The organism is Ensifer sp. EB106-03-01-XG145 (assembly GCF_058792075.1).
In genome coordinates this window covers 276,486-389,559 of the sequence record NZ_JBYTEC010000001.1, presented here as the reverse complement: position 1 = coordinate 389,559, position 113,074 = coordinate 276,486, and the positions used below count along the sequence as shown (strand labels likewise).

Here is a 113,074-nt window from a genome sequence, read left to right as displayed (position 1 = left end):
GCCAAGTGATGCCGTAACCGAGCGCGAAATAGGTCCCGACAGTGAACGAATAGAATCCGAACAGAAACAGCAGATAGAACAGTTCGTCCGACATTGGCACCTACATTCCCCCGAGCCAAAACCGCGCGCCGGAAGATGCCACGCCGGTTTGACAATTCAAAGTGGAATTCTATGCGCCAGCATTGCGGCCCGAGCAGCGATTTGCATTTTTCTCATTTGCCGCCACCTTTCCCCATGTCATAAGGCGGTCATGAAAAAGCTCAACCGCCTGCCGAACCAATCCGACTTCGCCCATGTCACCGACTGGGTCTTCGACCTCGACAACACGCTCTATCCGCACCACGTCAACCTGTTTGCGCAAATCGACCGCAACATGACGGCCTATGTGGCGAAGCTTTTGTCGCTGGACCCGGCCGATGCGAAGAAGCTGCAGAAAGACTACTACCGCGACCACGGCACGACGCTCAAAGGTTTGATGATCCACCACGGCATCGACCCGAACGAGTTCCTCGAGCAGGCGCATGCGATCGACTACTCGATCGTGCCGCCGGATCCGGCACTCGGCGAAGCCATCAAGTCGCTTCCAGGCCGCAAGTTCATCTTCACCAACGGCAGTGTCGCGCATGCGCAGATGACGGCGCGAGCGCTCGGGATCCTCGACCATTTCGACGACATCTTCGACATCGTTGCCGCCGATTTCGTGCCGAAGCCGGCTGGTGAGACCTATGACAAGTTCATGAGCCTGCACCGGGTCGACACCCGGAACGCCGTGATGTTCGAGGACCTGCCGCGCAACCTCCTGGTGCCGAAGGCGCTCGGCATGAAGACGGTGCTGCTGGTGCCGCACAACCTCGAATACACGTTTGCGGAGTCCTGGGAGAAGTCGAACGATACGGATGAGCAGATCGACTACGTGACGGAGGACCTCACCGGCTTCCTGCGCCACGTCCTGTCCGATCTCTGACCGACACAATTTGGCCAGCAAAAAACCTCTTTGCGGCCAATGACTTAAATTACCAAAGTTTAACTGGAACGGCGCTCTTCACCGGCTATCCTTTCGATCAGGGACAACCCGATCGAAAGGAAGCATGATGCCGAACAAGATCCTGATCCTTACCGTGACCGCGCTCTCAGTCGCCGTCACCGGCATGGCCGGCCCCTCTTTTGCCGCGCGCGAAAAGATGACGCCCGAGCAACGGGGCGAGCGCATGATCCAGCGGCTCGACACCGACAAGGACCAGAAGGTTTCGCTCGCCGAGTTCCAGGCGCGGATCTCCGACAACTTCAAAACCTTCGACACCAATGGCGATGGCCAGATCAGCGCCGATGAGATGAAGGCCAAACGCGAAGCCTTCCGCGAGGCACGCAAGGCCTGGAAAGAGGCCAAGGACAAGACTGGCACCGAGCGCGAAGCGGCCCTTGCCAAGGTCAAGGAAGTTCGCCCAACGATGCTGCCGGGTCTCAGGCCGAAGGCCTTCAAACGCATCGACACCGATGGCAATGGCTCGCTCAGCGCGAGCGAAGTTTCGAGCGCCGCCGAGACCATGTTCAAGCGGCGAGACAAGAACGGTGACGGTGTCATCGACGCAGCCGACTTCACCAAGAAGATCTGACGGGAGCATCCCCCTCTTTCCACCGCCCGGTGGAGAGGCTCCTGCCTGACCCATAGCCCCTTGCAACCCGCGCAAGGGGCTATGTGCATTATTGAACGCCGCGCCTAGCGCCGCCCGTTCGCCATCGGCACCGACTTCGGATCGACGGTTTCGTAGAAGCGGGCAATGATCTCCCAGGCTTCGTCCGCCGTTTCGACAAAGTGTACCAGATCGATGTCATTGGGTGCGATCGTGCCAAACTCGGCAAGCGCCTCGAAGTTGACGATCGAACGCCAGAACTTTTCGCCGAAGAGAATGAGCGGCACCAGCGCCAGACGTCCGGTCTGCATCAGCGTCATCGTTTCAAAGAGCTCGTCGAGCGTGCCGAAGCCACCGGGGAAGACGGTGACGGCCTTGGCACGCAAGAGGAAGTGCATCTTGCGGATGGCGAAGTAGTGGAAGTTGAACGACAGTTCCGGCGTCACGAAGCGGTTCGGCGCCTGCTCATGCGGCAGCACGATGTTGAGGCCGATCGACGGTGCACCGACATCGTGGGCGCCGCGGTTGCCCGCCTCCATCACGCCAGGTCCGCCGCCGGTGACGACCACATATTCCTTGTGGTGCAGCTTGGCCGAATGCTCGGAGCAGAGCCGCGCGAACTTGCGCGCTTCCTCGTAATAGACCGAGGCCGCCTCGAGGTTCTTGCGCTGGGTCTCGTTCTTTGCCGCCCAGGCATCACCGCCGGGCTCGGGAATGCGGGCACCGCCGAACATCACTATGGTGGAATTGATGCCGCGTTCTTCCAGCATCATCTCGGTCTTCATGAGTTCGAGCTGCAGACGGACCGGGCGCAGTTCCTCGCGGCAAAGGAAATCGTCGTCGATATAGGCGAGGCGATAGGAGGGCGATGCCGATTGCGGCGTGATCGGGACCGTCTGCGCTCGCTGCCGGCTCTGCGAGCTGTCGGCCAGTGGATCCCAGACCCCGTCCTTGCGGCGCAGTGCGCGCTTCTTCATGCGTGCCATCGTGTCGTCTTTCTCGTCGCGTTCCGGACAATCGGCATCTCGGCCAGACGCGTCCTATCCTCAATCCTCGGTCATGAAGGTTGCAAGCGCACCACTGCGCTGCGCGCCCCTTGCGCGTCCCGAACGGGTGCGCGGCGCTGTAGTGCAGGAATCGCCCGGATTTGCCAACCCCGGGCAAGCGCATCGGCCTGAAAAGCCCTTCAACTTTTCAGGACCGGCTTCTACAGCGCCACACGTCCGCCAAGACGTGTCAAGATCGCTGCAGCACCTAGATCTGCTGCGTATTTTTGTCCTTAAATCGATTCCGATTTGAGGAATTATGCAGTAGAGCTTTCGCAGGATAACCGCCGAACTTTAAGGAATTCCGATGACGAACCACGACCTCACCTCCCTGTCGCAGACGATCGAGACCGCCTTTGAAGACCGCGATTCCGTCAGCACCGGAACGCGCGGCGCAGTGCGCGATGCCGTGGAGACGGCGCTGAACCTGCTCGACGGCGGCAAGGTCCGCGTTGCCCAGCGCGGCGAGGATGGCGTATGGACGGTCAATCAATGGCTGAAGAAGGCGGTGCTGCTCTCCTTCCGCCTCAACCCGATGGAAATCGTCAAGGGTGGACCGGGCCAGTCCGTCTGGTGGGACAAGGTACCGTCGAAGTTCGACGGCTGGAGCGTCAACGAATTCGAGAAGGCTGGTTTCCGCGCCGTACCGAACTGCGTCGTGCGCCGCTCGGCCTATATCGCCCCCAACGCGATCCTGATGCCATCTTTCGTCAACCTCGGCGCCTATGTCGGCGAAGGCACGATGGTCGATACCTGGGCAACCGTGGGCTCCTGCGCCCAGATCGGCAAGCACGTGCATCTCTCTGGCGGCGTCGGCATCGGCGGCGTACTGGAGCCGATGCAGGCCGGCCCGACGATCATCGAGGACAATTGCTTCATCGGCGCCCGCTCGGAAGTCGTCGAAGGCTGCATCGTGCGCGAGGGCTCGGTCCTCGGCATGGGCGTCTTCATCGGCAAGTCGACCAAGATCGTCGACCGCGCCACCGGCGAAATCACCTATGGCGAAGTGCCGCCCTATTCCGTCGTCGTCGCAGGCTCGATGCCATCAGGCTCGACCATGGGCAACGGCCAGCCGGCACCGAACCTCTATTGCGCCGTCATCGTCAAGCGCGTCGACGAGAAGACCCGCTCGAAGACCGGCATCAACGAACTGCTGCGGGACTGATGCGATGACACCGGAGGGGCCGCAGCCGAGCATGACCTGGCTGTTCTTCAGCCCCTCTGGTCGCATCGGCCGCCTGCCCTTCTTCCTGTCCTGGCTGTTCTGGTTCCTCATCGGCGGCTTCATCGTCGCCAGGATGGTTGCCAACGAAGAACACGAGACGGCGCTGGCCCTCTGGACACTGGCGTTCGCCATCTCGGCGATCGTCTCCCTGCCCTCGATCGCCATGCTGGCGATCAAGCGCCTGCACGATATCGGCTATCCCGGACCGCTCTCGCTCTGTCTGTTCATTCCCGTCCTCAGCCCGGTGGTTTTCATCGCGCTTTGCCTGTGGCCGGGTGAGCCGGGACCCAACGAATTCGGCGCGCGCAGCGACCAACCGGGAATCTAGACACGATGATTTTGGATCGGATCGACCCAAAATCACAAACGGATCGTTTCCTGTAAGTTGGAGCGGGATACGGGCGGAAAACCGTGCACACCTTTCCTCATCCCGCTCTGGACCCTTCGCCCCTGTACAAGAACCGTGCGAGCGCGTATGTAGCGCGCCATGACAGGCCCGCGACGTGCTGGCCACGGCAATTCGCGCCAATGACGATCCGATCGTCCTGGGCATGACGACCGAAATCCGAAAGACACGATATGACTGAATTCGAAGGGATCGCGCCTGCGATCGCCGAGGCGTTGGCAAAACGCGGTTACAACGAATTGACGCCGGTTCAAAAGGCGATGCGCGACCCGGAGCTCGCCGACAGGGACGCGCTGGTCTCGGCGCAGACCGGTTCCGGCAAGACGGTCGCCTTCGGCCTTGCGCTCGCGCCGACCCTGCTGGGTGACGAGCGCCGCTTCGGCCCGGCCGGCGCACCGCTGGCGCTGGCGATCGCCCCGACGCGCGAATTGGCGCTGCAGGTGAAGCGCGAGCTCGAATGGCTCTACGAACAAACCGGCGCGACCATCGCTTCCTGTGTTGGCGGTATGGACATGCGTACCGAGAAGCGGGCGCTGGAACGCGGCGCGCACATCGTCGTCGGCACGCCCGGACGTCTTTGCGACCATATCCGCCGCAACTCGCTCGACATTTCCTCGCTGCGCGCCATCGTGCTCGACGAGGCCGACGAGATGCTCGACCTCGGCTTCCGCGAGGACCTCGAATTCATTCTCGAGGAATCCCCCGATGACCGCCGCACGCTGATGTTCTCGGCAACCGTGCCGAAATCGATCGCGACGCTTGCCAAGAACTACCAGCGCGACGCCGTGCGCATCAGCACCGCTTCCGAACAGAAGCAGCATGTCGACATCGAATATCGCGCCCTGACGGTGGCGCCGAACGATCGCGAGAACGCGATCATCAACGTGCTGCGCTACTATGAGGCCAGAAACGCGATCGTCTTCTGTTCGACCCGCGCCGCGGTCAACCACCTGACCGCCCGCTTCAACAACCGCGGCTTCTCGGTGGTGGCGCTCTCGGGCGAACTCAGCCAGAACGAACGCACCCACGCGCTGCAGGCCATGCGCGACGGCCGCGCCCGTGTCTGCATCGCCACCGACGTCGCCGCCCGCGGCATCGACCTGCCGGGCCTCGAACTGGTCATCCACGCCGACCTGCCGACCAACTCGGAAACGCTGCTGCACCGCAGCGGCCGAACCGGACGCGCCGGCCAGAAGGGGGTGAGCGCGCTGATCGTGCCGGTCAACCAGCGCCGCAAGGCCGAGCGCTTGCTCGACGGCGGACGGATCACCGCGACATGGGCGCGGCCACCGTCGGCCGACGAGGTCAGCCAGCGTGACGACGAGCGCCTGCTTGCCGACACCAGCTTTGCCGAGCCGATCCGCGAGGACGAGGAGGCGATCGTCGCAGCGCTCATCGAACGCCACGGTGCTGAACAGATGGCCGCTGCCTTTGTGCGCCAGTTCCGCTCGGGACGCTCAGCCCCGGAAGACCTGATCGAAGTTACTGTCGGCGCCAAGCCGCGCCGCGACGAACGCGCACCGCGCGATGACCGTGCACCGCGCGAGGACTTCGGCGCCGAACGGGCGGACTTCAGCGACGGCAGCTGGTTCTCGCTCTCCGTCGGCCGCAAGCAGAGCGCCGAGCCGCGCTGGCTGATCCCGATGCTCTGCCGCCACGGCAAGCTGACGAAGCGCGACATCGGCGCGATCCGCATGCAGCAGGAGGAAACCTTCGTCGAGATGACCTCCGAGGGTGCCGAACGGTTCCTGTCGGCCATCGGCAAGGACAAGATGCTGGAGAAAGGCATCCGCGTGAAGCCGCTCGCCGGCGCGCCTGACCTCTCGCAGCAGCGTCAGGAAAAGCCGAGCTACTCCAAGGACAAACCAAACTTCTCCAAGGACAAGCCGGGCTTTGCCAAGAAGCGCCCCTATTCCGACGATGCTGTGCGGAGCGATGATCGCGGCGACTTCAAGCCGAAGCGGAAGTTCGAAAAGAAGGCCGCCTATTCCGATGGACCGGCCCATACCGAGGACCGGCCGCCGGCCAAGGGTGCCGACAAGCCCTGGAACAACAAGAAGAAGGGCAAGCCGGACGCCAGCAAGGACGGCGGCTTCAAGCCCAAAACCAAGCCCAAGGGCAACGCCAAGAACCGCCAGGGCTAAGCCGACACCGGCAGAGTTCTCAGTCAATTAAAAAGCGCCGCGATCGGATCGCGGCGCTTTTTTCGTGAGCAGGGTTGCGAACGATGTGGTCTCAGGCTTCCAGGAAGCGAAGGCCGGCGACGGCGACGATGATCATCGCGATGCAGGTGATGCGCATCCAGGAGACCGGGTCGCCGAAGAGGACGATGCCGAGCACAGTGATGCCGACCGAGCCGATGCCGGTCCAGGCGGCATAGGCCGTGCCTGCCGGCAGGTCTCGCATCGCGATCGTCAGGAGATAGACGCTGCCGAGAGCTGCCGCGATGCCGATCGCGCTCGGCATCAGTTTCGTCCAGCCCTCGGCGTATTTCAGCGCCAGCCCCATGACGATCTCGACGAGGCTCGCCGCTATCAGAATGATCCATGCCATGTTCGTCTCCATTGGAATTCTCACATGGTTCACAATCTGGTAGGGTAGGCACCAAAGAACAATTACGCACCTTTTGGTAACTATGGAAAATCCGGAAAGCCCGGCGAAAGCGCCCGCAGCCTCGATCCCTGACGTGTTCGATCCAACCTGCTCGTCACGCCACGCGCTGGAGCTGATCGCCGGCAAATGGCCGATGCTCATTATCTCGGCGCTCGAAGGTGGGCCGATGCGCAATGCCGCGCTGATGCGCCGGCTCGGCGACATCTCGCAGAAGATGCTGACGCAGACGCTGAAGGAGCTGGAGCGCAACGGCCTCGTTATCCGCGAGGACAAGAAGACCGTGCCGCCGCATGTGGAATACAGCTTGAGCCCGATCGGCCGCTCACTCAGCGAAACCTTGCTGGTGCTCGATCGTTGGGCCGAGACGCATTTCGGCGCGCTGGATGTGGCCCGCGAGCGCTACGACGCCGAACGAGACAAGTGAGGCTCACTCCGCGTCGAGTTGCGACTGGGCGACCACCTTCACCACCCAGTCGGCAAAGACGCGCAGGCGACTGCTCAAGTGGCGGTTCGGCGGATAGACAAGATAGACCGGCTCCGGATCGATCTGCCAGTCGCTGAGCACCGGAACCATGGTGCCGGCCCGCAGATCGTCGCGGACCATGAAGAGCGGCACCTGGATGACACCCAATCCGGCGCGCGCGGCAGCAAGATAGGTCGTCGCCTCGTTTGCCGCGACGCTGTAACGACCCTGGACCTCCATCTCTTCGTTGCCGCGGCGGAACTGGTAGGGCATCGGCTGGCCGGTCTTCGGCATGAAATAGCCGACAACGGAGCAATTCTTCGCGAGATCGGAAGGATGCTGCGGCATTGCGTGCCGCTTGAGATATTCCGGCGAGGCGCAGGTGACGAATTTCATCTCTGTAATGCGTCGGGCGATCAGCGACTGATCCGTCAGTGCGCCGCCACGGATGGCGCAATCGACGTTCTCCGCGAGATAGTCGACGGTGCGATCGGAAACGCCGAGGTCGATCTGGATGTCCGGATACTTCCGATTGAACTCAGGAAGCGCTGGAACGATGATCAGATTGGCAAAGGCGCCCGCCGTCTCGACACGCAATCGCCCCTTCGGCAAACTCTGGGCGCTCGACAGGCTGCCGTCCAGTTCGTCGAGGTCGGTCAAGAGGCGCGCGGCCCGCTCGTAATAAAGCGCACCATCAGGCGTCACCAGCACGCGGCGCGTGGTGCGGTTCAGGAGCTTCGTGCGCAGATGCGCCTCCAGCCCCTGGATGAGATTGGTCAACGTTGCCTTGGGCATGCTGAGCGACGCGGAGGCGCGCGTGAAGTTCCCGGTTTCGACGACCCGGAGGAACGCACGCATGGCCGTGAGCTGGTCCATTTTCAAGAGCCATAATTGTTCGAGAATACGAATAGTGTAGTCAGTTTGAAAAGACTATTCCAGACAGAAGACAATGTTATTCTCCTACCGTGGCGTGTTGTCGCCACATGTGGGTTGAGCTCGGGCCGAAGGCAAGAGAGATGGGCGAACTGTTCAAAGTGGAGACGATGCAGACCGGCCAAGGCTGCTGCACGGCACGCGTCTACCGCGGCGAAGCTTTGCTCAATCCGCCGCCGATCGTGCTGCACCTGCATGGCGGCTCCTTCATGGGCGGAACGATCGCCGCCGGTGAGCGCGTCGCCGAGGCGCTTGCGGCGGCTGGCGCCGTGGTGATCTCGCCGGAATATTCCACAGCTTGCCTCAATCCGTTTCCCGCGGCGCTTGATGTCGCCTACGCCATGCTGTCGTCGATGCGCTCGCGCTGCCCGCAGTTCGCGCACAAGAAATCGTCGCTGTTCGTGGCCGGCGAAGAGGCGGGCGGCAATGTTGCCGCCGGCGCCGCGCTGATGGCGCGTGACCAGTATCTGACCGACCTCAAGGGCCAGATTCTTTTGTCGCCGATGCTCGACCCGTGTCTCGCGACGGAATCGTTCCGGCAATACTGTCCGCAGTCCTCGGCGCAATCGATCGCCGACGGCTGGCAGCGCTACCTCGGGCAAAGCGGCGGCTTCACGCATCCTTACGCCGCGCCGGCCCACTGCACGCGGCTCGCCGGCCTCGTGCCTTCGCTGATCCTCACCAGCGAGGAGTGTCCGATGCGCGACGAAACCGAAGCCTATGCCAAACGCCTGCGTCAGGCGGGCGTATCAGTTGAATCTCACGTCCTGCCGGGACGAGCCGGATGGCTGCCGCAGAATACGGTCGCCAAGGAAAACTGGGCGGCACAGCAGGAAGAAATTACCGGCATCTTCTCCCGATTCTTCCAGAAGACGGGGGCGAAGCCGGCGGAAATGACGGTGCGTTAGACGAGAGCGGCGGTCACCCAGCCCCTTCACCTTGTCTGACATCGAAAGCAACGCGCCGGCTCCCAACCGGCAAGGAGAGAAAAGATGACATCGATAGTGACCCGTCGGGCCCTCTGGGGCGCCGGCCTGAGTATCCTTTTGTCTGTCGCCGGCGGTGGTGCCGTCATGCTCGGCCTGCCGCAGCATTTCGAGGCCGACGCCGCAACCGAGACCGCCGCGGCGCCACCTCCGGCCGTGCCGGTCTCGGTGTCGCGGGCGCAGTCCAAGCGTATCACCACCTGGGAGGAATTCTCCGGCCGGCTCGAAGCGATCGAGCGGGTCGAGGTTCGCCCGCGCGTCGGCGGCGCCATTCTCAAGGCGCATTTCCGCGAAGGCGCGCTCGTCAAGCAGGGCGATCTCTTGGTAACGATCGATCCCGAGCCCTATGCCGCGGCCGTCGAACGGGCGAAGGCCCAGGTCGAGGCAGCCGAAGCGCGCGTCGCGCTTGCCAAGATCGAACTCGAGCGCGGCCGCAAGCTGGTGACCACCAGCGCCGTGCCGCAGAGCAGCGTCGACCAGCGCTCCAGCGCCTATGACGAAGCTCAAGCCGAAGTGCGCTCGGCCAAGGCGGCGTTGCGTACCGCCGAACTCGACCTGCAATATACGGAGGTGCGGGCGCCGATTTCCGGCCGCGTCGGCCGGCTCGACGTCACCGCCGGCAACCTGGTCGCCGCAGGCTCTGCCTCGCCGGTGCTGACGACACTCGTCTCGGTCGATCCGATCTATGCGAGCTTCAACGCCAGCGAAGAGGTGGTCACGACCGCACTCGCCAAACTTGCCTCCTCGGCAGGCGGCGACGCGATCGAGCGCCTTCCGGTCCAGGTCGGCACCGCCGCGGACGAGGGCACGCCGATCACGGGCCATATCCAGCTCATCAACAACGAGGTGGATGCGGCAACCGGCACGATCCGGGTGCGTGCAGCGCTCGAAAACGCCGACGGCAAGCTGATCTCTGGCCAGTTCGTCCGCATCCGCATCGGCGAGCCGGACCCCGAGGAAAAGCTCGTGATCAGCGACCGCGCCATCGGCTCCGACCAGGACAAGAAGTTCGTCTTCGTCGTCGGCACCGACAACAAGGTCGAGTACCGCCAGGTGAAACTCGGGCCGAATTCCGATGGTCTGCGGATCGTCGAAAGCGGCCTGAAGTCCGGCGAGAACATCGTCGTCAACGGCCTGCAGCGGGTTCGCCCTGGCGTCGTCGTGGCGCCGCAGCAGGTTGAGGAAACGACCGCCTCGATCGCCAAGTAATCCAGGTGCCTCTTCGCCTGGTGTGAAGAGGCGGCCGGCCTAGGCATCACTCAGCAGACAGCGCCGCGCGGCGACACTTTTCGCCGCGGCACACCCGCCGTCTGCCCGAACTCGTCCCAAGGGGGATACCATGAATTTCTCACGCTTCTTCGTCGACCGCCCGGTCTTCGCGGGCGTTCTTTCGGTCCTGATCTTCGTGGCCGGCCTGATCGGCATGACCGGTCTGCCGATCTCCGAATATCCCGAAGTCGTTCCGCCGCAGATCGTCGTGCGCGCGCAGTACCCGGGCGCCAACCCGGCCGTTATCGCCGAGACGGTGGCGACACCGCTCGAAGAACAGATCAACGGCGTCGAAGGCATGCTCTACATGCAGAGCCAGGCGACCGCCGACGGCCTGATGACGCTGACGGTCACCTTCGAACTCGGCACCGATCCGGACCAGGCCCAGCAGCTCGTGCAGAACCGCGTCTCGCAGGCCGAGCCGCGGCTGCCCGAAGAGGTGCGCCGCCTCGGCGTCACCACCGTCAAGAGCTCGCCAGACTTGACGCTGGTCGTGCACCTGATCTCGCCCAACGGGCAATATGACATCAACTATCTGCGCAACTACGGTGTGCTGAACGTCAAGGATCGGCTGGCCCGCATCGACGGCGTCGGCCAGGTGCAGATCTTCGGCGGCGGCGACTATTCGATGCGCGTCTGGATCGACCCGCAGAAGGCCGCCGAGCGCGGTCTTGCCGCAAGCGACATCGCCAATGCGGTGCGCGGTCAGAACGTCCAGGCGGCCGCCGGCGTCATCGGTGCTTCGCCTTCCGTTCCCGGCCTCGATCTGCAGCTTTCCGTCAACGCGCAAGGGCGTCTGCAGACGCCTGAGGATTTCGCCAACATCGTCGTCAAATCCGGCGCCGAGGGCGAAGTGACCCGCCTTGGCGACGTCGCCCGCGTCGAGATGGGCGCTGCCGACTACTCGCTGCGCTCGCTGCTCGACAACAAGCCGGCGGTCGGCATGGGCATTTTCCAGGCGCCGGGCTCGAACGCGATCCAGATCTCCGAAAACGTGCACAAGGCCATGGCTGAGCTGAAGCTCACCATGCCTGAGGGCGTCGACTACGAGATCGTCTACGACACGACGCAATTCGTCCGCGCCTCGATCGAGTCGGTCATCCATACCCTGCTCGAAGCGATCGCGCTCGTCGTGCTTGTCGTCATCATCTTCCTGCAGACGTGGCGCGCCTCGATCATCCCGCTCGTCGCCGTGCCGGTCTCGATCGTCGGCACCTTCGCGGTGATGTATGTCTTCGGCTTCTCGATCAACGCGCTCAGCCTCTTCGGCCTGGTGCTTGCGATCGGCATCGTCGTCGACGATGCGATCGTGGTGGTGGAAAACGTCGAACGCAACATCGAGCAGGGCCTGTCGCCGGTTCAGGCGACCTATCGCGCTATGCAGGAAGTCTCCGGCCCGATCATCGCGATTGCGCTGGTGCTCGTCGCCGTCTTCGTGCCGCTCGCCTTCATCACCGGCCTCACCGGTCAGTTCTATCGCCAGTTCGCGCTGACGATCGCGATCTCGACTGTCATCTCGGCCCTCAACTCGCTGACGCTGTCTCCGGCGCTGGCCGCCCTTCTCCTGAAGGACCATCACGCGCCGAAGGATTGGCTGACGCGGGCGATGGACAAGGCCTTCGGCTGGTTCTTCCGCGGCTTCAACCACTTCTTCGGGGCAAGCTCGGAGGCCTATGGCCGCGGCGTCGGCCGCATCCTGACGCGCAAGTCGCTGATCATGGTCGTCTATGTCCTGCTGCTCGGCGTCACCTTCACGCTGTTCCGCGCCATCCCCGGCGGCTTCGTGCCGGCCCAGGACAAGCAGTACCTGATCGGCTTCGCCCAGCTTCCTGATGGAGCAACGCTCGACCGCTCGGAAGACGTGATCAAGCGCATGAGCGAAATTGCGCTCAAGCATCCGGGCGTCAAGAACGCCATCGCCTTCCCGGGCCTGTCGATCAACGGCTTCACCAACTCGTCGAACTCCGGCATCGTCTTCGTTGCCCTGAAACCCTTCGAGGAGCGCAAGACGCCCGAACTGTCAGGCGGCGCGATCGCCATGCAGCTCAACCAGGAATTCGGCGCGATCCAGGATGCCTTCATCGCCATGTTCCCGCCGCCGCCCGTCCAGGGTCTCGGCACGACCGGCGGCTTCAAGCTGCAGCTCGAGGACAAGAACGGCCTCGGTTACCAGGCGCTCGACGAGGCGACCAAGGCGTTCCTTGCCAAGGCCTACCAGACGCCTGAGCTGGCCGGGCTCTATTCCAGCTTCCAGATCAACGTGCCGCAGCTTTATGCCGACCTCGATCGGGTGAAGGCACGCCAGCTCGGCGTGGCGGTCACCGACGTGTTCGAGACCCTGCAGATCTACCTGGGCTCGCTCTACGTCAACGACTTCAACGCCTTCGGCCGCACCTACAGCGTGCGCATCCAGGCGGATGCCAACTACCGCAGCCATGCCGACGACATCGGCAAGCTGAAGGTGCGTTCGCAGACCGGCGAGATGATCCCGCTGTCGGCGCTGTTGAAGGTCGAGCAGACCGTCGGCGCCGAACGGGCGATCCGCTATAACGGCTTCCTGTCCGCCGACATCAACGGCGGCCCGGCTCCGGGCTTCTCGTCCGGCCAGGCACAGGCGGCTATCGAGAAGATCGCCGCCGAAACCCTGCCGCCGGGCATCGCCTTCGAATGGACGGATCTCACCTATCAGCAGATCCTGGCCGGTAATTCGGGCATCCTGGTCTTCCCGCTGGCGCTGCTGCTCGTCTATCTGGTGCTCGCCGCCCAGTATGAAAGCCTAACCCTGCCGATCTCGATCATCCTGATCGTGCCGATGGGCATCATGGCGGCACTGGTGGGCGTCTGGCTGACGGGAGGCGACAACAACGTCTTCACCCAGATCGGCCTGATCGTGCTGGTCGGCCTGTCGGCGAAGAATGCCATCCTGATCGTCGAGTTCGCCCGCGAACTCGAACTGTCGGGCAGCACCCCGGTCAAGGCCGCGATCGAGGCGAGCCGGCTGCGTCTTCGTCCGATCCTGATGACCTCGATGGCCTTCATCATGGGCGTGGTGCCGCTGGTCACGTCCACGGGGGCCGGTGCGGAAATGCGCTCGGCCATGGGTGTCGCGGTCTTTGCCGGCATGATCGGCGTCACCGCCTTCGGCATCTTCATGACGCCGGTCTTCTACGTGCTGATCCGCAAGCTTACCGGCGAGCGGCCTCTGAAGCACGCCGGAGCCCATATCGAAGCGCCGCATCTCGCACCCGGAGAATAGGGCCTTTTTACCCGTTACACTCTTCACGCGGGCCGGATCCATCCCGGCCCGCTGACGCTGCGGCGTCGCGCCTCCGCCCAGGCGCGGCGCCGCATTGCATCCCCGCGTGACAGTTCCCCATCCCGCGTGACAGTTCGCTGGCGATCGGATAAACCAGCAGCCTCCATTCCATTGGCCTCAGCGGCCAAGCAGACGGCATAGCGTTAGATGACCCCCACCGATCCGATCGCCAATCTCGCCACCCTCATTCGCTGCCCCTCGGTCACCCCGGCCGAAGGCGGAGCGCTTTCCGCCCTGGAGGCGATGCTGAAGCCGCTCGGCTTTGCGGTCGATCGCGTGGTGGCGAAGGACGTCGGCACGCCCGATATCGAGAACCTCTATGCCCGGCTCGGCACGGAAGGCCCGCATCTGATGTTCGCCGGCCATACCGATGTCGTTCCCGTCGGCGACGAAGCCGCCTGGAGCCACGGCCCGTTTTCGGCCGACATCGCCGGCGGAGAAATGTACGGCCGCGGCGCCGTCGACATGAAGGGCGGCATCGCCTGCTTCGTCGCCGCAGTCGCCCGCCACATCGAAAAACAAGGGCTCCCGAAGGGCTCGGTTTCCTTCCTCATCACCGGTGACGAAGAGGGGCCGGCAATCAATGGCACCACCAAGCTCTTGCAATGGGCGGCCGACAAGGGCGAGCGCTGGGACGCCTGCCTCGTCGGCGAACCGACCAATCCGGACCATCTCGGCGACATGATCAAGATCGGCCGGCGCGGCTCGCTCTCCGGCCGCATCAACGTCAACGGCGTGCAGGGCCATGCCGCCTATCCGCACCTTGCCGACAATCCCGTGCGCGGCATCCTGCAGCTGACCCAGGCGCTGATGGATCCGCCCTTCGACAACGGCACCGAGAGTTTCCAGGCATCGAACCTTGAGGTGACGACGATCGATGTCGGCAATGGCGCCGTCAACGTCATTCCGGCCAAGGCGAGTGCCGCCTTCAACATCCGCTTCAACGACACCTGGACGGCGGAAAGCCTGATGGCCGAGATCATCGCCCGGCTCGACCGGGCGGCTGCAAGCGGCAGCCTCAGGCCCGACCGCGCGCCCGTCCGCTACGAGATCACCTGGGCCGAACGCCCGAGCCACGTGTTCCTGACGCGCAACAATGCGCTGATCGATTCGCTTTCCGGCGCTGTCGAAGCGGTCACCGGCCGCCAGCCGAAGCTGTCGACCACGGGCGGCACTTCGGATGCGCGTTTCATCAAGGACTACTGCCCTGTGGTCGAATTCGGCCTGGTCGGCCAGACCATGCACATGGTCGACGAGCGCGTTGCCGTCGCCGACCTCGAGACGCTGACGAACATCTACGAAACCTTCATCTTCAGTTGGTTCGGCCATGCCGCTGCTTGATGAGGTGCTTGCCTATATCAAGGGCCTCTGGCTCTTGGCTCAGGGCAAAGAGGAGGGATTCCGCTGGCTCGATTTCAGTGAGAGCGGCCTCTGGCGCTCCTTCACCTCTATGCTCTGGTGCCTGCCGGCGATCGCCGTCACATGGGCATCCTGGCGGTTCTACTACCTGTCGGCCATGCCTGAAGGCACGGTGATCGGCATCGGCTTCATCTTCAAGCTCTTGGTCGTCGATCTCGTCAGTTGGCTGCTGCCGCTGGTGCTGATCGCTGTTCTATCGCGCCCGCTCGGCTTTGCCGGCGCGGTGGTGCCCATCGTCGTCACTACCAACTGGCTCTCGGTCCCGCTTTCCTATGCGATGGCCATTCCCGCCGCCATTCGCCTGATCATTCCGGGAAGCCAGGGCCTGACGAGCCTGATCTGGCTGGCGCTGCTCGTCGTCAGCGTCGCGGTGCTTTTCCGGCTCCTGCGCATGATTACCGGCAACCAGATCCTGCTTGCCTCGGCGCTGACGGCACTCTTCCTGCTGCCATCGATGATGATCGGCGATCTCCTGCAGCGCTTCTTCGGCCTGATCCCGGGCTAGCGCATGTCGCGCAAAAGTGCGCAGCGGTTTTGCAATAACGACATGCGGAATTTCAAGGACTCAAATCGCGAGCGAATCTGAAAGATCGAGACACGCCTGGAGCCCGGGATCAGCCGGCGATCAATAATCCACTTGCAGGAAATATAGCCCATCGGGCGGAGCCACGGGGCCGCAAGCCTTGCGGTCACGCGCTTCGAGTGCGGCCTGCAGGTCGTCCGGCGTCCACTTCCCCTCGCCCACCAGCTTCAACGAACCGGCAAAGGACCGGATCTGATTGTGCAGGAAGCTCTGCGCCGTGGCGCGGATTTCGATGACACCGGCGACGAGCGCGACATCCAGCCGATCGAGGGTGCGCACCGGGCTCGTTGCCTGGCAATGGGCGGAGCGGAACGTGGTGAAGTCATGGTGGCCGACGAGACGTTGCGCGCCTTCGTGCATCGCCGCGTGGTCGAGCGGCTTCGGCACCCACCAGGCGCGCCTGGCTTCTAGCGCCAGCGGCGCCGGCCGGGAAATGATGCGGTAGAGATAGTGCCGGCGCAGCGCCGAGAAACGCGCGTCGAACTCCGGCGACGTTTCCTCGGCTTCGAGGATCGCCACACGCTCACCCGCAAGCCCCAGATGCGCGTTCAGCGCGTTGCGCAGCGTATAGGGCTTCCACGGGCGCGTCAGATCGACATGCATGACCTGGCCACTGGCATGCACGCCGGAATCGGTGCGGCCGGCGCCGCGGATCGAAACGGTCTCGCCGGTCAAGGACAGCACCGCCTTTTCGATCGCCCCTTGCACGGATTGGCCGTTGTCCTGCCGCTGCCAGCCGACATAGTCGGAGCCGTCATATTCGACGGTCAGCTTGAACCGCGGCATCAGCCGACCCTCGTGCCGGACGCGACCGGCGTTCCGCGCAGGAAGTCGGCGGCGCCGAGCGCCTTGCCGCCGGCGCGCTGCAGGCGCGTGAGCCGAACCGCACCCTCGGCGCAGGCAATCGTGAGATTGTCGTCAAGCGCCGTGCCGGGCTCGCCGGCACCCGATGCCGGCTCGGAATTCAGAACCTTGATACGTTCCGGCTTGCCAGCGATTTCGAGTTCGAACCATGCGCCCGGGAATGGCGACAGGCCGCGAATATGGTCATGCACCTCGCGAGCGCTGCGGGCAAAGTCGATGCGGGTTTCCGCCTTGCTGATCTTCGCCGCATAGACGACGCCCTCGTCGGGCTGCGCGGTCAGCAGCAGATCGCCGGCCGCGAGCTTGGCCATCGCCTCCCGCATCAAGCCCGCGCCGACCTGCATCAGCCGGTCGTGCAATTCGCCCGCCGTCATCGTCTCGCCGATCTGGACGGCCTTGGTGAGGGCGACGGGGCCGGTATCCAGCCCCTTGTCCATCTTCATCACCATCATGCCGGTCTCATGATCGCCGGCCATGATGGCGCGCTGGATGGGGGCAGCACCACGCCAGCGCGGCAGCAGCGAAGCATGGCCGTTGTAGCAGCCGTATTTGGTGCCGGTGAGGATCGCCTCGGGCAGAAGCAGGCCATAGGCGACGACGACGGCGACATCAGCGTCGAAGTCGCGGAAGGTCTGGCGATCCGGCTCGTCCTTGAAGTTGACCGGCGTCAGCACGGGGATGCCGAGCAGCTCGGCCGCCTGATGCACCGGCGACTTCTGCAGATCGAGCCCGCGGCGGCCGCCCGGTCGCGGAGGCTGTGTATAGGCGGCAACGATCTGGTGACCAGCCTCGGCAAGCGCCGCCAGCGTCGGCACCGAAAATTCCGGCGTACCCATGAAGATGATGCGAAGTGACAAGGCGGTAACTCCGTCCTTTCAGATCACTTCAAACGGGAAACGGCGAAATGATCTCATTCTCTGAAACAGGACAATTCCAGGCGGAAAACCGTTTCACGCTTTTCCTGGAATTGTTCAATGGGTTCCCGCCCTCAAATCGTGCCCTTTGCGCGATCTGTTCGCGACCGCTTGCATGGCCGGCGTCAGATCGCCTTCGCACCGCGCGTCTTGGCGGCCTTGGTGAACTTGCGGATCACCATGTCGCGCTTGAGCTTGGAGATATGATCGATGAACAGCACGCCATTCAGGTGATCGATCTCATGCTGCAGGCAGGTGGCGAGCAGGCCATCGGCCTCGATCATCTGTTCCTTGCCGTCACGGTCGAGATGCTTGACGGTGATCGCCGCGGGGCGCTCGACCTCGGCGTAATAGTCCGGGATCGACAGGCAGCCTTCCTCGTAGATCGAACGCTCATCGGACGAAGCAACGATCTCGGGATTGATGAAGACGAGCGGGGTCTTGTCGTCGCCTTCTTTCGAAACGTCGAGCACCAGCATGCGTTTGGCAACGCCGATCTGGATCGCGGCAAGGCCGATGCCGGGCGCGTCATACATGGTTTCGAGCATATCGTCGGCCAGACGGCGGATGTCCGCGTCGATGGTTTCGATCGGCGTGGAAACCTGGCGAAGCACAGGATCGGGAAGGATGATAAGCGGCTTGATCGTCATGCTGCTCCCATAGCCGATCTTTCCACCGGCGTGCAAGAAAATTGCCTTGCCACCCTCAGCGGCCGTTTCCCATGGCCTCGCGTTAACCGCACGGTACAGATGTTCATGTTTTGATCTATAAAACATCCGCGAATCTGTTAGGCTTACACCATGGAACCAGCGCCCATCGACCTTTCCCAGCCATTGTTTTTCATCGGCACTCTGCCGGTCACGCTGGGCCATCTCGCCATCGCCGGCGGCCTGATAGTGGCAGTCGCGCTGCTGATGGCGCTCTCGCGGCGGCGGGATACCCGCGACGAGGAGCGGCAGGAACAGATGGCGATGCTGCTTGCCGCCCAGACGGAGATGCAGGGGCGGGTTGCCGCCATGGCCGAGGTGTTCGGCGCCCGGCAGGCCGAACTCAACCAGTCCCTCAGCCAGCGCATCGACGGCATGACCCATCGGATCGGCACTTCGATCACCGAACAGACCAAGGCGACGCACGAAAACCTCAGGCGGCTGCAGGAGCGCCTGGCGGTCATCGACAATGCCCAGAACAACATCCAGTCGCTGGCCAAGGACATGGCCGGGTTGCAGGCGATCCTTTCAAACAAGCAGACGCGCGGCGCCTTCGGCCAGTCACGCATGGAGGCGATCATCGCCGATGGGCTGCCGATGGGCGCCTTTGAATTTCAGACGACGCTGTCGAACGGCGCACGACCCGACTGCACCATCCGCATGCCGAACGGCCAGCCGGCGCTCGTCATCGACGCGAAATTTCCGCTGGAAGCCTGGAACGCGATGCGGGATGCCCCGAATGCGGAACGCCGCCAACAGATCGCGCAACTCTTCCGCCGCGACATGGAAACTCATGTGCGCGATATCGCCAGCAAATACCTGATCCCCGGAGAGACACAGGACACCGCCTTCCTCTTCGTGCCATCGGAATCGATCTTCGCCGAAATCCACGAGCATTTCGAAGCGATCGTGCAGAAGGCGCATCGCCAGCGGATCGTCATCGTCTCGCCGTCGCTGCTGCTCTTGTCGATCCAGGTGATCCAGGCGATCCTCAAGGATGCGCGCATGCGCGAGCAGGCGCATCTGATCCAGGGTGAAGTAGCCAGGCTGATGGAGGACCTCAGCCGTCTCGACGAGCGCGTGCGCAAGCTTCAGGGCCATTTCGCCATGAGCCAGAAGGACGTCGAGGATATTCTGATTTCGTCCAGCAAGCTCACGCGGCGCGGCGCCAAGATCGAGGCGCTCGAACTTCAAGCCGAAGGCGGGACGCAAGAAGCAAGCGATCCGCGTGCCGCCGTCGACAACCGCGTCGGGCAATTGCGCCTGCGGGTGGTTGACGAGGACTGAGGCTGTCGGGCACTCTCCGGCCCACTTTGCAATCCGACGGGAAATTTTCACATGATCACTGTTTTTGGGTCCATCAACATGGACCTGATCGCCACGACCGCACGCCTTCCGAAGCCGGGCGAGACCGTTGCCGGAACTGGTTTTTCGACCGCCGCCGGCGGCAAGGGCGCAAACCAGGCGCTTGCCGCGCGACGTGCGGGAGCGACAGTTAAGATGGCTGGTGCTGTGGGCAAGGACAGTTTTGCCGATGGCGCGCTGGAACTGCTGAAGGGTGCTGGCACCGACCTCTCCCTGACCAAGACGGTGGAAGAGCCAACCGGCACCGCGCATATCTTGGTCGGCGGTGACGGCGAAAACGTCATCGTCGTCGTCGCCAGTGCCAATGCGACTGTCAATGAGGCCGATGCGGTGAAAGCCGTCGACGGCATGAAGCCCGGCGACACGCTGATGCTGCAGCTCGAAATTCCGGCAGCCTCCGTCGAGAAGGCGCTCAATGTAGCCAAGCAGAAGGGCGTCCGGTCTGTCATCAACATCGCGCCGTTGACCGCGGATGCGGCCCGCCTCGGGCGCATGGCCGATATCGTCATTGCCAATGAGACCGAATTCGAGCTGCTCGCCGGCAGGACCGGCATCAGCAGCGCGGAACGCGAAGACGCGATGAAGGCGCTTCACGCCGAGACCGGCCAGACGGTCATCGTCACGCTCGGCGCCGAAGGCGTCGTGGCCGTGCACGAAGGCGAGATCCAGCGTGCCAAGGGCCTGAAGATCGAGCCGGTCGATACCGTCGGCGCCGGCGACACCTTCTGCGGCTATCTTGCCGCCAGCCTCGACGCCGGCATTGCCTTTCCCGATGCGCTGCGCCGTGCAGCCGTCGCCGGCTCGCTCGCCTGCCTGAAGAGCGGCGCCCAGCCCTCGATCCCGCTCGCTTCGGAAGTGGCGTCGCGCCTTTAGGCCGCAGTTCGCTTGGGGTGGACCGTCCCAGGCCGACAAACGCGGATGCTCAGCCAATGCAGCCGGGTGCGGGCGGAAATCGGCCCGCACTTTTTCGTTGGTGCGCCCTACTGCATGTCTCCTCAAATCGACCTCGATTTACGGAAAAGACATGCAGCTAATCAACCCGCGGCGCTGTCGCGCCAAGCCGTTACCGCACCTCGAAATCTCCGCTTGCGCAATCCGGACAGCCGATGTCGCGGAGATAAAACTTTGCGCGCAATTTTATCAAAGCGACGCGTGATTTAGCGCTCGCGTTGGCCCTATTTTAAGAATCTCCAGTCTATTCAGGACCCTGAGAAAGCCGGTCGACATGACCCGGTCGCCTCCGACATGCCGGTCGGCATCTGACGCTCCATGATGGAGTTCACCCCCATTGCGAAATGCGTCCACCGCAGGCGAGAGCCGGCGGACCTCCCAGCACGTGAGGATTTCATGCTCAAGTTCCAAGCCAAATCGCTGGCGACCAAACTGATCGCGGTGACAGGCGGCACGATTGCACTTGTCCTGCTCGCCTCGAATTTCGTTCTCATCTCCCAGACCCAGGATCGCGTCGAAAAGCTGGTCCTTGAACAGGCAAACGGCGAAGCCCGCGCGATCGCCTCCGACATCGCCGGCGACGTCGGCGAGCTTGCGAGCGCTGCCCGCTCTATGGCCGGCGTTCTCGGCCGGGCACATGCGGAAAAGTCGCTGGAGCGCACCGGGGTGATCAATATCCTGAGGGCGAACCTCGAGCAGAACCCCTTCGCCTTCGGCAGCTGGTTCGCGGAAGAGCCCAAGGCCTTCGACGGCCGCCAGGAAGATGTCGTCAACAATATGGAACTGGGCGGCAACGAGCTCGGCATTTTCACGCCCTACTGGTCGAAGACCCGCAACAACGAAATCCAGTACTCCACCTTCAAGGCGGATTATCCGGCGGAGTGGTATGCGCTCGCGGCAAAGAGCGGCAAGGGCGCGATCACCCAGCCCTATACTGCCGAGGGTACCGACATTCCGACCGCGATGAGCTCGATCGCCTATCCCGTTATGTCAGGCGGCAAGCTGATCGGCGTCTCCGGCGTCGACATTTCACTCGCCTCGCTGGCCGAGGGTCTGGCGAAGTTGAAGCCGTTCGAAACCGGCCGCGTCTACCTGCTGTCGCAGAGCGGCAAGTGGCTCGTCGCGCCGATCCCGGAACTGCTGCTCAAAGCCTATGACGGCGAAGGCAACGACATCGTCAAGAATGCGCTTGATTCCGGCAAGCCTGGCGTCATTTCCAACCTTTCCTATGACGGCAACGAACCCTTCGACCGCCTCGTCTATCCCTTCGCGCTTTCGGGCGTGAACACCAGCTGGGTCGTGCTCGTCGACGTGCCGCGCGCCGCGATCAATGCCCCGGTCAAGGACCAGACCTACATGATGATCGTCGGCGGCCTGGTCGTGCTCGGCGCCGTTCTGCTCGGTCTCTATCTCGCCGTCCGCGGCTTCGTGCAGAAGCCTCTCGCCGCCCTCGTGAACGACGTCAAAGGACTCAGCCACGGCGACTATACCAAGGCGATCGCCGGCCAGGATCGCTCCGACGAAACCGGCGAAGTCGCCAAGGCACTCGAGGGCTTCCGCCACCAGCTTGCCGACACCAAGCGCCTGGAAGGCGAAGCCCGCCATGAGCGCGAACAGGCCGAGCGCGAACGCGGCCGGTCGGAAACCGAGCGTGCCGAGAGCAGCGCCTTGCAGCGCGACATCGTCGCCCGCCTCGGCAAGGGCCTGTCCCATCTCTCGTCCGGCGATCTCGCCTTCCGCATCACCGACGAGTTCCCGGGCGAATATGCCCAGCTCAAGCGCGACTTCAACGCGACGATGGAAAGCCTCGAAGCGACGATCCGCACCGTCAACCATTCGGTCGTCAACATTGGCAACGGCACGAGCGAAATCAGCAGCGCCGCCAACGACCTGTCGCACCGCACCGAACAGCAGGCGGCGAGCCTCGAAGAAACGGCAGCAGCCCTCGACGAGCTGACCTCGCAGGTCAACGCCAGTGCCGAAAACGCCAAGGTCGCCGCGAAATCGGTGGAAGTGGCCAGCAGTGATGCCGGACAGTCGGGCGAAGTGGTGCAGAAGGCCATCGCCGCGATGAAGGGTATCGAACAGTCGTCGCACGAGGTCAGCCGCATCATCGGCGTCATCGACGAAATCGCCTTCCAGACCAATCTTCTGGCGCTCAACGCCGGCGTCGAGGCGGCCCGTGCGGGCGAAGCCGGCAAGGGTTTTGCCGTCGTCGCCCAGGAAGTCCGCGAGCTTGCCCAGCGCTCCGCCAATGCCGCCAAGGAGATCAAGACGCTGATCAACACTTCGGCCGGCCAGGTGCGCGAAGGTGTCGACCTCGTCGGTAAGGCGGGCGGCGCGCTCGAAAAGATCGCCGAGCAGGTGGTGCAGATCAACGGCCTCATCCGCCAGATCTCGAGCTCGGCCTCCGAGCAGGCCGTCGGCCTCAAGGAGATCAACTCGGCCGTCAACCAGATGGACCAGGTGACCCAGCAGAACGCCGCCATGGTCGAGGAGACGACGGCTGCCGGCATGGCGCTCAACGAAGAGGCCCGCACGCTCAACGCCCTGGTTGCCCGCTTCCGCGTCGCCCAGTCCTCGGCGTCGGCCCAGCCTTCCTCGTCGGAGATGCTGCGTGGTACCGCCGAACGCATGCGTGCGGCCGAACGCCCGGCACCGGCACCTGCCCGCGAGGCGCGGCCGGCTCCGGCAGCAAGCCCGGCACGAAGCAGCTACTCGGCTTCAACGCAGCGGGTGCTCACCCAGACCTCGGGCGCCAACGCGCTTGCCCAGGACAATTGGGAAGAGTTCTGATCAACAGATCGAGAAAAGAAACGGCGCCTCTCGGGGCGCCGTTTTTGTTTGAAGCATGATGATCGAGCGTAGGCTCAGATGCGCGACAGGCGCTCGGTCAACAAATCGAAAAAGCCCTGGTCGTCGACGAAGCGCATGACCTTGGCATTGTGCGGCCGGCCGGTGACCTGCCACCAGTCGACAACCGTCATGCCCGCCGTCAGCGGCGACTGGGTTTCGATCTCGACATTGCAATCCCGACCGGTGAAAAGCTCGGGGCGCAGCAGATAGGCGATGACCGTCGGGTCGTGCAGCGGGCCGCCATCGGTGCCGTATTTCTCGATGTCGAAGCGTTCGAAGAATTCGAGCATCTCGGCCATGGCGATCGCCGGGCGGCTGCCGATGTCGCGGATCTTCTGCACCCGCGCCTTGTGGGTGAGCACGCGATGGGTGACGTCGAGCGGCATCATCACGATCGGAATGCCCGAGCGGAAGACGATATCGGCGGCTTCCGGATCGACATAGATGTTGAACTCGGCCGCCGGCGTGATGTTGCCGCCTTCGAAGAAGCCGCCGCCCATCATCACCAGTTCCTTCACCCGCGGCGCAATCTCAGGCGCCTTCTGGAGCGCGAGCGCGATGTTGGTGAGCGGTCCCAGCGTGCAGAGCGTCACCGAGCCCTCTGCCTCGTTGCGCAGCGTTTCGACGATGAAGTCGACCGCGTGCTGCTCCTCGAGTTTCATCCTGGGCTCATCGAGCGTCGGGCCGTCGAGGCCGGTCTTGCCGTGCACGTGCTCGGCGGTGACCAGCGGACGGGCGATCGGCTTGTCCGCGCCGGAAAAAACCCGAACCTTCGGCCGGTCGCAGAGCTCGCAGAGAATGCGCGCATTGCGGGCCGTCAAGGTCAGCGGCACGTTGCCGGCGACCGTGGTGATGCCGAGCAGGTCGATCTCTTCCGGACTGCCGAAAGCGAGCATGATGGCGGCGGCATCGTCCTGCCCGGGATCGGTGTCTATGATTATCTTTCTGGGCGCGGGCACTCTCTCGTCCTCCCTGGATCACGTTTGGTTGGGTCGACCCGACCCAAAGCCAGGCGCGATCGATTTCAATGCACCGGAGCGGATACGGGTAGCGTCGCATGCGCCCTCCTCGCCCCACTCTTGGATTCTGCGAGAGCGGACTATGATTTGCGTGCACGCCCGAGGCAAGCGGCTTGCACTCATTGCGCACAGCTACCATATTGCGGCAAGGATGCTGCTGGGCAGGTCCGAACATCGGTCGCTTGATCTCGCAAGGACTTGAAGAATGAGCCGAATTACGCCCTTTACGAGCCCGCTTCTGCTGGGTTTCGACACAATGGAAAAGACCCTTGAGCGCATCGCCAAGGGCAATGACGGATACCCGCCCTACAACATCGAGCGGATCCGCGGCGATGCCGCCGTTGACGCACCCGAGCGGCTCAGAATCACGCTTGCCGTGGCCGGGTTTTCCGAAGAAGACCTCGAAGTGACCACTGAAGAGAATCAGCTCGTCATCCGTGGCCGCCAGGTCGACAACGGCGATCGCGAGTACCTGCACCGCGGTATCGCTGCGCGCCAGTTTCAACGCACCTTCGTTCTCGCCGATGGCATGAAAGTTCTCGGCGCCGAGCTGCGCAACGGCTTGCTCTCCGTCGACCTCGTCCGTCCCGAACCGGTGCGTATGGTAAAGAAAATTAACATTTCAGTCCCAGAGTAGGATAACCGGCGGGATTTTCCCCTGGCCGGCGACCACGGAGTATCACCATGGGACTGAAATCCATCAGCTCGTCACTGTCGAAGAACGACCTCGCACATCTCGGCGAAGGCGAAATCGGCTACATCCGGAAAATGCGTTCGGAAGAAGTCTCGCGCTGCTTCCCGGAAGCACCGGAGATGGGACCGGGCATCGATCTCTGGGCTCTGTTCGGCGCCGACGGCACGCCGATCCTCCTGACCGACAATCGTTCCAGCACCTTCTTCAAGGCCGCCGAGGATGACCTGAAGACGGTCACCCTGCATTGATCAGGCTGCCGTCGGTGACCGTAGATCTATAGGGCTGAATTGAAGCCGCCGCTCTGTATTGAACGACGCAATTCCAGACGGAAAACCGCTTCGCACTTTTCCTGGAATTGATTTTGGAGTGCCGCAATTCCGGGCGGAAAACCGCTTCGCACTTTTCCTGGAATTGCTAGGCTCGGCGGAAAGTGAGATAGGCGGAGCTCCGGCCTTCCCGGCGTGCCTTGGCCTCATAGCGTGTGCTCGGCCACCCCTCGTACGGCGTCAGCCAGTCGGCTGCCTTCTCCGCCGTCCATTCGAAGGCCGCGTGATCGCGGCAATGCAACAGCGTCCAATTGACATAGGTGTCGATATCCGAGGCGAAGCAGAAAAGCCCGCCCGGCTTCAGCACGCGCGCAAAGCGGTCGAGATTGACCTTGGAGACGAAGCGGCGCTTCCAATGTTTGCGCTTCGGCCACGGGTCCGGATAGAGCAGGTCGATCTGGTCGACGGAAGCGGCCGGCAGCCAGTCGAGAACCTGGGTGGCGTCGTCGTCATAAAGGCGGATGTTGCTGACACCGCGAGCCTCGATGTGGCCGACGAGCTTGGCCATGGAATTGACGAAGGGCTCGACGCCGATAAAGCCTGTTGAGGACGTCTCGGCGGCGCGGTGGATCAGATGTTCACCGCCGCCGAAGCCGATTTCCAGCCGGATACGATCGACGCCCTGAGGAAACAACGTCTTCAGTTCCGCCGGAGCCGGGCTCGACAGATCGAGCTTCAGCGTCGGCAGCACGGTTTCCAGATGCGCCGCCTGCCGCTCGCGCAACGGCTTGCCCTTGCGGCGGCCGAAAAAGGCCTCGGTTGCTCTGGCACGGCGCGGTTCGGTCATGTCGTTTGTCCCTTGGTCACGCTGATCCCGGATCAAGCCGACCCAAAATCAAAATGAACGAAGCGGGCGCTCCTTGCCGGAGCGCCCGCCCTGAATTTCGCAAGCGCCTGATAGCAGGCCGCTGCGCTATCTTCAATGCGCGGCGTTACACGCCACGCCAATCGCAGGATTAGGCGGCTGCCCGGCCGTTGACGGCACCGCTCTGCTCGATCGCCGCCTTCAGCGGCTTCACCAGATCGAGCTTCTCCCAGGAGAAGGAACCGTCGCGGCCAGCCTTGCGGCCGAAGTGGCCATAGGCAGACGTCTTGGCGTAGATTGGCTTGTTGAGATCGAGGTGACGGCGAATGCCAGACGGCGACAGGTCCATCGTCTTGCGGATGGCCTGCTCGACCTGATCTTCCGAGACCTTGCCGGTGCCGTGCAGGTCGACATAGATCGACAGCGGCTGGGCAACGCCGATGGCGTAGGAGAGCTGGATCGTGCAACGATCGGCAAGACCGGCGGCTACGACGTTCTTTGCCAGGTAGCGCGCGGCGTAGGCAGCCGAACGGTCGACCTTGGTCGTGTCCTTGCCCGAGAAGGCGCCGCCGCCATGGGGCGCAGCACCACCATAGGTGTCGACGATGATCTTGCGGCCGGTGAGGCCGGCGTCGCCGTCCGGGCCACCGATGACGAACTTGCCGGTCGGGTTGATGTACCAGGTGCAATCGTCGGCGATCTTCAGATCATCGAGCGCTTCGCGGATATAGGGCTCGACAACCGAGCGAACCTTGGCCGAATCCCAGGTGTCATCGAGATGCTGCGTCGACAGAACGATCGAGGTGACTTCCGCCGGCTTGCCATCGACGTAGCGCACGGTGACCTGGCTCTTGGCGTCCGGACCGAGCTTGGCGACTTCGCCTTCGCCCTTCTTGCGGGCGGCGGCGAGCAGATTGAGGATGCGGTGCGAGTAGTAGATCGGCGCCGGCATTAGTTCGGCGGTCTCGCGGCAGGCGTAGCCGAACATGATGCCCTGGTCGCCGGCACCCTCTTCGCCCTGCATGTCGGCAGCGCTGTCGACGCCCTGAGCGATGTGGGCGGACTGGAAGTGCAGAAGCACGTCGATCTTGGCCGTCTTCCAGTGGAAGCCGTCCTGCTCATAGCCGATCTCGCGGATCGCCTTGCGGGCGGCGGACTTGAACTTCGAGGGGTTGATGACGTCGTTGCCGTCCTTGTCCTTCTTCAGAAGGCTCGGCGGCAGGCGCACTTCGCCGGCGATGACGACGCGGTTGGTGGTCGCCAGGGTTTCGCAAGCGATGCGAACGCCCCACGGGTCGACACCGGTCTTGGCCGCTTCGCGGTAGACCAGATCCACGATCTCGTCGGAGATACGGTCACACACCTTGTCCGGATGACCTTCGGCTACGGATTCACTCGTGAACAGGTAGTTTGCACGCATGCGGGAAGTCCCCTCAATGAAGAAAAAGCGCTGGCATGGTGTTAGTGGTTTTGCGCCCGAAAAACAAGCGCACAACGACATAAATATATCTTTATATCACCATCGGGGCCAATCACTTTGGCGCGCCCGGAGAAAAGCGCGCATGAAAAAAGCGGCACAAAGGCCGCTTTGTTTTCAAGTCCCGACGGGGAACGTTGGAACTATTCGCTTTCTGCTTCCGCAGCGAGAGCCTTGACCAGATCGACAAGCCGGCGGCGAACCTTCGGATCGGTGATCTTGACGAAAGCGCGGTTGAGTTGCAGCCCCTCGGAGGACGACAGGAAATCGACAACGTAGTTGGAACTGGACGCTTCTGCCATGCCGGGCTGACCGGTACCGCTGTCGCCCGGGGCATCTTCGAAGAAGAAGGAAACCGGAACATTCAGGATGCCCGAAATGTTCTGCAACCGGCTCGCGCCGACGCGATTCGTGCCCTTCTCATACTTCTGGATCTGCTGAAAAGTGATCCCCAGACTTTCGCCGAGCTTCTCCTGGCTCATGCCAAGCATCGTGCGGCGAAGACGAATCCGACTACCGACATGAATGTCGATCGGGTTCGGCTTCTTTTTGTTTTCGATCATATCTGCGTTCCCAAACACGCTGTTTCGTTTGATCCACCGCCCGGCATGAAGCACCGCTCACCGAGGCGACCGCCACGGTGATACGACAAAGCCGCCACAACAAGGACGATGGTGCGGACCACTATGCAATTTTAGGGGTTTTAGGTCAATTCTTCCTAATATTAAAACCAACACGCGAAAACACTGCAACCAGAAGGAGCAAGAGTGCACTCAGCCAGAAGATTCGGCTTCGCATAGCGTCGTCCAAAGGCGTAGGCATCTTTCCCGGCAGAAGTGTGTCGACCACTCCCCTATAATTGTAGGACAATCCTACCATTAAAACCCCACGTGCATCAACAATTGCTGATATACCGCTGTTGGCTGCGCGGATCAGGGGGGTTCCGGTCTCGATGGCGCGCAGTTGTGCCTGATGGAAATGCTGGCGCGGACCGGGCGTGTCGCCGAACCAGGCATCATTGGTGATGTTGAGAAGCGCATCCGTTCCGCGCGCGGCCCCGTCGATCTCGTCAGGGAAGATCGCCTCGTAGCAGACCAGCGGATAGAACTTCCTGCCGCCGGGCAAGGTCAGCAGCGAGCGGCTCTTTGCCGCCGAAAAGCCGCCCGGCATGGAGGCGGCGATGGAACTCAAGCCCCAGGACGACAGCACCTCCTCGAACGGCAGATACTCGCCAAACGGGACGAGATGCACCTTGTCGGCGGCACCAATGATCTGGCCGCGGCCATCGATGACATAGATCGAGTTGTAGTAGCGCGGCGGCAGGCCGGCGCCCGCGTCCTCGGCGCGCACGGCACCGGCGATGAGGATCTGATCGTCGTCGAGTACCTCGGCGATGCGCGCCAGGGCGTCGGGATTGTCGGTGAGGATGAAGGGGATCGACGTCTCGGGCCAGACGACGATGTCCGGGCGTTTGCCGCCGTTTTCGGGCGCGGTAGCAGTGAGCGAAAGATGTTCCTCGAAGACCGCCGCACGCTCGCGGTCGTCGAGCTTTTTCGCCTGATCGATCACCGGCTGGACGAGACGGACCGTCAGCGGCGGCTCGGCCGCAGGGGGGGCTGGCTGTGCCAGGCGATAGAAGCCGAAGCCGACGTGCGCCGTGAGGAGGATGAGTGCGGCCGCGAGACCAATCCGGCTTCCCCTGCCGGTGGCAATGAGTGCGGGTGCCGCGAAGACGAAGACCGCCAGCATGTTGATGGTCGCAAGACTGACGACGCTTGCAGACTGCATCATCAGCGGCATCGGCATCGCCGCATAGCCGATGGCATTCCAGGGAAACCCGCTGAAGAGGAAGCTGCGCAGCCATTCGCAAAGGCCAAAGGCCAAAGCAAGTGCTGCGATCCGCCCGACACCATCGGACCAGAACAGGCGCGCGATCAGCGTCGCCAGCGCATAAAAGAGCGCCAGGAAGGCCGGGAGACCGACGACAGCGAGCGGCAACGCCCAGGCGAAGTCGTCGGCCTCCACCAGGAGCGCGTTGCCGAGCCACCAGAGACCGCCGAGGAAGTAGCCGAAGCCGAACCACCAGCCGATCGCCGCCGCCGGCCAGAGCCGCCTGACGCTGCCGCCATCCGGATTTCCGGTCGCGCCGTCAAGCAGCCAGACGAGGATCGGGAAAGCGACGAAAGCAAAGGCGAAGATGCCGAAGGGCGGTTGCGCCAGAACCGCCAGAAGCCCCGCAAGGAACGCGAGCAATGCCCTCGGGAAACCGGAGAGAAGCATCACCCTGCCAGCCAGTCTTACCATGCAGCCTCCAGTCGATCCCGGCCGCTAGCCGCGGCGCCGGAGCGAAACAACAACCGAATCAATCGGCGCCAGTGTTCCAAAAAACCGGCTGCTTGTCCCCTTCAGGGGCGGATTTGGATACGGAAGGCATGTGCTCCGGCTTGGGTCGAGCCGCCGGTCCTTGAGAACCGCGTTCAAGCCGGGAGACGTCAAGCGGATGGATGGGAGGCGTCTGCCACGCACACTCTGCGCCGCGCACATGGAAACGTGCGCGGGGGCAGAGCGATTATTACTCGTCGGCCGCTGCTTCGGAAGGTGCTGCGCCGTTGGCACGATTGACCGTAACCGTCTCCGGAGCGGTTTCACCCTCCGGCCGCAACGGGCGACGGCGAGCCGGCGGACGCTTGCGCATGATGCGAACGCGTTTCACGCGCCGCGGGTCGGCGTCGAGGATCTGGAACTCGAAGCCCGGAATGGCCTGGACGACCTCGCCACGCACCGGAATACGGCCGAGCGAGGCGAAGATCAGGCCGCCGAGCGTGTCGACGTCTTCGAGTTGCTCACGCACGTCAAAATCGGGGCCGATCGCCGCGGCGATCTCTTCCAGCTCGACGCGAGCGTCGGCGAGGAAAACATCGTCCGAGGTACGGGCGAACATCACTTCGTCATCGTCGTGCTCGTCCTCGATATCGCCAACGACCATCTCGACGATGTCTTCGAGCGAAACGAGACCGTCGGTGCCGCCGTACTCGTCGATGACGAGCGCCATCTGGATACGGGCGGCCTGCATGCGCTGCATCAGGTCCGAGGCCAGCATCGAAGGCGGCACGAACAGGAGCTGGCGGACGATGCCCGCCTCTTCCAGCGACTTGCCGAGATCGACGCGGGAGAGATCGAAGCTCGCCTTCGGCGATCGGGGCGTCTTCTCGGTCTTTTCGCCCGTGACCGTCACGGCAGCCGGCGCCTTGCCGTTGCGGCGCCGATTGCGGGCCTGCTTGGTGACATAGGAAAGCAGATCGCGGATGTGCACCATGCCGCGGGGATCATCGAGGCCTTCGTTATAGACCGGCATGCGCGAGCGACCGGACTCCTCGAAGATCACCATCAGCTCGCCGATGGTGATGCTCTGGTCGACCGCTTCGATGTCGGCACGCGGGACCATGACGTCCTCGACCCTGATCTCGCGGAAGCGCAGGATATTGTTGAGCATCGCCCGTTCGCCGGGCGAGAAGGCCGTGTTGCTATCGGCATCGGTCTGAAGCGCGTCGGCAAGATCCTCGCGCAGGCTCGATGGACTTGCGCCGCGCAACAGGCGCGCGGCCCGGCTCCAGAAGGTAGAAGTGGATTTCGTGCCCTCGTGTCGAGTGGCGGTGCTACTACTGCCCGCCTCCGCCTCTCCGGAGGCGTCTGCCTCCTCGGTCGCCAGCGCGACGGGCTGTGTTTTGTAATCGCTCATCGGTCCAAACTGTTAATCCGGGGTACGATCCCCGTAGGGGTCAGATAAGCCAAGACGCGCCAAAATGCGAGTCTCCAGGCTTTCCATTCTTTCGGCTTCGTCATCTTGCATATGATCATAACCGAAAAGATGCAGGAATCCATGCACGAGAAGATGCGTCAGATGCGCATCGAAGGATTTCTCGAGTTCCACGGCTTCGCGCTCGAGCGTCTCGCGGGCGACGATGATGTCGCCCAGCATCGGTCCCGGCATCGCGCCCGGCTTCACCGGGAAAGCGGGGAAGGACAGCACATTGGTCGGCTTGTCCTGGTTGCGCCATTCGGCGTTGATCGCCCGCATGGAAGCGTCGTCGGTGAAGACAAGGGAAAGTTCCGGCGGCATCTGCGGCAGCGGCTGCTTCTCTTCGGCCGCGAGATAGGCTGCAGCCGCTTCGAGCACGGGCGTTGAGAAGGCAAGCAAGGCCTCTTCCTCGGGCCAATTGCCTTCTTCCACGCTGATCTGGATGTCCAATGCCGTCATGATCGCAACGACCGCCGATCAGCGGTCGCTCTGCTCGCTTTCGTCGTGAACGGCCGTGTGGGACTCGTAAGCCCTGACGATGCGCGCCACCATCGGATGACGGACGACGTCGACGTCCTTGAAGCGGACCACCGAAACGCCCTCGACGCCCCTCAGGATCTGCAGGGCCTCGACCAGGCCGGACTTGACGCCGCGCGGCAGGTCGACCTGGCTCGGATCGCCGGTGACGATCATGCGGCCGTTTTCGCCGAGACGGGTCAGGAACATCTTCATCTGCATCGATGTCGTGTTCTGCGCCTCGTCGAGGATGACGGCGGCATTGGCGAGGGTACGGCCGCGCATGAAGGCGAGCGGCGCGATTTCGATGACGCCGGCGGTAATCGCCCGTTCGACCTTGTCACCCGGCATCATGTCATAGAGCGCGTCGTAGAGGGGCCGGAGATAGGGGTCGACCTTCTCCTTCATGTCGCCGGGCAGGAAGCCCAGGCGCTCGCCTGCCTCGACGGCAGGACGCGAAAGCACGATACGGTCGACGGCGCCGCGCTCCAGCAGCTGTGCTGCATGGGCAACCGCGAGATAGGTCTTGCCGGTACCAGCCGGACCGACACCGAAGACGAGCTCGGAACGCTCGAGCGCGCGGATATAGGCATCCTGCGTCGGCGTGCGGGCGACGATCGTCTTCTTGCGCGTCGAAATCTGCGCCATCGTCAATTTGGCTTTTTTCTCCATGGTCGGTAATTGTAGCTGATCGTCGGCAGCGACCGCCATCCGGATCGCGCCTTCCACATCCGACGTATCGATCGATCCGCCGCTCTGCAACCGTCCATAGAGAAAATCGAGAGCGCGCCGCGCCTGATTGGTGGCGACGACATCACCTGAGATCGCAACGGAATTACCGCGCGGGTGCGCTTCGATCCGGAGCCGCTCTTCGAGGAGCTTCAGATTCTGGTCGAACTGCCCGAAGAGTTCGCTGGCGAACCGGTTGTTCTCGAACGTGAGCACGAAGTGATTGGCGTCTGTCGCAGTTGTTTTCGACTGGCGCGATGATGAAGAGATCAGTTCGTGTCCGTTCAAGCGGTTCAGGCTCCTTGTGTTCGGTCCTTACCCGATCATCTCCGCAAACAGGCTGTTCGGCCCGGCCTTGATGATTCGCACCTTGATAATGTCACCGATTTGCGATGCTTTTGCATCAACATTCACGGGCTGCAGCCAAGGGGAACGCCCGACGAGCTGGCCCGGCATGCGTCCTGCCTTCTCCAAAAGCAGGTCGATTTCGCGGCCGACGCAGGATTCGGCGAAGGCGCGCTGCTGCGAAAACAGCAAAGCCTGCAATTTTTCCAAGCGCTTGGCTTTTACGTCCTCGGGAACCTGGTCGCCGAGCTCGGCGCCGGGCGTGCCGGGGCGTGTCGAATATTTGAATGAAAATGCCTGTGCATAACCCACGGCCTCGACCAGGCGCATGGTGTCTTCGAAGTCCTCGTCGGTCTCGCCCGGGAAGCCGACGATGAAATCGCCCGACAGTGCGAGGTCCGGCTGGACCGCGCGGATACGCTCGATCAGCGCCAGATATTCGGCCGCGGTGTGCCTCCGGTTCATCGCCTTCAGGATGCGGTCGGAGCCGGACTGCACGGGCAGGTGCAGGTAAGGCATCAGCTTGCCCATCGAGCGATGCGCTTCGATCAGGCTGTCGTCCATGTCGCGCGGGTGGCTCGTCGTGTAGCGGAGCCGCGCAAGCCCCTCGATCTCGCCGAGACGCGTGAGCAGGTCGCCAAGCCCCCATTCGCGGCCATCGGGTCCGACGCCATGCCAGGCGTTGACGTTCTGGCCGAGCAGGGTGATTTCACGGACGCCGCCATCGACCAGCTTTTCCGCTTCAAAGACGATCTGCGCAACCGGGCGGGAAACTTCCGAGCCGCGCGTATAGGGCACGACACAGAAGGTGCAGAACTTGTCGCAACCCTCCTGCACCGTGAGAAAAGCGGTGACGCCGCGGGCGCGGGTCTTCGCCCTGTCGGGCGCCGGCAGGTGTTCGAACTTGTCCTCGACGGCATAGTCCGTCTGGACGACGCGCTCGCCGCCGCGGGCACGTTTCAGTGCTTCCGGCAGGCGGTGATAGGTCGTCGGGCCGATCACCAGATCGACCGCCGGCGCGCGCCTGAGGATCTCGTCGCCTTCGGCCTGTGCGACGCAGCCGGCAACGCCGATCACCATCTCGCGGCCTTCCTTGGCCTTCGCCTTCTTCAGGTCACGCAGGCGGCCAAGCTCGGAATAGACCTTCTCCGCCGCCTTCTCGCGAATGTGACAGGTGTTGAGGAGCACGAAGTCGGCATCCTCCAGCACGTCGGTCGAGACATAGCCATCGCGCGACAAGGCATCCGACATGCGCTCGGAATCATAGACGTTCATCTGGCAGCCATAGGTCTTGACGAAGACCTTGCGGGCCGGCGCGCGCTCGTCGCCCGTTACGGGCGTTGTCGACAGAAGGGCTGTATCCTGGGTCATGGCGGCTTACTTAGTGCAAAGCGGCCCGAAGTTGAAGTATTTTCGGCACGACTGCCTTTGCCGGCAGGCGTCAGGCCCGTCCGCGCAACCGGTCCGACAGCATGCTCCGGATGCGCTGCTCGACTTTGCGGCTCACTTCCTTGCGATTGGTGTGCCGATCGTAGTCGATGGCTTCACCGAAATCGACGTCAACTTCGATCGCCCCTTCGCGCAGGATGCCTAGCAGATGCGGCACCAGTTCCGTGTCGCCCGGCCATGCGGCAATCGGCCGATTGAAGCGACCCATCGGCATGCCGTGGATGCCGGTATAGGAGATAGCCACCGGCTGGACATGCACGAGCCCGGTCGGCGAATGTGGCACAGCGGAAGCGGCGGCACCGAAGAGCGAGGTCTTGATCTCCAGCAGGCGGTTGCCATCCGACGTCGTTCCCTCCGGAAAGAGCACGACGATCTCGCCCGACGCCATGCGCTGACCGATTTCGCTCACCTGCTTGCCGGTCGAGCGCTTCTGCTCGCGCTCGACGAAGATCGACGCCTGCAATCGTGCGAGGTGGCCGAAGACCGGCCAGCTTTTCACTTCGGACTTTGCGACGAAGACGACGTCGGTGACCGAGGACAGTACCAGAATGTCCTTCCAGGAGGCGTGATTGGCGCAGATGAGCAGCGGCCGCCGCCGCTCGACCTCGCCGTGAACCCGCACCTTGATGCCGAGAAGGTAGCAGGCGAGCCGATGCCAGTATCGCGGCAGCCGGCGGCGAAGGCTCAGGTTGAGCCAGAGGCAGACGATCTGGATCGGCATCAGAACGAGCGAAACCAGCGCCAGAAGCGCTGCGAAGATCGCAATCCGTAGCCAATTGATCATCCGGAAAGAGTTCCCGCGCGCATCCTTGAAAAGTTAGAGCGGGATGCGGGCGGAAAACCGCATACACTTTTCCTCATCCCACGCTAATCCGCGCTTGGGACTAGCGAAGATCAAGCCGCATGACAAGCGCGGCAGTCCGCTGGCCGGCCTTGTCCTGGTAATAGGCGCGGCGTTCGCCGACCTTGTTGAAGCCGAGCTTACGGTAAAGCCCGATCGCCGCTTGATTGGTCTCGTCCACTTCGAGGAACAGCGCTTCGGAACCCTTGACCAGGGCCTCGCGCATCGCCGCCTGCATCAGCCGCCAACCGAGACCGGAGCGCGCATAACGCGGCTCGACGCCGATCGTCAGGATTTCGGCCTCGCCGGCGACGGCGCGCGACAGGACGAAACCGCCAAAGGCCGGACGGAACGAGCCGTTCGTCTGGCGGGCGACAAAACCGAATACAGTGTCCTGCACCAGCAGCGCGTGAATTTCGCCGTCGGTCCAGGGGCTTGCAAAACGCTGGCGGTGCAGCGCTGCCGCCGCGAGAAGGTCGGCTTCCTCCAGCGGAAAAATGTCGAACTCGGTACGGCGGGTGAAGTAATCGGTGAAGCTCATCTCGGTCTACGCTCGGGCAATCGCGAAGCCCGCCTGCGGCTTGGCGTCGGGGCCTCGGAGATATAGCGGTCGCGGCTTGGCCGAGGCTGGATCAGCAGCGGCGCCGAGCGCGGCGACAAAGGCAACATCGATGAGTTCGGAGGGTTTGGCAGGGGCATTCGGGGCAACGAGAGCCGCGCCGGAGCCGCCGATGACGCCATCAAAGCCGGAGAAGCGTTCGCGCGCCACCTCGACAGAGAGCGCTTCGGGCTCACTTATGGCATCACCGGTCGCGCCGAAAGCCTGGACATAGACTTCGTCCCGCTTGGCATCGATGGCCACGAGGATGTCCCTGCCGGGCGCTGCAGCACGTATGCCTTCAGCCAGGACCGCGAGCGTCGAGACGCCGACCGCAGACTTGCCGAGCGCCAGCGCCAGGCCGCGAGCGGCCGCCACGCCGACGCGAATGCCGGTGAACGAGCCCGGACCGACGGTGACCGCGATGCGGTCGATATCGGCAAGCGATCGGCCAGCCGCGGCCAGCGCCTCGTCAACGAATTCCATCAGCCGCTCGGCATGACCTTTGCCGAGATCGGCGCCCGAGCGCCCGAGCACAACAGCCGCTTCGCCGTCGTAGACGGCAACGGAGCAGCCGGAGCCGGACGTGTCGATCGCAAGTACAATCATTTCAACGCTGGATCTTTCAGACGCCACAAGCCGCAAGGCCGACCAGGCTTTGCGGCAAAATCGATACTACTCGGTCAGGTCAGGATGCGGGCGGAAAACCGCGCACATTTTTCTTCATCCCGCCCTTTTTCGCGAGACGCCGGACGGCGTCCGGTGTCAGACGGCCTCGACGGCTTGCACCTCGGGAACGAAATGGCGCAGCAGGTTCTGCACGCCATGCTTCAGCGTCGCCGTGGACGACGGGCAGCCCGAGCAGGCACCCTTCATGTTGAGGAAAACGGTGCCGTCCTTGAAGCCTCGGAAGGTGATGTCACCACCGTCCTGTGCAACGGCCGGGCGCACGCGGGTTTCCAGAAGCTCCTTGATCGTCGCAACGATCGTCTCGTCACCTTCGTCGAAGAACTCGTCTTCCTGATCCGACTGCTCGGCGCGGCCGCTGCCAGCCATGATCGCCTGGCCCGACATGAAGTGCTCCATGATCGAACCGAGGATCGCTGGCTTCAGGTGCTGCCACTCCTGGCTTTCCTTGCTGACGGTGATGAAATCGTAGCCGAAATAGACGCCGGTGACGCCCGGGATCGAAAACAGCCGTGCCGCCAGCGGCGAGCCGGCGCGGGCTTCTTCCTCGTCGCGGAATTCGGCGGTGCCGTTTTCCATAACAACCTTGCCCGGCAAAAACTTCAGCGTTGCCGGGTTCGGCGTGGCTTCGGTCTGAATGAACATGTCTGTCTCCGTTTCGCCGGGAGCGACAGTCGCCCAGCTCTTTAGAATTATTCAAAAGAATATAGGGGCATGGCCCTCTGGTCGCAAGAGTACATAAAGCGGGATGAGGAAAAGTGTGAGCGGTTTTCCGCTCGCATCCCGCTTGACCCATGAAAAGCGACGCGGTCAGCTGAGCGCGTCGATCTCCTCGTCCGTCAGGGCATCGGGGATGACCGTGACGGGGATCGGGAAGGCGGCTGCCTTGCCCGCGATCGACGACACCAGCGGGCCCGGGCCCTCTTTTGCCGATCCGGCGGCGAGCACCAGAATGGCAATGTCGCGGTCCTCCTCGATCGCCGCATGGATCTGCTCCGTGGCAGTTCCCTCGCGGATGACGATCTCCGGCTCGATGCCGATCCGCTCGCGGACCGACTGGGCCACCTTGGCGAGCGTCGCCTCGGCTTCCTCGCGCGCTTCCGCACGCATGATTTCCTCGACCCCCAGCCATTGCTGGAAGTCGCCATCGGCGATCACATAGAGCAGGACGAGACCGCCATTGGAGTTCTTGGCGCGCATGCCCGCATAGTGCACGGCGCGCCCGCATTCCGGGGTATCGTCTATCACCGCCATGAATTTGCGGCGGTGACCTTCAAGTCGAGAGAGTCGGGTCGAGACCATAGGGTGAACAATACATCCCGGGTTGGCCGCCGCAAGGTCTGATTTTCGCGTTTCGGAGCGGGACACGGAAAAGTGCCCGTGGCCTTTCGCTCTAGGTCCGCTCCGACTCCTGAACCGAAGTGAATCCGGGTCCGAGGACCCGGATTCAGTCAACTACTGCAGAAAACCGATGATCTCGCGCACTTCGCTCATCGTCTTTTCCGCCCGCGCCCGCGCCCGCTCGCCGCCATCGCGGAGAATGGCGTCAATGTGAGCGGTGTCGCCCATCAGGCGGCGCATTTCGGCGGTGATCGGCGACAGGACCTCGACCGCGAGGTCGACCAGAGCCGGCTTGAAGACCGAGAACTGCTGCCCGCCAAACTCGGCCAGAACCTGTTCCTTGGTCTTGTCCGACAGCGCCGCATAGATGCCGACGAGGTTTTCCGCTTCCGGACGACCCTTGAGCCCTTCGACCTCGCTTGGTAGCGCATCCGGATCGGTCTTGGCCTTGCGGATCTTCTTCGAGATCGTCTCGGCGTCGTCCATCAGGTTGACGCGCGAAAGGTCGGACGGGTCGGATTTCGACATCTTCTTCGTGCCATCACGCAGCGACATGACGCGCGGCGTCGCGCCGCCGATCAGCGGCTCGACCGGCGGGAAATAGGCGTGGATCGGCTCCTCGCCGACAACCATATCGACACCGTAGCCGGCGCTGCGGATATGCTCCATGAAGTCGATATTGAACTTCTGGGCAATGTCGCGCGTCAGCTCCAGGTGCTGCTTCTGGTCGTCACCGACAGGAACGTGGGTGGCGCGATAGACGAGAATGTCGGCCGCCATCAGGCTCGGATAGGCGAGCAGACCGAGCGAGGCGTTCTCGCGGTCCTTGCCGGCCTTGTCCTTGAACTGCGTCATGCGGCTCATCCAGCCGATGCGGGCGACGCAATTGAAGATCCAGGCGAGTTCGGCATGCTGGGGCACGGCCGACTGATTGAAGACGATATGTTTCTTCGGATCGATGCCCGAAGCGATGAAGGCAGCGGCGATCGAGCGGATCTGCCCCTTCAGGTCCTCATGCACGAGCTGGGCCGTGATCGAATGCAGGTCGACGACGCAGTAGATGCAGTCGTTGTTTTCCTGCAGTGCCACGAACTTGCGGATCGCACCGAGATAGTTGCCGAGATGGAGATTGCCCGTCGGCTGAACGCCGGAGAATACGAGCGGCTTGAATTCGTTCATGTCGTCCTCAATAGGCTGGTGGAGGGCCCCAGGGCAAAAACGCCCATGTTGCTAACGGCATGGCTTATGCACGGGTGGCGGTAGGCAATCAAGAGGTCGCCGCAGCCTCGTCTATTCCGCCGGTTGCAGCAGATCCCAATGGTTGCCGAACGGATCGCTGAAGACCACCACGGTGCCATAGGGCTCGTGGCGCGGCGCTTCCAGAAAGGCGACGCCTTCGGCCAGCATCGCCGCATGGTCGCGAGCGAAATCGTCGGTAAAGAGGAAGAAGCCGACGCGGCCGCCGGTCTGGTTGCCGATTGCCGCCTCCTGCCGTTCGCCGTCGGCCTTGGCAAGCAGCAGCGAAGTCTCGACCGCGCCCCTCGGACGGACGACGACCCAGCGCTTGCTGTCGTCGAGCCTCGTGTCTTCCACCAAATCGAAGCCGAGCTGGCCGCAATAAAAGGCGATGCCGGCATCGTAGTCCGGCACGACCAGGGCAATGCGTGCGATCGTCTGGCGCATCAGTCGCTCGCCTCCGGTGCTGCAGCGGGTTCTGCCGGTGCTTTGGCCTTGCGCTTGATGCTGCGGCGGATCATGCCGAGGCTGGCGCCGCCGAGACCGAAGGCGAGCGCGAAGTAGATCACCATCGCCACCGAGACCAGACCGAGCAGGGTTACTGCCCGCGTCACGAGCGGCGCGGCGGAAGAGAGCTCGAAGGCGAACCAGTCGATCGCGAAATACAGCGCCGCGGCCATACCGGCCGCCGCGATGACGAGGCGCGGAATGCGGGTCAGCAACGGGATGTCCCTGCCCCAATGGCCGCGCCAGACGAGTGTTGCGAAAAGCAGGACAGCGTTGACCCAGCCGGCGACGATCTCGGCCGTGGCGATGCCGCTTGCGCCGAGCCGCGGAAACAGAGTGAGCGCCAGCGAGACGTTCACGACGACGGAAATGGCGGCGAAGATCATCGGCGTGCGCGTATCCTCGCGCGCGAAGAAGCCGGGAATGAAGGCCTTGATCAGTACGAAAGCCGGCAGGCCGAGACCGTAGATTGCCAGGATGTGACCGACGATGACGGTCGATTCCGGCGAGAACTTGCCGCGCTCGAAGAGCAGCCGAACGATCGGCTCGGACATCACTAGCAACGCAGCTGCCGCCGGCAGCGTCAGGAACAGCGTGAACTCGACCGAGCGGTTCTGCAGGTTCGACGCTTCGTTGACATTGCCGGAACGCAGCGCCCGGGCAAGTTCCGGCAGCAGCACGGTTGCCACCGCGATGCCGACGACGCCGAGCGGAAGCTGGTAGATGCGGTCCGCATAGACCAGCGACGAGACCGCGCCTTCGCTCGCCGAGGCGATATTGGTATTGATCAGGAGGTTGATCTGGGTGATGCCGCCGGTGATTGCCGCCGGCAGGGCGAGCACCAGCAGGCGCCTGACGCTGGCCGTCATCTTCGGCCGGCGGAGGCCGATCTTGATACCGGCGTCGCGCACGGCGATCCAGACGATCGCAAGCTGCACCAGACCGGCCGCCATGACCCCCCAGGACAGCGCATAGCCGACGGCCACGGGATCTTGGCCCTCATACCAGGCGTAGGCCAGCACCCCGATCAGGATGACATTGAGGAACACCGGCGCAATCGCTGCCGCAAAGAAGCGATGCAGCGAGTTCAGCATGCCGCCCATCATCGCCGCCAGCGACATGCAGGCGAGATAGGGGAACATGATGCCTGCAAACACGATGGTGTTGCCGAGCTTTTCCGGATCGTCGGCAAAACCGGGGGCGATCAGGTTGCTGACGATGAAGGGCATCGTCAGTTCCATCGCGATCGTCAGGAACAGAAGCACGGTGAAGAGGACGCCGAAGACTTCCTCGGAAAAGCGCCGCGCGCCCTCCATGCCGTTCGCCTCGATCTCCTTGGCAAAGAGCGGCACGAAAGCGGAGTTGAAGGCCCCCTCGGCAAACAGCCGGCGGAAGGTGTTCGGCAGGCGGAAGGCCGTGTTGAAGGCATCGGCGACCGGGCCGGTGCCGAGGGCAGCGGCCATGAAGGTTTCGCGGATGAAGCCGAACAGGCGGCTTCCAAGCGTCGCGCCGCCGACGGTTGCAAATTTCTTGACCAGACTCATGTTTCGGCTTTTGTCGTTCTTTGAGCGGAGGAAACGCCCGGTGGCGGAGCGATGATGCCGGAGGGCATGCGGTCGCGGGCTTCGTCACCCTCACCGGCCATGACGGCCTTGAGGCGGGCGGCAATGTTCATCTGACGGTTCTCGCTCGTCACCTTCTGACCGACGAGGTCGGTGACGTAAAAGGTGTCGATCACCTTCTCACCGAAGGTGGTGATGTGCGCCGAGGCGATATCGAGCGAGAGATCGGAAAGCACCGCAGTGATCTCGGACAAGAGGCCGGGACGGTCGAGGCCCTCGACCTCGATCACCGTAAACTTGTTCGACAATGTGTTGCTGATCGTCACCTCGGGCGTCACGGTAAACGCCTTGGTGCGTTTTTTCACCTTCGTCCTGCTGGCAATCACTTCCGGCAGGCGTTTGCGGCCGGCAAGCACGTCCTCGATCAGCTTGCCGATACTGCCCGCTCGCCGCATCTCATCCCCGTCGACGGCAAACTCGCGGTTCACCAGGATCGTATCCAGTGCCCGGCCGTCAGACGTCGTGAAGATCTGGGCATCGACGATGTTGGCACCGGCGGCAGCGCAGGCGCCGGCGATCACGGTCAGGAGACGCGGATGGTCGGGCGAAAGCACGGTGATTTCGGTGATCGCATGGAACTGGTGCGTACGCACCATCGTCGCCAGCGCCTTGTCGGCGGCGTCCGCTTCACGGATGAAGCGTGCATGGCGCACCTGATCTTCGAGCGCCACCGTCAGCAGATAGGGCTGATAATGCAGGCGCACATAATCGTCGCGTTCCTTCTCCGTCCAGTCCGTCAACGCCTCGCCAAGCATGATCGCGGCATGCGCGGCGCGCTCCTTGCGCGACAGTTCCGAGAAGCCGCCCGACAGCAACAGTTCGGTCTCGTAATAGAGCGTGCGCAACAGCTGCCCCTTCCAGCCGTTCCAGACGCCGGGACCGACGGCGCGGATATCGCAGACCGTCAGGACCAGCAGCATCTTCAGCCGGTCGAGCGACTGCACCCGCTCGGCGAAGTCGACGATCGTCTTGCGGTCGTTGAGGTCGCGCGTCTGGGCGACCATCGACATCAACAGATGCTCCTCGATCAACCAGGCCACGAGTTCGGTCTGCTTTGGCGACAGCCCGAAACGCGGGCAGAGCTTGCGCGCCACCTTTGCGCCGGCGGTCGAGTGATTCTCGGGCCTGCCCTTGGCGATGTCGTGCAGCAGCACGGCGACGTAGAGCGCCTCGCGCTCCTCGATCCCCGGCATCAGCTTGGCGACCAGCGGATGCGCCTCCTCCTCGATGCCGCCTTCGATGCGCGAGAGCACGTCGACGGTGCGCAGCAGGTGCTCGTCGACCGTATAGTGATGATACATGTTGAACTGCATCATCGAGACGATCTTGCCGAAATCCGGAATAAAGCGGCCGAGCACGCCCGCTTCGTTCATGCGCCTGAGGATCAGTTCCGGCTTGCGGCGCGAGGTGAGGATCGACAGGAAGAGGCGGTTCGCCTCCTCGTTTTCGCGCAGCGCCGGCTTGATCAAACTCAGCGACCGCGTCACCTGGCGCAGTGCCGCCGGATGGAACTCGAGGCCGTTGATGTCGGCGATGTGGAAAAAGCGCAGCAGGTTGACCGGATCGCGCTTGAAGACGTCGGGACTTGCGAGCGCGATGCGGCCGCCATCGTCGACGAAATCGAGCGTGCCGGGGATCTTGCGGCTGCGATGGGTGAAGCGGCCGATAATGCCGGAAATGCCGGGGGCATCCTTGGCCTGTTGGTCTTCGAGTGCGGCGCAGAAAATGCGGGTCAGGTCGCCGACGTCCTTCGCCACCAGGAAGAAGTGCTTCATGAAGCGCTCGACGGCGGAAAGGCCCGGATGGTCGTGGTAGCCCAGCGCTTCGGCGATTTCACGCTGGATGTCGAAGGACAGCCGTTCCTCCGCCTTGCCGGTCAGGAAATGCATATGGCAGCGCACAGCCCAGAGGAAATCCTCGGCCTTCTGGAAGAGCTGGTACTCCTGCCGCGACAGGACGCCGAGCTTGACGAGGTCAGCGGTGTCCTTGAGGCGGTAGAAATATTTGGCGATCCAGAACAGCGTGTGCAGGTCGCGAAGACCGCCCTTGCCTTCCTTGACGTTCGGCTCGACGAGATAACGCGTATCGCCCGCCTTGCGGTGGCGCTCGTCACGCTCGGCAAGCTTGGCGGCGATAAAATCCGGGCCGGTATTGCGCACGATCTCGTGGTCGAAACGGGTTTCAAGTTCGGCGCTCAGCGTCTCGGAGCCGCAGATGTAACGCGTTTCGAGAATGGCCGTGCGAATGGTCATGTCGGCACGCGACAGGCGGATGCATTCGTCGATGGTGCGGGTGGCGTGGCCGACCTTGAAGCCCAGATCCCAGAGGATATAGAGCATGAACTCGATCGCCGGCTCCGCCCACACGGCCTTCTTGACCGGCAGCAGGAACAGAAGGTCGATGTCCGAGCCCGGCGCCAGCGTGCCGCGGCCATAACCGCCGACCGCAGCCACCGCGATGCGCGAGGCCGGCGGCGCATTGGCGGCATCGAAGATCTCATTCAGCACGAAATCGTGCAGCACGGTGATCAACTGATCCTGCAGCCAGGAAATACGCTCGGCGCAGAGAATGCCGGCTCCGTCGGCATAAAACAGTTCGCGCGCCTTGGCCCGGCCGGCGACGTTTGCCTGCTTGAAGGCGGCCAGCAGCGCCTGGCGCATCGGCTCGCGCTGCTCGGCATGGGCCGAGGCGATGAAGTCGCATTTCGCCCGGAGTGCCGCGACGTCGAGGATTTCGGGAAAGGAAATGTCTTGTCTGCCCATGTAGTGCCGAGGGGCGTCCTGTCCGACTGGTTGCGTGGTCGCTCGCGATCGAGCGCTCCTGCATGATCCTTACGACCGAGGCCGAACCAAGACCACACAGCATTTCAATCGCCGCGCCGGCAAAGGCGCGCGGCGCTGTATAGCCTTTTTACGGAAGGCTGCACAGGAAAAAGGCGCGCGCCGCTTTAGCCAGCGGTTGGCAGGATGCGGGCGGAAAACCGCACACACTTTTCCTCATCCCGCCTTGGCGGCGCTCAGTTCCTTCTTCAGCGCATAGAGCGCGTCGAGCGCTTCGCGCGGCGTCATGTCGTCTGGGTTCAGCGTCTTCAACGCCTCTTCGACCTTGGACGGACCTGCGGCCTTCACCTCTTCGCGGCGGATCGCCACCTGGAACAACGGCAGATCATCGATCAACTGGCTGGCCGGGTTCTTGCGGTCGGCATCCTCGAGCTTGGCAAGCACATCCTTGGCACGCGCCACCACCGAGGCCGGCAGGCCGGCAAGGCGAGCGACCTGGATGCCGTAGGACCGGTCGGCGGCACCAGGCCCCACCTCATGCAGGAAGATCACGTCGCCGTGCCATTCCTTGACGCGCATGGTCGCGTTCGACAGGCGACCGAGCTTTTCCGAAAGCACCGTCAGCTCATGAAAGTGGGTGGCAAAGAGGCCGCGGCAGCGATTGGCCTCATGCAGATGCTCGACCGCCGCCCAGGCGATCGACAGGCCGTCGAATGTGGCGGTGCCACGACCGATCTCGTCGAGGATAACCAGCGAGCGGTCGGTCGCCTGGTTGAGGATCGCCGCCGTCTCGACCATCTCCACCATGAAGGTCGAGCGGCCGCGCGCCAGATCGTCGGAGGCGCCGACACGGGAGAAGAGCCGGTCGACGATGCCGATATGGGCGCTTGCGGCGGGAACGAAAGTCCCCATCTGCGCCATGATCGCGATCAGCGCATTCTGGCGCAGGAAGGTCGACTTACCGCCCATGTTGGGACCGGTGAGCAGCCAGATCGCGCCGCCCTCCTCGCCCTCGGGCGGCGAGAGATCGCAGCCATTGGCGACGAAGGCATTGCTTGCCTGGCGCTTCAGCGCCTGCTCGACCACCGGATGGCGGCCGCCGTCGATCGCGAACATGCGCGAGCGGTCAACAGTGGGGCGGGCATAGGCCTGCTCCTCGGCGAGCACGGCAAGACCGACGGATACATCGACGGTCGCAAGCGCCAATGCCGCCGCCTTGAGCGTCTCCGCAGCCGCAACGACCTCGGCCGTCATGGCGTCGAAGGCCTCGATCTCGATCGACAGCGCCCGGTCGGCGGCGTTGGCAATCTTGCTTTCGAGTTCGGCCAGTTCCGTCGTGGTGAAGCGCATGGCATTGGCCATGGTCTGGCGATGGATGAAACGGGCGCGGCCGGCATCCGTATCGGTCATCGAGCCGGCATTGCCGGCCGTCACCTCGATGAAATAGCCAAGCACGTTGTTGTGCTTGATCTTCAGCGACTTGATGCCGGTCTCTTCGGAATATTGCAGCTGCAACCCGGCGATCACCCGGCGCGACTGGTCGCGTAGCGCCCGGACTTCGTCGAGCTCGGCATTGGCGCCTTCACATACGAAACCGCCGTCACGCTTCAGCAGCGGCAATTCCTCGCCAAGGGTGGCATCGAGCAGGCCGAGCAGACCGGCGGGCAGTGCGTCGATCGCGGCGCGTGCTTCCTTCAGCTCATCCGATAGCGTGCCGGCCGCCATCCGGCGCGATATCGACGCGGACGCATGCAAGCCGGCCTGGATGGCGCCGAGATCACGGGGGCCGCCGCGGCCGAGCGCCAGCCGCGACAGGGCGCGCGGCATATCCGGCGCACGGCGCAGCGCGTCGCGCAGGTCGCCTGCGAAGGAAGGCTGATCCGCAAGGATCTCGATCGAGTCGAGGCGCTGGTTGATACGGTCCGGATCGGTCAGCGGCGACATCAGCCGCTCGGCGAGAAGCCGGGCGCCGCCGCTCGTCACCGTGCGGTCGAGCGCCTTCAGCAGCGTGCCCTCGCGCGCGCCGGAGAGTGTCTTGACCAGTTCAAGGTTGGCGCGGGTCGCCGGATCGATGAACAGCGTCGAGGCGGCACTTTCGCGCTCGGGGGTGCCGAGCGCCGGACGTTCGGCAAGCTGGGTCTTCTCGACATAGGAGATCGCAGCCGAAGCGGCGGCCAATTCGGCGCGCGAGAATGTGCCGAAGCCGTCGAGCGTCTTGACGCCGAAATAGCGGCTAATGCGGCCCTCGGCCGTCGCGCTGTCGAACAGCACCGCCGGCTGCGGCACGGCCACGCGGCCGAGCACGTCGAAGACGGGCCTCAATTCCGGATCGTGAAACACCGTATCGGCAAGGATCAGTTCGCGCGGCTCGATGCGCAGGATATCGGCGAGCAGCCGGCTTTCGGCGGTCTCGGCCAGCCGGAAGATGCCGGTGGAGATATCGATCCAGGCAAGCGCGTAAGCGGGTTCGGACCCGCTCTTGATGCGCGCCAGCGCCATCAGGTAGTTGGTCTCCGACGGCGACAGCAGCTTCTCTTCGGTGATCGTGCCCGGTGTCACCAGGCGCACGACGTCGCGGCGCACCACCGACTTGCCGCCGCGCTTCTTGGCCTCCGCCGGGTCTTCGACCTGCTCGCAGACGGCGACGCGGAAGCCGAGGCCGATCAGCTTCTGCAGATAATCGTCGGCGGCATGCACCGGTACGCCGCACATCGGGATTTCCTGTCCCATGTGCTGGCCGCGCTTCGTCAGCGTGATGCCGAGCGCGCGCGACGCTTCGACCGCGTCCTGGAAGAACAGCTCGTAGAAGTCGCCCATGCGGTAGAACAGCAGCGAATCCGGGTTGTTCGCCTTGATCTCGATGAACTGTTCCATCATCGGCGTGGCCGTGGAACGGCTTTCCTCGCTCGCCAGTTCGGCTGCGGACAACACCTCCCCGGCGCGGTTCGATTGGTCTGTCACGAAATTCATGATTGTTCCGAAAAAAGAGATGGCACACTATCCCCAAGCAATTGTAGACGACAACCATAAAGAGGCGCGCCGCAAGGCTCGCCCACAGGAGGATAGAGGAAACATGCCGGCCACCGACAAGACCGATCGCACAATGACGAGCGTCACCGCGCAAGAAGCGCTCGATTTTCACTCGCAGGGTCGTCCCGGAAAGCTGGAGATTTCCCCCACCAAGGCCATGGCGACCCAGCGCGACCTGTCGCTTGCCTATTCGCCGGGTGTCGCGGTGCCGGTGAAGGCGATCGCCGAGGACCCCAGCACCGCCTATGACTACACGACGCGCGGCAACATGGTCGCCGTCATCTCGAACGGCACCGCCATCCTCGGCCTCGGCAACCTCGGGGCGCTTGCCTCCAAGCCGGTCATGGAAGGCAAGGCGGTGCTGTTCAAGCGCTTCGCCGACGTCGATTCCATCGACCTCGAAGTCGATACCGAGAACGTCGACGAGTTCATCAACTGCGTGCGCTTCCTGGGGCCGTCCTTCGGTGGCATCAACCTCGAAGACATCAAGGCCCCGGACTGTTTCATCATCGAGCAGAAGCTGCGCGAGGTCATGGACATCCCGGTGTTCCACGACGACCAGCACGGCACCGCGATCATTGCCGCTGCCGGCCTGATCAATGCGCTGGCTTTGACCGGCCGCGACTTCAAGACGACGAAGCTCGTCTGCAACGGCGCGGGTGCTGCTGCCATCGCCTGCATCGAGCTCATCAAGTCGATGGGCTTCAATTCGGAAAACATCATCCTTTGCGACACCAAGGGCGTGATCTTCGAGGGTCGCACCGAAGGCATGAACCAGTGGAAGTCGGCGCACGCGGTCAAGACCGACCGCCGCACCCTCGCAGAAGCGCTCGAGGGCGCAGACGTGGTCTTCGGCCTTTCGGCCAAGGGTGCGCTTTCGGAAGACATGGTCCGCTCGATGGCACCGCGGCCGATCATCTTCGCCATGGCCAACCCGGATCCGGAAATCACGCCGGAGGAAGTCGCCCGCATCCGTGACGACGCGATCGTCGCGACCGGCCGTTCGGACTATCCGAACCAGGTCAACAACGTGCTTGGTTTCCCCTATATCTTCCGCGGCGCGCTCGACGTGCGCGCCTCGACGATCAACGACGCGATGAAGATCGCGGCGGCTGAAGCGCTGGCAAGCCTTGCCAAGGAAGATGTGCCTGATGATGTTGCGGCCGCCTACCAGGGCAACCGTCCACGCTTCGGCGCGCAATACATCATCCCGGTCCCCTTCGATCCGCGGCTGATCTCGTCGATCCCGATGGCGGTCGCCAAGGCTGCGATGGAAAGCGGCGTCGCGCAGAAGCCGATCACCGATCTCGAAGCCTATGGCCGTCAGCTTTCCGCCCGCCGCGACCCGATCGCCTCGACGCTGCAGCGTATCTACGAACGCGTCCGGCGCCAGCCGAAGCGCATTGTCTTTGCCGAAGGCGAAGAGGTGCAGGTCATGCGCTCGGCGATCGCCTATGCCAACCAGCAGCTCGGCACCGCCATCCTGCTCGGCCGCGAAGAACGCATGCGCGAGACGGCGGAGCGCGAGGGCATCGACCTCGACCGCCCCGGCATCCAGATCGTCAATGCACGCCTTTCCAAGCGCGTCGGCGCCTATACCGACTATCTCTATGCCCGCCTGCAGCGGAAGGGCTTCCTCTTCCGCGACGCCCAGCGCCTCATCAACAACGACCGCAACCACTTCGCCGCCTGCATGGTGGCGCTCGGCGATGCCGACGGCATGGTCACGGGTCTTACCCGCAACTATTCGACCGCGCTCGAGGACGTGCGCCGCTGCATCGATCCGAAGCCGGGCCATCGTGTCATCGGCGTCTCGATCGCGCTCTGCCGCGGCCGCACCGTGCTCGTCGCCGACACGGCAGTGCACGACATGCCCTCTTCGGAGGAGCTTGCCGATATCGCCGAGGAGGCAGCCGGCCTCGCCAAACGGCTCGGTTACGTGCCGCGCGTGGCGATGCTCGCCTATTCCACCTTCGGCCACCCCTCGGGCGAACGCTCCGAGCGGGTGCGCGAAGCGGTCAACATCCTCGACAAGCGCCGCGTCGACTTCGAATATGACGGGGAAATGGCGGCGGACGTGGCGCTCAACGCCCGCGTCATGGAGCAATATCCGTTCTGCCGCCTCTCCGGCACCGCCAACGTGCTCGTCATGCCGGCGTTCCACTCGGCGTCGATCTCGACCAAGATGCTGCAGGAACTCGGCGGCTCGACGGTGATTGGTCCCCTGCTCGTCGGCTTCGACAAGTCGATCCAGATCGTCTCGATGTCGGCCAAGGATTCCGACATCGTCAACATGGCGGCGATTGCCGCCTACAACGCCGGCATGTGACACCGACGGATGTACTATTTTGGCGCAGGCCTGGCACTCAAAGTCGCCAGGTCTGCCGAAATAGTAACAAATCGCTACAAGTTATAAAAAGAAGAGCCCGCATCCCCTGGAGAGAAGAAGCGAGCTCATAATCAGGCAACCGAACTACGTTTCAGGTAATGAAAGACGGAGGATTTGGGATTTCATGCCGGCCAACCTCCGGAAATGATCGGCCATTCCTCCGTTATTTTCTCTATTCTCTCGTGATGAAATTAGAGAATAACTTGACAATACAAGTCTCTCTTTCAGTCTCGAAAGTCAAACTCGTCATTAAGACTTGGTTAATCCAGTCGCGCGCCCGTCAGGAGACGGAGGTCGCGAACCGCCCTGCGTCTGCGCCGTAATAATTGAGATAACGGCCGGAGATATTGCTGATCGGCAGCACGATCAAAACATCCGTCGTGCGGAATGCATGATCGACCACCGCGCCGTCGCCGACCATTGCGCCCAGACGCATATAGCCCTTGATCAGCGGCGGCAGGGCGCCGAGCGCCTTTTTCGCATTGATCGCCTCGGCCGGCATCAAATCCATGGTCCGATGCAGTTCCGGACGTGCGCTCACGGCCCATTCGTCACGGGCGCGGATGTTGTGATGCAGGAAGGAAAGCGCCAGCGCATGCTCGGCCGGCACCACGCCGGGGAACGAACCGCAGCCGAACATGGCGTCCATGCCGTATTTGAGTGCGTAGGCCCAGTTTCCCTGCCAAAGCAGTTCCACCGTCCGCTTGGTACGGTAGTCCGGCAACACGCAGGAACGGCCGAGTTCCATGAAGCGCTTGGTCGGATGGCGAGCGAGAAGCTGGTCGATGGCAAATTCGGAAGCCGAGTAGAAACCGCCCGAGCGCTCGGCCACGTCCTGGCGGAGCAAGCGATAGGTGCCGACGATCTGATCCTCGGCATCGCCCTCGATCGCGGTATCGAGAACCAGAAGGTGGTCGCAGATCGCGTCCCAGCTGTCGACGTCGCGCTTGCGCCGGTCGGCTTCGGCGCCAACCTGCGCATTCATCTCCTCGACGAAAACCTTGTAGCGTACGGCCTGGGCGGCATCGATCTCCGATGCCGTCCGTGCCAGGCGCGTCTCGAGATTGGCGATCCTGCCAAGAACGTCAGTCGTCGGGGCGGCAGCCTTCTTGCCGATGCAAGCCTGAGAAGTGTCAACCACGTTCGCTGAATCCAGTAGCTCGATGGCCATCCGCGTCATCCCGAATCAATTCTATCTGTCGGGCTTAGACCACGTTTCTGCAACAACATAGTGACATGAAAGCGGCATACAACCCCCACGCCCCGATGGTTACCGTTACCACTGCCGAAGTTACCGTTTGCGCAGCAGGCGGGCGATCTCCGACGTCAGGAGCTGCGGATCGGCGGGCTTCGACAACACGGCGTCGGCGCCGGCGCCCATCAGCCTTTCGCGCATGTCGGCACGAACATCCGACGTCAGGACGATGACGGGCAGCCGGGGCGCGGATCGCGCAGCCTCATCGGCGCGCAGGTGCTGCAACAGCGAAAGGCCGTCGCCACCCGGCATGTTGAGATCGGTCACCAGCAGCTCAGGAAGCGAGCGCTCGCCGGACGCATGCAAGGCCTCAGCTACGGCGCCGAAGTCGCTGACAAGGCGGACCGAATACCCCGAGCGCTGGAGCACGGTGCGAACGATCAGCGCGTTGACCGGATCGTCTTCGGCCAGCAGGATCCCATTCGCCCTGTTGTAAACAGGCGTGGTCGCAGGCTCCTCTCGCAGAACGGGCCGGTTGTCGTTGATCGCGTCGCGTTTCTCGATACCCTTCAGGCGACCGAGCAGCACCTCGACCAGGGACTTTTCGCGCAGCGGCCGGATCAGCCATGCCTCGTAGCCGTCCATCTGGTTGACGGGGTGGCTGTTGCGCTCCTCCGGATTGATCAGATAGGTGCGCCGCACCTCCAGCCGTGCAACGGACGGCTGCAGGGAAAGAAGCTGCTTGTATTGCTGGGCATGGCGGTGGTCGACGATCACGTCCGTCAGCGGCGCGCCGCCGGCGAGCACGTCCGCAAGGACATGCTGGGCCGCGGCAAGCGTGGTGGCACGATGGCACCGCCCGCCGAGTGTCGCGATCGTCGCGGCGAGCGCCGCCGAGGCCGGACCATCGGGCGCCATCACCAGGACATGCGAGCCCGCAAGGCACGACCGGCGCTCCGGTGCGACCGCCTCGATCTCGGCAAATGGCAGACGAATTTCGAAACGGCTGCCGCGTCCCGGCGCGCTTGCGGCCGTAAGGCTGCCACCGCAGGCCTGCATGATCCTGCGGGAGATGGCGAGGCCAAGGCCGGTGCCCTTCGCCCGCTGTTCGTCGTTTCCGGCCTGCTCGAACTCCTCGAAAATGCGCTTCAGGTCGTCAGGCGACATGCCCGGACCGGTGTCGTCGATCCGGATCCGCACGCATTCGTCGACCGTATCGGCGCCGACAAAGACGCCGCCGACCTCGGTGAACTTCACCGCATTGCCGATCACGTTGAAGAGCACCTGGCGCAGGCGCGCCGCATCGAAGGCCATCTCAGCGGGCACATCGACGGCGACCGTGGCACCGATCTCGATGCCTTTCTCATGCGCCCGGTTGGAGAGCATTTCCACCACGCTCTCGATGACGCCACGCGGATCCTGTCGGGTCGGGCGAAACTGGAAGCGACCGGCCGACAGCGACGAGAAATCGATCAGGTCCTCGACGAGCTGGACCAGCGCATGGCCGGACTGCTGCATGCCGGCGAGGTAGTTCTTCTGCTCGCTCGACAGCCGGGTCTGGCCGAGCAGGTGGCTCACGCCGAGGATGCCGGAAAGCGGCGTACGGATCTCATGGCTGACTGTGGCGAGAAGCCTCGACTTCGCCTTGCTCGCCTCCTCTGCCCGCCGGCGCGCCGCTTCGCGCTCACGCGCTGCCGCGGCCTCCTCGGTGACGTCGCGCGCGATGCTGTGGCGCATGAGCCTGCCACTTGCCGGATCGCGGGCGATCACGTCGTGCCAGTCGTAAAGGCGCACGCCGTCCGATGCCGCAATCCGGACCAGATAGTGATTGGGCGCAGCCTTCGGCTCGAAGCTCAGGCCAAGCGCCGCGCAATCGAGGCCGTGGACATCGGAGTGGCCGCAGACCTGATGGAATACCGCGTTGGCATGAACGATCTTTCCGTCCATGCCGCGCATGATCGCGAGGTCACCCAGCGCATCGTGAATGGTCGAGAGCAATGCCGACGTCTCGGAGCGATGCCAATCGCGATCCCGGTCCGCTTCGTCGCCTGCCTGCCTGCCATCGAACGACCGTATGGCTTCGACGACGAGCAGGAACACGCCGACAGAGCCTGCCGCCGCTATCGCTGCGGAAAACAGGTAAAAGCCGGCACTCATGCCGATGACGAGAATGAGACCGGAGGCGACAAGGCCGAGCAATGCCAGCGACGCCTGATTGAGCGCATGGCGCTTGCCCTTGACGGGTGCTTCCTGCCCGTGGGCCGGAGGCGATACCTCGACAGGGAGCGGAGCCACCGGCGGCGCGTCACCCGTCCGGCTTCCTGTCCGGAAGCCGGATTCGATCCGCTCCAGCAATCGTGACGGTTCGCTCATGCAATCCGGCTAACACGACAAGCGTTCCGAATGGCTTCAATGCACCGGTAAAATCTTAACGATCGGCCTTTTTCGCGTGCAGCAGTTCGTCAAGGATGATGGCTCCGGCGCCGATGGTGATGAAGGTATCGGCCAGATTGAAGACGGCGAAGGACCATGTTTCGGTATAGAAAAGGATGTAGTCGATCACGTAGCCGAAGATCAGCCGGTCGACGAGGTTGCCGAGTGCGCCGGCGATGATCAGCGCGTAGCCGAAATGCGCAAAGAACCGGTCCTTCGGCGTGCGCTTCCAGAGCCAGAGCACGAAAGCGACGACGGCAAGCCGCATGCCGACGATGAACCAGCCTTCCATGCCCGACAGCATCGAGAAGGCGACGCCATAGTTGTAGGTACGGTAAAGCGCCAGCATCGGCACGACGTGGACCGCCTGGTTGAAGGGCAGGTAGATCTCGACCAGATACTTGATCAGCTGATCGGCGATGAGCGCGAGAAGGATGAAGGCCGCAATCGGCAGCGGCCGCGAAAACAGAACCTGCTTCTCGCTCATGCGCGGGCGTCCAGCGTCAGCAGATGACGGCGCGCCTCGAACAGCATGATGCCGGTAGCGATCGCAAGGTTGAGTGAATCGGCGCGTCCGGCCTGCGGGATGCGTGCGAGCGCACCTGCCTCACGGGCAAGCTCCTCCGGCAGACCCGCCTGTTCGTTGCCCATCAGGATCACCACGGGCTTCGACTTGTAATCGATGGTGCGGTAATCGACGGCGCCGGCGAGATGGGTGGCAACCACCTTCACGCCGGCGGATTTCTGCCAGCGGATGAAGTCGTCCACGCTGGCGCGTGCCACCGGCATCGCGAAGACCGAGCCCATGGTGGCGCGCACGGTTTCAAGCGAAAACGGGTCGGTGGTCTCGCCGACGAGAATGATGCCGGAGGCACCGGCGGCATCGGCCGTGCGGATGATCGTGCCGAGGTTGCCGGGATCGCGCACCCGGTCCAGCGCCACATAGGTTTCTCCCAGTTGCGGCTTCAGATCCTTCAGCGCCTGGTAGCGCTGCTCGAAGATACCGACGACCATCTGAGGATTGTCGCGCCGGGTGATCGTCGTCAGCACCTTCTCGCTGACCTCGAGCACCAGACCACCCTTGGCGAAGGTCTTCGCCGCCACCTGCTCCACATGCGGCTTGCCCTTGGCCGCCTTGGCATAGATCAGCGTCTTGATCTTCCAGCCGAGATCGAGCGCGTCGATCACCAGCTTCAGGCCCTCGGCCATGAAGGACCGCGTTTCATCGCGATGCTTCTTCTGTGCCAGCGCGCGGATGTCCTTGATGATCGGGTTGGTGAGGCTCGTGACCTCCTTTACCTGACCCACACGACCGGCGCCGTGTTCGCTTCTGTCGTTCGTCATTGCGGTACCCAGCGGCTGAAGAGAGAGGTCGAAAGCGCCCTGCCCGGCTCGCGTCCGTCAAGCCCGCCCTCGCGGATGATGAGCTCGCCCGATTCCACCCGGCCGCCCCGGCCGCGCATCGTCTCGCGCATCAGTTCATGGATCGAATAGAAGCTCGCCCGGATCGAATAGGCGGTCAGCACCAGGCCGCGCGCCTCCGGCGAGAGGATCTCGCGGCAGATGTCGAGCATCGCAGCCAGATGATCGAAGAGCTGCCAGACCTCGCCATTCGGACCACGGCCGAACTTCGGCGGGTCGGTCAGGATGATGTCGTAGCGGCTGCCGCGGCGCTCTTCGCGCTGGATGAACTTCATTGCGTCGTCGCAGATCCAGCGGATCGGCAGCTTTTCGGCCCGCGCCAGCTGCTGGTTCTCGCGTGCCCAGCCGATCGCCTTCTTCGAGGCGTCGACGTGGGTGACCTCGGCGCCGGCCCTGGCGGCGATCAGCGAAGCGACACCGGTATAGCCGAAGAGGTTCAGAACCTTGAGCGGCCGCCCTGCAGCTTCCACCTGGTCCTTGACCCAGCTCCAGTGCGCGAGCTGTTCGGGGAAGACGCCAACATGGCGAAACGAGGTGAAGCGGCCGTGGAAATCGGTTCCGAGAAGCTGCATCGGCCAGGTTTCGCCGAGCACGGCGCCCGGAAAGCGCCAGCGGCCCATGCCGTCCTCGTCGGTGTCGCCGGTGAAAATCGCGTCGGCCTTTTCCCAGACGCCGTCCGCAAGGCTGCGCGGCCAGAGCGCCTGCGCCTCGGGACGCACGATGCGATAGGGCCCGTATTGCTCGAGCTTCTCGCCGGCGCCGCTGTCGATCAGATGGTAGCCGGAAGCGCCGACGGTCTCGAGAATGAGCGGCACGCGCTCGGCCGGCTTTTCGCCGGTTCGCCGGGCGATCACCCGCAAGGGGGTCTCCTGCACGGATGCCTGCTTGGCGGGCCTGTCGCGTGTTTCCCCGGCCTGCGCTGCCACCGGGCGCGCCGGCCGTTCCTTGAAGCCGCCGCCCTTCGGCGGTGCCGGACGCTTCTGATCGTGGCGACCGCCGCCACGCGCCTCGGCGCCGCGGCCTTTGGCCATCGTCACGGAGGCATTCTTCGACCGCCGGTCCTTTTCCTTCACGCTGAGATCCCTGGGCTTTGTTAGAGCATGTGCCGCCTGCCCTTCGCAGTATCGAGCGCGAGCCGGCGGACGCCATGAGGTTTGTCGCCGCAGCCTTCAGCCGCGGCATCTATTGAAGCTGCAAATAGCATCGCTTATGCACTTGGCAAAGTCGTTTCCGTTTTGCGAAGATCGGCGCGGGAGAACCCGCGGCAAATTTCCTTGGGTCGGAACCGGCTTGGGGACAATATTCTGCAGCAGGCCTAATGTGTTACAGCGATCTTTGCGCGTCGATGCCGATGCGCGGCGCTCCAATGGGAGGAAAGCGCATGGACATGACCGGCGAAGAGCGAATTTCGGCTGGGCGCGACGCGGTGTGGCGCGGCCTCAACGATCCGGAAATCCTGAAACGGTGCATCCCCGGCTGTCAGTCGCTGGAGATGACGTCGCCGACCGAGCTTGCAGCGGTTGTGAAGATCAAGATCGGCCCGGTCTCTGCCTCCTTCACCGGCAATGTCATGCTCTCCAATCTCAAGCCGCCAGAGGGCTACACGATCTCGGGCGAAGGAAAGGGCGGGATCGCCGGTTTTGCCAAGGGGGGCGCCGACGTCACCTTGACGGAGGATGGCGCAGACACGGTGCTGCGTTACGACGTCAAGGCAGAGATCGGCGGCAAGCTCGCCCAACTCGGCTCGCGCCTCATCGATTCGACCGCAAAGAAGCTGGCCCAGCAGTTCTTCACCGACTTCGGCGCCGCCGTCAGCGGTACCGCGGAAGCGGCGAGCTGACGGCTCGCCACTCCGCAGCGTCAAGTCAAGCGTTCAGTTCTGAGGGGCAGCCAACGTCGCCTGAGTGGCGAGCTTTTCTGCCTGGCTGCGATGCTTCTCGGCTTCGCGGTGCCACTTCACCGCTTCGTTCGCCTCGGTGCGTGCACGGCGACGGTACTTGCCCTGGCTGAACCAGGTCGCTGCCGCGCCGAGGATCATGCCGACGATGACGGCAAGGAACAGGAAGACGAAGAAGGGCGCGCTGACCGAAAGCACGCTGTCTTCCGGACGGAAAGGGTTCAGTGCCAGCGTCACGCTCTGGCGATTGGCGACGCTGAGAACGATCAGGATCACGCCAACCGGAATGAGAACAACGATATTGATCAGTTTCTTGAACATTCAAGCGCTCCAGCTTGCGAGCGGCCGCGTGGTTTCCGTTGGCCACGCGGGACGACGGGCGTCCATTGCGCCAGGCCGCTGAGACCGAGAAAGACGATCAGTCTTCGTCGTCACCATTCATGCCGGGATTAAGGCGCTCGCGCAATTCCTTGCCGGTTTTGAAGAACGGCACCCACTTTTCCTCGACGAAGACGGAATCGCCGGTGCGCGGGTTGCGCCCGGAACGCGACGGCCGGTTCTTGACGGAGAAGGCACCGAAGCCGCGCAGTTCGACCCGGTTGCCTGACGCGAGCGCGTCCGTGATCTCATCGAGAACCGCATTGACGATGTTTTCGACATCGCGGTGATAGAGATGCGGATTGCGAGCTGCAACAATCTGCACCAGTTCTGACTTGATCACTGTCGCCCCCTCAAATTCTTGTTTGTTTTGCTTTTTCGGTCTGCATTGTGATTGCTGCAAGAATATCGACGACGCTTGCAAAAACGCCGCCAACCCCTCACGGCTCAGGCTGGGTATATGTCGCCTTCCTCATTGGCCATCAACCTGCCAAACCGAAACAAGACCGTCAAGAAACAACTTGTCGCCCGCAATTTTTTCGAAGCCGCTCATTGCCGGAAAAGCGTCATATCCCAACATCTTGATCCAGTTGCCGACCAGCGCGCCGAGGCCAAAAGGCAGGGTCTTGCGCGGTGCTTCCCAATCGACGATCGGCAGGTCCTTCGATACCTTTTTCTCCGTGAGGAAGGCGCGAATTTCGTCCTCGCCGCCAAGCGTGTCGACGAGCTTGGCTTTCAGCGCCTGACGGCCGGTGAAAATGCGGCCGTCAGCGAGCAACAGAGCCTCGGGGCGTTGAAGCTTGCGGCGCTCGGCAACCAGATCGACAAACCAGGCATAGCTGTCATCGATCATCGCCTGGATCATCGCCTTCGCCTCTTCGCTTGCCGGATGGAAGGGCGACGGTTCCGCCTTCAGCGGTCGCGACTTGATCGATTCCAGCGAGACGCCGATCTTGTCCATCAGGTCCTTGATCTGCGGATACTGGAAGATGACGCCGATGGAGCCGGTGATCGAGCTTTCGCCCGCGACGATCGTGTCGCCTGCGAGCGCAATCATGTAACCCGCCGAAGCGGCGAGCGTGCGCACATCGGAGACAACGGGCTTCTTGGCGGCAACCTTGCGGATCGCCTTGTAGATCACTTCGCCGCCATAGGTGGTGCCGCCCGGGGACGAAATGGTGACGACCAGTGCTTTGACGCTGTCGTTGTCGGCGATCTTCTGGAGGCGATCGAGAAGCTCCCGGTCGTCCTGGATCAGACCACTAATGGTGACGCGAGCCACGTGCTGACGAGTGCGGCCGACATCGTCCGCAGCGCCCGACCAGACAAAGATCGCGAGCGCTGCCACAAGAAGCAGCCCCGCCACCACAAAGCGCCAGAAACTGAGTTTCCGGCGCAGGCTGCGGCGATCGGCGATGGCGAGTTCGTCCATGTGGGTTTCTCCCGAATTGTTGGCGCAGCTTCTGTCAGTTTCCGCGGGAACGTGCTATCTGCGCGCGCAGAGGCATATTCCATAAACGCGCTTGGCCACGGTTGAAAGCCGCGGCTGGCGTTTTCGTGCTTCACCCGAGTTTTTTTGCAGCGCCATTGTGCAGCAGCAAAAAATATCCATATTTGCGACGACTTACACCATTGTATGTATATGACCCCTTGATGGGTTCAGCGATAAAAGCAGTAGAACCGACAGGCCCTTTCATGTTGAACCACGCGCCAGCCCCGGGCATTTTTGCCGATACGGGTGAGAGCTCCGCCGACGCCTATGCGCTCGCCGCGAGGCACTCCGTGCGCGTGCGGCGGCTGAAAGTCATCCTGCCCGTGGTCGCCGGTGTCATCGCGGTGATCTTTGCCGCCGTTTCCTTCGTCCGGGCCTTCATGCCCGTCGATCTGCAACTCGAAACGGCGACGATCGAGGACGGCAAGATCGTGATGCAGAATCCGGCCATCTCCGGCCGCAACAAGCAGGGCATCAGCTATTCGATGAAGGCCCAGCGGGCGCTCCAGGACATCGCCAATCCTGACATCATCACGCTGCAGACGATCCATGCGGAAATGCCTATGAAGGATTCGATGGTCGCGACGGTGGACGCCACCAACGGCATCTACGACCGCGGCGCCAATACGCTCGATATGAACGCCCCGTTCACCATTTCCGTCAATAATGGCATCAACGCCGACTTCCAGTCGGCCTATCTGGACATCAATGCCGGCGAGATGGAAACGAAACAGCCCGTTGCGATCAGCATGAAGGGCGGTTCGATCATTGCGCAGACGCTGCGAATGACGGATAAGGGACGTATTGTAATATTTGAGGGCATGGTGAGGGTGAACGTCGAGCCCACCGCCATCCGCAAGAACGCGAAATAGGACCCGGTGCACTCCATGTCGGTCACAACCGCCTCTTTTTTCAAGATTTCCGCCAGCCTGGCGATTGCCGGTGTCAGCGCTTTGATCATTGCCTCCGGCGCTTCTGCACAGGCCACATCCAGCAAGATGAAGGGCCTTGAACTCTCCAACGACAAGCCGATCCAGATCGAGAGCGACAAGCTCGAAATCAAGGATCCGGAGAGCAAGGCGATCTTCACCGGCAACGTCAAGGTCGTGCAGGGCACGACGACGCTGCAGGCCGGCAACATGGTGGTGTACTACAAGTCCGGCGGCGGCTCGGTTTCGAGCGGCGACGCCGACATCGACCGCATCGAGGTCAGCCAGAAGGTTTTCCTGAGCTCGGGCACGCAGCAGGCAACGGCAGACACCGGTTCCTTCGACATGACGAAACAGGTCTTCGTGCTGAAGGGCGAAAAGGTGGTGTTGTCGGAAGGCAAAAACGTCTTCGTCGGCTGCCAGCTCAACGTCCAAATGGAAACCGGGGAGGCTCAGCTCGAAGCCTGCGGCGGCCGCGTGCAGATCCAGCTCGACCCGAAGTCCCGCAAGCAGAACTGACGTAGATCGCTCGTGCACTTTCCCTTCCTTCACAAGCGCAAACGGGTCCGCAAGCCGTCGGCGACAGCTGCGGTCGTTTCCGGACATGCGGTCGACAAGGCGCGTTACGACGGCACGCTGATCGCGCGCGGCCTGACGAAGGCCTATCGCGAGCGCCGCGTCGTCAACGGCGTTTCACTGGTGGTTCGGCGCGGCGAAGCCGTGGGCCTGCTCGGACCGAACGGCGCCGGCAAAACCACCTGCTTCTATATGATCACCGGCCTCGTACCGGTCGACGAAGGCTCGATCGAGATCAATGGCAACGACGTCACGACCATGCCGATGTACCGGCGTGCCCGTCTTGGTGTCGGTTACCTGCCGCAGGAAGCATCGATCTTTCGCGGACTGACGGTCGAGGAAAACATCCGCGCCGTGCTCGAGGTCCATGACAAGAACCTGGAGCGGCGCGAGAGCAAGCTCAACGACCTGCTCGGCGAGTTCAACATCACGCACCTGCGCAAGTCGCCCGCGATTGCCCTTTCGGGCGGCGAGCGGCGGCGTCTCGAAATCGCGCGTGCGCTTGCGACCGATCCGACCTTCATGCTGCTCGACGAGCCCTTTGCCGGTGTCGATCCGATCTCGGTCGCCGATATCCAGGCGCTTGTCCGTCACCTGACCTCGCGCGGCATCGGCGTGCTGATCACCGACCACAACGTCCGCGAGACGCTCGGCCTCATCGACCGCGCCTATATCATCCATGCCGGCGAAGTGCTGACTCATGGTCGCGCCAACGATATCGTCACCAATCCTGACGTGCGCCGGCTCTATCTCGGCGACAATTTCAGCCTTTGAGACCGCTTCGCGGGCGATTCCGCCCGCGACCACGCTTGACCAAACCTTCTCGATAAGCAATTTTTGGGCCAATTGATAAGGGCCACCCCGGCGACCGGAGAAACACCGCGGCCCAGGAGATTTCTCGGGAGTTTCGCGTCAGCATGGCACTGTCCGCCAGCCTTCATCTGCGCCAGTCCCAGTCCCTGGTGATGACGCCACAGCTGATGCAGTCGATCCAGCTGCTGCAGATGACGCATCTCGAACTCAATCAGTTCATCGCCCAGGAAGTCGAAAAGAACCCGCTGCTCGAATTTCAGGCGAATGACGATCTGCCAGGCACGCCGGAGCGCGGCGAGAGCACAGCCGGGGACGAGCCTGCCGGCGACGACTTCGGCGCGCAGGACGATCTCTACGACAGCGCGACATCGCCGACCAGCGAGCGGCTTGGCGAGCAACTCGACGCCGACTTCGCCAATGTCTTTCAGGACGACACGACACCGCAGCGCGCCGATGCCCCGGAACTGCTCGGCCAGTGGAAATCGATGCCCGGCGGCAGTGAAGGCGAAGACTATGACCTCGACGACTTCGTTGCCGGCCGCAAGAGCCTGCGCGAGACGCTCACGGAGCAATTGCCATTTGCGCTGCCCGCCCCCTCGGATCGGCTGATCGCGCAGCACCTTATCGATCAGCTCGACGACGCCGGCTATCTCCAGGCGGACCTTGGCGAAGTCGCCGAACGGCTGGGCGCCGCGCATACGGATGTCGTGCGGGTATTGCTGACGCTGCAGCAGTTCGATCCGCCCGGTGTCTTCGCGCGTTCGCTTGGCGAATGTCTTGCAATCCAGTTGCGCGCCCGCGACCGCCTCGATCCGGCGATGGAGGCACTGCTCGCCAATCTCGAACTGCTGGCGCGGCGCGATTTCGCGACGCTCAAGAAGATCTGCGGCGTCGACGAAGAGGACCTGATCGACATGCTGGCGGAAATCCGCAAGCTCGATCCGAAGCCCGGAACCAGTTTCGAGACCAGCGTCAGCGAGGCGATCGTGCCCGACATCGTCGTGCGGGCCGCGCCCGACGGCTCCTGGATGATCGAACTCAATCCGGACGCCCTGCCGCGCGTGCTGGTCAACCAGGACTATTTCGCCAAGGTCTCGCGCGGGACGCAGAAAAACAGTGCCGACCAAGCCTTCCTCAACGAATGCCTGCAGAACGCCAACTGGCTGACACGCAGCCTCGACCAGCGCGCCCGAACGATCATGAAGGTCGCCACGGAGATCGTTCGCCAGCAGGACGCGTTCCTGGCCAACGGCATCGGTCACCTACGGCCGCTGAACCTCAAGACCGTCGCTGACGCGATCAAGATGCATGAATCGACCGTCAGCCGCGTCACCTCGAACAAATACATGCTGACGCCGCGCGGGCTGTTCGAACTCAAATATTTCTTCACCGTCTCGATCGGCTCGGCCGAGGGCGGCGACAGCCATTCGGCGGAAGCCGTGCGCCACCGGATCCGCGCGATGATCCAGGAGGAAAGCGCCGAAGCGGTGCTTTCCGACGACGATATCGTCGATGTCCTCAAGAAGGCTGGTATCGACCTTGCCCGTCGCACTGTCGCCAAATATCGCGAAGCGATGAGCATCCCCTCCTCCGTACAGCGGCGACGGGAAAAGCGGGCGCTGGCCAAAGCCGCCGGTTTCTGAGCACCGGAAGTTAAGCCGCATTAACTTTTTTGCGACCTTCGATTGACTCTCTCCGACACAGGCGATATGAGCCCGCCGCAATTGCCGGGGACAAGCTCGCCCCGGAAGCGGACCGGTACGACCGGTAGCTGCGACAGAGGCGCGCCCGCAAGCCTGAAAGGCTTGGATGACGGGACCGCTTGGAATAGACTGGCTGCGCAAATCACGAACGAGAGAGGAAACTCCATGAGTGTGCGTGTATCCGGTAAACAGATGGAAATCGGCGATTCGTTTCGAGCTCGCATCGGCGAGCAGATCGAGCAGGCCGTTACCAAATATTTCGACGGAGGATATTCAAGCCAGGTCACTGTGGAAAAATCCGGGCCGCGCTTCAGCGCCGACTGCAAGCTTCATCTCGATACGGGCGTGGTTATGCAGGCGAACGGTCAGGCGAACGACCCACAGGCTGCGTTTGACGCGGCGTCGGATCGCATCGAAAAGCGTCTGCGCCGCTACAAGCGGAAGCTGAAGGATCACCATAACGGCAACGGTACGAATGCTGCCGAAGTGGCTTACACAGTGATGGATTCGGTGCCGTTCGAGGACGATGAGGTCCCCGAGGATTATGCACCGACGATCGTCGCCGAAAGCACGAAACAATTGAGGACGATGTCTGTCGCCAGCGCCGTGATGGCACTCGACATGACCGATGAACCCGTCCTGATGTTCCGTAGCCCCGGCAAGGACGATCTGAATATCGTCTACAGACGCAACGATGGAAATATTGGCTGGATTGACGCTGCCAATATCAAAGCATGAGCGGATAGGGGGGTGCCGGCACGCCGGCACTCCCCGCGCCCAGAATCAGCGGGCAGGCCGGAAAATGTGACTTTTCTGTGCATGGAACCCGCCATGACAAAGATGGTTAGAGCCATTGCGACGCATTTATGATGATGTTGTCCGGCTCTAACCGGCGAACGAGGACAAAAGAATGGCATTGGCAGGTCTACTGCATCAAAATGCGATCATCCCGGCCATGAGGGCCAACTCGAAAAAGCAGCTCCTCCAGGAATTGGCGGCAAAAGCATCAAAGATCACCGGGCTTCCCGAGCGTGAAATCTTCGACGTGATCCTGCAGCGGGAGCGTCTTGGCTCCACCGGTGTCGGCAATGGCATCGCCATCCCGCACGGCAAGCTCAACAATCTTCCCTCGATCATCGGCATCTTCGCGCGACTGGAAACATCTGTCGATTTCGAAGCGCTCGACGACCAGCCGGTCGACCTCGTCTTCCTGCTGCTCGCCCCGGAAGGTGCCGGCGCCGATCACCTCAAGGCCCTGTCGCGCATTGCCCGCGTCCTGCGTGATCAGGACATGGTCGCCAAGATCCGCTCGAGCGATTCCGCCAGCGCGATCTACACGCTGCTCGACGACGACGCGACCTCGCACGCCGCCTGAAAATAGCAACGGCGCGCGTCCGCCGGACGCGCAGTGCCTGCGTCAGTAAAGCTGACGACCGTTCAAATGATCTATGAAAATCCGGAACAAAGCGCCCTGGCTCGAAATGCCGAGCCGGCGATAGATGTTCTTGCGATGGATCCGGACCGTTCCCTCGGCAATGTTCATCACCTTGCCGATCGAAAGGTTGCTGTGTCCCCGAAGGATCAGCCGCACGATGTTGCGCTGCTGCTTCGTCAGCCGGTCTGAACAAAGGCTGTCGAACGCCGCTTCCATTACATTGTCGCCCTCTTCGGAGGGCGGCGGCGCAAAGCTCCGGCCGTGCTGGCGCCAGTTCGAGCGGACCGCCTCGCGCACGATCGGCTCATAGACGCGCAGTCGCTCGAGTTCGGCCTCGCTGAAAGGCTGGCCGCCGCGGCCGCGCATCAGCGAGTAGGTCGCCTGCAGGCCACCGTCGAGCGGAATGACGAAGCCGACCTCCTCCACCAGCACACCCGATTCCATCGATACGCAGGGGTGAACCTCGGCGGACGACGAGAAGTCGGACTGGAAGAATCGGTCCGGCGCGAGTTCTCGCATGCGCCAGAGGCCGGCCGGCTGGCCGGCAGAGCAGGCGACGTAGAAGGGATCGAGCAGATAGGCGCCGCCGAGATAGGCGGAAAGCGCGCTCGCCGATACCTTTGCCGTGTAGCCGTCGTGCAGCACGATCGGCCTGGCATCGTACGGATAGGCAAAGGCGACGGAGAGGTCGAAACTGGTGACCGACCGCAGCATCCGGTCGAGCGCCTGGCCGAAATCCTGCGTGCCGATCAGACCGATCATCGCCGAAATATCAGCGGACTCCCTTGCCAGCATTCCGGTTTCATCCCCCCGCTCCTCGTATCCCCCATGGGATATCGACAGCCCCTGCTTCGTCAACAATAATTCCCCCCGGGAGAGCAACAGGTCGTCGCGAAACGGGTCGCCCTTGGCGAACACTGCGGCGAACGCCGATGAGGAGGGCGCAATGGCAGGCAGGCTTTCAGGCAAGGTGGCGCTGATCAGCGGTGGCGCGGGAGGCTGCGGCCTGGCGGCGGCGGAGCTTTTCGCGCGCGAAGGCGCCAAGGTCGGTATCGTCGACCTGCCGCGCAGCAAGGGCGAAGAGGTCGCGGCATCGATCCGCGCCAATGGCGGCGAGGCGATTTTTGCCCCTGCCGACGTCTCGGTATCCGCAGAAGTGACATCGGCCGTCAAGGCGGTGGAGGCGGCCTTCGGCGCCATCACGGTGCTCTTCAATCACGCCGGCATTCTTGCCGTCGGCCCCTTCCTCGAGGTCGAGGAAGACGAATGGGACCGACTGATGGCGGTCAATGTGCGCAGCATGTTTCTGATGACCAAGGCTGTTTTGCCCGGCATGCTTTCCGCCGGCGGCGGCAGCATCGTCTGCACCTCGTCGATCTCGGCCGTGGCGGCAACGCCGATGGAGGTGCTCTACGACACGACCAAGGGCGCCTGCCACATGTTCGCCCGCGCCATCGCCGTCGAGTTCCGCGACCGCGGCATCCGCTGCAATGCCGTCTGCCCGGGCTTTATCGCCACCGATCATGGCAAGCGCGAGCTCGTCGGCCTCAGCAAATACGGGGTCGACGTTTCGGAGGCGGCCATCGCCGCGCAGCAGGGCCGCATGTGCGACCCGAAAGAGGTGGCGAACGCGGCGCTGTTTCTTTCGAGCGATGAGGCGAGCTTCATCAACGGCACGCATCTGTTCGTCGACAATTGCTTCACTGCGGTTTGAGGGAGGGGAAAATGCTTCAGGCAGGTGGCCACTGGCGCAACTGGGTCGGAAACCAATCATGCATCGTGCGCCATCGCGGCGCGCCGGAGAGCGAGGCAGCCCTTGCCGAAATGGTGCGCGAGGCGACGTCGCAAGGGCTGAACGTGCGCTGCGCCGGCTCCGGCCATTCCTTCACGCCGGTGGCGCTGACCAGCGGGCTGCAGCTGACGCTCTCCAACATGCAGGGTGTCGTCGGCATCGACTACGCGCGCAAGCGCGTCGCGGTGAAGGCGGGTACCACCATCAATCAGCTCGGCAAGGTGCTGAAATCCAACGGCCTGTCGCTGATCAATCAGGGCGACATCGACAGCCAGGCGTTGGCTGGCGCGCTGACGACCGGGACGCATGGGACCGGCGCCAAGCTCGGCAACATGGCCTCGCAGATCGTCGGCATGCGCCTGGTGCAGCCGGATGGGAGCATTCTCGTTGTCGACGAGACGACACCGGATCTGCTCGAGGCGGCGCGGGTATCGGTCGGCATGCTTGGTGTGATCTCGGAGATCACGCTGCAGGCGATGGACAGCTACAATCTGCATGAAAGGCTCTGGCGCTGCACCTTCGACGAAATGATCGAACAGCACGACGAACTGGCCGCCAAACACCGCCACTTCGGCTTTTTCTGGTGCCCAGTGCCCGAGAGCCGGCATTGCTATTGCCTGCCGGACACCGCATCGGTCTCGACCACAGACAGCACCTCCGACGTCTGCGAGATGAAGGTGATCGACATCACCGAGGAAGCACCGACGGAGCGCCGCTTCGAGAAGATCGCATATTCCTCCGAGATCTATCCGATCGAATACGTGCCGAATTTCCACGAACTCGAATATGCGGTGCCCGTCGCCCACGGCAAGGATGCGGTGAAGGCGGTGCGCAAGCTGATGCTGGAAAAGCACCCGACCTGCATCTATCCGATCGAGTACCGTTTCACCGCCGGAGACACCGGCTGGATCAGCCCCTTCTTCGAGCAGGACTCGATCACGCTCTCGGTCTCGGGCGAGCCGGGAACCGATTATTGGGACTACCTGAGGGATGTCGATACGATCCTGCGGCAGTACGGCTCACGGCCGCATTGGGGCAAGCTGCATTTCCTCGGCGCCGAGGATGTGACGGCGCTCTATCCCCGTGCAGGCGATTTCCGGGCGCTGAGGGCCAAGGTCGATCCGGAGGGCCGCTTCCTCAACGATCACCTGCACCAGCTTTTCGGATAGCGTTTGCGGCTGACGCCGCTCAAAACAAAAACGCCGCGCGAACTTCGCGCGGCGTTTCTTTAAACTCTGATCAGTTGGATCAGGCAGTCGGTGCGTCACCGTTTTCGCCGGCCACGACCTTCGGTCCGCCCTTGGAGACGCCGACCATGGCCGGACGCAGAACACGGTCACCGATCACGTAGCCGGCTTGAACGACCTGCAACACGGTGTTGTTCGGCACGTCCGCATTGGGAATCTCGAACATTGCCTGATGGAAGTTCGGGTCGAACTTCTGGCCTTCCGGCTCAAGCTTCTTGACGCCGTGGCGCTCAAGCGCTGAAAGCATCGAGCGCTCGGTCATTTCCACGCCCTCGATCAGGGCGGTGAGGCCAGCCTCGCCTGCTTCCCTGGCCTCTGCCGGAATGGCATCGAGGGCGCGGCGCAGGTTATCCGAAACGGCGAGCATGTCGCGGGCGAAGCCGGCGACGGAATAGGACTTCGCATCCTTCACGTCGCGTTCGGTCCGGCGGCGCAGGTTGTCCATCTCGGCGGCAAGTCGAAGGTACTTGTCACGCAGCTCGGCGCTCTCGGCCCTGGCGAGCTCCAACGGATCGGGCTCGGCAACCGGCGCAGCTTCAGCGGCGTCGGCAGCATCGGGCGCAGCATCGAATACCTCGTCGGTGGCCTCGGGTCCGTGCTTGTTCGTATCGTCGGTCATGACGTTCTCCGCAGTGTCGTCTCTATCGTCCTTCGCATTTCCACGCCGCAAGCGCGAGCCTGCGTGTCAGCAAAAATGCCCTGTGACTGGATTTGAAGCCGATATCGAGGTTTGGGGCCGAAAAATCAAGGGTTCAATCGCGCTCCTACAGCGCCGCGCGACTTATCAGACGCGCAAAGGTTGCTGTAACACTTTGATTTGCTGCATGTCTTTGTCCTTAATCGAGGTCGATCTAAGGAGACATGCAGCGACTAAAAGCCCGCCTTTAGCGGGAAAGCCTCGACATCAGCTGCGCGGTATAATCGACCATCGGCACGATGCGGGAGTAGTTGAGCCGCGTCGGCCCGATGACACCGACCGCGCCGACGATGCGATCCTCGCCATCGCGATAGGGCGCGACGATCAGCGACGAGCCGGAGAGCGAGAAGAGCTTGTTTTCCGAGCCGATGAAGATCCGGACGCCCGGACCGCTCTCGGCAAGATCGAGCAGCTCGATCAGGCTGTCCTTCTTTTCGAGGTCGTCGAAGAGCATGCGCAGCCGATCGATATCTTCGGCCCCCTCCAGTCCTTCGAGCAGATTGGCCCGCCCGCGCACGATCAACCGCGCCGGCTTCTCGTCGCCTTCATTGCCCGACCAGATGGCGAGACCGCGCTCGACGAGGTCTTGCGACAGCGCGTCGAGTTCGCCGCGCACCGTCTGCTTCACCGTTTCAAGCTGGGTGCGCACCTCGCCGATCGTCTGGCCGGCAAGATGGGCGTTAAGGAAATTCGCGGCTTCAGTGAGCTGCGAGCTGGTAACCCCGGCGGGTAGTTCGATGATGCGGTTTTCCACCTGGTCGTGCTCGCCGACGAGAACGGCCAGCGCCTTGGTCGGCGCCAGGCGAATGAACTCGACATGCTTCAGTACGGGATCGGCCTTGGCGGTGATGACGAGGCCGGCCCCGCGTGACATGCCTGACAGCATCTGGCTGGCTTCGGTCAGCAGCGCATCGACCGGCTGCATATGATCATCGCGCCGCACCTGACGGTCGATCGACGCCCGGTCCTCGACCGAGAGATTGCCGACCTGCATGAAGGCATCGACGAAGAAGCGCAGCCCCGTCTGGGTGGGCAGACGGCCAGCGCTGACATGCGGCGAGTAGATGAGACCGAGATCTTCGAGATCGCTCATCACATTGCGAACGGAAGCGGGAGAGAGCGACATCGGCAGGAGCCGCGACAGATTGCGCGAGCCGAGCGGCTCGCCGCTCGTCAGATAGGTTTCCACGATGCGACGGAAAATTTCGCCCGAGCGCTCATCCAGCGCGGCTGCGATTTCCTTTGCTCCGGGATTGCGCAGTACCATGTCACTCCACACTCGCAGGCACATCCTGCCGTGCCCGGAATATAATGATCCTGCCGCCCGATGGCAAAAGGGAAAAATCGACTGGTCCCCCGGCTATCCACCGGTTCCCTTTGCCTGCGCCATGCTCTAGAAGGCTGACGAGATACGATAGGAGTTGACGATGCGGCCATCCGGCAGAAAAACCGACCAAATGCGCAAGGTTTCTTTCGAGCGCAATTTTTCCAAGCACGCGGAAGGCTCCTGTCTGGTGCGGTTCGGCGACACGCACGTGCTGTGCACCGCCAGCCTTGAGGAAAAGGTTCCGGCCTGGCTGCGCAACGGCGGCAAGGGTTGGGTGACGGCGGAATACGGCATGCTGCCGCGCGCCACCGGCGAGCGCATGAAGCGTGAGGCGGCAAACGGCAAGCAGAGCGGCCGCACCCAGGAAATCCAGCGCCTGATCGGCCGGTCGCTGCGCGCCGTCGTCGACCTTCCGGCGCTCGGCGAGCGCCAGATCTCGATCGACTGCGACGTTATTCAGGCCGATGGCGGCACGCGCACGGCCTCGATCACCGGTGCCTGGATCGCTCTCTACGATTGCCTGAAGTGGATGGAAGCGCGCAACATGGTCAAGGTCGAGAAGGTCCTGAAGGACCATGTCGCCGCCATCTCCTGCGGCATCTTCGCCAACCAGTCCGTGATCGACCTCGATTACCTCGAAGATTCCGCCGCCGAGACCGACGCCAACTTCGTCATGACCGGCTCCGGCGGCATCGTTGAAATCCAGGGCACGGCCGAAGGCAAGCCGTTCTCGGAAGAGGAATTCGCAAGCCTGATGGGCTTGGCAAAGAACGGCATTGCCGAACTGGTCGCGCTGCAGAAGCAGGCGATTGCAGGCTGACCACAGGAGAAAAGATGGCCCCGGCACTGGAAGGCATACTCGAGACTGCGCTCTACGCGACCGATCTCGATGCCGCCGAGGCCTTCTACGGCGGCGTTCTCGGCCTTGAGAAGATCACCCGCGCTGGAGACCGGCACGTGTTCTTCCGCTGCGGCCAAGGCGTGCTTTTGATCTTCAATCCGGCCGAGACGGTGAAACCGCCAGCGCCGGACGCCACCCTGCCGGTGCCACCGCATGGCACGACCGGCCGGGGACACATGTGCTTTCGCGTGCGCGCCGAGGCGCTCGACGCCTGGAAAGCGAAACTGGTAGCGGCCGGTATCAAGATCGAAAGCGATCTTCGCTGGCCGAACGGGGCGCGATCCTTCTACTTCCGCGATCCGGCCGGCAACAGCCTTGAATGTGCGGAGCCGGGCCTCTGGTCCATCGAATGAATATGAAACGAGATACCATGCGCAAACTCGACAACAAGACGCTGATCGTCGCCAGCCACAATGCCGGCAAGATCCGCGAAATCCGCGATCTCATCGGCCCGCTCGGCTTCGAGGCGAAGTCGGCGGCGGACCTCAATTTCATCGAGCCCGACGAAACCGGCACCACCTTCGAGGAGAACGCCACCATCAAGGCGCTCGCCTCCGCCAAGGCCTCGGGTCTGCCGGCGCTTTCGGACGATTCCGGTCTTTCAATCGACGCACTCGACGGTGCGCCCGGCGTCTATACCGCCAACTGGGCCGAGCGCGAGGACGGCAGCCGTGATTTCGCCATGGCGATGGAGAAGGTCGAAAACGCACTGCAGGAAAAGGGCGCAACGACGCCCTCCGAGCGCGCCGCCCGCTTCGTCTCGGTGCTCTGCCTTGCCTGGCCGGACGGCCATGTCGAGCTCTTCCGTGGCGAGGTCGAAGGCTTCGTGGTCTGGCCGCCGCGCGGCAGCCAGGGTTTTGGCTACGATCCGGTCTTCCAGCCGAAGGGCTACGAGACCACTTTCGGCGAAATGAGCGCCGACGAGAAACACGGTTGGAAGCCGGGCGATGCGCAGGCCCTGTCGCACCGCGCCCGCGCCTTCAAGATTTTTGCCGAGACCTGCCTCGGAGCCTGATCTGAGCGGGATGAGGAAAAGTGTGTGCGGTTTCCCGCCCGCATCCCGCTCCCTACTGAAAGTGACCATGAGAGACGCAACGATGCAGACGGCCACGCTATCGGCGATTGGTGACGGCATGGACCCCGGTTTCGGGGTCTATGTACACTGGCCGTTCTGCGCGGCCAAATGCCCCTATTGCGACTTCAACAGCCATGTGCGCCACCAGCCCGTGGACCAGCCGCGTTTCGTTGCCGCTTTCCTGAAGGAGATGGAAGAGGTGCGTGAGCTCTCAGGTCCGCGCACCGTCACCAGCATCTTCATGGGCGGCGGCACGCCGTCGCTGATGGAGCCCTCGACGGTGGACGCGATCCTCCAGGGTATCGCTCGCCATTGGCACGTGCCCGACGGCATCGAGATCACCATGGAAGCCAACCCTTCGAGTGTCGAGGCGACGCGCTTCCACGGCTATCGTGCTGCTGGCGTCAACCGCGTCTCGCTCGGCGTCCAGGCGCTGAACGACCGCGACCTCAAATTCCTGGGGCGGCTGCACAATGTCGAAGACGCGCTGAAGGCGATCCGGCTGGCGCGCGAGATCTTCCCGCGCATGTCCTTCGACCTGATCTACGCCCGCCCGAACCAGACGGTCGAAGAGTGGGAGCGCGAGTTGAAGGAGGCCGTCTCCTACGCGGTCGATCACCTGTCGCTCTACCAGCTGACAATCGAAGAGGGCACGCCCTTCTACGGCCTGCACAAGGCCGGAAAGCTCATCGTTCCGGACGGCGAACAATCGGCCGTGCTCTACGAGGCAACGCAGGAGATCACGGCGTTGATCGGCATGCCGGCCTACGAGGTCTCCAACCACGCCCGTCCGGGTGCTGAAAGCCGGCACAACCTGACCTACTGGCGCTATGGCGACTATGCGGGTATTGGCCCCGGCGCCCACGGCCGCCTCGGCATCGGCGGCGGCAAGATCGCCACGGCCACCGAACGCAAGCCCGAGGAATGGCTGCGCCTCGTCGAGACCTACGGCCACGGCATGGTCGAGCGCGAGGCGCTCGATCTCGAAGCGCAGTCGGATGAACTGCTGCTGATGGGCCTGCGCCTCAAGGAAGGCGTCGACCTTGCCCGCTGGCAGAGCCTTTCCGGCCGCGATCCGGACCCGGAGCGCGAACAGTTCCTGATCGACAACGGCTTCATCGAGCGGCTCGGAAATTCGCGCCTGCGCTGCACGCCGGCCGGCATGCTGATCCTCGACGCCGTGGTGGCCGACCTCGCTTGCCCCTGAGGCAGCAGGCGGTCTTCGCCGGCTACAGACTCAATCGAACGTTTCACCGGAGAGCGGTGTCGCCCGCATCGAGGCGCGCTCCTCGAACACGTCAAACCAGCGTGTCAGCGTCGGGCGGTTACGGAACGATGGCAGGTTGCGAAATGCCATCCAGGAGAGCGCCGTCGCCAGCGCGATCTGGCCGATATCAACGGCCGCCTCGGGCTCCAGCGTGCGCTCCAGCCAATCGTAGGTCTCCTCGATCTTCTCTTCATACCCCTTGGCGAGTTCCGGAAAACGCAAGTGCTCCGGCCGACGCTCCCATTCCCAGCGAAGACCGATGCCGGTCTGGGCGAGGACCTGCGCCACAGACTGCATGCGCAGCGCCCGCCAGCGCGGTTCGCCGCTTTCCGGGATCAGCTTGCGTCCATCCTGCAGCGTGTCGAGATAGGCGCAGATGACGTCGCTGTCGAAGATCGGTTCCTGCCCCTCGCGCAACAGCACCGGCACCTTGCCAAGCGGGTTTTCGGCATAGACTTCGTCGTTGCGCCGAGTCGGGCTGGTCTCGTGGTGGATGACCTTCAGCCGTTCGGCGAGACCGGCCTCGTGGGCGAAGACGAGCGCCTTGCGGGCGAAGGGGGAGTGGGTCTGATAGTAGAGGATCATGTTTGCCTCGCGGGATCTGGCGTGAATGCCTGTTCCCGTGAAGAGATATTGCATCGCAGCCGATAAAGGCGCTCTGTTTTACCGGCCGCGCTGCAAGTTTGTTTCGCGAACCGCTACTTCATCGGATCGCCTTTCAGCCGGTTGAGTTCAATGCCCTTTGCGACCAAGCGGGCCACATGGGCGTCGTCGACGTCGTCAGTGGCGCGCAGGCGGATATAGGCCATGTCACCCTTGCCGCCGCCCTTTTCCAGGCGCGGATCGAGATCGAGCATCTCCGCCCCACGCCAGAAGCCGAAGGTCACGTGATCCTTTGCTCCCTTCAGGAGGCAGACTGCGCCGCCGGCCTCGTAGATGGGGTGGCCCCACTTCACGATATCGGTGAGCCCGCCTGCGGCAATGAGCGCTGCGTGCAGACGTTTTGCCACCTCGCCCGGCTTACCAGAGAGGCCGGCAATGTAATCTTCGACAGTCCTGGTCATGATCGACTTTCACTTGTTCGGTTGGAAGGCAGTTTTCAGTTCTTGAACGGGATCAGGCTGCGCAGCCGCGGATCTCGGAGCCACAGGCCGCCCCAGGCGATGACGCCCAGGTAGAAACCGAAGAACAGATGGCTGAAGAGTGGACTGCCGGCCCGAAGATGCGTCGCCATGGCGCCGCCGAGATAACCGGTCAGCAGAATGGCGCCGAGGATCGAGGTCCGCGGGATCACGTAAAGCACGGTGCAGAGCAGCGTGAGCACCCCGAGCAGACGCGCCAGGTTTTGATCTGCGGAGTAACCAAGCGCCAAGATGGTTTCGGTAACGACCTGAAGCGGCACGAGCTTGATGACGGCATCGAAGACCAGGAAGGCGACGAGCACGCCACTGAGGACGCGGCCGAGGATGACGGATTTGGCAGTCGGGGCGGAAATGGCAAGGCTGGTATTCACTGGGATTTCTCCTTGGATCTCGTTTTCAGTCCAAGGACGAAGCAAGGCGGCCCGCCCCGACAGCCGCCTCGTGGCTTTTTCATCTTTTTTTGACGACGGCGTCTTCGACGCCCGGCTCCTCGTCGAGCTTGTCGAGTTGCATGCGGATATAGGCGCATTCGGCGGCGTTGGTCGCAAGCGCGATGGCATGATCAAAAGCGACGCGTGCCTCGCGGACCTTGCCGAGCTGCTTCAGGAGGTGGCCGCTGAGGCCGTGGAAATAGAAGTAGCCAGACAGTTTGCCAGCCAGCGGCTCGATCATGGCGAGTGCCGCCTCCGGACCGTCACGCTTCGAGACGGCAACGGCCCGGTTGAGGGTAATCACCGGCGAGGGCTGCAGCCGTTCGAGCGCTTGGTACAGCAGGTCGATCTGCGCCCAGTCGGTGTCTTCAGGGCGTTCCGCCCGCGCATGCAGGGCAGCGATCGCGGCCTGGATCTGATAGGCGCCGGGCTGGCGGTGGCGCATCGCCCTGTCGATCAGCGCCAGCGCCTCATCAATCAGTGGGCGGTTCCACAATCCGCGATCCTGGTCTTCGAGCAGGATGACGGCGCCATCGGCATCGAAACGGGCGCGCGCGCGGGAATGCTGTATCATCATCAGCGCCGTCAGCCCCATGATCTCCGGTTCCGCGGGAAAAAGCTCCAGCAGCAGACGCCCGAGCCGGATCGCCTCCTCGCAGAGATCGGCCGAGACGCTTTCCGGGCCGTTCATCGCCGAATAGCCTTCGTTGAAGACGAGATAGATCATCGTTGCGACGGCGGCGAGCCGGTCGGCACGATCGGCAACATCGGGCGTTTCGAAAGCAAGGCCGGCCGCCGCGACGCGGGACTTGGCGCGGGTGATGCGCTGTTCCATCGCCGCTTCGCTGACGAGAAAGGCGCGGGCAATCTGCTTGACCGAAAGGCCCGAGACGATGCGCAGAGCCAGCGCGATCTGCTGGGTTGCCGGCAGAGCCGGATTGCTGCAGACGAACAGCAGCCGAAGAATGTCGTCGCGATATTGCGAGCCATCCAGCCGGTCGGCGAGATTGCTCTCCTGATCCTCGAGATCGGAGAGCATTTCCTCCGGTGGCAGCGCCGTTTCGCGGGACTGACGGCGGACCTTGTCGATGCCGCTGTTGCGCCCGACGAAGATCAGCCACGCCGCAGGATCGCGCGGCGGGCCGCTTTTCGGCCAGGTCTTCAAAGCCCGGATGCAGGCCTCCTGAAACGCTTCCTCGGCCGTATCGAGATTGCGGAAATAGCGCAGCAATGCGCCCACTGCCTGCGGCCGGGCTGAAACGAGTGCGAGGTCTATCCAGGCTGTGTCTGTCATGAAGCAAGCTCACTGGGTTTGTAGATGGCAAGGGGTCGGATTTCGTAAGAGCCGGCCGCCGGGTTGGCAGAACTCAGATCACGAGCAAATTCGAGTGCTTCGTCCATAGACGCGCAGTCGACGACATAGAAGCCGAGCAACTGCTCCTTGGTTTCGGCGAAAGGACCATCGATGACAATCGTCTCGCTGTGAGTATGCCGAAGCGTCGTCGCCGTTGTCGTTGGCATCAGGCGCGCCACCGGCCCAAGTTTTCCGGCTTCAGCATATTTGCTCTGTACGGCCGCCAAGTCGCGCATGACCTTTTCATCCTGCTCCTTGCTCCACTCACTGGTGACATTTTCGTTGTTGTAGCAAAACACGGCGTAAAGCATCGGAACTCCTGCTCCTGAAACAAAGACGGTGGCGGCAAGGAATAGCCGACAACCCAGCTGAAAAAAACAGAGCCGGTGGTGCTTTCGCCCACCGGCCCGCAATGCGTGTAAGAAGGGAACGCTCAGACGTTCTCGCGGCACTCTAACTTGGGGTCGGCGGCCGGCCGAGAAAAGAGGCGAAGAAGTCGCCCGTCGATTGCTGCCAGACCGGCTGCGATCAAGGTCATGCCGAGGAAATGCTTGGGTTCCAGCGTTTCGCCCAGGAACATCGCGCCAAGCAGGATGGCGCTGACCGGGATCAGGAAGGTGACGAGCATCAGGTTGGTGACTCCAGCCGTTTCCAGGATGCGGAAGAACAGGACATAAGCGAGCGCCGTGGAGACCAGAGCAATGCCGACGATCGCGGCCCAGACGTCGAGGCCGGGCATCGTAAGCGTCCAGGGATGATCGACGAGCAGCGACAGCGGCACCAGCATGATGCTGGCAGCAGAGACCTGGCCGGTGGCCGTCACGATCGGTGCCACGCCCATGCGCTTGAAGCGGCGGGCAAAGACACCGGCGAGCGAATAGGAGAGCGCCGCACCGAGAACGGCAAGCTGAGCAACAAGGTTCGAGCCGAGCCCGCCGAGTGCCGCCGGACCGATCATCATGGCAACGCCCAGGAAACCGACGACCACGCCGGCGAAGCGGTTGACGGTCAGCTTCTCGTCATCGGTCAGCAGATGCGCGACGATCACGCCGAAAAGCGGCGTGGTGGCGTTGAGGATCGAGGCGAGGCCGCTGGCGATATGCGTCTGCCCCCAGACGATGAGCGAAAAGGGGATGAGATTGTTGAGCAGCCCCATGCCGAAGAACGCCAGCCACACACGCGGGTCCCGCGGCATCGACAGTCCCGCAAGGCGCAGGAAAACGAGCAGTGCGACCGCCGCGAGGCTGACCCTCAGCGCCACGATCGTAAATGGCGGCAGCGCCTTGACGGCGATACCGATGAAGAAGAAGGAGCCGCCCCAGAGGAGAGAGAGCATGATCAACATGCCCCATTCCCGCGCTCCCATGACCTTGGCCTGAACCGGCTGCACCATCGCGAAAACCCTCATTTGTTTATCTGACTAAATCGAAACGGTGTTGACCGTCGTGAATTTATGCCATTATTCTCAGCATATTACGCTTCGGACAAACGATCATTTCTCGCTGTATGATTGAGTTTGGCTAAACCATGACCACATCCCTTCCCTCCCTTGCATCGCTTCGCGCCTTCGAGGCGACGGCGCGTCATTCAAGCGTCACCAAGGCCGCGCACGAACTCAACGTCACGCCGGGCGCCGTCAGCCTGCAGGTGCGGGAGCTGGAGCAGACGCTGGGTGTAATGCTCTTCGAACGAAGGCCCAGGCAACTGGTTCTGACGGAAGACGGCAGCCTCTATTTCGCAACGCTCCGACGTGCCTTCCGCATGATGCGGGAGGCAACCGAGGAGCTGACGGCGCGCAAACGTGCGCCGGTGCTGACGGTGAGCTGCACGCCGACCTTCGCCGCGCAATGGCTGGTGCCGCGCATCGGCGCCTTCGAACAGAAGGTGCCTGGCATCGACGTCCGCATCAGCACCACGAACCGGCTGACGGATTTTAACAGTGACGGCGTCGACGTCGCCATCCGGCATGGGCTCGGCCGGTATGACGGCCTGGCCAGCGAACGGCTGATCGACGACGACCCGGTTCCGGTCATCCATCCGGCACTTCGGGCCAAATTGCCGCTCGACACGCCTAGCGACCTTGCTCGCCATGCGCTGTTGCACGACGTGCACCGCCAGGACTGGCGGCTGTGGCTGGATGCGGCAGGGGCCGAAGGGGTGGATCCCGGGCGCGGGCCGGTCTTCGTCAACAGCAACGGCGCCATCGAGGCGGCCAAGGCCGGCGACGGGGTCGCCCTGGTGCGCCTATCGCTCGTGGCGCGGGAGCTTGCGGAAGGCCTGCTGGTTGCCCCCTTCCCGGAGGGAGTGATGACCGGCCTTGCCTATCACCTCGTTTATCCGCCGGCCGCTCTCGACCGACCGCCAGTCGTCGCCTTTCGCAGCTGGATCATCGCGGAGGCCCGCACATCGCAGGTCGTCGAGGACCAGCCGATCAGGCCGTCTCAGCGACCGACGTTGAAGGCGGTGCGTTAGTCCAAAACGAAAAAAGGCCCGGAAAACCGGGCCTTTTCTTTGAAACAGTCAGCTGCGACTATTCGTTGATCAGACGCTTCAGAAGCTCGATCTCGTGGCTGAGCTTGGTATCGCCCGAAATCAGCTCTTCGATCTTGCGCACGGCATGCAGCACCGTCGTGTGGTCACGTCCGCCGAAGCGACGGCCGATCTCCGGGAAGGAGCGCGGCGTCAGCGTCTTCGACAGATACATGGCGATCTGGCGCGGCTTGACGATGACGCGGGTGCGACGGTTGGAAACGAGCTCCTGGCGCGAGACGTTATAATGCTTGGCGACGACGCGCTGGATGTCCTCGATCCGCACGCGGCGCGGCTCGCCGGCATTGACGAGGTGGCCGAGCAGTTCATCGACGCGCTCGATCGAAAGCTGCGGCTCGAAGGAACGACGGAACAGAAGCTGGTTGAACGCGCCTTCCAGCTCGCGACCGCTCGCCGTCACATTGCGGGCGACATGGCTCAGGATATCGCCGGGAATGTCGAGCGATCCATCGTCCTGGCGGGCGACGTCCAGCCGACGCTTCAGCATTTCGAGGCGCATGTCGTAGTCGGGGCCATCCATCTCGATGGCGACACCGCCCTGGAGACGCGAGCGAACGCGGCTGTCGAGCGATTCCAGTTCCCACGGAGCGCGGTCGGCGGCGACGACGACCTGCTTGGCGGAGTCGAGCAGCATGTTCAAGAGATGGCAGAATTCGTGCTGGATCGACTTACCCTGCAGGAACTGCATGTCGTCGATGATCAGCAGATCGATGTTGCGCAGCGACTCCTTGAGCGACAGCGCATCGTTGTCGCGAATGGCGGTGGCGAAACGCCACATGAAATATTCGGCCGTCAGATAGACGACGCGCGGTGCACGCGCGCTCTGCAGCGCCTGGATGGCGATGGCCTGCAGGAGGTGCGTCTTGCCGAGACCGACGCTCGAATGGATGAAGAGCGGGTTGAACCGCACGGCACCGGCGCCGGCTTCCGCGATCGTCCGGGCAGCGGCAAGCGCCACGCGGTTCGAGGAACCCTCGACGAAGCTTTCGAAATTATAGCGCTGGTCGAGCGGCGAGCCGAAAAGCGGCGCCTGGACAGGCCTCTGTACGCTCGCAATCGCCGCTGCGGCGACGGTTGAGACCGGCTGGGCTGCTGCCGGACGGCGTGCCGGTGCGGCTGGAGCCGCTTCGGTCGCCTGCGGCAACACGTCTTCCTGTGTCGTCGGCCGGGCGCCACGGGTCGCGGTGCGCACCAGGATTTCGACCTTCAGAATCTCGCCGTCTTCCTGCTGAAAGAGCGACGTGATGAGATCGAGATAACGATTGTTGATCCAGGACTTCAGGAACGTGGTCGGCACCGAGAGGCGCACGACGCTCTTGGATACGGAATGGAGCTTCAGACGCCCAAACCAGCTCGCAAAGACATCCGGACCGACCTGAGCCTTGAGACGCGCACTTACTCGCTCGAACAGTGCGTCGTGCCTCATGTCGACTTTTTCCCCCGCCGCCTGAGATAGATTGCTTCCGGCTTGGAATGCGTCTCCTTCTTTCTGAAGTGCGCCCGCCGTCACCAAATTCATCTGCATTTTGCCGCCTTCCAGTTCATGTTCAGATGCCGTCATCACTGCCGGCGTCATCTCGTATGTCCGTCGCCCGCGGCGCCCCGAAAGGCCATGCCGCACTCGCCGAACGTCACAGTCGCAGTCGACGCCGGGCTCCTCATCTCCCGCCTCGCTGCGCGCTACGCGCATCCACCAGCCCACCTGTGGCCGGAGATGTCCCCTCGCGCCTCTTGTCAACAATCCTCCGGTGCGCTTCCGCACCGCCTCGGATCCTCCTCCTCGTCAACAGCTCTTCGCACCCTCGTACGAAGCGATGAGCCGCGCGTTGGACCTTTGTCTGCCGGCAGGCGCCGCTTGCACCCGCCGTCACGAGCCAAGCCCCGCCACACAACCATAGGACGAAAGCTCCTCACCCGGAGTGGAACGAACCATCCGGTTTTTTCACCTTCGACTTGTCTGATTGAACGACGCGGAGCCGCCCTGATACAAAGGACAGAAACATCGAAACCATTTCTTCGAAATGGCGTCTTCTGCTTCCTTTACAGATGTGGTCCGTGTCCCCTGTGGAGGGCATTTAGGCAGGATCGATGGGCAAGATCAATCGCGATTTTTAAGCAACCTTAGGCACTGACCGTTGACTCTCAGCCTGCCTTTTGCTTGCCGCATTCCGAGTCCGTGAAGAATCGCTTTTGAATCAAGGGTTTTGATTTTTCGCCCTTTGCTTAGCTGGCGAAAAAGAAAAAAAATAAAAAATCGCTTGACTCATTACGGGGTCAGGAGAGCCCCGGCCAGAGACATCCTTTTGATAAGGACCTCCCGTATGTCATTGAATTTATTTCATAAATTTTGTCATCGCATTGACACAACGTAATACCGTCGGATTAACCATCGCGATGACAGAAGTATGAATCCGAAAAGCCCGGCGCAAGGGCCGGGCTTTTCGTCAACAGATTTTTCTTAGCCGGATTAGGCCGAAAGCGACTTCACGCGCTGCGCGAGGCGCGAAACCTTGCGCGATGCAGTGTTGGCGTGCAGGACGCCCTTGGTGGCTGCGCGCATCAGCTCGGGCTGAGCTGCCTTGAGCGCTGCGGCTGCAACTGCCTGATCGCCGGTAGCGATCGCTTCTTCGACCTTGCGGATGAAGTTGCGAACGCGCGAACGACGGGCCTTGTTCACTGCGGTGCGGCGTGCGATCTTGCGGGTCGCCTTTTTCGCCGAAGTTGTATTGGCCATTGGTGCCTCTCTTCGAAAACTGACATGAACTCCGCCCTCGCCGTGCCGGGTCACTGCGACCTGTCATCAAAGCAATTCGGGAATATTTCCGGAAAGCCCAAAATGGCGTTCCAAACTGAGGGCGGCGTATAGCGGGAAACAGCCGCCCCGTCAACGCGCATTTTCTAGAATCTGCGCCGTGCTCTGGCTTAGATCACGATGGTCTTGGGTCTGATCGACCCAAAACCATAAACGTGATCGTTTCTAACAGGCTTGAGCGGGATGCGGGCGGAAAACCGTAAACACTATTCCTCATCCCGCTCTAGCGATGCTTGAACTCCGGCTTGCGCTTGGCGACGAAGGCGGCCATGCCTTCCTTCTGGTCCTCCGTCGCAAACAGCGAGTGGAAGAGCCTCCGCTCGAAACGAAGGCCTTCGGCCAGCGTCAGCTCCAGCGAGCGGCTCACAGCCTCCTTCGCCATCATCACGGCCGGCAGCGAGAACGAGGCGATCTTCTCGGCAGCGGCCAGCGCTTCCTCCATCAATTTCTCCGGCGCCACCACACGCGAAACGAGTCCCGCGCGTTCGGCTTCCGCCGCATCCATCATGCGGCCGGTCAATATCAGATCCATGGCCTTGGCCTTGCCGACAGCACGGGTCAGGCGCTGGGAACCGCCCATGCCAGGAATGACGCCGAGGGTGATTTCCGGCTGGCCGAACTTGGCCGTCTCCGAGGCGATGATGAAATCGCACATCATGGCAACCTCGCAGCCGCCGCCGAGCGCATAGCCCGACACGGCCGCGATGACCGGCTTGCGGGCGCCCGCCACCTGGTCCCAGCCGCCGATGAAATCGCCGAGATAGCTGTCGACGAAATCGAGCGACTGCATCTCCTTGATGTCGGCGCCGGCAGCAAAGGCCTTCTCCGAACCGGTCAAGACCACGGCGCCGATCTCCTTGTCGGCATCGAAGGCCTTCAGCACGGCAGCAAGCTCGCGCATGACGGTCGAGTTCAGGGCGTTCAGCGCCTGCGGCCGATTGAGCGTTACGAGGCCGACGCGGCCGCGTGTTTCGACCAGCAGCGTTTCATAGGTCATTCCAGTTTCCTCCGGTTCATCTCCGACGCCAGGCCGCGGACAGCCCGGCGTTCATTTCTGGCAATGCGGGCAATAGAAGGTCGACCGGCCCGCCTGCACGATACGGGCGACCGTATCGTTGCAGCCCGGCGTGCGGCAAGGCTCTCCTTCGCGGTCGTAGACGGAGAAGGAGTGCTGGAAGTAACCGAGCGAGCCGTCGGCCCGAATATGGTCCTTCAGCGACGAGCCGCCGGCCGCAATGGCATCGGCGATGACCTCGCGGATCGCGTCCGTCAGGCGCACCAGGCCATCTTTGGGCTTACCACGCTTGTCGACGAGTTCGCCCGCCGGCTTCACCGGTGACAGGCTCGAGCGCCACAGCGCCTCGCAGACATAGATATTGCCGAGACCGGCGATGTTCTTCTGGTCGAGCAAGGCCGCCTTCAGCGGCTGCGCCTTGCCGGAAAAGCGTGCGGCGAGATAGGCGGCATCGAGCGCGTTTCCGGTCGGCTCCTCGCCAAGCGCGCGGAAATAGGCGTGGCTCGCCACCGTGTCGCGGCGGGCAAGATCCATGAAACCGAAACGACGTGGGTCGTTGTAGATCACCCGCACCGGGCCTTCGGCGCCGTCGAGATGAAAGATGACGTGATCGTGCTTCTCGTCCTTGCCGCGCGGATGGTGAAACTCGCCCGGCGTCGCTGCAGCCGGCCCTGCCTCGATGCGGAAGGAACCGGACATACCGAGATGGGCGATGATCACGTCGCCGGCTTCCAGATCGATCATCAGGTACTTCGCCCGCCGTGACAGCGAGACAATGCGCTGGCCGGCAACGGTCGAAGAAAAATTCTCCGGAAACGGGAAGCGCAGGTCCGGACGGCGCAATTCCGCATTGACGATTCGCGCGCCCTCCATGGTCGGCGCCAGGCCGCGCTTGACGGTTTCGACCTCGGGCAACTCCGGCATAAATGCACTCCTACGATCTCAGCCACCGGATGCGGTGGTTGGCATTTCCTTGGCGGCCTTCTTATCCTATAGGGAGTGCGCTATGCCGCAGGCGCGGTCCCGTCCACGAGATAGCGCGGATGGGGCCTTTTCGCTATGGTGCCGGAAAAATTGGTTCAGGTGGAGTTCTTCGTATGACGGATCAGCGCGTATCGGCCGATGGCGGCATGGAAACATCCTTCGGTTTCCGCAATGTCGACGCCGGCGAAAAGCAGCCGCTCGTCAACGACGTCTTCCATAAGGTGGCGAAGCGCTACGACATCATGAACGACGTGATGTCGGCCGGCCTACACCGCGCCTGGAAGGACGCGATGATCGCCGCCCTCAACCCGCCGCGCCGCGAAGACTACAAGGTTCTGGACGTTGCCGGCGGCACCGGCGATATCGCCTTCCGCATCATCGAGGCCTCCGACCGCAAGGCGCATGCGACCGTGCTCGACATCAACGGCTCGATGCTCGCCGTCGGCGCCGAACGGGCGGAGAAGAGGAAGCTTTCCGCCAATCTCGAATTCGTCGAGGCCAATGCCGAGGAACTGCCCTTCGAGGCCAATTCCTTCGACGCCTATACGATCGCCTTCGGCATTCGCAACGTGCCGCGCATCGACGTGGCGCTGAAAGAGGCGCACCGGGTGCTGAGGCGCGGCGGTCGCCTGCTGGTACTGGAATTCTCCGAAGTGGAGATGCCGCTGCTCGATCGCTTCTATGATGCCTGGTCGTTCAACGCGATCCCGAAATTCGGCAAGCTGATCACCGGCGACGAGGCGCCCTACCAGTATCTGGTGGAATCGATCCGCAAGTTCCCGAACCAGCGCAACTTCGCGACGATGATCAAGGAGGCCGGCTTCTCACGCGTCTCCTTCACCAATTACACCGGCGGCATCGCAGCGCTGCATTCCGGCTGGAAAATCTGAACCCGATGAGCACGCCTGGAACATATGTCCGCCTTGCGCGGATCGGGTGGGTTCTCGTGCGCGAAGGCGTCGTCTCAGCCGTCCCAACCGAGCATCTGCCGCCGTTTGCCCGTTTCGCCCAGAAGGCGGCAGGACTTCTGGCGCGCCGCAGGGTGCCGGGCGAGGAACGCAGCGACCGCTTGTCACGCGCGGTCGCCCGCCTCGGGCCCTCCTATGTCAAGATCGGTCAGTTCCTGGCGACGCGCCCGGATGTCGTCGGCGCAGAGTTCGCGGCCGACCTGTCGCTCTTGCAGGACAGCATGGCGACCTTCCCGCAGAGCGAGGCGAAGGCCGCAATCGAAGGTTCGCTCGGCCGCAAGGTCGAGGACCTCTACGCCGAGCTCTCCGAACCGATGGCGGCCGCCTCGATCGCGCAGGTGCATCCGGCCATCGTGCTTCGCGACGGCAAGCCCGAAAAGGTCGCGGTCAAGGTCATCCGCCCCGGCGTGCGCCAGCGTTTCGCCTCCGATATCGAGGCGATGTATCTCGTCAGCCATATGCAGGAGCGGTTCTTGCCCTATACGCGCCGGCTGAAGCCGGTCGAGGTCACCAAGACGCTGGAGCAGACGACGAAGATCGAAATGGACCTTCGGCTGGAGGCCGCCGCCCTTTCCGAGCTTGGCGAAAACACCAAGGACGATTCCGGCTTCCGCGTGCCGAAAGTCGATTGGGAACGGACCGGACGCGATGTCGTCACCATGGAATGGATCGACGGCGTCAAGATGTCGGATATCGAGGGGTTGAAGGCCGCCGGGCACGACCTCAACCAGCTTGCCGAGACGCTGATCCAGTCCTTCCTGCGCCACACGCTGCGCGATGGCTTCTTCCATGCCGACATGCACCAGGGCAATCTCTTCGTCGACGACGCCGGCCATATCGTCGCCGTCGACATGGGGATTGTCGGCCGTCTCGGCAAGAAGGAGCGCCGGTTCCTGGCGGAGATCCTCTTCGGCTTCATTACCCGCGACTACCAGCGCGTCGCCGACGTGCACTTCGAGGCGGGCTACGTGCCTTCGCATCACGACGCCGCGAGCTTCGCCCAGGCAATCCGTGCGATCGGCGAGCCGATCCACGGCCAGCCGGCCGAAACCATCTCGATGGCGAAGCTCTTGACGCTGCTCTTCGAGGTCACCGAGCTCTTCGACATGCAGACGCGCCCCGAGCTCGTGATGCTGCAGAAGACCATGGTGGTCGTCGAAGGTGTGGCACGCACGCTCAATCCGCGCTTCAACATGTGGAAGGCCTCCGAACCGGTCGTCGGCAAATGGATTCGCGACAATCTCGGGCCGAAACGCATCGTCACCGACCTTCGCGACGGCCTGCACGCGGCGCTGCGGCTCGCCGAGGCCGCCCCCGAAATCGCCGCCCGCACGGAAAAATTCTCCAGCGAGATCATGGCGATGAGCGAGAACGGCCTGCGCTTCGACGCCGAGACGGCGCACGCGATCGGCAAGGCGGAGGCCCGGCATACCCGTTCAGGCCGCGTCGCCCTCTGGCTGATCGCCGCCACGCTCGTCTATATCGCCTGGCAGGTCACCTGATCGCGGCGCGCAGAGCGTTCGGCGCGTTCTGCGGACTTGCCTTTCCACTTGCGCTTGTTATTCTTCCGCCATGGACAATCGCTCGACGATCGCAATGGTGCTTTGCACGCATACCCCAGGGGTGTGCGGGAGACCTGTTGCGCTGATTTAAGCGAAATGTCCCCCACCAACCCTGCCGAGGCGAGCAGGGTTGGGTCCTGTTTCCTCGGAGCAAAGAGAGGAAACAATGACCGAAACGCACGCTCCTACTGAAATCAAGATCCGCGCGGCGCGCATCGTCGACTGGGAGGCGGTTGCCGCCCTGATGAGCCAGCCCGGCATCCGATCTGGAACACTCCGACTGCCATTTTCCACCCCGGAACAAACGCGCAAGTGGATGGAGACAAGATCGGACGACGACACGGTCATCGTTGCCGAACGCGACGGGCATATAGTCGGCATGGCCGGCCTGCACCGCAGCAAGGGACGTCGTCAGCATTCGGCCGCCCTTGGCATCAGCGTCGACGACAAGCACCGTGGCGAGGGCGTCGGTAAGGCACTGCTTACGGCCTTGATCGATGCCGCCGACAACTGGCTGGGCATCAGCCGCATCGAGCTCACGGTCTTCACCGACAACGAGCCCGCGATCGCACTCTACCGCAAGGCGGGTTTCGAGATGGAGGGCACGCACAGGGCCTATGCGCTCAGGAACGGCGTGCTTGCAGACGTTTTCGCCATGGCGCGCATTCGCGCTCCAGCGGCACTGCGCGTCTAGCGGAAGGTCTCGAGCTTCGGCATTGGGCAACCGCTAAAGCCGGCGGATCGCGATCCCCCGCAACCGCCGGCTACACCGTGTTCCATCCGGAACTGCGAATATATCGGTCCCATGCGATCTTCTCCTCATGGATGACGAAGGCTCATCCCAACCAATCCAGAGGAGAGAACATCATGCGCAAGATCATCATCGCAGCCGTTGTTGCCGTTACCGCCGCCGTCTCCTTTGCCGCCCCGTCGCAGGCCGGCGGTTTCTCGATCGGCTTCAGCAATGGCCACTACGGTCATGGCTGGGGTGGGCATGTCGGTTATGTCGGCGACTACTACGGCGGCCCTTATTACTACGAAGACGAACCGTACTGCTTCATCAAGAAGGTCAAACGCTACGACCACTACGGTAACGTCTACTTCAAGAAAATTCGCATCTGCCGCTGATCCGCTCAACAAGGGCGAGGGGCAAAAGCCCGGCCGGTTTTCCGGCCGGGCTTTTCTGTTCGGCCTGCCTTCGCCATTCGCCGACGGTCAATTCGATTCCGCTTGGAACAAAACTGTAGTAGCTCCAATTCCTGGTCATTCTGAATTCCACATCGAGGAGAACCGGTCATGGATCTTGGTATTGCTGGAAAGCGCGCGCTGGTGCTCGGCGGCAGCAAGGGATTGGGCCGCGGCATCGCCGAGGCGCTGGCAAGCGAAGGCGTCATCGTTGCGCTGACCGGTCGCGATGCCGCATCGGCCGCCAAGATCGCAAGCGACATCGGCCCGTCGGCGCGGGGCTACGCGCTCGACCTCTCGAAACCCGATATGCTCGACGGCCTGCTGGATCGGCTCGAAGCCGATTTCGGCATGATCGACATTCTGGTGCTGAATGGCGGCGGACCGCCGCCCTCGCCGGCCTCGGCGATCGAGCCCGATTTCTGGCGGGCGCAATTCGAAACCATGGTGCTGGCCGGCATGCGCATCACCGGACGGCTGCTGCCCGGCATGCGGGAACGCCGGTTCGGACGCATCATCGCCGTCGCCTCCACCAGCATCCGCGAGCCGATCGTCGGGCTCACCGCCTCGAATGCGCTCAGAAGCGCTGTTGCAGGCTGGCTGAAGACACTTGCCGGCGAGGTCGCAGCCGAGGGCGTGACCGTCAACCTGCTTCTTCCAGGGCGGCTTGCCACCGACCGCACGCTCAGCTTCGACCGGATGGATGCCGAAAGCGAGGGCGTCGATATCGCCACGGTCGCGGCGCGCAGCCAGCAGGAGATCCCGCTTGGGCGCTACGGCACGCCGGCGGAATTCGGCGCGGCCGCGGCCTTCCTCGCCAGCCGCCAAGCAAGCTACATCACCGGCGTCGCGCTGCCCGTCGACGGCGGTCTCAGCCGCTCGATGCTCTAGGGCCACTCAGGACAGTCAGGTCGAACGGCAACGCATTCATATTTCCACTTTTCATCATTCATACATTTAATTTCCAAATGGACGGCCCGCCACCTACGGTCGGCGTCGAGGGCGCCATGCCGGGCGCGGGACAGGTTCGGCAAGACGCGCATCTTGCGCCCTTGAAAAGGTCACGGGCCGGCTCAAGTAAGCACGAGATCGCAAAGAGCGAGAGCGGCACGAAAGCGCGGCCAATTCCGGGCTTCCACGTCTCGCCCTCAACCGGAACCACTGCGATCGGTCGGCCTGTTCGACCGGTCTGCATGATCGGAAAGACCAAATGCGACCAAGACTATTCGGCTCGCTGGTCGGCGCATCGATCGCCGCCTTCAGCCTTTCACCCGCAGCCGTGGGGGCCTCCATGCTCGAAACCCAACTGATTTCTGCTGCCGAGGCCGGTGATACGGACAAGGTCAAATCGCTGCTGCAACAGGGCGCAAGCATCGAGACCCGTGATGCCAGCGGCGCCACGGCCCTTCTCGTCGCCACCCACGAAAACCGCGTCGATGCGGCACGCGCGCTGATCGAGGCCGGCGCCGACGTCAACGCCAAGGACAAGATCCAGGACAGTCCCTATCTCTACGCCGGCGCACGTGGCCATCTCGAAATCATGAAGCTGACGCTGGCCCATGGCGCCGACCTCAAGAGCACGAACCGCTATGGCGGCACGGCGCTCATTCCGGCCGCCGAGCGCGGCCATGTCGAGACCGTCAAGGCGCTGATCGAAGCCGGCGTCGATATCAACCACGTCAATCGCCTCGGCTGGACAGCGCTGCTTGAGGCGATCATCCTTGGCACCGGCGGCGAAAAGCACACCGAGATCGTGCGGCTGCTGATCAAGGCCGGCGCCGACGTCAACCTCGCCGATGGCGAAGGCGTCAGCCCGCTGAGCCACGCGCGCCAGCGCGGCTACGGCAGCATTGAGACGCTGCTGGTCGACGCCGGCGCGCGTTAGAAAGAACTCCCATGAACCAGGAACAGACCTATCTGGCCGAGGCGGTAACGCTTGCCCGCCGCAACATCGAGGATGGCGGACGGCCCTTTGGCGCTGTCGTCGTCAAGGACGGCGAGATCGTCGGCCGCGGCGTCAACGAGATGCTGTCGACCGGGGACCCGACTTCGCATGCGGAACTCAACGCATTGCGTGCCGCCGCCCGGACGCTCCGCTCCCCGCGGCTCGAAGGTGCTGCCGTCTATGCCAGTGGACAGCCCTGCCCGATGTGCCTTGCGGCCATGCGCATGGCCGGGATCACCGAGATCGCCTATGCGAACTCGAACGCCGATGCCGAACCTTTCGGCCTGTCGACAGCGGCGATCTACGCGGAACTGGCAAAACCGCTTGCCGAGCAGGCCATGCGCTTCCGCCATGTACCGGTCGACGATACCGACACAACACCGCTCTACGTGACCTGGCAGGAGCGGCAGGGGAACGAATAACCGGCAGGTGAAACAGCCCTGAGGCCGCCACGACCGGTGGCCGCCTTGCATTTTCGTTCAGACCACGGCCGAGTGGGAAACCGACGCCCTCCACCCACAGAGACAGATTGCCGCTGGATAGCTGTCCCACTTGCCGAGTACACGCGACGGATGTAATCGCAAAGGGAGTCTTCTTCCCTACTCCCGTCGCTCGACATTCCCACGGAAACCGAGCGCTCCCAGCCTGCAGGTGCCCGCGATGAATGCCTATTCCGAAAAAGCGGGTCGCCGTGTTGCGCTGCTTCTCATCGCGGGTTCCGGCGTGGTGACGATCGCCAAGGGCATGAGCCTGACCTTCCTCGCGATCCGTCTGCAGCGTGATTTTGGCCTCAGCCCCGCAGGCATCGGCGCTCTCATCGGTGCCGGCCCGCTGCTCGGCGCAATCGTCAGTCCCTTTGCCGGCACGCTGTCCGATCGCATTGGCCGAAAAGGGGTGCTGACCGCAGCGCTTTTCATGGCCGGGCTGGCGCTGGCGGGGCTCGGACTGGCGCAATCGATCGCCGCCTTCGCGCTGGCGCACATCGTGTCTGCCGTCGCAGCCGCCGTCTACGAACCGGTTGCGCGTGCCTTGATGAGCGATGCCGCGCCTGAGCATCTGCGCCTTAAGGTCTTCTCCTGGCGTTATCTCGCCATCAATGCCGGCTGGGCCATCGGGCCCTTGATTGGCGTCTGGGTGGGTGCCGCCTATTCGACGCTGTTCGTCAGCGCCGGCGTCATGCACGCAGCCTTCGGCCTGGTGCTCTTCTTGAACGTGCCCGAAGCCGGCAACAGGCAGATGATCCAAACCAAAGGGGCAACACAGGCTGCCGGTGGCTGGCGCGGGCTTGTTGCCGCCCTGCGCGACCGAAGGCTCGTATTCTTCGTCATCGGCGGCACGCTGCTCTTGGCCGTTCATGGTCAATGGTCGGTGACCTTGTCGCAGTATCTCAACACCGGCTTTGCGGATGGCGTCACCCTCTTCGCGCTCCTGGTTTCGACCAATGCCGCAACGGTGCTGATCGCCAGCACGCCTGCCCGCTTCGTCATCGAACGGATCGGTGCACTGCCGGCGCTGTCGCTCGGCTGCCTGCTTTTCCTGCTCGGCGAAATCGGTTTCGCAGCCTCCTCCGGAATGGAAATGCTCGTCGCCTCGATGATCCTCTTCACCATCGGCGAGGTGCTCATCGTGCCCTCGGAATATGTGCTGGTCGACGGCATTTCGAATGCCGGCAATCGCGGCACCTATTTCGGCGCCCATTCGCTCTCGACGGTCGGGAACTTCCTTGGGCCGCTGATCGGCGGCCTGGCACTCGGCACTGTCGGCGGCGCCGGCATGTTCCTGCTGTTCGCGCTGCTTTCGGCGGCCAGCGCGCTTCTGTTTGCGATCGGCCACTCCATGCCGCCGCCGCGCCCTGAGACCGCACGCGCCGATAGGCTCGGCAGTGGCGCCCTCAATGGAGATCTCCTACGGCTGGGTCAATTCGCCTAGCGCCGTTATCCTCCCGTCGCAGGCGCCGACGAGGCGTTGATCTGCTGTTGCACCCGTTCGAGTGGCCCCGGCGCCAACGCCGCTGGCGGCTGATACGGATTGGAGAAGGCATAGATCAGAAACAGGATGATGCCGGTATAGGCGCCGAAGAGACAGAGCAGCAGCAGATTGCGCCGCATTGGCGGGAAGGAATAATAGGCGAGCGCGATGAAGATGACGCCGGAGAGTGCCGCGAACCAGAAGATACTGTCGATCGAGTCCGCGACATTGCTTTCCCGCTTGGTCCGGCTTTGCGAGATGTCGTGCAGCCGCTCCAGCATCTGGCTGCGCAGGCTCTCCTGGCGCTTGTCGGCCGGGACCAGGTTCAGCACGTGCTGATAGGCGCGATCCCAGTGCACCCAAGCCTGTGGTGAAAGACGTCCCTTGTCCGCCAGTGACTGCCATTCACCATCGATCACCTCGGCCGCATAGGCGGAGATCGCCTGCTGGATCGGCGCCTTGACGGCTTCACCGTAACGTTCGGCGTCGTAGAAGATGTCAGCGGTCGCCCCGGCTTCGGTAGCCATCTCGTATTTGAGCTGCTGGTACTCGACCATCTCCTGCGCAAAGACCAGCGCGAGGATCAAGCCATGCAGCGCCGAAATGCGAAAGATGACCAAACTGGCAAGTTCCTTTTCGTGCCCTTCCGCCTCGCCGCCCATGATCAGCCGCATTGCAAAGTAGGACGCGAGCGTCAGGGCGACCGTGCCGAAGACGAATAAGGCACCGAGCAACATCTCGACGATCATTTTCCCCTCCGCCGGCCGCCGATAAACATCGGCAATTCTGAGCGTCGAGGCCTGGAAACACAACGCCTCGCTTTATTAGCAAATGCACGCAACAGCTGTCTTGCCTGCAGGCAAACCGCTATGTTTGCAGCCGCCGCCACCATTTCGACATTGCCAACCCGTAAGCACCGCGCCGAAACAGGAGTAAAAACAACATCATGACCGCCCCAAGCGAACAGACAGTCCTCAAGCAATCGATCGCGGCCACCGTCGTCGTCGGGGTGACGGGCGTGATCTTCGGTCTGCTTTCGGGCTCGGTTTCCATCGTCTTCGACGGCGTCTTCTCGGCCGTCGATGCCTCCATGACCGTGCTTGCACTCGGCGTGACCCAACTGATCCCGAAGCAGAGCAAGCGGTTCCAGATGGGCTTCTGGCACATCGAGCCCATGGTGCTGCTCTTCAATGCCGGGCTGCTGACGCTGCTTTCCTTCTACGCGATGGTCAACGCCGTCGGGTCGCTCGTGTCGGGTGGCAACCATCTCGCCTTCGACTGGGCGATTGCCTATGCCGCCGTCGTCGTGGTGATCTGCCTCGTCATGTTTTTCTACATTCGCCGGGCAAACCGGCCGATCGGCTCGGAGTTCCTGGCGCTCGACGTGCGTGCCTGGGCGATGTCCGGTGCGATCACCTCGGCCCTGCTCGTCGCCTTCGTGATCGCCGCGGCGTTGAAGGGTACGGCTTACGAACATTGGACGCCCTATGTCGACCCGGCGATCCTGATCGTGCTGACGCTCTGCCTTATCCCGCTGCCGATCCGCACGGTCTTCCAGGCATTGAAGGAGATCTTCCTGGTTGCGCCTGCCGAACTCGACGAGCGCGTGCGTCAGGCGGCGGCAAATGCGGTCGCGCGCCACGGCTTTGCCGACTATCGCACCTATGTCGCCAAGGTCGGGCGCTCCAAGACGATCGAGGTCTATCTTATCGGAACGCCGGAAACCAAGGTCGGCACCCTCGCCGAACTCGACCGGATCCGCGCCGAGGTCGGCGAGGAGATCGGCGATCCCGGCCACGACCGCTGGCTGACGATCGCCTTTACCGGCGAAGCGCGCTGGGCTGAGTAATCTTCCCCCGTCAGGAAAGCTCGATCCGCCTGTTGATGCCGATCGCCTCCAGGAAGGCGTGGTCGTGGCTGACGACGAGCAGCGCGCCGTCATAGGCTCTGAGACCCGCCTCGACCGCCTCGATGGAATCGATGTCCAGATGGTTGGTCGGCTCGTCGAGGATCAAGAGCTGTGGTGGGCTGCGGCCTCCGAGCACGCAGGCAAGCCCTGCACGCAGCATCTGACCGCCGCTGAGGCTCGAAACGACCTGCAAGGCCGCGTCTGCCCGGAACATGAAACGGGCGAGTGCCGCCCGGCAGTCGTTCTCGCTGGCGTCAGGATTGAGGTGCCGGAAATTGTCACGGATCGAAAGGCCGGGATCGATCAGGCTCACCTGCTGGTCGAGCATGGCGTGGTCGACCAGGACGCGCACATTACCTGACCAGGGCTGGAGGGCACCGGTCAGCAGCGACAGCAGCGTCGTCTTGCCCGAGCCATTGCGGCCGGTGAGTGCTACACGCTCCGGGCCGACGATCGAGAGCGACAGCCGGTCGATCACTGGCGTTCGCGGCTGATAACCCGCAGTGACGGCATCGACCTGCAGCACGCCCCGGCCGGCGGGCAGGCCGGTCGAAGGCAGGCGGACGGTCAAAGGCTGCAGGATTTCGATGCGTTCGCGTGCCTCGGCCAGATCGCCGATCGCAGAATCGCGGCGGCGCTCGGCAAGACGGGCATTGTCGCCGCCCGTCTTCTCGCTGCGCTCCTTCCTCGCATCAAGCAGCAGCAGCGGCTCATCCCCCTTGGCCCGCTTACGGCGGCCTGCCGCGTCCTTGCGCGCCTTGCGCTCGGCTATCTCTTGCGTTTTTCGTTGGACCTCGGCCAGACGGCGCTCCGCGTCGGCGAGATCGTGACGGGCCGACGCGAGCTCGATTGCCTTGCGCTCGCGGTAGTGGCTCCAGTTGCCGCCATAGGTCGTGGCGCCGAGCGACGTCAGCTCGACGATCGCATCCATCGTCTCCAGGAGTTCGCGGTCATGGCTGACGACGATGGCGCCGCCCCGCCAGCCCTCCATCAACGCGGCAACGGCAGCCCGTCCCTCGCGGTCGAGATTGTTGGTGGGTTCGTCGAGCAGGATGAAATCCGGTTCCTGGAAGACGAGCGCGGCAAGCTTCACACGGGTCATCTGCCCGCCGGAAAGCGCGGCAAGGCGCGTTTTCGCCGATGCATTGAGACCGACGCGCGCGAGCGTTGCTTCAAGGCGGGATTGGAGCGTCCAGTCGGCCGCGGCAAGCTCGTCCATGCTGGCCAGCCCTTCTTCCGCACGCTTGAGGACGCCAAGCGCATCGCAGATGCCAAACAGGTCGGCGACGGTTTCATCGTCCGCGACCTGGACGGTCTGGCTGAGCATGCCGAGGCTGCCGACGACGGTGACCTTGCCGGCCTGCGGCGCGAGCGCGCCTTCGATCAGGCGCAGCAGCGTGGATTTGCCAACGCCGTTGCGGCCGACAAGGCCGGTACGAACAGGACCAAAGGTCAGGTCGAGATTGGAAAAGAGGCTTCGGCCCTCAGGCGTGGACCACGAAAGTTGGGAGAGTGAAATCGAAGCAGGCATGGATACGGTTTTCCCTGATGGCAAGACGGTTCGGCTTGGCGGTCAGGGTGAAATCCATCGATGCGTGTATCCTGTTCAAATTTCTATCGCGGCAATAGATGGCATCGAATGCGCCCGTTTCAAGGCGGGACATTCGATTGCCGCGCGGCGGCAAGCGGAGGATCAGGCGAGACTGCGCCGCGCCTGGTCATCGCCGAAAGTCAGTCCGGAGGCGCGCACGCTTCGGTTTCGGCCGTGGTTCTTGGCGTCGAGAAGAGCGGCGTCAGCCCGTGTCAGCAGGGTGGCGACGGGCCCGTCGTCCGGAGCCGAGGCAATGCCGACCGAGACTGCAACTGTGCCCAGAATCCGGCCGCGATGCGACAGCGGGGTGGTGCCGATCCGGGTCCTCAGCCGCTCGGCAAGCTCGAAGCCTGCCGCCTCGCCTGCTTCCGGCAGCAACACCGTAAATTCCTCTCCGCCGAAGCGGTAGGCGCTGCCGGCATCGGCCACCGTATCGACGATGATCTGCGCGACATATTGCATGACGACGTCGCCGGCATCGTGGCCGAACTCATCGTTGAAGCGCTTGAAATGGTCGATATCGATCATCAGGCAGGTGAGTGGCTTGCCGCCCTGCCCGCGCGGCTCACGGTTCAGCGCCTCGTCGAGGCAGCGCCGGTTGAGCAGGCCCGTCAGCGCGTCGCGCACCGCCAGATTGGTGAGCTTCTCGCGCAGTTGAAGATTGGCGACGGCAAGCCCGATGTTTTCGGCGATCAATTCGAGATAGAGGCGCGACGCTTCGACTGCGAATGTTTCGTCAGAGCGCTCCTCGAAATAGAGGAGACCAATGGTATCGCCCTGGGCTGTCAGCGGCACGCAGAGACCGACCGCGCCATCGTCGTCGAGATGCTGGCAGGCGATATCGCTATGACCGCGATTGCTGACATGCGGCCGGCCGCGGCGAAGTCCCCAGCAGGCGCTGGACGGGAAGGATGGCGCAGAATGCTGCGGATCGAACCAACTGCCGACGCGGGTCAAGAGCGTCCGGCTGTCGTTCAGCACGTAGAGATGGCCGGCAAGATTGGGAAAGACCTGCGGCGCGAAGCGGGCCACGACCTCGGCCAGTTCGTCCTGGCTCTGGCAGGCCTGCAGTCGGTGCATCATCTGCAGGATCAGGTCCTTGGTTTGCTGGTCCAGGCGCCGCTCCGCATCGAGCCGATCACGCTCGATACCGTTTTCCCGAAAGATGTGGATCGCCTTGTTCATCTCGCCGATCTCGTCGCGGCGCCGGTCGAGCGGCACTTCCACAGCGTAGTCCTGCTCGGCGAGACGTGTGACGATGCCGCTCATGCGGGTGAGCGGCATGGCGACGCGGCGCTTGAGAATGAAATAGAGCACGCTCAGGAAGAGGGCAGCGGTGATGCCAAGCATCGACTTGGCCGCGATGGCGAACCAGTCGCTGCGCGCCTGTGCCTCGTTGAGCGCCCCGCCTGTGCGAGCATTGGTCAAGTCTCGAAACCGTGCGACCGTGTCGAGAAGCGCTGTCTGCAGCCGCTCGTGCTCCGGGCCGAATAGCTTCTCCTGGGCGGTCGTGCGATCACCCTTCTGATAGGCCTCGATGGCGGCAAGCTCGATCTTGTCGAGTGCCTCTGCCTCGCGCATCGTCGCCTGAAGGGCTGCGATCTCGCCCTGGGACGCGCCGAAACTCGTGGCCGTCTTGATCGCCTCTTCGCGCTTGCGCTCCTCTTCCTCCGCGCGATGGAAGGCTTCGAGGTGACGCTCGTCGCCGCGCATGACGTAAAGGCGCGCCTCGTCGGTCCGTACTTCCGCTCCGAGCACAAGTTCTTCGCCAAGCGTATCGAGGGCAAGATGCTGTTCGACCGCCCGCCTCTCCTCGAGAGCGCTATTCGTCGACAGGATGAAGGCCGCGCCCGAAAGTGCCGTCAGAAGAACGGTGACGCCATAGGCCCAGTTGGTGATCGCATTTATTCGCATGAGAAGAGCTTACCCTGCGCGGATTGAAAGCGGATTAATCGCATTCCCTGGCTTCGGCAACAGGCCCGGAGCATGTTGACGCGGGCGGCACGGCTTTTGTTCCATTGCGCGCCACGGGCGGGAACAATCGGCGGTGATGTCCCGGGGGGCTAGCATAGCGAAACGCCGTATCGCACGGATGTCAGCACAGGCAACCTCCTCCGGTGGGACACGTTGCGCCCAGCGGATCGCTCAAGTAGGTTCGATCTCGAAGGCACTGGTGAGGCCAGCCGCTGGAATATTGTGGTATCGCGTAGGACCCGGCAGCCCATGCCGGGCAAGAGGACGGCCGAAAGGCCGGGTGGAAATGACACTGTCGGGTAAGCGTATTCTCCTGATCATCTCCGGCGGCATCGCGGCCTATAAGAGCCTTGATCTCATCCGACGTTTGCGGGAACGCGGGGCGAGCGTGCGGCCGGTGATGACGGCCGGCGCGCAGCAGTTCGTGACCCCGCTTGCCGTCGGCGCGCTTTCGGCCTCGCATGTCTATCTCGATCTCTTTTCACGCGAGGACGAGCAGGATGTCGGCCACATCCGGCTGGCGCGCGAGTGCGACCTGATCGTCGTTGCGCCGGCGACCGCCGACCTGATGGCCAAGATGGCGAACGGCCATGCGGACGACCTCGCCTCCACCATCCTGCTCGCGACCGACCGGCCGGTGCTGATCGCTCCCGCGATGAACCCGAAGATGTGGGCGCATCCGGCAACGCGCCGCAACCGGGCGACGCTCGCCAAGGACGGCATCCGCTTCATTGGCCCCGAAGCCGGCGAGATGGCGGAAAGCGGCGAGGCCGGGGAAGGCCGCATGAGCGAGCCGCTTTCGATCGTGGCCGCCGTCGAGGATCTTCTCGGCGGCGCCGCGAAGCCGCTTGCCGGGCGCAGCGTGATCGTAACCTCAGGGCCGACGCATGAGCCGATCGACCCAGTGCGTTACATCGCCAACCGTTCCTCCGGCAAGCAAGGCCACGCGATCGCCGCCGCGCTGGCAAAGCTCGGCGCTAATGTCACACTCGTCTCCGGCCCGGTGACGATCCCGGATCCCGCCGGCGTCAAGGTCGTGCACGTGGAGCGGGCCGAGGAGATGCGCGACGCGGTGCTAACCGCCCTGCCCGCCGATGTCGCCGTGATGGTTGCCGCCGTTGCCGACTGGCGGGTAGCCAGCGCTGCCGGCAACAAGATCAAGAAGAAGCCGGGCGAGGCCCCGCCGCCGCTGCAGCTTGCCGAAAACCCCGATATCCTGAAGACCGTCGGCCATCATGCCAAGCGGCCGAAGCTCGTGATCGGCTTTGCCGCCGAGACCGAAAACGTCGCCGACAACGGCCGCGCCAAGCTCGAGCGCAAGGGCGCCGATTTCATCCTCGCCAACGACGTTTCGCCGGCAACCGGCATCATGGGCGGCGACCGCAACAAGGTGAAGCTGATCTCGGCCACCGGCAACGACGACTGGCCGGAGATGGACAAGGACGCGGTTGCGGAAAAGCTGGCCGTGATGATTGCCGAGCAACTGGCGCGGATCGACAAGGGCTAGCTCCGAATTACCGATGCCCCTCACCCTAGCCCTCTCCCCGCAAGCGGGGCGAGGGGACGTGCCCTGCGTGAACGAAGCGTTCGCAGCAAGCAGATAGATTCGGGAGAGTGCGGCATGTCCCTTCTCCCCGCCTGCGGGGAGAAGGTGGCGGCAGCCGGATGAGGGGCCACCTGCCATCGACCATCAAGATACTGCGCCTCAAGCCATCTGACGTGTCTTCACCGGCGTCCCCTGCGTCGAAAACAGCCGGACATCGACACCATTCTCACCGACGATGACCGCCGTGCCGTCCGGGATCTCCACCCAGGCGCTGTCGTCGTCGTTGAGCGGCTCGGAAACGAGGCAATAGCCGCCGCTCGGGCCCATGGGTGCCGCGTAGAGCGTCGGCGCCTTCCAGTCGGAGGCATAACGCACGGCGTAGAGATCCTGGCCGTCGGAAAAGGCGGCGGTGAAGCGGACCAGCACCTGGCGTTCGAGATGTTCGGCAAGCTGCTCGACGAAGGCGAGTGCCTCGGCGATCGCGCCGAGCGGATCGCGGTCGAGCCCGAACTGCATGGCGAGCAGGAACAGAAGCTCGGAGTCGGTCGTGCCGGTGCGGGCCGAATAGAGGTCGTTGTCGAGCATGCTCTCCATTGGCCGGCGCAGATGCTCGAAGTCGCCGATCTGGCCGTTGTGCATGAACGACCAGCGGCCGAAGACGAAGGGATGGCAGTTGTCGCGCCTTGTGCCACCGCCGGTCGCGGCGCGCACATGGGCAAGGAAGAGCGGCGAGCGGATCTGGCGAGCAATGCTCTTCAAGTTGCAGTCCGACCAGGCGGGCAGGATATCGCGGTAGCGCCCCGGCTCCGGGTGATCGCCATACCAGGCGATGCCGAAGCCGTCGCCATTGGTGGCCGTCTTCGCCCGCGTCGCGCAATGGGACTGTTCGATCAGCGAGTGCGCGGGAGAGGTTACCAGTTCCTCGAGATAGAGCGGGTCCCCGCGATAGGCTGCCCAGCGGCACATGCTGATTTCACTCCAGCTCCGCCCCGTAGACTCCGGAGCGATTCGTTAACCATGACGAAGTGCGATGTTCCAACGGAACATGGTAAAAATGCGTTAACACATTCCCCCTTCGTCAAGATGAGCCTGGCCGGAACGCACAGATTTGGCTGTTTCGATGGACACCGTTCCCGTATCACCGTCGTATTTCGAATAAATATTCCATATTGACAAAACATGCACAATTCATTTCATTTTAGACCGATTGCAGCGGCGCCGACCGGGAGGACTTCAACATGGCCAGCAAGCGCAAACTCGGGATCGGCCTGATCGGCACGGGCTTCATGGGCAAGGCCCATGCGCTCGGCTTCACCATTGCCGCGCGGGTCTTCGACCTGCCCTTCGAGCTCGATCTCGTTTCGGTCGCCGACGTGACCACCGAGAGCGCTGAACGGGCTCGCGGCCAACTCGGCTTCCGCAAGGCGACTGCCGACTGGCGCGAGTTGCTGACCGATCCGGATATTGACATCATCGACATCACCACGCCGAATCTCCTGCACAAGGAGATGGCGCTGGCCGCGATCGCGCATGGCAAGCATGTCTATTGCGAGAAGCCGCTGGCGCCGACCGTTGCTGAATGCTGGGAGATGGTCGGGGCGGCCGAGAAGGCCGGCGTCGTCACCCAGGTCGGCTTCAACTATCTCAAGAACCCGCTGATCTTCCTTGCCAAGGACATCATCGAAAGCGGCGAGATCGGCGAGATTCGCTCGATGCGCGGCATTCATGCGGAAGATTTCATGGCCGACGCCAGCGTTCCGTGGGGCTGGCGCCTGAACCCGGCCAGCGGCGGCGGCGCGCTTGCCGATATTGGCAGCCACATCATCGCCTCCATGCGCCACCTCGTCGGCCCGATCAAATCGGTACTGGCCGAGACCATCATCCAGATTCCGGAACGCCCGATCGCGCAGGGCTCGAGCGAGACCCGCGCCGTCGAGGTCGACGACATCACCCGCGCCTTCGTGCGCTTCGAAAACGGCGCGACCGGCAGCTTTGAGGCAAGCTGGATCGCCACGGGCCGCAAGATGCAGCACGATTTCGAGATCTACGGCTCCAAGGGCAGCATCGTCTTCACCCAGGAGCGGCTGAACGAAATCCGCCTCTACAAGACCGGCGACGACATCCGCACCCGCGGCTTCCGCACCATCTGGGCGGGACCGGAGCATCCGCCCTATGGCGCCTTCTGCGTGGCTCCCGGCCACCAGATCGGCTTCAACGACCTGAAGGCGATCGAGGTCAAGGAATTCCTCGACGCCATCGCCGGGGGCAAATCACCCTCGACCGATTTCCGCGAAGGCTTTGAGGTACAGAAGGTGCTGTCGGCGACCTATCAGTCTGCCAAGACCAATGAATGGGTGCATATCTAGAAAATGGAACGTCTGTTCTATGCCGTTCCCGGCTAATCGATTAGAGTGAGGATGCAAACGACACCGAAGACCGAGGAGACGAATAAGACATGGCCATGCCGGAAACGACGACGGAGGTCCCGCAGGATTTCGAGGCGCTGAAGGCCGCCATTCTGGAACGCAAGGCGCAGCTACCGAAACGGCTGCGCCAGGTGGCCGCCTACTCGCTCGACAATCCGGATGAGATCGCCTTCGGCACGGCGGCCAGCATCGCCACCTCGGCCGAAGTGCAGCCGTCGACGCTGGTGCGCTTCGCCCAGCATTTCGGCTTCGAGGGCTTCTCCAGCCTGCAGCAGATCTTTCGCGCGCGGCTGCGCGAGCGCACGCCCGGCTACGAGGATCGGCTGAAGGCGCTGAGCAACAACGACCATAGCAGGCTCGAAAGCGGCTCGATCTTCAACGGCTTCGTCGCCGCCGCCCACCGCTCGCTCGACAACATCGCCTCTTCGGTCGATCCGGAAGCCTTCGAGCGGGCCGTCGACATTTTGGCCAAAGCCGACACGATCTACCTGATCGCCAAGCGCCGCTCCTACCCGATCTCCAGCTACATGGCCTATGCCTTTGGCAAGCTGAAGGTGAAGTACCAGCTCGTCGGCACGGCCGCCGGCATCGACGAGGATGTGCTGGCCATGGCGACGAAGAACGATGCGGCCTTTGCCGTCAGTTTCTCACCCTATGCCTCCGAAAGCGCCACCCAGGCGAGGCTTCTCGCCGAACGCAAGGTGCCGGTCGTGTCGCTGACGGATTCGGCCTTCTCGCCGCTCGCGGAATCCTCGAAGGTCTGGTTCGAACTGGTCGAGGCCGACCATGCCGGGTTCCGTTCGCTCTCCGCCAGCATGGCCTTCGCCATGGCGCTGACCGTCGCCATCGCCGAGAAGCGTCAGCGCCTTGCCGAAGGTGGCTAGGTCAAACGGAACGAATAGAATGAAAATTCCATATTGACGAAACGTCGGAATTTATGTTTCATACCGCCATCACCCACAGTACGAAAATGGTCGGGCCCGCCAAGGTGTCCGCGGGGAGGAAGCAGTGAGCCAGAACGTTTCGGCACAGGGAGCAAAGTCGCTCGACCTGATCACCATCGGCCGAGCCTCGGTCGATCTCTACGGCCAGCAGATCGGCACGCGGCTTGAAGACGTTTCGAGTTTCGCCAAGTCGGTCGGCGGCTGCCCCTGCAACATCTCGGTCGGCACGGCCCGCCTGGGTCTCAAGTCGGCGTTGCTGACCCGCGTCGGCGACGAACAGATGGGCCGCTTCATCCGTGAGCAGCTCATCCGTGAAGGCGTCGAGACGCGCGGCATCGTCACCGATCCGGAGCGGCTGACGGCGCTCGCCATCCTCGCGGTCGAAAACGACAAGTCCTTCCCGCTGCTCTTCTATCGCGACAACTGCGCCGACAACGCGCTCTGCGAAGACGACGTTTCGGAAGACTTTATCCGCTCGGCCCGCGCCATCCTGGTTTCCGGCACGCATTTTTCCAAGCCGAACACCGATGCGGCGCAGCGCAAGGCGATGCGCATTGCCAAGGAGAGTGGCGCCAGGATCGTCTTCGACATCGATTATCGCCCGAACCTCTGGGGCCTGGCCGGCCATGACGCCGGCGAAAGCCGCTACATCGCCTCAGATCGCGTCTCGGCGCACCTCAAGACCGTTCTTGCCGATTGCGACCTGATCGTCGGCACGGAAGAGGAAGTGCTGATCGCGTCCGGCGAAAGCGACCTCTTGCAAGCGCTGAAGACGATCCGCTCGCTTTCCAAGGCAACGATCGTACTGAAGCGCGGTCCGATGGGCTGCATCGTCTATGACGGCCCTATCTCCGACAATCTCGAAGACGGCATCGTCGGCAAGGGCTTCCCGATCGAGGTCTACAACGTGCTCGGCGCCGGCGACGCCTTCATGTCCGGCTTCCTGCGCGGCTGGCTGAAGAACGAACCGCACGCGACCTCGGCCACCTGGGCCAATGCCTGCGGCGCGTTTGCCGTCTCGCGCCTGCTCTGTGCGCCTGAAATCCCGACCTGGACCGAACTACAGTTCTTCCTCGAAAACGGCAGCAAGGAGCGGGCGCTGCGCAAGGACGAGGCGATCAACCACGTTCACTGGGCAACCACCCGTCGTCGCGACATTCCGCTTCTGATGGCGCTTGCGATCGACCATCGCAGCCAGCTCGAAGACATGGCCGCCGGAGACCAGGCGCTTCTCGCGCGCATTCCTGCCTTCAAGGTGCTGGCGGTCAAGGCAGCGGCGCAAGTCGCGGCCGGACGCTCGGGCTTCGGCATGCTGATCGACGACAAATACGGCCGCGATGCGCTTTATGCCGCCGGTGCACACCGCGATTTCTGGATCGGCAAGCCGATCGAGCTCCCGGGCTCGCGGCCGCTGCAGTTCGAATTCAGCCAGGACCTCGGCAGCCGCCTGATCGATTGGCCCGTCGATCATTGCATCAAGGTGCTCTCCTTCTACCACCCGGATGATCCGGCAGACCTCAAGGCGCAGCAGGTGGCGAAGCTCCGCTCGGCCTTCGAAGCGGCCCGCAAGGTCGGTCGCGAGATCCTGATCGAGATCATCGCCGGCAAGCATGGCAAGCTCGACGACCAGACGATTCCACGGGCGCTCAACGAGCTCTACGATGCCGGCCTCAAACCGGACTGGTGGAAGCTCGAGCCGCAGGCAAGCCGCGGCGCCTGGGCGGCGATCGACGCCGTGATCGAGGCGCGCGATCCGCTCTGCCGCGGCGTGGTGCTGCTCGGCCTCGAAGCGCCCTACGAGCAGCTCAAGGATGGATTTGCAGCCGCCCGCACCTCGAAGACGGTCAAGGGCTTCGCCGTCGGCCGCACGATCTTCGCCGATGCCGGCAAGGCCTGGCTCGGCGGCACGATGAGCGACGAGCAGGCGATCGCCGATATGGCCGGAAAATTTGGGGCGTTGGTGGATCTCTGGCTGCAACTGGGTGAAACAAAGGCGGCATAGGATCGACGCAATCGTTGATCATGCCGCAAGTAGGGTGGAACGGGACGATTCCGCCACGAGGAGGAAACAGACAATGAGCCAGAAGACCGTGCGCCTGACCATGGCCCAGGCCGTGGCGCGGTTCCTGACCCGCCAGATGACCGTGATCGACGGCAAGAAGGTGCCGATCTTCGGCGGTGTTTTCGCCATCTTCGGCCACGGCAATGTCGCCGGCGTCGGCGAGGCGCTGCACGGCATCAAGGACACGCTGCCGACCTATCGCGCTCAGAACGAACAGGGCATGGCCAATGCGGCGATCGCCTTTGCCAAGGCGAGCTTCCGCCGCCGCTTCATGGCCTGCACAACCTCGATCGGCCCCGGCGCGCTCAACATGGTGACCTCCGCGGCACTCGCCCATGTCAACCGCCTGCCTGTCCTGTTCCTGCCCGGCGACGTCTTCGCCAATCGCCGCCCCGATCCGGTGCTGCAGCAGGTGGAAAGCTTCGGCGACGGCACGATCTCGGCCAATGACTGCTTCCGTCCGGTGTCGCGTTACTTCGACCGCATCACCCGGCCCGAGCAGATTGTGCCCGCACTCCGCCGCGCCATGCAGGTGCTGACCGATCCGGCCGATTGCGGCCCGGTCACGCTGTCGCTTTGCCAGGACGTGCAGGCGGAAGCCTATGATTATCCGGAAAACTTCTTCGACGAGAAGGTCTGGGTGCCGCGCCGCATCGAGCCCGATCTCGACGAACTGGCAACGGCAATCGCGGCGCTGAAGCAAGCGAAGAAGCCGATCATCATCGCCGGCGGCGGTGTGCTCTATTCGGAAGCGACCAAGGAACTCGGCGACTTTGCCGAACGGCACGGCATTCCCGTCGTCGAAACGCAGGCCGGCAAGTCGGCGCTGCCGCATTCGCACTCGCTCAATATGGGCTCGGTCGGTGTGACCGGCACCTCCGCCTCCAACGCGCTCGCCGAAGAGGCGGATGTGGTTCTCGCCGTCGGTTCGCGGCTGCAGGACTTCACAACCGGATCCTGGGCGCTCTTCAAGAATGACGGCCTCAAGATCGTCGGTCTCAACGTCCAGCCTTTCGACGCCGGCAAGCACAACGGCCTGCCGCTGATCGCCGACGCACGCGCCGGCCTCAACCGCATCTCCGGTGGCCTCGGCGGCTACAAGGCCGATCCGAGCTGGACCGCGAAGGCGAAGGCCGGCAAGTCCGAATGGCTCGCCGCTGCCGACAAGGCGACCGCCACGACCAATTCGGCGCTTCCCTCCGACGCCCAGGTGATCGGCGCCGTGCAGCGCGCCCGCGGCGGCAAGAACACGACGCTCGTCTGCGCCGCCGGCGGTCTGCCCGGCGAGTTGCACAAGCTCTGGCAGGCGGAAGAGCCTGGCGGCTACCACATGGAATACGGCTTCTCGACCATGGGCTACGAGGTCGCCGGCGGCCTTGGCGTCAAGCTTGCGAAGCCTGAGAGCGACGTGATCGTCATGGTCGGCGACGGCAGCTACATGATGCTGAACTCGGAGATCGCCTCCTCGATCATGCTCGGCGCCAAGTTCACCATCGTCCTGCTTGACAATGCCGGCTACGGCTGCATCAACCGGCTGCAGATGGGCACCGGCGGCGCCAACTTCAACAATCTGCTCAAGGACACGCACCACGTGGAGCTGCCGCAGATCGACTTCGCGGCCCACGCTGCCGCCATGGGCGCCGTCACCCGCAAGGTCGGCTCGATCTCCGAGCTCGAAGCGGCACTCAAGGAGACGGCGGGCGAAACGCGCACGACCGTCATCGTCATCGACACCGACCCGCTGATCACCACCGAGGCCGGCGGCCACTGGTGGGATGTGGCAGTGCCCGAGGTTTCGGACCGCAAGCAAGTCAACGAGGCGCGCGAGGGCTACGAAAAGGCTCTCGCCGCCCAGCGCTTCGGCTGATCAGGAACACAGCGCTCGCGTTTTCTGCGCGGGCGCTATTTTGTCTTTATGCCCCTCACCCTAACCCTCTCCCCGCACGCGGGGAGAGGGTACTCAGAGGGCACGGCATTTCCCTTCTCCCCGCCTGCGGGAAGAAGGTGGCGGCAGCCGGATGAGGGGCAATCGCCCTCCCGCTGCGCACCCATGAGGCACCACGAACGATCCGCCTGCGCGGACAATGCTATAGGAAACGACAGACCATGATCCGCTACGGAACCAACCCGATCGCCTGGAGCAACGACGACGATCATACGATCGGCGCGCATCTGACGCTCGAGGATTGCCTCTCCGATTGCCAGAAGATCGGCTTCGACGGCATCGAGAAGGGGCACAAGATGCCAACCGATCCGGAGGCACTGAAGCAGAAGCTCGCCTCCTACGATCTCGTCTTCGTTTCCGGCTGGCATTCGACCAACTTGCTCACCCACGACGTCGAGGCCGAGAAGAAGGCGATCCAGCCACATCTCGACCTCCTGAAGCACAATGGTTGCAAGGTGGCGATCGTCTGCGAAACCTCGAACGCCATTCATGGCGACGACACGAAGTCGGTTGCCAACGATAAGCCGGTGCTGCCGGCCGACCAGTGGAAGAAGTTCGGTGCCGACCTCGAAGCGATCGCTGAGTATTGCGCCGACCAGGGCATCGACCTCGTCTACCACCACCACATGGGCACGATCGTCCAGACCGGCGAGGAAATCGACCTCCTGATGCAGAACACCGGCCCGGCCACCAAGCTGCTGCTCGATACCGGCCACGCCTGGTTCGGCGGCTCCGATCCGGCTGAGGTCGCGAAGAAATACATGCATCGTGTGCGTCACATCCATTGCAAGAACGTGCGGCCGGCCGTCCGCAAAGTCGTCGAAGGTGAAGGCCTCTCCTTTCTCGAAGGCGTGCGCCGCGGCGTCTTCACCGTGCCCGGCGACAGCGAGGGCGGCGTCGACTTCCTGCCCGTGCTGAAAATCGCCGCCGAGCACGACTATTCCGGCTGGCTGGTGATCGAGGCCGAACAGGATTCGGCCGTGCGCAACCCGTTCGAATACCAGTCGCTCGGGCTGAAGTCGCTGAAGGCCTTTGCCAAGGAAGCCGGGCTCGACAAGTAAGCCCATGCTTTCGGTTGCCGGACTTCACGGGGCGTGCCCCTCATCCGGCTGCCGCCACCTTCTCCCGCTGGCGGGGAGAAGGGATATGCCGCTGGCTCCCCAATTCCTCGCGACGTAAGGTGGAGAGCATGCGGCAAACTCCAGATTCCCTCTTCCCGCCTGCGGGGAGAGGGTTAGAGTGAGGGGCAAGCCACACGTTCGGAGCGCCCCGGGAAAGGAATCAGGGAGACCGTCACATGTCCAAGCTGCTCGTCAAACCGAAGGCCAAGTCCGGCCTGATGCAAAACGTGACGCCGGAGAGCGCCGGCTGGACCTATGTCGGCTTCGCGCTCGAACGACTGAAGGCAGGCGAGACGACAGAAGGCGAGACCGGCGACAAGGAATTCTGCCTGGTGCTGGTCTCCGGTAAGGCGAAGGTATCCGTCGGCGGCGAAAGCTTCGGCGAACTCGGCGAGCGCATGACGCCGTTCGAGGGCCAGCCATACGCCGTCTATGTGCCGAAGGGCAGCCGCTGGCAGGCAACGGCGACCTCGGACCTCGACCTCGCCATCTGCTCCGCACCGGGCGGCGACGGCTTCAAGGCGAAGGTCATCGCGCCGGGCACGCATCCGCAGACGACCCGCGGCAAGGGCACCAACACCCGCTACGTTACCAACATCATGCCGGAAGACGACGGTTCGGCGCAGTCGCTGCTTGTCGTCGAGGTGATCACGCCCGGTGGCCACACCTCGTCCTACCCGCCGCACAAGCACGACCAGGACGACCTGCCGGCCGAAAGCTATCTGGAAGAGACCTACTATCACCGGCTGAACCCGCCGCAGGGTTTCGCCATGCAGCGCGTCTATACCGACGACCGCTCGCTGGACGAGACCATGGCGGTCGAAGACGGCGACGTGACGCTGGTGCCGAAGGGATATCACCCCGTTGCCGCGGTACACGGCTACGACGTCTACTATCTCAACGTCATGGCCGGGCCGAAGCGTATCTGGAAGTTCCACAACGCCCGCGAACACGAGTGGCTGTTCACCGGCGTGTAAGTGTCTACTTACGCAATCGTGGCCCCATGCCTCCAGCCGCTGCAGCCAGTGGCGATTGTCGTCGATAGTCAGGCGTGAGCTATCCAAGCTCAAACCCGGAAAGCGGCATACACTTTTTGCTGCTCCGCTCTAGCTTCTGTGCTTTCAGGGAGGCCTCCATGCGCATCGACGGGCAATGCCACTGCGGCTACGTGACCTATGAGGCCGAGATCGATCCGGGCGACGTCGCGATCTGCCATTGCACCGATTGCCAGCAACTGACCGGATCCGCCTATCGCGTGACCGCAGGTACTGCCCGCGAGAACTTCCGGCTGACCGGCGGCGAACCGAAGCTCTATACGAAGGTCGCTGAAAACGGTCGCCAGCGGCTGCAGTTCTTCTGCCCGAACTGCGGCTCACCGATCTATACGACCGGCACGGACGAGGATGCGTTGGAAGTCGGCATCCGGGTCGGCACGATCAACCAGCGCCGGGAGCTCAAGCCACGGTCGCAGATCTGGTGCTCCTCGGCGCTGCCCTGGATCGGCGACGTCAGGAAGCTGCCCGGACGCGACCGCGATGAGGCGCCCTACTCTTAGATCACGATGGTTTAGAGCGGGATGCGGGCGGAAAACCGCACACACTTTTCCTCATCCCGCTCTGGCCGCTCAAGCGGCGGCCAGCAGGCCTTGCTTCAACGGCGCCCAGGCTTCGCCGATGACGACGGAAGCAGGTGTCGCCGTCATCTGCGACGGGTGTGCATCGGGGTTCGCTGCGAGATAAGTCTTCACAAGGTGATAGCCGATCGTATAGCCGGCCCAGCGCGGCAGCGCACGATCGCAGCCGAAGAACCAGCCGGCATGATCATAGCCCACCGCCCAGAGTTCCCGCTCGGCGCGCTCCAGCAAATCTGCCCAATCGCCCGCTGCAATCGCGTGGTTCCAAGGATGGCCGTCGCCGCCATTGATCTCGACATCGAAGGCATCCGCAAGGCCCTCGGTGACCAGGGCTTCGCCGAGCTTGGAGCCATAGCCGCAGGTCGCGTGGCGGAAGGAGTGATGCAGCTCATGCGTCAGCATTCTCCGCAACTCGCCGGCGGCGAGGCTGGCATGGAAGTTCTCGTTGTCGGGGTCGAGCGTCAGACAGACCAATCCTCTGCGATAGCAGCTACCGGCCACACCCAGTTCGGGAATGGTCTCACCCGGCCTGTTTTCGACGACGATATCGATGGGAGCAGCACTGTCGGCGGCAGGAACACGCGCGCCGACCCGCTCGGCCGTCTCGTCCACCTGGCGCAAAATCTGTTCGCGCCAAGGGGCAAGCGATCCATAGGCCTCAAGGAAGTGAACACGCAGGTCCAGCATCTGGCGAATCTCCCGTCATCGACATTACTCTACCGCGCGGCAAGGTAAGCATGCGGCCGGTGTTTGCAACGCCGAGCGAGGGAAAGTCTCAACCTGCAAGCGAACCTGCGGCAAAAGGCGCAGGCCGGGCGGTGACCATCGGCACTCGCCTGACGCCAAAGGCGGCACCAATGCCGATCAGCACCGGATCGTCATAGCCGATCACGGCGATACCGGCCGCAAGGTCGCGCAAGGTGCCTTGCCAGCGCCGCTCGTTGGGGCGGCTGACATTGGCCGAGATGACGACCGGGGTCTCGCCGGATAATCCCTCCGCCTGGAGGCGCGCGGCGATAGCAGGTGCAGTGCGACCGCCCATGTAGAAAATCGTCGTGGTCTTCGGATCGGCCAAAGCGCGCCAGTCCATGTCCGACGGCAAACCGCCATGACGGGAGTGGCCGGTGACGAAGCGCACCGCCTGGGCATGGTCGCGATGGGTGAGCGACAGGCCGAGACGCGCGGCCATGGCGCTCGCAGCGGTGATGCCGGGCACGACATCGACCGGGATGCCTTCCTGCTCCACACGGGCGATCTCTTCGCCGGCGCGGCCGAAGATCATTGGGTCGCCGGCCTTCAGCCGGACGACGCGTTTACCGGTGCGCGCCAGTGCCACCATCATGTTGTTGATGTCCTCCTGCCGGCAGCTCTCGCGCCCGCCGCGCTTGCCGACCAGCATGCGCTTGGCCTCGCGCCGGGCGAGCTCCAGAACCTCGTTCGAAACGAGATCGTCGAACAGGATGACGTCGGCGGCTTGTAGGGCCCGTACCGCCTTCAGCGTCAGATACTCGCTGTCGCCGGGGCCAGCGCCGACAAGCGTCACGCGACCGGTGGCGGCATGGTTCGCCGACAAGCGCTCCATCTCCGCCACCAGCCGCGTCTCGACACCCTCCTCCGGTGTCGCTTGAAAAGCGAGATCGACGAACCGCTCCCAGAAGGCGCGGCGCGGCGCGCCGGGCTTGAGCCGGGCATTGACCTTGTCTCGCAAAGCCTGCGCCAGCGCTGCCCAATCCTTCAGCACCGGCGGCAGCAGCGTCTCGATGCGCCGGCGGATCGCCTGGGCGAGGATGGGTGCCGCACCATCGGTCGAGATCGACACCACGACCGGCGAGCGGTTGACGATGGAACCGAACTGAAACTGGCAGAAAGCGGGCTTGTCGATGACATTGACCGGTACGCCGGCCTGTTGCGCCGCCGCAAAAAAGGCTTGCGCTTCGTCGTCGCTCTCGCAATCGGCGACCGCAAGCGCGGCACCGGCAAGCACATTCGCCTGCCAGCTCTCGCGGTGATGGACGAGACGACCAGTGGGATGAGCGGCGCCCTGGCTGATCAAAGCCGCGCAGACCTCGCCGAGCTCTTCCTCCGGCGCATAGATATGAACCTCGGCGCCGCAGGCGGCCAGCAGTTCCGCCTTCCAGGCCGCGGCATCGCTGCCGCCCGCCACCACGACACGCTTGGCTTCGAGCGACCAGAAGACCGGCAGCTTGGCAAGCGCGGCCATGCGCACCGGCTCGCGGCGCGATTGAATTTCATTCCGCAGCGGCAGCAAGGCATCCATCGACGATCCCCCTGATCTCGGCGCGGCAGGAGCCGCAATTGGTTCCGGCGCTCAGCGCCCGCCCGACAGCTTCAACCGAACGGCAGCCGCCGCGGACAGCCGCGACGATCTGATTGACGCCGACATTGAAACAGGAGCAGACGGTCGCGCCGGGGTCCGGCCGGTCGGCGCCCGGCCGGCCGGCAACGAGCGCAAAGCGCGTGCGCAGGTCCGTATGCGAGGCGCTCAGCTGTTCGACCGCCCAGTTGCGGGCTACGGCGACGGGTTCAGGTGCGAGAAACAGCGCCAGCAGCAAGCGATCGCCGTCGAAGAAGGCGAGCCGTCTTTGGCCGGAGGGCCCATCCGCATAGCCGATCGGCTCGATGTCCCCAGTAAGGCCAAAGGTCTTCCGGCACCAGGCGACCCAATCCTCCGGCGTCGTCTCTGCAGCAAGTTCCAGACGCCAACCGCCCCTCGCCTTGGCGACGGCCCAGTAGCCGAGATCGAGACCCGAGGGTTTCGACGCGCTGACCGCAAAGCCGTAGGTCGAAGCGGAAAATCGGCGGATCGCAACGGCGGCATGTTTCGAGGCCGGCTGGCCCGAGACCGGATCGGTAACCGGCGGGACCAGCGCATCGATGCGCGCCTTGGCGGCAAACTGGTCGTTCCAGTGCATGGGCACGAAGAGATTGCCACGCGCCTGGCGCTCAGTGATGAGTGCGCGGACGATCGCCGAGCCGTAAGGGCTCTCAAGGGAAACGAGATCGGCGGGGGCGATGCCAAGATCCATCGCGTCACGCGGGTGGATCTCGACGAAAGGTTCGGCGAGGTGGGCGGAGAGGCGCGCGCTCTTACCGGTGCGGGTCATCGTGTGCCAGTGGTCGCGCACGCGGCCGGTGTTCAAGGTCAAAGGGAAGCCGCCGCTGACGCGGGCCGGCACGGCGCTCGCAACCGCGACGAAGCGGGCACGCCCATCCGCGTGGAAGAAGCCACCATCGGCAAAGAAGCGGGTCTCGCCCTCTGGCTTCCCCAGCGATTGCGGCCATTGGAACGGCGCGAGCGCGTCGTAGGCCGCAGCATCGATCTCCGCATGGGCGCCGATGTCGAAATCGCGCCGCCCGTCATTCTCGAACGCCGAAAGACCAGCATGCTCGGCGAAGATTTCTGAGGGTGAGGTATAGGCGAAGGCACCCTGGAACCCCATACGGCGCGCCACTTCGTTCAGCTGCCACCAGTCGGCGCGGGCCTCCCCCGGGACCGCGAGAAAGCCGCGCTGACGGGAAATGCGGCGCTCGGAATTGGTGACCGTCCCGTCCTTCTCGCCCCAGCCGAGCGAGGGCAGGAGCACATGGGCGTGACGGGTGGTGTCGGTCTCCTGGAGCACATCGGAGACGACGACGAAGGGACAGGACTTGAGTGCGGCCGCGACGGCGTCGGCATCCGGCATGGAGACCACGGGATTGGTCGCCATGATCCAGATCGCCTTGATGCGGCCGTCTGCAACCGCACGAAACATGTCGACGGCCTTCAGCCCCGGCCTGGTCGCGATCGATGGCGCGCCCCAGAAGCGGCGCACCTGATCGCGGTGCCCGGCCTTCTCGATGTCCATATGGGCGGCGAGCATGTTGGCGAGGCCACCGACCTCGCGACCGCCCATGGCATTGGGCTGGCCGGTCAGCGAGAACGGCCCCATGCCCGGTCGACCGATACGGCCGGTCGCCAGATGACAGTTGATGATGGCGTTGACCTTGTCGGTGCCCGAGGAGGACTGGTTGACGCCCTGGCTGTAGCAGGTGACGACGTTTTCCGTCGTTTCGAACAGGCGGAAGAAGGCGGTGATTTCCGACGGTTCGAGCCCGGTCGATTGTGCCAAGGCGGACTCGTCAAGCGCGCTCGCCGCTGCGAAGGCTTCGGCGAAGCCGCTGGTATGGGCAGCGATAAAGGACCGGTCGTTAGTGGGGCTGGCGGCCAGATGGGCGAAAAGGCCGTTGAACAGCGCCACGTCACCATCCGGCCGGATGGCAAGATGCATGTCGGCGATATCGACGGTCATCGTCCGGCGCGGATCGATCACCACCACCCGCATCTCGGGCCGCGCCGCCTTTGCCGCGGCAAGGCGCTGATAGAGCACCGGGTGGCACCAGGCGAGATTGGAGCCTGTCAGCACCACGAGATCGGCAAGCTCCAGATCCTCGTAGCAGCCCGGCACCGTGTCCGACCCGAAGGCGCGGCGATGGCCGGCGACCGAGGAGGACATGCAGAGCCGCGAGTTGGTGTCGATGTTGCCCGAGCCGATGAAACCCTTCATCAGCTTGTTGGCGACGTAATAGTCTTCGGTCAGCAACTGCCCGGAGACATAGAAGGCAACCGAATCCGGCCCATGTTCTGCGATCGTCTGAGCGAAACGTGTGGCGACGATATCGAGCGCCTCGTCCCAGCCGGCCTGCTTGCCGTCGACCTCGGGGTAAAGAAGCCTGCCGTCTAGATCGAGGGTCTCGGCCAACGCCGAGCCCTTGGAGCACAGCCTGCTGAAATTGGCAGGATGCTCGACGTCGCCGCGAACGGAGACGGCGCCGTCCTCGGCCACTGTCGCGATCACGCCGCAGCCGACGCCGCAATAGGGACAGGTGGTTCTCGTCTCAGAGGGCATTGCCTGTCCTCCTCCCGCGTTGAGGCGCAGTTGAACCGGCGCCCTGAAGCCCTTCCTCCGTCATTCCTGTGCTTGTGACAGGAATCCAATCACGCGAAATCTTTCGCGTGATGGGTCCCCTTCGCGCCGTAGACGCGGCGCTGCTGGATCCCTGTGACATGCACAGGGATGAGGAAGAGCGTGAGGTAGCGCGCAAGAGAACAAGACGGGGGCAGCAATCATCCATGCGATTACTCCGCCGCGATCAGCAGGCTTTCGAGGGCGATAAACAGCGCGCCGCCGTCATTGCGCACGGCAATCGTGCGCACCGCGCCATCGTCGGCGCCGAGCGCCTTGCCCGTTTCGAGCGAGATTACCCAATTGTGCAAGGGGCAGGTAACGGCCGTGCCGTGCACGATGCCTTGCGACAGCGGTCCGCCCTTGTGCGGGCAATGATCCTCGATGGCGAACACCTCGTTTTCGGCCGTGCGGAACACGGCGATCTTGCCCTGGGGCGTCTTCACGCAGCGCGCGCCCCTCAGCGGAATGTCGGAGATGTCGCCGATTGAGATCCAGTTCATATCCATGCCCTCACTCCGCGGCTTCTGAAAAACCGACCGTCGCCATCGGCCGGAACTCGTGCTTGTCCTTGCCGGAGACGCGCTCCGACCAGGGATCGACCTGGGCGAATTTCTGGCTGAAGACGAAGCGGTCGAAATAGGCCTTGCGCTTGTCGGCATCACCCATGATCTGGCGACGGATTTCGTCGAGGCCGATGCGTTTCGCCCATTTGTAGATGCGCTCG

General features: G+C 63.3%; 104 protein-coding genes (2 of these 104 only partly in view). 48 read left to right on the top strand and 56 right to left on the bottom strand.

Features of this window, described 5'->3' with window-relative positions:
• Positions 1-94: the 5' portion of a sterol desaturase family protein gene (locus AC3WWH_RS01945; protein ID WP_057248045.1), read on the bottom strand. Its footprint begins 698 nt before the window's first position; 94 of the gene's 792 nt are visible here — the first part of the coding sequence; the start codon lies at positions 92-94; its stop codon lies beyond the left edge, outside the window.
• Between the two features lie 156 nt (positions 95-250).
• On the opposite strand from AC3WWH_RS01945, the gene AC3WWH_RS01940 reads away from it, so the two are divergent.
• On the top strand, positions 251-964 hold the full coding sequence (locus tag AC3WWH_RS01940; RefSeq protein ID WP_082615700.1) for a pyrimidine 5'-nucleotidase: 714 nt from the start codon (positions 251-253) through the stop codon (positions 962-964).
• A gap of 127 nt (positions 965-1,091) precedes the next feature.
• Positions 1,092-1,613, top strand: coding sequence for an EF-hand domain-containing protein (locus AC3WWH_RS01935; RefSeq protein ID WP_162261268.1), 522 nt, complete (start codon positions 1,092-1,094; stop codon positions 1,611-1,613).
• A 104-nt stretch (positions 1,614-1,717) separates the two neighbouring features.
• On the opposite strand, the gene AC3WWH_RS01930 is transcribed toward AC3WWH_RS01935, so the two are convergent.
• Entirely contained in the window at positions 1,718-2,617 is a 900-nt protein-coding gene (locus AC3WWH_RS01930; RefSeq protein WP_057248043.1) for an LOG family protein, read from the bottom strand.
• Positions 2,618-2,984: 367 nt separating this feature from the next.
• Between AC3WWH_RS01930 and dapD the strand changes: the two genes are divergently transcribed.
• The 3 genes from dapD to AC3WWH_RS01915 all read left to right on the top strand — a co-directional run bounded on the left by dapD (position 2,985) and on the right by AC3WWH_RS01915 (position 6,452).
• Positions 2,985-3,842: a 2,3,4,5-tetrahydropyridine-2,6-dicarboxylate N-succinyltransferase gene (gene dapD, locus AC3WWH_RS01925; protein WP_057248042.1), complete on the top strand. Its 858-nt coding sequence runs from the start codon at positions 2,985-2,987 to the stop codon at positions 3,840-3,842.
• Between the two features lie 4 nt (positions 3,843-3,846).
• Positions 3,847-4,230, top strand: a complete 384-nt coding sequence (locus AC3WWH_RS01920; RefSeq protein WP_057248041.1) for a DUF805 domain-containing protein — start codon at positions 3,847-3,849, stop codon at positions 4,228-4,230.
• Between the two features lie 251 nt (positions 4,231-4,481).
• Complete coding sequence (locus tag AC3WWH_RS01915) at positions 4,482-6,452, top strand: DEAD/DEAH box helicase (RefSeq protein WP_057248040.1); 1,971 nt, start codon at positions 4,482-4,484, stop codon at positions 6,450-6,452.
• A gap of 91 nt (positions 6,453-6,543) precedes the next feature.
• On the opposite strand, the gene AC3WWH_RS01910 is transcribed toward AC3WWH_RS01915, so the two are convergent.
• The gene (locus tag AC3WWH_RS01910; protein WP_058323709.1) at positions 6,544-6,861 is read right to left on the bottom strand and encodes a DMT family transporter; all 318 of its coding nucleotides are present in this window, start codon (positions 6,859-6,861) and stop codon (positions 6,544-6,546) included.
• Between the two features lie 82 nt (positions 6,862-6,943).
• Between AC3WWH_RS01910 and AC3WWH_RS01905 the strand changes: the two genes are divergently transcribed.
• Positions 6,944-7,345 carry a winged helix-turn-helix transcriptional regulator gene (locus AC3WWH_RS01905; RefSeq protein WP_058323635.1) on the top strand — a complete coding sequence of 134 codons (402 nt, stop codon included), beginning with the start codon at positions 6,944-6,946 and terminating at the stop codon, positions 7,343-7,345.
• Between the two features lie 3 nt (positions 7,346-7,348).
• On the opposite strand, the gene AC3WWH_RS01900 is transcribed toward AC3WWH_RS01905, so the two are convergent.
• On the bottom strand, positions 7,349-8,260 hold the full coding sequence (locus AC3WWH_RS01900) for a LysR family transcriptional regulator (RefSeq protein ID WP_058323636.1): 912 nt from the start codon (positions 8,258-8,260) through the stop codon (positions 7,349-7,351).
• A 140-nt stretch (positions 8,261-8,400) separates the two neighbouring features.
• On the opposite strand from AC3WWH_RS01900, the gene AC3WWH_RS01895 reads away from it, so the two are divergent.
• The 5 genes from AC3WWH_RS01895 (at position 8,401) to AC3WWH_RS01875 (ending at position 15,812) form a co-directional block, all read left to right on the top strand.
• A complete protein-coding gene (locus AC3WWH_RS01895) occupies positions 8,401-9,225 on the top strand; it encodes an alpha/beta hydrolase fold domain-containing protein (RefSeq protein WP_058323637.1) in 825 nt (274 codons plus the stop codon).
• 84 nt (positions 9,226-9,309) lie between these two features.
• Positions 9,310-10,512: an efflux RND transporter periplasmic adaptor subunit gene (locus tag AC3WWH_RS01890; RefSeq protein WP_058323638.1), complete on the top strand. Its 1,203-nt coding sequence runs from the start codon at positions 9,310-9,312 to the stop codon at positions 10,510-10,512.
• A gap of 130 nt (positions 10,513-10,642) precedes the next feature.
• Entirely contained in the window at positions 10,643-13,828 is a 3,186-nt protein-coding gene (locus tag AC3WWH_RS01885) for an efflux RND transporter permease subunit (RefSeq protein ID WP_058323639.1), read from the top strand.
• A gap of 207 nt (positions 13,829-14,035) precedes the next feature.
• Positions 14,036-15,229, top strand: coding sequence for a succinyl-diaminopimelate desuccinylase (gene dapE, locus AC3WWH_RS01880; protein WP_113398440.1), 1,194 nt, complete (start codon positions 14,036-14,038; stop codon positions 15,227-15,229).
• Positions 15,216-15,812: a hypothetical protein gene (locus AC3WWH_RS01875; RefSeq protein ID WP_058323640.1), complete on the top strand. Its 597-nt coding sequence runs from the start codon at positions 15,216-15,218 to the stop codon at positions 15,810-15,812. Before dapE ends, AC3WWH_RS01875 begins: the two co-directional genes overlap by 14 nt.
• A gap of 120 nt (positions 15,813-15,932) precedes the next feature.
• Here AC3WWH_RS01875 and truA read toward each other — a convergent pair whose 3' ends face one another.
• The 3 genes from truA to def all read right to left on the bottom strand — a co-directional run bounded on the left by truA (position 15,933) and on the right by def (position 18,318).
• Complete coding sequence (truA, locus tag AC3WWH_RS01870; RefSeq protein WP_058323641.1) at positions 15,933-16,676, bottom strand: tRNA pseudouridine(38-40) synthase TruA; 744 nt, start codon at positions 16,674-16,676, stop codon at positions 15,933-15,935.
• A complete protein-coding gene (gene fmt / locus AC3WWH_RS01865) occupies positions 16,676-17,611 on the bottom strand; it encodes a methionyl-tRNA formyltransferase (RefSeq protein ID WP_058323642.1) in 936 nt (311 codons plus the stop codon). Before fmt ends, truA begins: the two co-directional genes overlap by 1 nt.
• A 182-nt stretch (positions 17,612-17,793) precedes the next feature.
• Complete coding sequence (gene def, locus AC3WWH_RS01860) at positions 17,794-18,318, bottom strand: peptide deformylase (protein ID WP_057248030.1); 525 nt, start codon at positions 18,316-18,318, stop codon at positions 17,794-17,796.
• A gap of 150 nt (positions 18,319-18,468) precedes the next feature.
• Here def and AC3WWH_RS01855 point away from each other — a divergent pair, with 150 nt between their 5' ends.
• The 3 genes from AC3WWH_RS01855 (at position 18,469) to AC3WWH_RS01845 (ending at position 23,487) form a co-directional block, all read left to right on the top strand.
• The gene (locus AC3WWH_RS01855) at positions 18,469-19,662 is read left to right on the top strand and encodes a DNA recombination protein RmuC (RefSeq protein WP_058323643.1); all 1,194 of its coding nucleotides are present in this window, start codon (positions 18,469-18,471) and stop codon (positions 19,660-19,662) included.
• A gap of 51 nt (positions 19,663-19,713) precedes the next feature.
• Entirely contained in the window at positions 19,714-20,613 is a 900-nt protein-coding gene (locus tag AC3WWH_RS01850) for a ribokinase (protein ID WP_058323644.1), read from the top strand.
• A 474-nt stretch (positions 20,614-21,087) separates the two neighbouring features.
• On the top strand, positions 21,088-23,487 hold the full coding sequence (locus AC3WWH_RS01845) for a methyl-accepting chemotaxis protein (protein ID WP_058323645.1): 2,400 nt from the start codon (positions 21,088-21,090) through the stop codon (positions 23,485-23,487).
• Positions 23,488-23,561: 74 nt separating this feature from the next.
• On the opposite strand, the gene AC3WWH_RS01840 is transcribed toward AC3WWH_RS01845, so the two are convergent.
• Positions 23,562-24,506 carry a nucleoside hydrolase gene (locus AC3WWH_RS01840; RefSeq protein WP_058323646.1) on the bottom strand — a complete coding sequence of 315 codons (945 nt, stop codon included), beginning with the start codon at positions 24,504-24,506 and terminating at the stop codon, positions 23,562-23,564.
• Between the two features lie 265 nt (positions 24,507-24,771).
• On the opposite strand from AC3WWH_RS01840, the gene AC3WWH_RS01835 reads away from it, so the two are divergent.
• Positions 24,772-25,203 (top strand): Hsp20 family protein, encoded by a 432-nt coding sequence (locus tag AC3WWH_RS01835; RefSeq protein WP_057248025.1) that lies wholly within the window; start codon positions 24,772-24,774, stop codon positions 25,201-25,203.
• Positions 25,204-25,250: 47 nt separating this feature from the next.
• Positions 25,251-25,508 carry a BQ00720 family protein gene (locus tag AC3WWH_RS01830; protein ID WP_058323647.1) on the top strand — a complete coding sequence of 86 codons (258 nt, stop codon included), beginning with the start codon at positions 25,251-25,253 and terminating at the stop codon, positions 25,506-25,508.
• Positions 25,509-25,674: 166 nt separating this feature from the next.
• On the opposite strand, the gene trmB is transcribed toward AC3WWH_RS01830, so the two are convergent.
• From trmB to mutS, 18 genes are all read right to left on the bottom strand, one after another.
• On the bottom strand, positions 25,675-26,373 hold the full coding sequence (gene trmB, locus AC3WWH_RS01825; protein WP_058323648.1) for a tRNA (guanine(46)-N(7))-methyltransferase TrmB: 699 nt from the start codon (positions 26,371-26,373) through the stop codon (positions 25,675-25,677).
• Between the two features lie 169 nt (positions 26,374-26,542).
• Positions 26,543-27,811 (bottom strand): methionine adenosyltransferase, encoded by a 1,269-nt coding sequence (gene metK / locus AC3WWH_RS01820; RefSeq protein ID WP_057248022.1) that lies wholly within the window; start codon positions 27,809-27,811, stop codon positions 26,543-26,545.
• Positions 27,812-28,011: 200 nt separating this feature from the next.
• Entirely contained in the window at positions 28,012-28,431 is a 420-nt protein-coding gene (locus AC3WWH_RS01815) for a helix-turn-helix domain-containing protein (protein ID WP_057248021.1), read from the bottom strand.
• A gap of 145 nt (positions 28,432-28,576) precedes the next feature.
• The gene (gene lnt, locus AC3WWH_RS01810; protein WP_058323649.1) at positions 28,577-30,172 is read right to left on the bottom strand and encodes an apolipoprotein N-acyltransferase; all 1,596 of its coding nucleotides are present in this window, start codon (positions 30,170-30,172) and stop codon (positions 28,577-28,579) included.
• A gap of 268 nt (positions 30,173-30,440) precedes the next feature.
• On the bottom strand, positions 30,441-31,607 hold the full coding sequence (locus AC3WWH_RS01805) for a hemolysin family protein (RefSeq protein ID WP_058323650.1): 1,167 nt from the start codon (positions 31,605-31,607) through the stop codon (positions 30,441-30,443).
• Positions 31,608-31,619: 12 nt separating this feature from the next.
• Entirely contained in the window at positions 31,620-32,126 is a 507-nt protein-coding gene (gene ybeY / locus AC3WWH_RS01800) for an rRNA maturation RNase YbeY (RefSeq protein ID WP_058323651.1), read from the bottom strand.
• Positions 32,127-32,144: 18 nt separating this feature from the next.
• The gene (locus AC3WWH_RS01795; RefSeq protein WP_057248017.1) at positions 32,145-33,200 is read right to left on the bottom strand and encodes a PhoH family protein; all 1,056 of its coding nucleotides are present in this window, start codon (positions 33,198-33,200) and stop codon (positions 32,145-32,147) included.
• Positions 33,201-33,227: 27 nt separating this feature from the next.
• Positions 33,228-34,628: a tRNA (N6-isopentenyl adenosine(37)-C2)-methylthiotransferase MiaB gene (miaB, locus tag AC3WWH_RS01790; RefSeq protein WP_058323652.1), complete on the bottom strand. Its 1,401-nt coding sequence runs from the start codon at positions 34,626-34,628 to the stop codon at positions 33,228-33,230.
• 70 nt (positions 34,629-34,698) lie between these two features.
• On the bottom strand, positions 34,699-35,490 hold the full coding sequence (gene olsA, locus AC3WWH_RS01785; RefSeq protein ID WP_058323653.1) for a lyso-ornithine lipid O-acyltransferase: 792 nt from the start codon (positions 35,488-35,490) through the stop codon (positions 34,699-34,701).
• A 100-nt stretch (positions 35,491-35,590) separates the two neighbouring features.
• The gene (locus tag AC3WWH_RS01780; protein WP_058323654.1) at positions 35,591-36,088 is read right to left on the bottom strand and encodes a GNAT family N-acetyltransferase; all 498 of its coding nucleotides are present in this window, start codon (positions 36,086-36,088) and stop codon (positions 35,591-35,593) included.
• Between the two features lie 6 nt (positions 36,089-36,094).
• Positions 36,095-36,754, bottom strand: a complete 660-nt coding sequence (gene tsaB / locus AC3WWH_RS01775; RefSeq protein WP_058323655.1) for a tRNA (adenosine(37)-N6)-threonylcarbamoyltransferase complex dimerization subunit type 1 TsaB — start codon at positions 36,752-36,754, stop codon at positions 36,095-36,097.
• 156 nt (positions 36,755-36,910) lie between these two features.
• Positions 36,911-37,477 carry a NifU family protein gene (locus AC3WWH_RS01770; protein WP_057248012.1) on the bottom strand — a complete coding sequence of 189 codons (567 nt, stop codon included), beginning with the start codon at positions 37,475-37,477 and terminating at the stop codon, positions 36,911-36,913.
• Between the two features lie 165 nt (positions 37,478-37,642).
• Positions 37,643-38,134, bottom strand: a complete 492-nt coding sequence (locus tag AC3WWH_RS01765; protein ID WP_057248011.1) for a universal stress protein — start codon at positions 38,132-38,134, stop codon at positions 37,643-37,645.
• A 153-nt stretch (positions 38,135-38,287) separates the two neighbouring features.
• Positions 38,288-39,352: a tryptophan--tRNA ligase gene (gene trpS, locus AC3WWH_RS01760; RefSeq protein ID WP_057248010.1), complete on the bottom strand. Its 1,065-nt coding sequence runs from the start codon at positions 39,350-39,352 to the stop codon at positions 38,288-38,290.
• Positions 39,353-39,463: 111 nt separating this feature from the next.
• On the bottom strand, positions 39,464-39,856 hold the full coding sequence (locus tag AC3WWH_RS01755; protein WP_058323656.1) for a VOC family protein: 393 nt from the start codon (positions 39,854-39,856) through the stop codon (positions 39,464-39,466).
• On the bottom strand, positions 39,856-41,460 hold the full coding sequence (murJ, locus tag AC3WWH_RS01750) for a murein biosynthesis integral membrane protein MurJ (protein WP_058323657.1): 1,605 nt from the start codon (positions 41,458-41,460) through the stop codon (positions 39,856-39,858). Before murJ ends, AC3WWH_RS01755 begins: the two co-directional genes overlap by 1 nt.
• Positions 41,457-44,300, bottom strand: coding sequence for a [protein-PII] uridylyltransferase (locus AC3WWH_RS01745; RefSeq protein WP_058323658.1), 2,844 nt, complete (start codon positions 44,298-44,300; stop codon positions 41,457-41,459). Before AC3WWH_RS01745 ends, murJ begins: the two co-directional genes overlap by 4 nt.
• Positions 44,301-44,534: 234 nt before the next feature.
• On the bottom strand, positions 44,535-47,288 hold the full coding sequence (gene mutS / locus AC3WWH_RS01740; RefSeq protein ID WP_058323659.1) for a DNA mismatch repair protein MutS: 2,754 nt from the start codon (positions 47,286-47,288) through the stop codon (positions 44,535-44,537).
• A 103-nt stretch (positions 47,289-47,391) separates the two neighbouring features.
• On the opposite strand from mutS, the gene AC3WWH_RS01735 reads away from it, so the two are divergent.
• Positions 47,392-49,677, top strand: coding sequence for an NADP-dependent malic enzyme (locus tag AC3WWH_RS01735; RefSeq protein ID WP_057248005.1), 2,286 nt, complete (start codon positions 47,392-47,394; stop codon positions 49,675-49,677).
• Positions 49,678-50,017: 340 nt separating this feature from the next.
• On the opposite strand, the gene olsB is transcribed toward AC3WWH_RS01735, so the two are convergent.
• From olsB to AC3WWH_RS01710, 5 genes are all read right to left on the bottom strand, one after another.
• Entirely contained in the window at positions 50,018-50,908 is an 891-nt protein-coding gene (olsB, locus tag AC3WWH_RS01730; protein WP_058323660.1) for a l-ornithine N(alpha)-acyltransferase, read from the bottom strand.
• A gap of 120 nt (positions 50,909-51,028) precedes the next feature.
• Positions 51,029-53,305: a hybrid sensor histidine kinase/response regulator gene (locus AC3WWH_RS01725; RefSeq protein ID WP_058323661.1), complete on the bottom strand. Its 2,277-nt coding sequence runs from the start codon at positions 53,303-53,305 to the stop codon at positions 51,029-51,031.
• Positions 53,306-53,360: 55 nt separating this feature from the next.
• Entirely contained in the window at positions 53,361-53,852 is a 492-nt protein-coding gene (gene lspA, locus AC3WWH_RS01720) for a signal peptidase II (protein WP_058323662.1), read from the bottom strand.
• Positions 53,849-54,709, bottom strand: coding sequence for a TrmH family RNA methyltransferase (locus tag AC3WWH_RS01715; protein ID WP_057248001.1), 861 nt, complete (start codon positions 54,707-54,709; stop codon positions 53,849-53,851). The genes lspA and AC3WWH_RS01715 overlap by 4 nt, the downstream gene beginning before the upstream one ends.
• Positions 54,706-55,860, bottom strand: coding sequence for a class I SAM-dependent rRNA methyltransferase (locus AC3WWH_RS01710; protein WP_058323663.1), 1,155 nt, complete (start codon positions 55,858-55,860; stop codon positions 54,706-54,708). Before AC3WWH_RS01710 ends, AC3WWH_RS01715 begins: the two co-directional genes overlap by 4 nt.
• 308 nt (positions 55,861-56,168) lie before the next feature.
• Between AC3WWH_RS01710 and AC3WWH_RS01705 the strand changes: the two genes are divergently transcribed.
• Positions 56,169-56,627, top strand: coding sequence for an SRPBCC family protein (locus AC3WWH_RS01705; protein WP_058323664.1), 459 nt, complete (start codon positions 56,169-56,171; stop codon positions 56,625-56,627).
• 33 nt (positions 56,628-56,660) lie between these two features.
• Here AC3WWH_RS01705 and AC3WWH_RS01700 read toward each other — a convergent pair whose 3' ends face one another.
• The 3 genes from AC3WWH_RS01700 to sppA all read right to left on the bottom strand — a co-directional run bounded on the left by AC3WWH_RS01700 (position 56,661) and on the right by sppA (position 58,494).
• A complete protein-coding gene (locus AC3WWH_RS01700; protein ID WP_058323665.1) occupies positions 56,661-57,005 on the bottom strand; it encodes a hypothetical protein in 345 nt (114 codons plus the stop codon).
• Positions 57,006-57,102: 97 nt separating this feature from the next.
• On the bottom strand, positions 57,103-57,405 hold the full coding sequence (locus AC3WWH_RS01695) for an integration host factor subunit beta (RefSeq protein WP_057247998.1): 303 nt from the start codon (positions 57,403-57,405) through the stop codon (positions 57,103-57,105).
• A gap of 129 nt (positions 57,406-57,534) precedes the next feature.
• A complete protein-coding gene (gene sppA, locus AC3WWH_RS01690; RefSeq protein WP_058323666.1) occupies positions 57,535-58,494 on the bottom strand; it encodes a signal peptide peptidase SppA in 960 nt (319 codons plus the stop codon).
• 263 nt (positions 58,495-58,757) lie between these two features.
• On the opposite strand from sppA, the gene lptC reads away from it, so the two are divergent.
• From lptC to ptsN, 6 genes are all read left to right on the top strand, one after another.
• Entirely contained in the window at positions 58,758-59,426 is a 669-nt protein-coding gene (gene lptC / locus AC3WWH_RS01685) for an LPS export ABC transporter periplasmic protein LptC (protein WP_057247996.1), read from the top strand.
• Between the two features lie 15 nt (positions 59,427-59,441).
• Positions 59,442-60,002 carry an LptA/OstA family protein gene (locus tag AC3WWH_RS01680; protein WP_058323667.1) on the top strand — a complete coding sequence of 187 codons (561 nt, stop codon included), beginning with the start codon at positions 59,442-59,444 and terminating at the stop codon, positions 60,000-60,002.
• Between the two features lie 12 nt (positions 60,003-60,014).
• On the top strand, positions 60,015-60,833 hold the full coding sequence (lptB, locus tag AC3WWH_RS01675; RefSeq protein WP_057247994.1) for an LPS export ABC transporter ATP-binding protein: 819 nt from the start codon (positions 60,015-60,017) through the stop codon (positions 60,831-60,833).
• A gap of 143 nt (positions 60,834-60,976) precedes the next feature.
• Positions 60,977-62,515, top strand: coding sequence for an RNA polymerase factor sigma-54 (gene rpoN / locus AC3WWH_RS01670; protein WP_058323668.1), 1,539 nt, complete (start codon positions 60,977-60,979; stop codon positions 62,513-62,515).
• A gap of 225 nt (positions 62,516-62,740) precedes the next feature.
• A complete protein-coding gene (gene hpf / locus AC3WWH_RS01665; RefSeq protein ID WP_057247992.1) occupies positions 62,741-63,313 on the top strand; it encodes a ribosome hibernation-promoting factor, HPF/YfiA family in 573 nt (190 codons plus the stop codon).
• Positions 63,314-63,485: 172 nt separating this feature from the next.
• Positions 63,486-63,950 (top strand): PTS IIA-like nitrogen regulatory protein PtsN, encoded by a 465-nt coding sequence (ptsN, locus tag AC3WWH_RS01660; RefSeq protein ID WP_057247991.1) that lies wholly within the window; start codon positions 63,486-63,488, stop codon positions 63,948-63,950.
• A gap of 42 nt (positions 63,951-63,992) precedes the next feature.
• On the opposite strand, the gene AC3WWH_RS01655 is transcribed toward ptsN, so the two are convergent.
• The gene (locus tag AC3WWH_RS01655) at positions 63,993-64,805 is read right to left on the bottom strand and encodes a helix-turn-helix transcriptional regulator (protein ID WP_058323669.1); all 813 of its coding nucleotides are present in this window, start codon (positions 64,803-64,805) and stop codon (positions 63,993-63,995) included.
• Between the two features lie 151 nt (positions 64,806-64,956).
• Here AC3WWH_RS01655 and AC3WWH_RS01650 point away from each other — a divergent pair, with 151 nt between their 5' ends.
• A complete protein-coding gene (locus tag AC3WWH_RS01650; RefSeq protein ID WP_058323670.1) occupies positions 64,957-65,724 on the top strand; it encodes an SDR family NAD(P)-dependent oxidoreductase in 768 nt (255 codons plus the stop codon).
• An 11-nt stretch (positions 65,725-65,735) separates the two neighbouring features.
• A complete protein-coding gene (locus AC3WWH_RS01645; protein ID WP_057247988.1) occupies positions 65,736-66,971 on the top strand; it encodes a D-arabinono-1,4-lactone oxidase in 1,236 nt (411 codons plus the stop codon).
• A 79-nt stretch (positions 66,972-67,050) separates the two neighbouring features.
• On the opposite strand, the gene grpE is transcribed toward AC3WWH_RS01645, so the two are convergent.
• Together grpE and hrcA are read right to left on the bottom strand one after the other, a co-directional pair.
• Positions 67,051-67,668, bottom strand: coding sequence for a nucleotide exchange factor GrpE (gene grpE / locus AC3WWH_RS01640; RefSeq protein WP_057247987.1), 618 nt, complete (start codon positions 67,666-67,668; stop codon positions 67,051-67,053).
• Positions 67,669-67,933: 265 nt separating this feature from the next.
• A complete protein-coding gene (gene hrcA / locus AC3WWH_RS01635) occupies positions 67,934-69,013 on the bottom strand; it encodes a heat-inducible transcriptional repressor HrcA (RefSeq protein WP_057247986.1) in 1,080 nt (359 codons plus the stop codon).
• Between the two features lie 160 nt (positions 69,014-69,173).
• Between hrcA and rph the strand changes: the two genes are divergently transcribed.
• The 4 genes from rph (at position 69,174) to hemW (ending at position 72,256) form a co-directional block, all read left to right on the top strand.
• Entirely contained in the window at positions 69,174-69,893 is a 720-nt protein-coding gene (gene rph, locus AC3WWH_RS01630; protein WP_057247985.1) for a ribonuclease PH, read from the top strand.
• A 14-nt stretch (positions 69,894-69,907) separates the two neighbouring features.
• Entirely contained in the window at positions 69,908-70,327 is a 420-nt protein-coding gene (locus AC3WWH_RS01625) for a VOC family protein (RefSeq protein WP_058323671.1), read from the top strand.
• Positions 70,328-70,344: 17 nt separating this feature from the next.
• The gene (gene rdgB / locus AC3WWH_RS01620; protein ID WP_057247983.1) at positions 70,345-70,989 is read left to right on the top strand and encodes an RdgB/HAM1 family non-canonical purine NTP pyrophosphatase; all 645 of its coding nucleotides are present in this window, start codon (positions 70,345-70,347) and stop codon (positions 70,987-70,989) included.
• 82 nt (positions 70,990-71,071) lie between these two features.
• On the top strand, positions 71,072-72,256 hold the full coding sequence (gene hemW, locus AC3WWH_RS01615; RefSeq protein WP_058323672.1) for a radical SAM family heme chaperone HemW: 1,185 nt from the start codon (positions 71,072-71,074) through the stop codon (positions 72,254-72,256).
• Positions 72,257-72,286: 30 nt separating this feature from the next.
• Here the strand turns inward: hemW and AC3WWH_RS01610 are convergent, their stop codons facing one another.
• From AC3WWH_RS01610 to AC3WWH_RS01585, 6 genes are all read right to left on the bottom strand, one after another.
• Complete coding sequence (locus AC3WWH_RS01610; RefSeq protein ID WP_058323673.1) at positions 72,287-72,901, bottom strand: glutathione S-transferase family protein; 615 nt, start codon at positions 72,899-72,901, stop codon at positions 72,287-72,289.
• Between the two features lie 113 nt (positions 72,902-73,014).
• Entirely contained in the window at positions 73,015-73,380 is a 366-nt protein-coding gene (locus tag AC3WWH_RS01605) for a DUF1801 domain-containing protein (RefSeq protein WP_058323674.1), read from the bottom strand.
• 35 nt (positions 73,381-73,415) lie between these two features.
• A complete protein-coding gene (locus AC3WWH_RS01600; protein ID WP_245299220.1) occupies positions 73,416-73,829 on the bottom strand; it encodes a DoxX family protein in 414 nt (137 codons plus the stop codon).
• Between the two features lie 79 nt (positions 73,830-73,908).
• Complete coding sequence (locus AC3WWH_RS01595; RefSeq protein WP_058323675.1) at positions 73,909-75,183, bottom strand: RNA polymerase sigma factor; 1,275 nt, start codon at positions 75,181-75,183, stop codon at positions 73,909-73,911.
• Positions 75,180-75,554, bottom strand: coding sequence for a YciI family protein (locus tag AC3WWH_RS01590; protein WP_058323676.1), 375 nt, complete (start codon positions 75,552-75,554; stop codon positions 75,180-75,182). The genes AC3WWH_RS01595 and AC3WWH_RS01590 overlap by 4 nt, the downstream gene beginning before the upstream one ends.
• A gap of 122 nt (positions 75,555-75,676) precedes the next feature.
• Complete coding sequence (locus AC3WWH_RS01585; RefSeq protein ID WP_058323711.1) at positions 75,677-76,609, bottom strand: DMT family transporter; 933 nt, start codon at positions 76,607-76,609, stop codon at positions 75,677-75,679.
• A gap of 161 nt (positions 76,610-76,770) precedes the next feature.
• On the opposite strand from AC3WWH_RS01585, the gene gcvA reads away from it, so the two are divergent.
• Positions 76,771-77,715: a transcriptional regulator GcvA gene (gcvA, locus tag AC3WWH_RS01580; protein WP_058323677.1), complete on the top strand. Its 945-nt coding sequence runs from the start codon at positions 76,771-76,773 to the stop codon at positions 77,713-77,715.
• 58 nt (positions 77,716-77,773) lie between these two features.
• Here the strand turns inward: gcvA and dnaA are convergent, their stop codons facing one another.
• From dnaA to mutM, 4 genes are all read right to left on the bottom strand, one after another.
• On the bottom strand, positions 77,774-79,219 hold the full coding sequence (gene dnaA, locus AC3WWH_RS01575) for a chromosomal replication initiator protein DnaA (protein ID WP_058323712.1): 1,446 nt from the start codon (positions 79,217-79,219) through the stop codon (positions 77,774-77,776).
• A gap of 1,041 nt (positions 79,220-80,260) precedes the next feature.
• Complete coding sequence (gene rpsT / locus AC3WWH_RS01570) at positions 80,261-80,527, bottom strand: 30S ribosomal protein S20 (RefSeq protein ID WP_034797494.1); 267 nt, start codon at positions 80,525-80,527, stop codon at positions 80,261-80,263.
• A gap of 301 nt (positions 80,528-80,828) precedes the next feature.
• Positions 80,829-81,602, bottom strand: a complete 774-nt coding sequence (locus tag AC3WWH_RS01565; RefSeq protein ID WP_058323678.1) for an enoyl-CoA hydratase — start codon at positions 81,600-81,602, stop codon at positions 80,829-80,831.
• A gap of 51 nt (positions 81,603-81,653) precedes the next feature.
• Positions 81,654-82,544 carry a bifunctional DNA-formamidopyrimidine glycosylase/DNA-(apurinic or apyrimidinic site) lyase gene (mutM, locus tag AC3WWH_RS01560; protein ID WP_058323679.1) on the bottom strand — a complete coding sequence of 297 codons (891 nt, stop codon included), beginning with the start codon at positions 82,542-82,544 and terminating at the stop codon, positions 81,654-81,656.
• Positions 82,545-82,717: 173 nt separating this feature from the next.
• On the opposite strand from mutM, the gene ubiE reads away from it, so the two are divergent.
• The 8 genes from ubiE (at position 82,718) to AC3WWH_RS01520 (ending at position 90,193) form a co-directional block, all read left to right on the top strand.
• Positions 82,718-83,494, top strand: a complete 777-nt coding sequence (gene ubiE, locus AC3WWH_RS01555) for a bifunctional demethylmenaquinone methyltransferase/2-methoxy-6-polyprenyl-1,4-benzoquinol methylase UbiE (RefSeq protein ID WP_058323680.1) — start codon at positions 82,718-82,720, stop codon at positions 83,492-83,494.
• Between the two features lie 5 nt (positions 83,495-83,499).
• Positions 83,500-85,074: a 2-polyprenylphenol 6-hydroxylase gene (ubiB, locus tag AC3WWH_RS01550; protein ID WP_058323681.1), complete on the top strand. Its 1,575-nt coding sequence runs from the start codon at positions 83,500-83,502 to the stop codon at positions 85,072-85,074.
• 226 nt (positions 85,075-85,300) lie between these two features.
• Positions 85,301-85,828 carry a GNAT family N-acetyltransferase gene (locus AC3WWH_RS01545; protein WP_492376868.1) on the top strand — a complete coding sequence of 176 codons (528 nt, stop codon included), beginning with the start codon at positions 85,301-85,303 and terminating at the stop codon, positions 85,826-85,828.
• A gap of 173 nt (positions 85,829-86,001) precedes the next feature.
• A complete protein-coding gene (locus AC3WWH_RS01540; protein WP_058323683.1) occupies positions 86,002-86,262 on the top strand; it encodes a hypothetical protein in 261 nt (86 codons plus the stop codon).
• Positions 86,263-86,430: 168 nt separating this feature from the next.
• On the top strand, positions 86,431-87,210 hold the full coding sequence (locus AC3WWH_RS01535; protein ID WP_058323684.1) for an SDR family oxidoreductase: 780 nt from the start codon (positions 86,431-86,433) through the stop codon (positions 87,208-87,210).
• A gap of 400 nt (positions 87,211-87,610) precedes the next feature.
• Positions 87,611-88,204, top strand: coding sequence for an ankyrin repeat domain-containing protein (locus AC3WWH_RS01530; RefSeq protein WP_057248245.1), 594 nt, complete (start codon positions 87,611-87,613; stop codon positions 88,202-88,204).
• A gap of 11 nt (positions 88,205-88,215) precedes the next feature.
• Positions 88,216-88,686, top strand: a complete 471-nt coding sequence (locus AC3WWH_RS01525; protein WP_058323685.1) for a nucleoside deaminase — start codon at positions 88,216-88,218, stop codon at positions 88,684-88,686.
• A 238-nt stretch (positions 88,687-88,924) separates the two neighbouring features.
• Positions 88,925-90,193 (top strand): MFS transporter, encoded by a 1,269-nt coding sequence (locus AC3WWH_RS01520; RefSeq protein WP_058323686.1) that lies wholly within the window; start codon positions 88,925-88,927, stop codon positions 90,191-90,193.
• 5 nt (positions 90,194-90,198) lie between these two features.
• Here the strand turns inward: AC3WWH_RS01520 and AC3WWH_RS01515 are convergent, their stop codons facing one another.
• Positions 90,199-90,981, bottom strand: coding sequence for a bestrophin-like domain (locus AC3WWH_RS01515; protein ID WP_057247967.1), 783 nt, complete (start codon positions 90,979-90,981; stop codon positions 90,199-90,201).
• 197 nt (positions 90,982-91,178) lie between these two features.
• Here AC3WWH_RS01515 and AC3WWH_RS01510 point away from each other — a divergent pair, with 197 nt between their 5' ends.
• Positions 91,179-92,081, top strand: a complete 903-nt coding sequence (locus tag AC3WWH_RS01510) for a cation diffusion facilitator family transporter (RefSeq protein ID WP_492376867.1) — start codon at positions 91,179-91,181, stop codon at positions 92,079-92,081.
• 10 nt (positions 92,082-92,091) lie between these two features.
• Here AC3WWH_RS01510 and AC3WWH_RS01505 read toward each other — a convergent pair whose 3' ends face one another.
• Together AC3WWH_RS01505 and AC3WWH_RS01500 are read right to left on the bottom strand one after the other, a co-directional pair.
• Positions 92,092-93,672, bottom strand: a complete 1,581-nt coding sequence (locus AC3WWH_RS01505) for an ABC-F family ATP-binding cassette domain-containing protein (RefSeq protein WP_058323687.1) — start codon at positions 93,670-93,672, stop codon at positions 92,092-92,094.
• A gap of 162 nt (positions 93,673-93,834) precedes the next feature.
• A complete protein-coding gene (locus tag AC3WWH_RS01500) occupies positions 93,835-95,646 on the bottom strand; it encodes a sensor domain-containing diguanylate cyclase (RefSeq protein WP_058323688.1) in 1,812 nt (603 codons plus the stop codon).
• A 346-nt stretch (positions 95,647-95,992) separates the two neighbouring features.
• On the opposite strand from AC3WWH_RS01500, the gene coaBC reads away from it, so the two are divergent.
• A complete protein-coding gene (gene coaBC, locus AC3WWH_RS01495; protein ID WP_058323689.1) occupies positions 95,993-97,213 on the top strand; it encodes a bifunctional phosphopantothenoylcysteine decarboxylase/phosphopantothenate--cysteine ligase CoaBC in 1,221 nt (406 codons plus the stop codon).
• 198 nt (positions 97,214-97,411) lie between these two features.
• Here the strand turns inward: coaBC and AC3WWH_RS01490 are convergent, their stop codons facing one another.
• The gene (locus AC3WWH_RS01490; RefSeq protein ID WP_057247962.1) at positions 97,412-98,218 is read right to left on the bottom strand and encodes a class II glutamine amidotransferase; all 807 of its coding nucleotides are present in this window, start codon (positions 98,216-98,218) and stop codon (positions 97,412-97,414) included.
• 272 nt (positions 98,219-98,490) lie between these two features.
• Between AC3WWH_RS01490 and AC3WWH_RS01485 the strand changes: the two genes are divergently transcribed.
• The 7 genes from AC3WWH_RS01485 (at position 98,491) to AC3WWH_RS01455 (ending at position 107,305) form a co-directional block, all read left to right on the top strand.
• Complete coding sequence (locus AC3WWH_RS01485) at positions 98,491-99,618, top strand: Gfo/Idh/MocA family protein (RefSeq protein ID WP_058323690.1); 1,128 nt, start codon at positions 98,491-98,493, stop codon at positions 99,616-99,618.
• Positions 99,619-99,707: 89 nt separating this feature from the next.
• The gene (locus AC3WWH_RS01480) at positions 99,708-100,562 is read left to right on the top strand and encodes a MurR/RpiR family transcriptional regulator (RefSeq protein WP_492376866.1); all 855 of its coding nucleotides are present in this window, start codon (positions 99,708-99,710) and stop codon (positions 100,560-100,562) included.
• 124 nt (positions 100,563-100,686) lie between these two features.
• A complete protein-coding gene (locus AC3WWH_RS01475; protein WP_058323692.1) occupies positions 100,687-102,624 on the top strand; it encodes a bifunctional 5-dehydro-2-deoxygluconokinase/5-dehydro-2-deoxyphosphogluconate aldolase in 1,938 nt (645 codons plus the stop codon).
• A 73-nt stretch (positions 102,625-102,697) separates the two neighbouring features.
• Entirely contained in the window at positions 102,698-104,551 is a 1,854-nt protein-coding gene (gene iolD, locus AC3WWH_RS01470; protein WP_058323693.1) for a 3D-(3,5/4)-trihydroxycyclohexane-1,2-dione acylhydrolase (decyclizing), read from the top strand.
• A gap of 239 nt (positions 104,552-104,790) precedes the next feature.
• On the top strand, positions 104,791-105,690 hold the full coding sequence (iolE, locus tag AC3WWH_RS01465) for a myo-inosose-2 dehydratase (protein WP_058323694.1): 900 nt from the start codon (positions 104,791-104,793) through the stop codon (positions 105,688-105,690).
• 236 nt (positions 105,691-105,926) lie between these two features.
• Positions 105,927-106,727: a 5-deoxy-glucuronate isomerase gene (gene iolB, locus AC3WWH_RS01460; protein ID WP_058323695.1), complete on the top strand. Its 801-nt coding sequence runs from the start codon at positions 105,927-105,929 to the stop codon at positions 106,725-106,727.
• A gap of 158 nt (positions 106,728-106,885) precedes the next feature.
• Positions 106,886-107,305, top strand: a complete 420-nt coding sequence (locus AC3WWH_RS01455; protein ID WP_057247955.1) for a GFA family protein — start codon at positions 106,886-106,888, stop codon at positions 107,303-107,305.
• 69 nt (positions 107,306-107,374) lie between these two features.
• Here AC3WWH_RS01455 and AC3WWH_RS01450 read toward each other — a convergent pair whose 3' ends face one another.
• From AC3WWH_RS01450 to nirB, 5 genes are all read right to left on the bottom strand, one after another.
• Positions 107,375-108,070 carry a DUF2268 domain-containing putative Zn-dependent protease gene (locus AC3WWH_RS01450; protein WP_058323696.1) on the bottom strand — a complete coding sequence of 232 codons (696 nt, stop codon included), beginning with the start codon at positions 108,068-108,070 and terminating at the stop codon, positions 107,375-107,377.
• An 88-nt stretch (positions 108,071-108,158) separates the two neighbouring features.
• A complete protein-coding gene (gene cysG / locus AC3WWH_RS01445; protein WP_058323697.1) occupies positions 108,159-109,661 on the bottom strand; it encodes a siroheme synthase CysG in 1,503 nt (500 codons plus the stop codon).
• Positions 109,633-112,290: a nitrate reductase gene (locus tag AC3WWH_RS01440; protein WP_058323698.1), complete on the bottom strand. Its 2,658-nt coding sequence runs from the start codon at positions 112,288-112,290 to the stop codon at positions 109,633-109,635. Before AC3WWH_RS01440 ends, cysG begins: the two co-directional genes overlap by 29 nt.
• Positions 112,291-112,520: 230 nt before the next feature.
• Positions 112,521-112,856: a nitrite reductase small subunit NirD gene (nirD, locus tag AC3WWH_RS01435; RefSeq protein ID WP_110877868.1), complete on the bottom strand. Its 336-nt coding sequence runs from the start codon at positions 112,854-112,856 to the stop codon at positions 112,521-112,523.
• Positions 112,857-112,860: 4 nt separating this feature from the next.
• On the bottom strand, positions 112,861-113,074 hold the end of the coding sequence (nirB, locus tag AC3WWH_RS01430; RefSeq protein WP_113132009.1) for a nitrite reductase large subunit NirB. Its footprint extends 2,249 nt past the window's final position; only the last 214 of its 2,463 coding nucleotides appear in the window; the start codon falls outside the window, past its right edge — the gene reads right to left on this strand; it ends in the stop codon at positions 112,861-112,863.

What these genes read in the sequence shown, in the direction of transcription:
- AC3WWH_RS01940 (WP_082615700.1), top strand. Translation starts at nt 251, where the DNA reads ATGAAAAAGCTCAACCGCCTGCCGAACCAATCCGACTTCGCCCATGTC.
- AC3WWH_RS01935 (WP_162261268.1), top strand. Translation starts at nt 1,092, where the DNA reads ATGCCGAACAAGATCCTGATCCTTACCGTGACCGCGCTCTCAGTCGCC.
- AC3WWH_RS01930 (WP_057248043.1), bottom strand. Translation starts at nt 2,617, where the DNA reads ATGGCACGCATGAAGAAGCGCGCACTGCGCCGCAAGGACGGGGTCTGG.
- dapD (WP_057248042.1), top strand. Translation starts at nt 2,985, where the DNA reads ATGACGAACCACGACCTCACCTCCCTGTCGCAGACGATCGAGACCGCC.
- AC3WWH_RS01920 (WP_057248041.1), top strand. Translation starts at nt 3,847, where the DNA reads ATGACACCGGAGGGGCCGCAGCCGAGCATGACCTGGCTGTTCTTCAGC.
- AC3WWH_RS01915 (WP_057248040.1), top strand. Translation starts at nt 4,482, where the DNA reads ATGACTGAATTCGAAGGGATCGCGCCTGCGATCGCCGAGGCGTTGGCA.
- AC3WWH_RS01910 (WP_058323709.1), bottom strand. Translation starts at nt 6,861, where the DNA reads ATGGCATGGATCATTCTGATAGCGGCGAGCCTCGTCGAGATCGTCATG.
- AC3WWH_RS01905 (WP_058323635.1), top strand. Translation starts at nt 6,944, where the DNA reads ATGGAAAATCCGGAAAGCCCGGCGAAAGCGCCCGCAGCCTCGATCCCT.
- AC3WWH_RS01900 (WP_058323636.1), bottom strand. Translation starts at nt 8,260, where the DNA reads ATGGACCAGCTCACGGCCATGCGTGCGTTCCTCCGGGTCGTCGAAACC.
- AC3WWH_RS01895 (WP_058323637.1), top strand. Translation starts at nt 8,401, where the DNA reads ATGGGCGAACTGTTCAAAGTGGAGACGATGCAGACCGGCCAAGGCTGC.
- AC3WWH_RS01890 (WP_058323638.1), top strand. Translation starts at nt 9,310, where the DNA reads ATGACATCGATAGTGACCCGTCGGGCCCTCTGGGGCGCCGGCCTGAGT.
- AC3WWH_RS01885 (WP_058323639.1), top strand. Translation starts at nt 10,643, where the DNA reads ATGAATTTCTCACGCTTCTTCGTCGACCGCCCGGTCTTCGCGGGCGTT.
- dapE (WP_113398440.1), top strand. Translation starts at nt 14,036, where the DNA reads ATGACCCCCACCGATCCGATCGCCAATCTCGCCACCCTCATTCGCTGC.
- AC3WWH_RS01875 (WP_058323640.1), top strand. Translation starts at nt 15,216, where the DNA reads ATGCCGCTGCTTGATGAGGTGCTTGCCTATATCAAGGGCCTCTGGCTC.
- truA (WP_058323641.1), bottom strand. Translation starts at nt 16,676, where the DNA reads ATGCCGCGGTTCAAGCTGACCGTCGAATATGACGGCTCCGACTATGTC.
- def (WP_057248030.1), bottom strand. Translation starts at nt 18,318, where the DNA reads ATGACGATCAAGCCGCTTATCATCCTTCCCGATCCTGTGCTTCGCCAG.
- AC3WWH_RS01855 (WP_058323643.1), top strand. Translation starts at nt 18,469, where the DNA reads ATGGAACCAGCGCCCATCGACCTTTCCCAGCCATTGTTTTTCATCGGC.
- AC3WWH_RS01850 (WP_058323644.1), top strand. Translation starts at nt 19,714, where the DNA reads ATGATCACTGTTTTTGGGTCCATCAACATGGACCTGATCGCCACGACC.
- AC3WWH_RS01845 (WP_058323645.1), top strand. Translation starts at nt 21,088, where the DNA reads ATGCTCAAGTTCCAAGCCAAATCGCTGGCGACCAAACTGATCGCGGTG.
- AC3WWH_RS01835 (WP_057248025.1), top strand. Translation starts at nt 24,772, where the DNA reads ATGAGCCGAATTACGCCCTTTACGAGCCCGCTTCTGCTGGGTTTCGAC.
- AC3WWH_RS01830 (WP_058323647.1), top strand. Translation starts at nt 25,251, where the DNA reads ATGGGACTGAAATCCATCAGCTCGTCACTGTCGAAGAACGACCTCGCA.
- trmB (WP_058323648.1), bottom strand. Translation starts at nt 26,373, where the DNA reads ATGACCGAACCGCGCCGTGCCAGAGCAACCGAGGCCTTTTTCGGCCGC.
- metK (WP_057248022.1), bottom strand. Translation starts at nt 27,811, where the DNA reads ATGCGTGCAAACTACCTGTTCACGAGTGAATCCGTAGCCGAAGGTCAT.
- AC3WWH_RS01815 (WP_057248021.1), bottom strand. Translation starts at nt 28,431, where the DNA reads ATGATCGAAAACAAAAAGAAGCCGAACCCGATCGACATTCATGTCGGT.
- lnt (WP_058323649.1), bottom strand. Translation starts at nt 30,172, where the DNA reads ATGGTAAGACTGGCTGGCAGGGTGATGCTTCTCTCCGGTTTCCCGAGG.
- AC3WWH_RS01805 (WP_058323650.1), bottom strand. Translation starts at nt 31,607, where the DNA reads ATGAGCGATTACAAAACACAGCCCGTCGCGCTGGCGACCGAGGAGGCA.
- ybeY (WP_058323651.1), bottom strand. Translation starts at nt 32,126, where the DNA reads ATGACGGCATTGGACATCCAGATCAGCGTGGAAGAAGGCAATTGGCCC.
- miaB (WP_058323652.1), bottom strand. Translation starts at nt 34,628, where the DNA reads ATGACCCAGGATACAGCCCTTCTGTCGACAACGCCCGTAACGGGCGAC.
- olsA (WP_058323653.1), bottom strand. Translation starts at nt 35,490, where the DNA reads ATGATCAATTGGCTACGGATTGCGATCTTCGCAGCGCTTCTGGCGCTG.
- AC3WWH_RS01780 (WP_058323654.1), bottom strand. Translation starts at nt 36,088, where the DNA reads ATGAGCTTCACCGATTACTTCACCCGCCGTACCGAGTTCGACATTTTT.
- tsaB (WP_058323655.1), bottom strand. Translation starts at nt 36,754, where the DNA reads ATGATTGTACTTGCGATCGACACGTCCGGCTCCGGCTGCTCCGTTGCC.
- AC3WWH_RS01770 (WP_057248012.1), bottom strand. Translation starts at nt 37,477, where the DNA reads ATGTTCATTCAGACCGAAGCCACGCCGAACCCGGCAACGCTGAAGTTT.
- AC3WWH_RS01765 (WP_057248011.1), bottom strand. Translation starts at nt 38,134, where the DNA reads ATGGTCTCGACCCGACTCTCTCGACTTGAAGGTCACCGCCGCAAATTC.
- trpS (WP_057248010.1), bottom strand. Translation starts at nt 39,352, where the DNA reads ATGAACGAATTCAAGCCGCTCGTATTCTCCGGCGTTCAGCCGACGGGC.
- AC3WWH_RS01755 (WP_058323656.1), bottom strand. Translation starts at nt 39,856, where the DNA reads ATGCGCCAGACGATCGCACGCATTGCCCTGGTCGTGCCGGACTACGAT.
- murJ (WP_058323657.1), bottom strand. Translation starts at nt 41,460, where the DNA reads ATGAGTCTGGTCAAGAAATTTGCAACCGTCGGCGGCGCGACGCTTGGA.
- AC3WWH_RS01745 (WP_058323658.1), bottom strand. Translation starts at nt 44,300, where the DNA reads ATGGGCAGACAAGACATTTCCTTTCCCGAAATCCTCGACGTCGCGGCA.
- mutS (WP_058323659.1), bottom strand. Translation starts at nt 47,288, where the DNA reads ATGAATTTCGTGACAGACCAATCGAACCGCGCCGGGGAGGTGTTGTCC.
- AC3WWH_RS01735 (WP_057248005.1), top strand. Translation starts at nt 47,392, where the DNA reads ATGCCGGCCACCGACAAGACCGATCGCACAATGACGAGCGTCACCGCG.
- olsB (WP_058323660.1), bottom strand. Translation starts at nt 50,908, where the DNA reads ATGGCCATCGAGCTACTGGATTCAGCGAACGTGGTTGACACTTCTCAG.
- AC3WWH_RS01725 (WP_058323661.1), bottom strand. Translation starts at nt 53,305, where the DNA reads ATGAGCGAACCGTCACGATTGCTGGAGCGGATCGAATCCGGCTTCCGG.
- lspA (WP_058323662.1), bottom strand. Translation starts at nt 53,852, where the DNA reads ATGAGCGAGAAGCAGGTTCTGTTTTCGCGGCCGCTGCCGATTGCGGCC.
- AC3WWH_RS01715 (WP_057248001.1), bottom strand. Translation starts at nt 54,709, where the DNA reads ATGACGAACGACAGAAGCGAACACGGCGCCGGTCGTGTGGGTCAGGTA.
- AC3WWH_RS01705 (WP_058323664.1), top strand. Translation starts at nt 56,169, where the DNA reads ATGGACATGACCGGCGAAGAGCGAATTTCGGCTGGGCGCGACGCGGTG.
- AC3WWH_RS01700 (WP_058323665.1), bottom strand. Translation starts at nt 57,005, where the DNA reads ATGTTCAAGAAACTGATCAATATCGTTGTTCTCATTCCGGTTGGCGTG.
- sppA (WP_058323666.1), bottom strand. Translation starts at nt 58,494, where the DNA reads ATGGACGAACTCGCCATCGCCGATCGCCGCAGCCTGCGCCGGAAACTC.
- lptC (WP_057247996.1), top strand. Translation starts at nt 58,758, where the DNA reads ATGTTGAACCACGCGCCAGCCCCGGGCATTTTTGCCGATACGGGTGAG.
- AC3WWH_RS01680 (WP_058323667.1), top strand. Translation starts at nt 59,442, where the DNA reads ATGTCGGTCACAACCGCCTCTTTTTTCAAGATTTCCGCCAGCCTGGCG.
- rpoN (WP_058323668.1), top strand. Translation starts at nt 60,977, where the DNA reads ATGGCACTGTCCGCCAGCCTTCATCTGCGCCAGTCCCAGTCCCTGGTG.
- hpf (WP_057247992.1), top strand. Translation starts at nt 62,741, where the DNA reads ATGAGTGTGCGTGTATCCGGTAAACAGATGGAAATCGGCGATTCGTTT.
- ptsN (WP_057247991.1), top strand. Translation starts at nt 63,486, where the DNA reads ATGGCATTGGCAGGTCTACTGCATCAAAATGCGATCATCCCGGCCATG.
- AC3WWH_RS01655 (WP_058323669.1), bottom strand. Translation starts at nt 64,805, where the DNA reads ATGCTGGCAAGGGAGTCCGCTGATATTTCGGCGATGATCGGTCTGATC.
- AC3WWH_RS01650 (WP_058323670.1), top strand. Translation starts at nt 64,957, where the DNA reads ATGGCAGGCAGGCTTTCAGGCAAGGTGGCGCTGATCAGCGGTGGCGCG.
- AC3WWH_RS01645 (WP_057247988.1), top strand. Translation starts at nt 65,736, where the DNA reads ATGCTTCAGGCAGGTGGCCACTGGCGCAACTGGGTCGGAAACCAATCA.
- grpE (WP_057247987.1), bottom strand. Translation starts at nt 67,668, where the DNA reads ATGACCGACGATACGAACAAGCACGGACCCGAGGCCACCGACGAGGTA.
- hrcA (WP_057247986.1), bottom strand. Translation starts at nt 69,013, where the DNA reads ATGGTACTGCGCAATCCCGGAGCAAAGGAAATCGCAGCCGCGCTGGAT.
- rph (WP_057247985.1), top strand. Translation starts at nt 69,174, where the DNA reads ATGCGGCCATCCGGCAGAAAAACCGACCAAATGCGCAAGGTTTCTTTC.
- AC3WWH_RS01625 (WP_058323671.1), top strand. Translation starts at nt 69,908, where the DNA reads ATGGCCCCGGCACTGGAAGGCATACTCGAGACTGCGCTCTACGCGACC.
- rdgB (WP_057247983.1), top strand. Translation starts at nt 70,345, where the DNA reads ATGCGCAAACTCGACAACAAGACGCTGATCGTCGCCAGCCACAATGCC.
- hemW (WP_058323672.1), top strand. Translation starts at nt 71,072, where the DNA reads ATGCAGACGGCCACGCTATCGGCGATTGGTGACGGCATGGACCCCGGT.
- AC3WWH_RS01610 (WP_058323673.1), bottom strand. Translation starts at nt 72,901, where the DNA reads ATGATCCTCTACTATCAGACCCACTCCCCCTTCGCCCGCAAGGCGCTC.
- AC3WWH_RS01605 (WP_058323674.1), bottom strand. Translation starts at nt 73,380, where the DNA reads ATGACCAGGACTGTCGAAGATTACATTGCCGGCCTCTCTGGTAAGCCG.
- AC3WWH_RS01595 (WP_058323675.1), bottom strand. Translation starts at nt 75,183, where the DNA reads ATGACAGACACAGCCTGGATAGACCTCGCACTCGTTTCAGCCCGGCCG.
- AC3WWH_RS01590 (WP_058323676.1), bottom strand. Translation starts at nt 75,554, where the DNA reads ATGCTTTACGCCGTGTTTTGCTACAACAACGAAAATGTCACCAGTGAG.
- AC3WWH_RS01585 (WP_058323711.1), bottom strand. Translation starts at nt 76,609, where the DNA reads ATGGGAGCGCGGGAATGGGGCATGTTGATCATGCTCTCTCTCCTCTGG.
- gcvA (WP_058323677.1), top strand. Translation starts at nt 76,771, where the DNA reads ATGACCACATCCCTTCCCTCCCTTGCATCGCTTCGCGCCTTCGAGGCG.
- dnaA (WP_058323712.1), bottom strand. Translation starts at nt 79,219, where the DNA reads ATGAGGCACGACGCACTGTTCGAGCGAGTAAGTGCGCGTCTCAAGGCT.
- rpsT (WP_034797494.1), bottom strand. Translation starts at nt 80,527, where the DNA reads ATGGCCAATACAACTTCGGCGAAAAAGGCGACCCGCAAGATCGCACGC.
- AC3WWH_RS01565 (WP_058323678.1), bottom strand. Translation starts at nt 81,602, where the DNA reads ATGACCTATGAAACGCTGCTGGTCGAAACACGCGGCCGCGTCGGCCTC.
- mutM (WP_058323679.1), bottom strand. Translation starts at nt 82,544, where the DNA reads ATGCCGGAGTTGCCCGAGGTCGAAACCGTCAAGCGCGGCCTGGCGCCG.
- ubiE (WP_058323680.1), top strand. Translation starts at nt 82,718, where the DNA reads ATGACGGATCAGCGCGTATCGGCCGATGGCGGCATGGAAACATCCTTC.
- ubiB (WP_058323681.1), top strand. Translation starts at nt 83,500, where the DNA reads ATGAGCACGCCTGGAACATATGTCCGCCTTGCGCGGATCGGGTGGGTT.
- AC3WWH_RS01545 (WP_492376868.1), top strand. Translation starts at nt 85,301, where the DNA reads ATGACCGAAACGCACGCTCCTACTGAAATCAAGATCCGCGCGGCGCGC.
- AC3WWH_RS01540 (WP_058323683.1), top strand. Translation starts at nt 86,002, where the DNA reads ATGCGCAAGATCATCATCGCAGCCGTTGTTGCCGTTACCGCCGCCGTC.
- AC3WWH_RS01535 (WP_058323684.1), top strand. Translation starts at nt 86,431, where the DNA reads ATGGATCTTGGTATTGCTGGAAAGCGCGCGCTGGTGCTCGGCGGCAGC.
- AC3WWH_RS01530 (WP_057248245.1), top strand. Translation starts at nt 87,611, where the DNA reads ATGCTCGAAACCCAACTGATTTCTGCTGCCGAGGCCGGTGATACGGAC.
- AC3WWH_RS01525 (WP_058323685.1), top strand. Translation starts at nt 88,216, where the DNA reads ATGAACCAGGAACAGACCTATCTGGCCGAGGCGGTAACGCTTGCCCGC.
- AC3WWH_RS01520 (WP_058323686.1), top strand. Translation starts at nt 88,925, where the DNA reads ATGAATGCCTATTCCGAAAAAGCGGGTCGCCGTGTTGCGCTGCTTCTC.
- AC3WWH_RS01515 (WP_057247967.1), bottom strand. Translation starts at nt 90,981, where the DNA reads ATGATCGTCGAGATGTTGCTCGGTGCCTTATTCGTCTTCGGCACGGTC.
- AC3WWH_RS01510 (WP_492376867.1), top strand. Translation starts at nt 91,179, where the DNA reads ATGACCGCCCCAAGCGAACAGACAGTCCTCAAGCAATCGATCGCGGCC.
- AC3WWH_RS01505 (WP_058323687.1), bottom strand. Translation starts at nt 93,672, where the DNA reads ATGCCTGCTTCGATTTCACTCTCCCAACTTTCGTGGTCCACGCCTGAG.
- AC3WWH_RS01500 (WP_058323688.1), bottom strand. Translation starts at nt 95,646, where the DNA reads ATGCGAATAAATGCGATCACCAACTGGGCCTATGGCGTCACCGTTCTT.
- coaBC (WP_058323689.1), top strand. Translation starts at nt 95,993, where the DNA reads ATGACACTGTCGGGTAAGCGTATTCTCCTGATCATCTCCGGCGGCATC.
- AC3WWH_RS01490 (WP_057247962.1), bottom strand. Translation starts at nt 98,218, where the DNA reads ATGTGCCGCTGGGCAGCCTATCGCGGGGACCCGCTCTATCTCGAGGAA.
- AC3WWH_RS01485 (WP_058323690.1), top strand. Translation starts at nt 98,491, where the DNA reads ATGGCCAGCAAGCGCAAACTCGGGATCGGCCTGATCGGCACGGGCTTC.
- AC3WWH_RS01480 (WP_492376866.1), top strand. Translation starts at nt 99,708, where the DNA reads ATGGCCATGCCGGAAACGACGACGGAGGTCCCGCAGGATTTCGAGGCG.
- iolD (WP_058323693.1), top strand. Translation starts at nt 102,698, where the DNA reads ATGAGCCAGAAGACCGTGCGCCTGACCATGGCCCAGGCCGTGGCGCGG.
- iolE (WP_058323694.1), top strand. Translation starts at nt 104,791, where the DNA reads ATGATCCGCTACGGAACCAACCCGATCGCCTGGAGCAACGACGACGAT.
- iolB (WP_058323695.1), top strand. Translation starts at nt 105,927, where the DNA reads ATGTCCAAGCTGCTCGTCAAACCGAAGGCCAAGTCCGGCCTGATGCAA.
- AC3WWH_RS01455 (WP_057247955.1), top strand. Translation starts at nt 106,886, where the DNA reads ATGCGCATCGACGGGCAATGCCACTGCGGCTACGTGACCTATGAGGCC.
- AC3WWH_RS01450 (WP_058323696.1), bottom strand. Translation starts at nt 108,070, where the DNA reads ATGCTGGACCTGCGTGTTCACTTCCTTGAGGCCTATGGATCGCTTGCC.
- cysG (WP_058323697.1), bottom strand. Translation starts at nt 109,661, where the DNA reads ATGGATGCCTTGCTGCCGCTGCGGAATGAAATTCAATCGCGCCGCGAG.
- AC3WWH_RS01440 (WP_058323698.1), bottom strand. Translation starts at nt 112,290, where the DNA reads ATGCCCTCTGAGACGAGAACCACCTGTCCCTATTGCGGCGTCGGCTGC.
- nirD (WP_110877868.1), bottom strand. Translation starts at nt 112,856, where the DNA reads ATGGATATGAACTGGATCTCAATCGGCGACATCTCCGACATTCCGCTG.